Here is a 115343-nt window from a genome sequence, read left to right on the forward strand (position 1 = left end):
CGCGAATTTATTTTGGATACTTTGAGTGTAAAACCAGGACATTTAGGTGCTAGTTTGGGTGTGATTGAATTAACGATTGCTTTACATTATCACTACAATACACCTAAAGATTTGTTGATTTGGGATGTAGGTCATCAATGTTATCCACATAAAATTTTGACTGGTCGTCAACAAATTTTCGATTCTCTTCGTCAAAAAGATGGTATTTCTGGTTTTCCAACGCGTATAGAAAGTGAGTTTGATACATTTGGAACGGGACATTCTTCTACATCTATTTCAGCAATTGTTGGGATGGCAACAGCAGATAAAATCAATCAAATCAATAGAAAACACATTGCAATTATTGGTGATGCATCGATTACTTCTGGAATGAGTTTAGAAGCATTAAATCATCTTGGATCAACAGATTTGGATGTTTTAGTGATTTTGAATGATAATGATATCGGAATTGATCCTTCGGTTGGTGGATTGAAAAAACATTTTAAATCTTTAGAAAATCAATCCGAAAATATCTTTACCAATTTCGGTTTAAATTTTATTGGAACAATTGATGGACACAATTTTGATGAATTATTAAATGCTTTCAATAAAGCTGATTCTATAAAAGGTCCGAAAGTTTTACACATCAAAACAATAAAAGGAAAAGGTTACGAAAAAGCCGAAATCGATCAAGTAAAATGGCATGCTCCAGGTTTGTTTGATAAAGAAACGGGCGAAATAAAATCAAAGAAAAAAGAAAAATCGTATCAAGATGTTTTTGGTGAAACCATGCATCAATTACTTGAAAATAACTCACAAATCGTTGCGATAACGCCTGCAATGTTAACAGGAAGTAATTTGGTGAAATGTCATCAAGATTTTCCTGAACGTGTTTTTGATGTCGGGATTGCAGAACAACATGCGGTGACGTTTGCAGCTGGTCTGGCGACGAAAAATACCATTCCGTATTGTGTGATTTATTCGACATTTTTACAACGTGCATACGATCAAGTCATTCACGATGTAGCGTTACAGAATCTACCTGTTGTATTTTGTATTGATCGTGCAGGATTCGTTGGTACAGATGGCGCGACACATCATGGTTATTTTGATATTGCGTATTTGCGCGAAATTCCGAATATGATTGTGTCTTCGCCTCGAAACGAAAAAGATTTCAAAAATCTATTGTACACAGCGCAGTTTACAACTCAACCATTTGCTATTCGTTATCCAAAAAATAATATCCAAACAAGCAATTCTAAAGTCAAAAAAATAGAAATCGGTCAATCTGAAATTATTTTTGAAGCAAGTCAATTAGCAATTCTTTCAACTGGATTGATTAGTTCTCGAATCGAAGAAATTATCATCCAAAATCATCTTCAAGATAAAGTCGCTTTGATTGATTTTCCATTTATCAAGCCTTTGGATGAATCTCGCTTAAAAGCTATTTCATTAAAATATTCTACCATTCTAACTTTTGAAGATGGAATAAAAAAAGGTGGTTTCGGAAGTGGAATTTTAGAGTTTCTGAATTCAATACATTACAAAGGAAATATTACAATCAACGGTTATCCAGACGAATTTATCGAACACGCTTCGATTACCGAATTAGAACAAATGATTGGTTTAGATGATTCATCGATTTTAGAAATGATTTTTTCCTACCTAAAAATTCAACAATCCTAAAAATTAATAATTTTCGGTACGAGAGTTGTAATAGCTTTTTCTAATTTATAAACACAAGAACAATGAAAAAAATAATCGGTTTATCTTTTATAGCAGTATTGTTAACATTGCAATCTTGCGGTACAACAAGCAACATGCAAGAATTCTACAAAAAATATGATAATCAATCTACTGTAATTCCTTTACCTTCTTTTGCGTTGAAATTAGCTGGAAAAGCTGGTGGAACAGATTTATTTAATTATTTAAAATCGGCTAAAGTTTTTGTTGTTTCAGATGCTGGACAAGGAAAGCAAAAAAGAATCATGAACGATTTACAATCATCTATGCGTGGTGAAAAATATGAGAACTTAGTCAAATTCAAAGCGAAAGATAACCGTTTGAACATTTCATTACAAGAAGATGGCGGACGAGTTAAGAAAATGATTTTTGGAATTAACGGTTTGCGAAATGTATTGGTTATCGATTCTAAATTAGATATTCCTAGAACAGATTTAGATAAAATTTTGGACAAAGTTTCAGCTGAAGATATTGCAGATTTAGCAGATATTTTGAAATAATATAAGAAGCCAGCTAATTAGCTGGTTTTATTTTATACACAACTTTGATCGTTTTTCCTTTAAAATTATATTCTCTAAAGTAAACTATTGCTTGATGATCTATAAATAATTTTGTATTCTTATAAAACTTTTTAATATTTAATTTACTATCATCTAAAATGTATAAATCTTTACAACCTTTATTTGTATAAAGAGAAGTTGTGAAATTCTTTTTTGACTTTCGAGTTTTTTCAGCTAAATAATCTTCATCATCATAATTTAAACAAGATTTCCCAAAGTCTTTTACAACTATTATTTCTGTCTTAGCTTCAGGCAATTTCACCATCAAACAGCTATTTGAGATAAAAAGTAGAATCATAAATCCAAGAAATCGGTAATTTTTCATCATAATGAAATTAGAGTTATACATTAAAGATAGATAAATTTTATCTCAAAACAATTCTTCTTAACTTTGTCGCATGAATGGAAAATTATATTTGGTTCCGACGCCAATCGGAAATTTGGGAGATATGACATTTAGAGCGGTTGATGTGCTAAAAGAATCGGATGTGATTTTGGCAGAAGACACGCGAAATAGTGGTATTTTACTGAAACATTTCGAAATTTCTACTCCAATGCGTAGCTACCATATGCACAATGAGCATCAAGCAACTGAAGATATTATTCGTCAGCTAAAAGATGGTCAAATCATTTCGATTATTACTGATGCCGGAACTCCAGGTATTTCTGATCCAGGTTATTTATTAGCAAAAGAATGTGTGGCAAATAATATCGTAATCGAATGTTTACCAGGTGCAACCGCTTTTGTTCCTGCATTAGTTGTTTCTGGATTACCAAATAATGAATTTACTTTTGTTGGATTTTTACCTGTGAAAAAAGGTCGAAAATCGAAATTAGATTCATTAGTAGAAGAAAAGAAAACGATGATTTTCTACGAATCTCCACATAAAATTGGACGCACATTAAAAGATTTAGCCGAAGCTTTTGGAGCTGAACGCAAAGCAAGTTTATCACGCGAAATCTCGAAAAAATTTGAAGAAACTTTACGCGGAACATTAACTGAATTAGCCGAAATAGCTGAAAAAAGAAATTTAAAAGGTGAAATGGTTTTGGTTATAGAAGGACATCATTAATCGTTGAAGCGAATATCTTTGATATTCAATTGCCAAGTTCCTTTTCCTTGCCAATAATTCATTCCGATTGTGTAAACCATATCAAACGATTGTCCTTTCTCTAATTTTGGTCCAAATTTCCCTAATTTGAAACCAATTGCAGGAAACGTAATACGTGTATCTCGCTGATGTACGTACAAACGGGCGTGTTCTTTACCAACTAATCGGAAATCCGTTGCTAATAAATCCTTCGAAATAAAAACAGGATTCATATTATCTGGTCCAAAAGGCGCCATTCGCATCACCGATTCCAAGAAAGAACGTGTCATATCCTTAAAAGAAATCTCTTTATCGATCAAAATTGATGGCGTAAAATGTTTTCCATTCGACATTTCTTTCACTGTTTGATCAAATCTAATCTTGAATTCTTCAAAGTTTTCTTCTTTCATTGCCAAACCAGCAGCAGCCATATGTCCACCAAACTGTGTTAACAAATCTTTGTTTTTTTCGATTGCCGAATGTATATCAAACTCTTGAATAGAGCGAGCCGAACATACAATTTCGCCTTCATTATTCTTCGTGCAAACAATGGTTGGTTTATAATACAAATCGACCAAACGAGAAGCAACAATTCCGATTACTCCTTTATTCCAAGAAGCATCGTAAACAATGGTCGAATATTTTTCTTTGGTATTGATTTGATCCAATTGAAAAAGTGCATCATGCGTCATATCAAGATCCAAGGTTTTGCGTTCGTTATTTAATGAATTAATATCATTCAAATATTTACGGCAATCCTCTTCATCTGTACTCAACATAAAACGAACCGCTTCCGAACCATGTTTGATACGGCCTGCAGCATTAATTTTTGGTGCAATAGAAAAAACAACATTCGAAATATTGACATTATTTTTAATATTAGTCGGAATTAATTGCTGAAAAGCCAAACGAGGATCTGAATTTAATCGTTTTAAGCCAGCATAGGCCAACACACGATTTTCTCCTGTAATCGGAACTATATCAGCCGCAATACTTACTGCAACTAAATCTAAAAGTGGTAAAAGATTTTCTTTCGGAAGATTGAATTTCTCTGTATAAGCTTGCACCAATTTAAACCCAACGCCACAACCGCTCAAATCTTTGTAAGGATAACGACAACCCTTTTGTTTCGGATCTAAAACCGCGTAGGCTTTTGGCACAGAACGATCTGGTAAATGGTGATCACAAATAATATAATCGATGCCTTTTGATTGAGCATATTTTATTTCTTCGTGTGCTTTTATTCCACAATCTAAAGCAATTACAAGTGAAATATTGTTTTGTACAGCGAATTCTATACTTTGCTGAGAGATTCCATAACCTTCATTATTTCGGTCAGGAATATAAAAAAAGACTTTCGAGTAGATAGAAGTCAGAAATTCGTAAAACAAAGTTACGGCTGTTGTTCCATCTACATCGTAGTCTCCAAATATTAAGATATTTTCTTCGTCATCAATTGCATTTTTGATACGTGAAACCGCATCAGACATTCCTTTCATCAAAAAAGGATCATGCAATTCGTCTAAGGATGGATTAAAATATGATTTGGCTTGCGCAAAATTCGTAATTCCACGTTGGGCTAATAAAATAGCAAGCACCTCAGAAATGTTAAGCGATTCTCTTAAATCCTTAACAACTTCAGTATTGGGCTGTTCTTTTATTTCCCATCTTTTTTCCATCTCTTTAATTTACATATTTTTTAATTAGAGAGAAGGGTAAAGCGAATATTATTTTGATTTATTTGCTTCTTTCACGTATTTATCTAACGCCATTGTCATTGAAGGCGTTTGTGGTGTTGGCACCTCAATGTCTACACGTAATCCCATCTCTTTTGCTTGATCTACTGTCGATTTCCCGAAAACGGCAATTCTTGTATTTTCTTGCACGAAATCTGGGAAATTTTCGAATAATGATTTGATTCCTGAAGGTGTAAAAAATACTAAAATATCGTATTTTACATCAGACAAATCAGATAAATCACTCGAAACAGTTCTAAACAAAGTTGCTTTTTGCCAAGTTAATCCTAAACTATCTAGTAAAGTAGGAACATTTGGTTTTAAAACATCAGATGCTGGTAATAAAAAGTTTTCGTCTTTGTGCTTTTTAAATAAAGGCACCATATCAGCAAAAACTTTTTCTCCAATATAAATTTTACGTTTTCTGTAAACAATGTATTTCTGTAAATAGAATGCAATTGCTTCAGACTCACAGAAATATTTCATAGAATCTGGAACAGTAAAGCGCATTTCTTCTGCTAAACGAAAAAAATGATCAATAGCGTTTCTACTTGTAAAAATTACAGCAGTCACTTTGCTAAAGTCAATTTTTTGTTGTCTTACTTCTTTAGCGTCTATTCCGACAACTTGGATAAATGGTCTAAAATCAATTTTGATTTTATTTCTTTTTTCAATCTCGTAGTATGGCGAGTTTTCTGCCTGAGGCTTAGGTTGAGATACTAATATTGATTTAACTTTCATAGTAATTTTAGATTACTTTACCTACAATTAATAGTTTTGCTAAAACCATTATAGGTAAAATTTCTAGGGTGCAAAGGTACAAAATATTATAATACCAAACTGATTTATTGTCACTTATTTGTTTTGCGTATATATGATAAATTTCGAATATTCTATTCAAAAACAACAAAATAAAGCCAATCACCATCAAGTAATCTTTGTTAATTTGTGTGTAAAAAAACAAAAAACAAATAATAAGTAAGAGTAAAACATTTTTTGCATTAACAAAACTCGAACTTTTCATAAAATATGAAAGAGAACTAGATTCGTAGAAAACACGATAAAAAATTACCTCAATCATCAACCTAAAGAGCATAATCAAACTGATTACACCAAAGGTAATTCCGACACGTGAAAGATAATAAAACTTAAAATTTGGAATATGATTATACGTAATATCAAAATACGAAACCAACAACAAACTTATCAGTAAAACCGTCACACCATTGACAATAAAACTAAATAACGTCGTATTATCATCTGTAAAACTCATGTATTCGGTTTTATTATCTAGCGTTTTGAAATTTTTAGCAAACAAGTATTTTGCTGCACAAACCAATAACAAACACACCGTCAAAGCAATAAGAACAGTATCATTGCCAAGTGTATTTTTTCCTATCGAGATTAAATCGTTTGTTTTCATAATTTTTTCAAAAATACAAAAGACTAACAATCTTATAACTATCTTTATGCCCACAAAATAATATTTATGTCGGACAAATTAGTTATTATCCCGACCTATAACGAAAAAGAAAACATAGAAGCCATTATTCGTGCAGCTTTGGCTGTTGACGGAGCATTTGATGTGCTTATTGTTGACGACAGTTCCCCAGACGGAACGAATGATATTGTAAAACGTTTGATTCCTGAGTTTAATGGACGTTTGCATTTAGAAATTCGTACCACAAAAGATGGTTTAGGACGCGCTTATGTACATGGATTTAAGTGGGCTTTAGCAAATAATTACGAATATATTTTCGAAATGGATGCCGATTTTTCGCATAATCCAAATGATTTACCTCGCTTATACCAAGCTTTAGCAGATGGTGCCGATTTAGCTATTGGCTCACGCTATTCTAATGGTGTAAATGTTGTGAATTGGCCAATGAACAGAGTTTTATTGTCTTATTTTGCGTCGAAATATGTGAGCATCATCACGCGATTACCTGTTCATGATGCTACAGCAGGGTTTGTTGGTTATAGAGCAAACGTGTTGAAGTCTCTGGATTTGGATAAAATACAATTCAAAGGGTATGGATTTCAGATTGAAATGAAGTACAAAACTTGGACTAAAAAATTTACACTAAAAGAAGTTCCAATTATATTTACAGACAGAACTTTAGGCGAATCAAAAATTAGTTCTGATATTATTGGAGAAGCCGTTTTTGGTGTAATTTCGTTACGATTAAGAAAAATATTTGGCAAATTATGAAAAACTTGATCTTTTTATCACTGATTTTTTTGAGTATTTTTAGTTGCGCACCAAAAAATTACGACAAACCAAAAGATCTCATCGGTAAATCTGAAATGATTGATATTCTTACTGATTTATATATTAGTCAACAAGGCTTGCAGATGTTTCCTACTCAACAACAAGATCAAAGTATAGATTTAGCAAAAGATGCCGTAGATATTATGAAAAGTTATGATATCACGTTTCATCAATTTTCTGAGAGCTACAAATATTATATGATGCAGCCTGAAAAATTCAAAGAAATGCTAAATGATGTGAAAAAAAATCTTGAAGATAAATTATCTGACGAAGAAAAAGAGCGTCAAAAAAATCAAAAGAATAGCTTAAATAATACTATAGAAGCAGAAAAATAACAAAAAACCTCAAGTGAATCGCTTGAGGTTTTTTGTTTGTTATAATTTACCTTATAATTACATTGTAATTTTTACAATTATTTAATTATAAACTTCTTAATCAATTAAATTTATAATCTATATTTGTATCAACTAAAAAATCCTTCTGATGCAATCTAAAAAGATAAGTAAATCAAAGAAAGTTGGATTTGGGTCGAAAACAATCAATTATAAAGACGTCGTTATCGTTTCTATTTTAATTATAATAGCTGCTTTAACCATCTTAATATTTTTGAATTCTTAACGAACAAATCCCTGTATTTATCTTAAAGGAAATCATCTTAGTTTCGCAATATTGCATAAGGTAATAACTACTCACAGGTAGTTAATAGTTGATAGATTTAAAAGCCTTTCGATAACTATTGTGAGGCTTTTTTTGTAGAAAAGTAAATGAATAAAAATAAAAAAAACTCTAATCAATTTGATTAGAGCTTATGAGGTTCCTAGCGGATTCGAACCGCTGTGGACGGTTTTGCAGACCGCTACCTAGCCTCTCGGTCAAGGAACCATTCCCGTTCTTTTGGACTGCAAATATAGCAATAATTTCAGAAAAAAAAAGTTTAATACGATTTTTCTAAAATAACACTCACTTTTTCTACATGCCCACCAATAGGAGGATTCAGCTTTGATAATTTTACTTTTGCATACGTGACATTCGTAAGTTCTTGACCTATACGATCTAACACTCTTTTACAAACATGTTCCAAAAGTTTTGAACGAATACCTACTTCTTCCTTCACAATTTTATTTAACGAAACATAATCCAAAGCATCAACCAATTCATCCGATTCTGTTGCTTTCGTAAAGTCTGCATGCGCTTCCAAATCAACCAAATAATCAGAACCAATGCGCGCTTCTTCATCTAAACATCCGTGATTCGAATATATTTTTATATTTTCTAAAATAATTACTCCCATAGTTCAAAGATAAAAAAAGACTTGCGTATTTCTACACAAGTCTTGTATTGTTTAATTTTTTTAAACCTTATTATTTTGCAGATGCAAATCTTTCCGCAACTTTATCCCAGTTAATTACAGAGAAGAAAGCCTCGATATAATCAGGACGACGGTTTTGGTAATTTAAGTAATAAGCATGTTCCCAAACATCTAATCCTAAAACTGGAAATCCTTGTACATCAGCAACTGGCATCAAAGTAGAATCTTGATTTGGAGTTGATGTTACAACTAATTTACCATCTTTTACGATTAACCAAGCCCATCCAGAACCAAAGCGTGTTGCAGCAGCTTTAGAAAACTCATCTTTGAAAGCTTCAAAAGATCCAAAAGCAGCGTTAATTGCATCAGCAACTTCTGCAGTTGGTTGATTAGCACCACCTGGAGTTAAAATTTCCCAGAATAAATTGTGATTGTAAAAACCACCACCATTGTTACGAACAGCTGGTTTGTCAGTTCCTTTTGCTAAAATTTCTTCGATTGTAGCGTTTGCTAAATCAGTTCCTTCAATAGCAGCATTCAAGTTATTTGTATACGCAGCATGGTGTTTGTCATGGTGAATTTCCATTGTTTTTGCGTCAATATGAGGTTCTAATGCATCAAATGCATAAGGTAATTTTGCTAATTCAAAAGCCATAATATTTATTTTTTAGATTTAATTTTCTTGTATAAAGATACACAATAACTCAACAAATATGATTCCGAAATGATAGAATTTTAACATTATTTAATAGTAAAAGCTTATTTTAGTAAAAGATTCTAAATTTTTGAAATGAAAATACTTTGGAAAATAATAAAATGGTTCATCATAATCATTTGTGTATTAATCCTAATTCTTTATACAACAGGGAATGACTACATTTTTCGTGGCGTAAAATTAACCTATATGAAAGGTGAAAGCACTGCCAATATCAACGATTACAAAGATTTTGATAACAATGTAATTTTGGCAGGTGCACCGCGAGTTTGGCATCAACATTTAGATTATAATCAATTTCCGTTGTCAGCTAACTTCGAAAAAGAGATGAACGATTTCGGAACTGCTGGATTGGTTATTATAAAAGATAATCAAATTTTGAGCGAATATTATTTTAATGGATATGCGCAAAATGATATTACCAATTCTTTTTCGATGGCGAAAACATTCACGACAATGATGTTGGGAAAAGCGATTGATCAAGGTTATATCAAAGATTTAGATCAAAAAATAACAGATTTCATTCCCGAATTTAAAGATGATAAATTTGGTGCTGAATGTACTGTTGGCGATTTATCTGCGATGACTTCTGGTTATGATTGGGACGAAGATTATTATTTTCCGCTCAATCCTACTGCAAAAGCGTATTACGGTGATGATATCGTTAAACAAATGTTAGATCGAAAATTTGTTTCTCAACCTGGCGGATATTTCAAATATCAATCGAGTGACACGCAATTATTAGGAATTGTGATTGAACGCGCGCTGAAAAATAAATCGTTATCACAATATTTTCAAGAAGAATTTTGGCAACCAATGGGTATGGAATTAGATGCACAATGGTCGAAAGATAATCCGAAAGGAATGGAGAAAACCTATTGTTGCTTCAATGCAACAGCGCGAGATTTTGCCAAACTTGGACAATTATTATTGAATGATGGAAATTGGTACGGAAAACAAATTTTAGATTCAGTATTTGTTCAGAAAATGGTTTTACCAAACAAAAAAGCATTCGGACCAAATGAGTCACAAATTTATGGTTATTCAGTTTGGATGGATTACAATTACAAAACGCCTTTTTATGCAATGTTAGGACATTTGGGACAACGTATCATTGTAATTCCTTCAGAAAAATTAGTTGTTGTTCGAACTGGAAAAACGCATAATGATCAGCCAAATAATCGTCCCATTGCAGATGGCGATGTTTACCGATTGATAGACGAAGCGATGCGAATTAATCAAAAAATGAAAGAAAATGATCCAACGAATTCCATACAGTAAAATATTATTTTTAGACATCGAAACGGTTCCACAAACCGATGATTGGAATCTTTTGTCTGAAAGAACACAAGCGCTTTGGGAAAAGAAAACGGCTTATCAGCGCAATAATAATGAAGTTTCTCCTGAAGAATTTTATCACGAACGCGCTGGAATTATGGCTGAATTCGGTAAAATAGTTTGTATTTCGGTCGGAATTGTTGTTAAAGATTCTTTTATTCACATCAAAAGTTTTTATGGACATGATGAGAAAAAATTGTTAGAAGATTTTAATTCAATGCTAATTGAAAACTTTTTCAAGCCTGATCATATTTTATGTGCGCACAACGGAAAAGAATTCGATTTTCCGTACATCGCTCGCCGAATGATGATTAATCAAATTGAAATTCCAGCTATTTTGCAATTATTTGGTAAAAAACCATGGGAAGTTCAGCATTTAGACACAATGGAGTTATGGAAATTTGGTGATTATAAGAACTTTACATCATTAGATTTATTGGCAAATGTTTTCGAAATTCCAACACCAAAAGATGATATCGATGGTTCGCAAGTTGCGCGAGTTTATTACGATGAAAACAATGTCGAACGCATCAAAGATTATTGTGAAAAAGATGTTGTAACCTTGATTAATGTTTTCAGGAAAATGCGCTACGATAAACCTTTACAACGAAAAGAAGATTTATAAAAACAAAAAAATCCGCTCAATGAGCGGATTTTTTATTCTATATCTTTAATAATTAATTTTCATCATCTTCTGCTGAATCTGGTTCATCGCGGAAGTTTTCAATCAATTCATCTTTCACTTTCAATTGTACTTGTTCAACAGAATTTCGGTACATTTTGATAATTGTTCCTGTATATTCTTCCAAATCAATCAAATCTCCTTCCGTTAATTCTTTATCAGGATAACATTCAGAAATCAATCCAGCCAACGTATCATAGTGTTCACTTTCTTCAAATCTAAACGGCACTAAACGATTAATATCGCTTATCGCATTGTGTGCATTTATATTATAAACACCTTCAGAAACACGAGAAACAATTGGATCTTCGTTATCATATTCGTCTTGAATTTCTCCAACCAATTCCTCCAAAATATCTTCCATCGAAACAATCCCTGCAACTTCACCAACTTCATTTGTTACAATTGCAATTTGCATATGTTTTTTCTGAAATTGTTTCATTACATTTTTAATCAACGCATTTTCTGAAATAAAAATTGGCTCACGCAATAATCCTTCAATTTCAGTTTGATTTGGATTTTCTAACAATTGCTTGATTAAATCTTTTGCGTAAATGACACCTTTTATATTATCAAATTCTTCTTCGTAAACGGGATAACGTGAATAACCTTCGTTAATCGCATAATCTAACGCATCTTTTACAGAAGTATTAATATTAATCGCAGAAACATTTTTTCGTAAAGTTTGAATATTCATCACACGACGATCATCAAACTCAAACACATTTTGAATTAAATTACGCTCAGACTCCTCAATAGCTCCACCTTCAGAACTCTCTGTAATAATCATTTTCAACTCTTCTTCTGTGTGAATTTCACCTCCATGAATAGGATGAATTCCAATCGCACGAAGAATTACATTTGCCAAACCATTCATTAACACAATAAGCGGTTTGAAAACAAAATAAAATGCACGAAGTGGCCAAGCTACTGTAAATGTAGTTTTTGTTGGATACTGAATCGCAATAGATTTCGGTGCTAATTCGCCAAAAACAATGTGCAAAATTGTAATGATAACGAAAGCTGCTGGAAACGCAACATTATGCGCAATCGCTGTCCATGAAGGAGAAGTTAAACCAACTACTTCAAAAAGTTTTACGATTACAGGCGTTAAAGAGCTTTCTCCAACCCAACCAAGACCAAGCGAAGCTAATGTAATACCTAACTGTGTTGCGGCAAGATAAGAATCTAAATGATTAACAATTCGTTTCGCTGCATTTGAAGTTCTTTCATTAATATCTTGATTAACTTCAATTTGTGACGAACGTACTTTTACAATTGCAAACTCGGCTGCAACGAAAAAACCATTTAATAAAACAAGGAAAATTGTAAGCAAAAGTTTTGCTACAGAAATTTCATCGGCGACATTGTGATTAGCGACTAAAAACAATGTCGAAATCTGGGAGTATGTATCCATTCTTCGAATTTAAAAGACTGACTTGTTATAAGTTTTTATAAGTCAGTAAATCAACACATCTAAATTAATAAAAAAAATTAAAAATCACAACGTTTTGATTCGTAGCAAAATTACAAAATTTATAAATACAAAATCTTAGAAATTATTGATTCGAGAAAATGACTAAAAATCACTAAATTTCCACTTCATTTACCAAGCAACAATTTGCCATGCAAAAGCAAGATTTACATTATATTATCGAGGTCAAAAATTTATCGATTTCTTTTGGAGATAAACAAGTTTTGAATAACATCAATTTCAAAGTGGAACAAGGCGATACATTAGGAATTGTTGGAGAATCTGGCTCTGGAAAGTCGTTAACTTCATTGGCAATTATGGGTTTATTGTCTCCTAATGCAATTATTCATCCCAAAAGTGAAATTCTTTTTCGTCAATATGATAAAATGATAGATTTGCTTAAACTTTCGCCTAAAGAACTGGAAAAAATAAGAGGAAATGAAATCGGAATGATTTTTCAAGAACCAATGACTTCTCTAAATCCAAGTTTACGTTGCGGGGAACAAGTGGAAGAAGCGATTCGTTTGCATCAAAATTTATCGAAAGAAGAAGCTAAAAAGAAAGTTCTTCATCTTTTTGAACAAGTAAAATTACCAAATCCCGAACGTATTTATAAAGCCTATCCGCACGAATTATCTGGCGGACAAAAGCAACGTGTAATGATAGCAATAGCGATTTCTTGCGAGCCGAAATTATTGATTGCGGATGAACCTACAACAGCTTTGGACGTTACGGTGCAAAAAGCGACGTTAGATTTATTGAAAGAATTACAAGAAAAAAATAACATGAGCATGTTGTTTATTTCTCACGATTTGGGTGTAATTGCAAATGTTTGCGAAGAAGTTTTGGTGATGTTTCGTGGTGATGTTGTAGAACAAGGAAATGTTGAAACTATTTTTAATCATCCGAAAGAAAATTATACAAAAGGTTTAATTGCTTGTCGACCTCGATTGGATGAACGCGCAAAACGTTTACCTACGGTGAAAGATTTCTTAGAAAATCCAAATTTCAAAACTGAAATCTATACAGAAGAAGAACGCGAAGCTTTTCACGAAAAAATTTATGCAAATCCTCCAATTTTAGAGGTTAAGAACTTGAAGAAATATTTCTATCCTTCGACTCTATTTGGAAACGCTACAATCCCGAATGTAAAAGCTGTCGATGATATCTCGTTCAAAGTTTATCCAGGTGAAACAATGGGCTTGGTTGGCGAATCGGGTTCTGGAAAAACAACTTTGAGTAGAACGGTTTTGTTATTAGAAAAACCAACTGCCGGCGAAATTTATTATAATGGTATAGATATTACGAAACTAAAAAAAGAGCAAATTCGTAAATTAAGAAGAGAAATTCAGATTATTTTCCAAGATCCATATTCAAGTTTGAACCCTCGCCAAACCATTGCGCAAATTATTACAGAACCAATGCAAGTGCATAAAATTGGTCTGAATAAAGCTGAGCGATTAAAAACGGCTTCATCTCTTTTACAAAAAGTGGGTTTATCAGATCAAGATTTGAACAAATATCCGCACGAATTCTCTGGTGGGCAACGTCAACGTATCGGGATTGCTCGTGCTTTGGCTTTAAATCCTAAATTTATCATTTGTGATGAATCTGTTTCTGCGTTGGATGTTTCTGTTCAGGCGCAAGTCTTGAATTTATTAAATGATTTGAAAACAGAGTTTAGTTTTACCTATATATTTATTTCGCACGATTTGGCGGTTGTAAAATATATGAGTGATCAATTATTGGTCATGCAACACGGAGAAATGAAAGAATTGAACGATGCAGACAAGGTTTATGCGCATCCGACAACAAACTATACCAAAGAATTGATAGAAGCAATTCCAAAGCTATAAAAGGATCTTTTATAAAAGCAAAAAGCGTTTGAAGTTTATTTCCTCAAACGCTTTTTTATTGATCGCAATAAATCAATATAAACTAAACTATTTCAAAATAAAAAAGCATCCAAATCTGAATGCTTTTTAGTAGTCCCTAGGGGAATCGAACCCCTCTTTCTAGAATGAAAATCTAGTGTCCTAACCGATAGACGAAGGGACCTCCTTTCGTATTATTGTGGTGCAAAAATAAACGTTTATTTTTTATTACCAAACAATTTTTGAAAATTTTATACTTTTTTTTTAATTAAATCAAATTGTAGTCCCTAGGGGAATCGAACCCCTCTTTCTAGAATGAAAATCTAGTGTCCTAACCGATAGACGAAGGGACCACTTAATATGAATTAATTAATTCGAATATTCTTTATTTTGAATGAACCTCATTTTGTGTTGGGAGTTGTAGAAAAGTCGATGTATAATTCTAATAATTTGAACCAAGTTGAATTATACAGCGACATTTTCATTCCCGATTAATCATCTAAACATTATGATTAACCTTTACAAACAAAACACAAAAAACAATTTCCTTTACACAGTATTCTACTGGTTGTTTAAAAAATCAACAACTATGAACAAGGAAAAAAAAGATTGCATTAATGCAATCCATCTATTAATTTGTAGTCCCTAGGGGAATCGAACCCCTCTTTCTAGAATGAAAATCTAGTGTCCTAACCGATAGACGAAGGGACCACTTTTATTTTATTAAGCTAATCCCGCAATATGTTTCGCTAACTTTGATTTTAAGTTTGAAGCTTTATTCTTGTGAATAATGTTTCTTTTTGCTAACTTATCAATCATTGAAGAAACTTTTGGAAAAACTGTTTCTGCTTCATTTTTATCAGACTCAGATCTTAAAGCTTTAATAGCTGTACGAGCTGATTTGTGATAATATTTATTACGATCGCGTCTTACCGCTGATTGTCTAATTCTTTTTAATGCTGACTTATGATTTGCCATAACTTAAATCTCTTTCTATTTTAGTTCGGCAAAGATATAAACAAATATTTTATCTCGCCAAATTAATTTAATAATTTTCTAAAACACTTTTATGTAGCCCATAGGAGAATCGAACTCCTGTTTCCAGGATGAAAACCTGATGTCCTAACCACTAGACGAATGGGCCGCATGACGGCTTAACCACTTGTTGTGAAAAGCGAGTGCAAATGTAGAACTATTTTTTGTAGTTCCAAATTTATTTGAAAGTTTTTTTGAATAGATTTATGTTAAAAAATGTTAAGGAAGTTAATATTTTGTCAAAACATGTCTTATATATAATGAGTTATAATTTTAACAATTACTTTAGCGGTGCTATTAAAATTTATACAAACGAATACTCAATATATGAAAGCATCGATATTAGGTGTAGCTGCAGTGGTTTGCACGATGTTTATTACATCATGTTCATCTTTAACCCCAGTTAGTGAAGCTACAGAATATTCTTCGAGAAGTTTCGTACCGAAACCAAGAGCTATTGAAGCTCAAGCTAAAATAATCAATAAACATGCCAATTTAGATGTTACACCAATAGAAATTAACGATGAAGCGAAATCTATGGTTGTGTTAAACAGCGTTTTAGAAGAAACGAATGAATTGTTTGCAGGATTTTTATTAAAAGAGGCAGAAACGTATATTGGTACACCTTACCGATACGGAGGCACAACAAGAAGTGGTATTGATTGTTCTGCCTTTGTTAGAAACGTTTTCGAGACTTTCAATAAAAATTTACCTCGTGTATCTGCAGATCAGGCAAGAGAAGGTTTTACAGTTAGTACAGATGAAGCAAAAGAAGGAGATTTAGTTTTCTTTGCAACAAGAGGTCGCGGTAGAGTTTCGCACGTAGGAATTGTTCATGGAAGAAATAAAGATGGAGTTTTAGAATTTATTCATTCATCTACTTCTCAAGGCGTTATGGTATCTTCTTTAAATGATAGATATTGGGGACCAAAATTCTTATACGTAAAAAGAATATTATAGTAATAGTATAATTTCATTATCATATAAAAAAAGCATCAAGTAATCTTGATGCTTTTTTTGTCTTATTTTTTATTTTCGATGTTCTCTCAAAATCATCACAAACAATACAATTAATGGAACAATCATTCCTAAAATATAATACATATTGATTTGTAAAATTGTTGGGTAAAATAATATTGCAGATAATAATCCCACAATTGCGCCACCTAAATGCGCTGAATGTCCGATGTTCCCTAAATTAGTTTTCATTCCATAAACTGAATATCCTAAATATAAGATTCCGAAAATCCAGGCTGGAATTGGTAAAGCAAAAAATAATCTTAATTCCATTTCAGGAAAAGCTGCAATTGCAGCGAATAAAATCCCTGTGACTCCTCCAGAAGCTCCTACTGCCGAATAAAAAGTTTCTTTCTTGTGAATCAACAAAGACAAAAGATTTCCGCTAATAACCGCTGCAAAAAAAACTAAAAGAAACATTCCGTAACCTACATTTAGTTTAGCATTCGAAAAGTCGCCTAACAAAAATCCTTCTGGACTCGCAAAAAAAGCAATCACAGGATTCGCAAACATATATAATGTAAACATGTTAAAAAACAGATGCATGAAATCAACATGTAAAAATCCTGAACTTAAAATTCTATAGTGTTCCTTATTATATAATATCGACCCAACTTGAAATTTATATTTTTCAAAAAAAGCTAAATCGTTAAAACCTTTCCAACTTACCAAAACATTCAATCCAATAACGACTAATGCCACAATAGAGATATCTCCCATTATTCTTCTATATTTTCTACTTCATTATTATCCTCCTCAATCGCATCAAATAGCGTCGGCTGCAGCTCTTCTTCTGACTCCTCCTCTTCTTCTGGTTCTTCAAACGGAAGCGGTTCCAACACATTAATTTGTTTTAATTTATACGTTGTCAACTGATTTCCTTGCGCTTTAATTCCCTTAATAGTAATAAATTCTTCTAAATTTATCACTTCTGGTTCTTTTTCTAAACCTTTTACTTTCGGGAAAATCAACTCAATAACTGGTAAATAATCTGTCGAAACAACTTTGATTGATGACTTACTATCTTCTAACGTATAAAAAGGTTGCGGAGAAAATGTATCTTCTAAAAGGAAACGTTTCACAAAATAACGATCTTTTTCTGCATCATAATACACGCAAGAAATCGGTTTTGCAGGTTTCCATTTCTCGATAATTTCTAAATCTTCGTCAAAACGATTACTCAAATCAAACGAAACCAATTTTGCTTCACCTTTTTTATTAATCGTTAAAATTTTATCATCACCTTTGAAAGAACCTAATAAAAGTCCCAATCCATCTGCATTAAGACGTTTTGTATCCGTATCAAACCAAATTTGACGAGGTGCTAAAGTCGAAACTCCTTCCTCTTTCAATTCTACTTTTTTGATTGGATATTTCGTCACCAAATTCCCTTTTGATGCACGACCTTTAATCGCTAAATCAGCAAAATTAATATCGAATTTTAATTTTTTGATTCGTTGATGAGTTTTCAAAATAATTGATACAACTTCGGCTTCACCATTTGGATTCGCTGAAAAATACAAAACTTCCGAACCTTTATTACCAGCGGTTAAATCATATTCTTTATCGCGCGTAATTCCCGTTACAGCAAAACGTTTTTGATAAGCCGGACCATTTTTACCATCGCGATAAATCAAGTTATAAATGGTACGTTTATCATTTTTATGCCAAATTCCAACATGAATAATTCCTTTTCCAACAAACGTTTTTGCATCAACTTTTGTCACAATCATCGAACCATCATGTTTGAAAACCACAATATCATCAATATCAGAACACTCGAATAAATACTCGTCTTTTTTCAATGAAGTTCCGATAAAACCTTCGTTTCTATCCACATAAAAACGTGTATTTGCAACGGCAACTTTTGTCGCATCAATCGTATCAAATGTTCTAATTTCTGTTTTACGTTCTTTTCCTTTTCCGTATTTTGTCTTTAGATTTTTGAAATAATCGATCGCATAATCAATCAAATTTGCTAAATGATGTTTTACATTCTCGATTTTATCTTCTAATGATTCAATAAATTGTTGCGTTTTATCTAAATCAAATTTTGAAATACGTTTGATTCGAATTTCTGTTAAACGCGTAATATCTTCTTCCGTAACTGGACGAATTAAATGCGCAATATGTGGTTTCAGCCCTTTATCAATCGCAGAAATTACACCTTCCCATGTTTCTTCTTCTTCGATATCGTGATAAATTCTATTCTCGATAAAAATTCGTTCCAACGAAGAAAAATGCCATTGTTCTTGCAGCTCATCTAACTCAATTTCTAACTCTTTTTTCAACAATTCAACTGTATTGTTTGTATTGTGAATTAAAATTTCAGAAACTGTTAAAAATTCCGGTGTTTGTTCATTAATCACACACGCGTTTGGCGAAATAGAAATCTCGCAATCCGTGAATGCATACAATGCATCAATCGTTTTGTCTGGGCTACTTCCCGGAACAAGATGAATTAAAATCTCAACTTCAGCCGCTGTATTATCTTCAATCTTTTTGATCTTCATTTTACCTTTATCATTGGCTTTCAAAACCGAATCAATCAAAGATCCTGTCGTTGTGCCGTAAGGAATTTCCGTAATTTTTAGCGTTGTTTTATCTTCTTGCAAAATCTTTGCACGAATACGCACTTTACCACCACGCAATCCATCATTATAATCGGAAACATCAACCAATCCAGAAGTTAAAAAATCTGGGAAAATTTGAAATTTCTTTCCTTTCAGATGTAAAATTGACGCATCAATTAACTCATTAAAATTGTGTGGTAAAATCTTTGTTGACAAACCAACTGCAATTCCTTCTACTCCTTGTGCCAAAAGCAAAGGAAATTTAATTGGAAGATCAATTGGTTCTTTATTTCGACCATCATAAGATGGTTGCCATTTTGTAGTTTTTGGATTATAGACAACTTCTAACGCAAATTTAGTCAATCGAGCTTCGATATAACGCGATGCAGCAGCTCGGTCACCAGTGTAGATATTTCCCCAGTTTCCTTGCATATCGATCAACAATTCTTTTTGACCAATTTGAACCATTGCATCAGAAATCGCCATATCACCATGCGGGTGATATTTCATCGTATTTCCTACAATGTTCGCAACTTTGTTATATCGTCCGTCTTCCAACTCGCGCATTGAATGTAAAATTCTACGCTGAACTGGTTTCAAACCATCATAAATAGATGGAATTGCTCGTTCTAAAATTACATAAGAGGCATAGTCAAGAAACCATTCTTGGTACATACCAGAAACCTTCTTGATGCTCTCTTGATTGTCTTGCATCATGTTAAATAGCTACTTCTACATTGTTTTTGACCATACAATTAGACTCCACAATTTTGTCTAATTCAGTCAAAATAATATTAATATTTCGGTTAGAAATGAATGCTAAACGAAATTTGACTTTTGTTAAATTGGTAGGATTCTTTTTACTGTTAATATAAAAGACAACGTTTTTTGAAAGAATTCCTTTCTGAAAATCGTATTTGATCAATTTATACTTCGGTAAATCGATTTTGTTCGTTTTTGAATCTAAGAAGGGTAAAAATCCAACATTCTTCGTTTCAAAAGTTATGGTTTCACCTTTTGTGTCTATCGCAAAAAATTGATTTCCACCTTTATAGCTTACATAAATAAGCAACGCTATAAAAATTGCAACAACATAAGGTGGTATTATGTGATACTTGTAAGGTAAAATACCAGCATACATAATAAGATTTAGAATGATTAAAATAACGATGGTGAAATTTAGCATTTTAAAGAGCTGTATCACATTTTTATTATTTTTTTTCATAATTTAAAATAGGTTTTAGGTTAAGATTGGTTTGGTTTTTATTTAATTTTTAATAGATTCTATGGCTAAATTGTTAATAATAAATTCTTGTCTTGTTGGTGTATTTTTCCCCATATAAAATTCTAAAAGACTTTCGATGGTTTGATCTTTTCCAATCATTACTGGTTCTAAACGAATATCTTTTCCGATAAAATGTTTGAACTCATCTGGCGAAATTTCACCTAATCCTTTGAATCGCGTAATCTCTGGATTTTTAACTTCTTCCAACGCTTTTATACGTTCAGGCTCAGAATAACAATAACGTGTTTCCTTTTTATTTCTAACACGAAAAAGTGGCGTTTGCAAAATATACAAATGTCCCTCTTTGATCAATTCTGGGAAAAATTGTAAGAAAAATGTAATAATCAACAAACGAATGTGCATTCCATCGACGTCAGCATCAGTTGCAATTACAACATTGTTGTAACGTAAATCTTCTAATCCTTCTTCTATGTTTAATGCCGCTTGTAAAAGATTAAATTCTTCGTTTTCATAAACAATTTTCTTTGTCAAACCGTATGAATTCAACGGTTTTCCTCTCAAACTAAAAACCGCTTGCGTTTCTACACTTCTACTTTTGGTAATCGATCCACTTGCCGAATCTCCCTCGGTAATAAAAATAGTTGTATCTAAACGTAATTCAGCTTTCGGATCATTATAATGTTGACGACAATCGCGCAATTTCTTGTTATGTAAACTAACTTTTTTGGCGCGATCACGCGCTAATTTTCGAATTCCAGAAAGCTCTTTTCGTTCCGTTTCTGATTGTTTAATCTTGCGTTCTAATGCTTGCGCAACTTCTGTATTTTTATGTAAAAAGTTGTCAAGATTCGTTTTGATAAAATCATTTACAAACGTGCGAACCGTTGTCATTCCTGGTCCAATTTCATTCGAACCAAGTTTAGTTTTTGTTTGCGATTCAAAAACTGGCTCAATTACTTTGATCGAAATTGCTCCAATAATTGATTTTCTAATATCCGCAGGATCATAATTTTTATTATAAAATTCGCGAACAGTTTTCACAACAGCCTCTTTAAAAGCTGTTAAATGTGTTCCTCCTTGCGTTGTATTTTGACCATTCACAAAAGAATAATACGTTTCCGAATATGATTTCGAGCTGTGCGTCATCGCAATTTCGATATCTTCTCCTTTCAAATGGATGATATCATAAATTGTTTCTTCCTCGATATTATCATTCAATAAATCTTTCAATCCGTCTTTCGAAAAGAATTCTTCTCCATTGAAAATAATTTTCAATCCTGGATTTAAGTAAACATAGTTTTTCAACATTTTGTCTACATATTCTTTTCTGAATTTAAAATTCAAGAAAATCGATTTATCTGGGATAAATGTAATTTTAGTTCCTTTTCGTAAAGATGTTTCTTTTTCATCTTCTTGATTTGCTAAAATCCCTTGCTCAAACTCTGCAATACGTGTTTTTCCATCTCGAATAGATTGCACTCGAAACGATGTTGACAACGCATTTACAGCTTTTGTACCAACACCATTTAAACCAACCGATTTTTTGAAAGCTTGTGAATCATATTTACCACCTGTATTCATCTTAGAAACGGCGTCAACCATTTTTCCAAGCGGAATTCCACGTCCATAATCACGAACCGTTACCTCATCTTCGCGCAGATTAATTTCGATTGTTTTTCCTGCACCCATCACAAATTCATCGATACAGTTATCTACAATCTCCTTCAACAAAATATAAATTCCATCATCTTGAGACGAACCATCTCCCAGCTTCCCAATATACATCCCAGGTCGCATGCGAATATGTTCGCGCCAATCAAGGGTTTTGATATTGTCTTCCGTATAATTTACTTGTTGATCTAATTCTGACATTTGAGTTGTTGAGTGTTAAACGAGTTTTACAAAAATAAGAAAAAATTTCCTAAAAATATTAAGGTTCATTGTTTTGATTTTGAGCAAAAACGACCTAATTTACCAATATGATAAAATCTAAACTACCCAATGTTTCGACAACCATTTTTTCGGTAATGAGTCAATTGGCAAATGAACATCAAGCGATTAATTTAGCGCAAGGTTTTCCTGACTTTAATGCAGATTCTGAATTAATTAGTCGTTTAAATTATTATTCAACACAAAATTACAATCAGTACGCGCCAATGACTGGCGTCGAAAAATTGCGTGTATTACTTTCAGAAAAATATTCTAATCTTTATCAATCTGATTACGATTTTCAGAATGAAATTAACATTACGAGTGGTGCAAGTCAAGCGATTTTTAATGTTGTTTCTACATTAATTCATCCAAATGATGAAGTAATTATTTTTGAACCTGCTTACGATTTATATCAACCAACGGTTGAATTATTTGGAGGAAAAATTGTTCCAATTCAGCTAAAATATCCTGAATATTCTATCGATTTTGAAGAATTGAAGAAAAAAATTAATGATAAAACGAAATTGATTATCGTTAATAATCCGAATAATCCAACTGGAAAAATTTTATCCGAAAATGATTTAAAACAATTTGAACAAATCCTAAAAGATTCAAATTGTTATTTGCTTGCAGATGAAGTTTATGAGCACATTACATTTGATGGAAAATCGCATCAAAGTTTTGCAAAATTAAAATCAGTAAAAGACAAGATTTTCATCGTAGGTTCTTTCGGAAAATTATTTCACATAACTGGTTGGAAAATCGGTTATATTTTAGCCGAAAAAGAATTGATGAAAGAGTTTAGAAAATGTCACCAATTCAATACTTTTTCTACGCATACACCATCACAATATGCAATTGCAGATTATTTAGAAAAACCTGATCATTACTTGCATTTGAATGATTTTTTTCAACAAAAAAGAGATTTATTTGTTAAAGGTTTAGCTTCAACAAATTTTGAAGTTTTGCCTTGCGAAGGAACTTATTTTGTAAGTGCAAATTATGCTAAAATAAGTGATTTATCTGATGATGAGTTTGCAAAACAGTTAACCATCAAAAATAAAGTTGCGACGATACCAATTTCAGCATTTTACCATGATAAAACAGATAACAAAGTAATTCGATTTTGTTTTGCTAAAAAGGATGAAACACTTTTAATGGCTTTAGAAAATTTGAAAAGTTTGTAGAAAAATAAAACGAGCTCTATTTTAAAGCTCGTTTTTATTATTTTATTATTTTACAATTTTTCTTGAAATAACATTATCTCCAGAATAAAAATTAACAATATAAATTCCTTTTGGTAAAGCGGAAATATTTGCCTCTGACTGATCAACCTCTCTAACGAGATTACCTGACATGTCAAATATTTTAATTTTTTTGACATCGTTTATTCCTGAAACTTTAACCAATCCATTATCTTGATAAACAGAAATAGTTGATTTATTAAGATCAGAAGTTGCTAATTTTTCTTGCGTGACTTTTACATCATCTAAACCAATGTATAAAATATCTGTACATTTATAATGTCTGAATACCAATTGAACATCTTGTCCAGCATATTTTGAAATATCTACATTAACTGTCTTAGCAACATTAAAATATCCAGCATCTAATGTTTCTTCAAAAGCTGCTGTTTCTGTACCAGTAAAAGTTGAATTTGCAGGAATTACATAAACCGCGTAATGTTCTTCAAAAAAACCTTCTTCATCATCTGCAGCAGAAACCTTAAAAGTCAATTCTGTTTTGTTTCCTTCAGGAATTTTAAAAACTGGGCTTGTTAATGTATTATCAGGTGTTAAAGCCTCAAAAAACCATGACCAAGACCAAGCAAAAGAACCTCTAAAAGAAGGAGTTTCAGCTTCTGCAGCATCTACAAACTCCCAAGTATCTTCGTCTCCATCTAATTCTCCAATCGTCCACAATGCTTGTCTTTCTGGGGTATCAAAGTTTTCTTCAAAAACGACTGTTTGTGCAAAAAGTTGAGGAGTCAAAAATAGACATCCTATAAAAAATAAATTTTTAATCATATTATTATGTGTTTAACTGTAAACTTAATAATTCAACAACAACAAACATAAAGAATTAAGAAAAAATTAATTATTTTTAAATATTATTCAATTTTAAATAGGAAAAAATATTTTAAATAAAAAAAAACCGATGTATTTCTACATCGGCTTTACTTTTTATGTTGAAATAACTATTACGCTTGTTGCGCTTTAATTAAATTTAATGCTGAACCGGCTTTGAACCATTCAATTTGTTGTGCATTGTATGTATGATTTGCTACAACTAAATCTTTAGATCCATCTGCATGAACAAACTCTATTGTTAAAGGTTTTCTAGGCGCAAATTCTGTTAAATCAATAAAATTGATTGTATCATCTTCTTGTACTTTATCATAATCTGCTTTATCCGCAAATGTCAACGCTAACATTCCTTGTTTTTTAAGATTTGTTTCATGGATACGTGCAAAAGAACGTACCAATACTGCTACAGCACCTAAATGACGTGGTTGCATTGCCGCATGCTCACGAGAAGAACCTTCTCCATAGTTTTCGTCACCAACAATTACAGAAGGCACACCTGCCGCTTTATATGCACGTGCAGTGTCTGGAACTGGTCCGTATTCTCCTGTTAATTGATTTTTAACTGAATTTGTTTCTTGGTTGAATGCATTTACGGCACCAATCAGTGTATTATTCGAAATATTATCTAAGTGTCCACGGAAACGTAACCAAGGTCCAGCCATAGAAATATGGTCAGTTGTACATTTACCAAATGCTTTGATTAATAATTTAGCTCCAGTAATATTTTCACCATTCCAAGGTTTGAAACCTTCTAATAATTGTAAACGCTCAGAATTTGGATTTACGATCACTTCTACATGAGAACCATCTTCTACAGGTGCTTGATATCCATTATCTTCATAAGCATAACCTTTTGTTGGTAATTCCTCTCCTTTTGGAGCATCTAACATTACTTCTTCACCAAATTTATTGATTAATTTATCTGTTAATGGATTAAAATCTAAACGTCCAGAAATTGCAATAGCTGCAACCATTTCAGGCGAAGTTACGAAAGCATATGTATTTGGATTTCCGTCCGCACGTTTTTTGAAATTACGATTGAATGAGTGAACGATTGTATTTTTTTCTTCTTTATCCGCACCTTCACGATCCCATTGACCAATACAAGGCCCACAAGCATTTGTAAAGATAACTGCATCTAAATCCTCAAAAGTTTTTAATAAACCATCACGATCCGCTGTATAACGAACGACCTCAGAACCTGGATTAATTCCGAAAGATGATTTCACTTCTAAACCTTTATCTAAAGCTTGTTGCGCAATCGAAGCTGCACGTGTTAAATCTTCGTAAGAAGAGTTTGTACAAGAACCGATTAATCCCCATTCTACATCTAAAGGCCAACCATTAGCTGCAGCAGTTTCTTTCATTTTAGAAACTGGTGTCATTAAATCTGGCGTAAAAGGACCATTCAAACGAGGCTCTAATTCAGACAAATTGATTTCAATTAATTGATCATAGAAATTTTCTGGATTTGCATAAACTTCATCATCAGAACGTAAATAAGATTTGTGAGCATTTGCAGCATCTGCTACATCATTACGATCAGTCGCTCTTAAATATCTTTCTGAAGCATCATCATAAGCGAAAATTGAAGTTGTTGCTCCAATTTCTGCACCCATGTTACAAATTGTTCCTTTACCTGTTGCAGATAAAGACTCAGCTCCCTCTCCAAAATACTCTACAATTGCTCCTGTTCCACCTTTTACAGTTAAACGTCCAGCAACTTCTAAAATAACGTCTTTTGGAGCAGCCCAACCAGATAATTTACCCGTTAATTTAATTCCGATTAATTTTGGCATTTTTAATTCCCAAGCCATTCCAGACATTACGTCAACAGCATCAGCACCACCAACACCAATTGCTACCATTCCTAATCCACCTGCATTTGGCGTGTGAGAATCGGTACCAATCATCATTCCTCCTGGAAATGCATAGTTTTCTAATACTACTTGATGAATAATTCCTGCTCCTGGTTTCCAGAATCCAATTCCATATTTATTAGAAACTGATTCTAAGAAATTAAATACTTCTGAAGATTTATTGATAGCTTCTTGTAGATCGGTTTTTGCACCAACTTTAGCTTGAATCAAGTGATCACAGTGAACCGTAGAAGGAACAGCAGTTTTTGTTTTTCCAGCTTGCATAAATTGCAACAAAGCCATTTGAGCAGTTGCATCTTGCATTGCTACACGATCTGGTGCAAAATCTACATAAGATTCTCCTCTTGTATACGCTTGCGTTGGTTTTCCGTCAAACAAGTGAGCATATAAAATTTTCTCTGAGTACGTTAAAGGTCGACCAACGATAGTTTTCGCAGCATCTACACGTTCTTGCATTTTGGCATAAACGCCTTTAATCATATTTATATCAAATGCCATAATAATTGATTTATTTAATTGGTTTTAATTTATCAAAAAACATACCCCAATATACTGAATTATTTAATATTTAACATGTATAAATGATTAATAACCTTATTTAAATCAATTCTAACCTATTTATTTGCAATATTATATAATTTATCACAAAAAAAAGGCTAACACCGAAATGTTAGCCTCTTCTATATCATTTTCTACGAACGATTAGTTCATTGAAATTGGTTTAAACTTTGTTAAGTTAATACCCTCTACAGCAGCTTTATATTCTTCAATATTAGGAATACGTCCTAAAATCGCTGATAAAACAACTACTGGAGTTGATGCTAATAAAGATTCACCTTTTTTACCATCGCGGTCTTCAACCACACGCCCTTGGAATAAACGTGTAGATGTCGCCATTACTGTATCTCCTTTTTCTGCTTTTTCTTGGTTACCCATACATAAGTTACAACCAGGACGCTCTAAGTACATAATGTTTTCGTATTCTGTACGAGCAGTAGATTTTGGCAATAAGTCGCTAAACTCAAATCCTGAGTATTTTTGTAACATTTCCCAATCACCTTCTGCTTTTAATTCGTCGATGATGTTGTAAGTAGGTGCCGCAACAACTAAAGGAGCTTTAAACTCAACTTTACCATTTGCTTTTTCTACATTACGTAACATTTGAGAAACGATTTTTAAATCGTCTTTGTGTACCATACAAGACCCTACGAAACCTAAATCTACGTGTTTATCACCACCATAGTAAGTTAAATCGCGGATTGTATCGTGTGTATAACGTTTAGAAACATCAGCATTATTCACGTCTGGATCGGCAATCATTGGCTCTTCGATAATATCTAAGTCAATTACTACTTCAGCGTAATATTTAGCGTTAGCATCTGGTTGTAAAGCTGGTTTTTCACAAGATTTAATTTCCTCGATACGTTTGTTTGCTTTGTTGATTAAACCTTGTAAAACTGCATTTTTGTTATCCATACCTTTATCAATCATGATTTGGATACGAGATTTAGCAATTTCTAAAGATTCAATTAAGGTATCATCTTGAGAAATACAGATAGAAGCTTTAGCTTTCATTTCTGCAGTCCAGTCAGTAAATGTGAAGGCTTGGTCAGCTAATAAAGTTCCGATATGAACCTCGATTACACGTCCTTGGAATACGTTTTCACCGTCAAATTGTTTTAACATTTGAGCTTGAGTAGCGTGAACCACATCACGGAAATCCATAAATGGTTTCATTTCACCTTTGAATGTTACTTTAACAGATTCTGGAATTGGCATAGAAGCTTCACCAGTTGCTAAAGCTAAAGCTACCGTACCTGAATCGGCACCGAAAGCAACACCTTTTGACATACGTGTGTGTGAGTCACCACCAATAATGATAGCCCATTCGTCAATCGTGATATCATTTAAAACTTTGTGAATAACGTCAGTCATTGCATGATATTCACCTTTAGGGTCACGTGCTGTGATTACCCCAAATTCGTTCATGAATTTCATTAATTTAGGGATGTTAGCTTGCGCTTTTTTATCCCATACAGAAGCAGTATGACAACCAGATTGGTAAGCACCATCAAGAATTGGAGAAATAACTGTAGCAGCCATAGACTCTAATTCTTGCACAGTCATTAAACCAGTTGTATCTTGAGAACCAACGATATTAACTTCAACACGAACGTCTGAACCTGCGTGTAATACTTTTCCTTCTGCAACACCAACTGCATTTTTGTTGAAGATTTTTTCAACAGCAGTTAATCCTTGTCCTTCGATAGAAACTTCTTTTGAAGGAGCGAAAACTACAGGAGCTTCAATTCCTAAAGTTTTAGCTGCGAAAGTTTGGATTTTTTTACCAAATACGATAGCGTAAGAACCACCAGCCTTGATAAATTCCATTTTTTGTGGAGTTAAAGCTTTAGAGATATCAATTAATTCTTGATCTCCGTTGTATAACTTTTTCTCTCTTGTATTGATAGTTAATACAGTACCTGTTGCTACTGAATAAACTTCTTCTAAAATTGGGTCACCGTTTTCGTTACGAACAACTTCTCCGTTAGCGTCAACTTTTTTAGTCCAGTTTTTTAAATCGATACCGATACCACCAGTTACATCAACAGTAGTTAAGAAGATAGGAGAAATACCATTTGTACCCGCTACAATTGGAGCAATATTTACGAATGGAATATATGGAGATGCTTGTTTACCTGTCCATAAAGCCACGTTATTTACACCCGACATACGAGAAGACCCAACTCCCATTGTACCTTTTTCAGCGATTAACATTACTGAAGCGTCTGGATGTTTCGCTTGTAAAGCTTTAATTTCAGCTTGAGCTTCAGGAGTAATCATACATTTCCCGTGTAATTCTCTATCAGAACGAGAGTGTGCTTGGTTACCTGGAGATAATAAATCTGTAGAAATATCACCCTCAGCAGCAATGTAAGTCACAACTTTTATTTCTTCAGCAACAGCTGGCAATTCTGTAAAGAACTCTGCTTTTGCATAACTTTCTAAAATATCTTTTGCAATTGCATTTCCTGCTTTGTAAGCATCAGCTAAACGAGCTGTATCTGCATCGTATAAGAAAACTTGTGTTTTTAAAACTTCAGCAGCTTGTTTTGCAATTGCTTCATCATTTCCTAAAGCTAAGTCTAAAAGAACCTCAATAGATGGTCCTCCTTTCATGTGAGATAACAATTCGAATGCAAATGTTGGTGTAATTTCAGCAACTGTTGCTTCTCCTAAAATAATCTCTTTTAAAAATTTTGCTTTTACACCTGCAGCAGAAGTTGTTCCTGGCAACGTGTTATAGATAAAGAATTTAACAGAATCCTCGCGGTATTCGTTGTTAACATCTTTAATTTGATTAATGATTTCACTTAGTAATTCTGCACCATCAATTGGTTTTGGATGTAAACCTTGACCTTTTCTTTCTTCAATCTCGTTAAGATACTCTTGGTAAAGACTCATAATTATCTATCTTTTCTTTTTAATATTAAAGATTGTTTAAAACCAAGCTACTTACACCTGATTTCATCCAATCAAAATGAATTATATAATAACACTTCGCTGTATCGTCACATCTTATGCAAAAATTATTTTCAACAAAAATCATTTTTGGCATAGGCAACCACTGTTATCAGAATACAAACTAAGTATGTAATTTTTTCGAAGGGTAATTTTTAATAATTTAACTCACACAAACTCAACACACATAAGCATTTGAGTCAGAGTTTCATTCTAAAACTTACATTAACAATCATCTAAACAAATATGCGTTTAGCTATAAATTGGTACACAAAATTACGTTTATAGTAAAGATTTTTCATCAAAGAATGATATATTTTAGTTATATTTCAATAATTTAGAATTATTATAAAAAAGGTCTAAATTTCACTTTAACAATGTTTTAAACGTATATAAATAGAAGTTAAAAATTAAAAGGTTCTTAAAATATCAACTCCATAATTTTTGGGTCATTTTTTTACGAAATTGAATTATTTTGAAATATTAATAAACATTCATTAATCAATCTTTCGAAATGCTATCAATCGTCTAAACATTCTCAAAAAACAATCAAAAATATTCAATATGTATAAATATTTATGATTATTAATAATTATACATTTTTAATGAGATATTATGCAACTTTTTACTAACTTTGCGCCCTTAATTCATTATTATAGATATGAAACTTTGGGATAAAGGTTTTACCATTAATGATAAAATCGAAAAATTTACTGTTGGAAAAGACAGAGAATTAGATGCTCATCTTGCGAAATACGATGCATTAGCGTCGAAAGCGCAGGCAAATATGCTGGCAAAAACAGGTTTGATTACCAATGAAGAAAATGATGCGTTGCAAATTGCTTTGGATGAAGTTTTGGTTCTGATTGCGGAAAATAATTTCGAAGTCGACGAAAATTACGAAGATATACATTCAAAAATTGAAGCTTATTTAATTGAAAAAACTGGCGATGCTGGAAAAAAAATTCACGTTGCACGTTCTCGAAATGATCAAGTTTTGGTTGCAATTCAACTTTTTGAGAAAGAGTATTTAAAACATACAACGGAGAAAATTGTCAATTTAATTGAGATTTTCCTACAAAAAGCAGACGAATTCAAGAATCATCAATTACCAGGATATACGCATTTTCAGGCAGCAATGCCAAGTAGTTTTGGAATGTGGTTTTCTGCTTATGCAGAAAGTTTGTTGACAGATTTATACTTTTTTGAGGCTGCATATAAAATTTCTGATCAAAATCCTTTGGGTTCTGGCGCAGGTTTCGGAACAAGTTTCCCAATTGATCGTTTGCAAACAACACAAGAATTAGGTTTTTCTGAAATTTTGGTTTCTTCTGTTGGAGCACAAATGTTACGTGGAAAAACAGAAAAATCTGTCGCAACTGCCTTAGCTATTATTTGTGGAACGTTGTCTAAAATGTCGTACGATTTGGTTTTATACAATTCACAAGATTTAGCTTTTGTGAAGTTGCCAAACGAAATGACAACAGGTTCATCGATTATGCCGCACAAGAAAAACCCAGATGTGTTTGAGTTAACTCGTGCGCATTGCAATAGAATTCAGGCATTACCGAATGATATAATAATGACGATCAATAATCTTCCAAGTGGATATCATCGTGATTATCAAATATTGAAAGAAATATTATTCGAACCAATGATGCAATTTGATAATATTATTGACATCTTAACATTTGCGATTCCTCAACTTCAGATTAAAGATAACTATATGAATCAGGATAAATATGATCCAATTTATACCGTTGAAAATATTAATGAAGCGATTAAAAATGGAACACCTTTCCGTGATGCCTACAGAGAAGTTGGTTTGTCTGTAGAAAATGGAACATATGTACCACACAAAAAATTTCAGACTTCGCACATCGGAAGTATTCATAATTTGAGATTGGATTTAATTTCAAATAAAATCGAAAAATTCAAATTAGAAGTACAAGTTTTAAAATAAATACTTGTAATAAGTCAAAAATCATTCTCTAAATTATAGAATTTGAGGATTTTTTTGTTTTATAAATTTTATAATTTCGGAAAATATCAACGTTTAAACAATTGTAATTCTATGTTTTGTAAAATAAAAAATGTTTTACAAAATAATTACAATTGTTTTTTATTATATCAGGTCAAAATCATTCTAACTTTGACATATCAAATTAATCGATTAAAATTTAAAAAGATGAAAAAATTTTTCGCAGTAGTTGCAGTAGCAGCTTTATCATTAGGAGCAGTATCTTGTGGAGAGAAAACTGAAGAAGCACCAGTAGAAGAAGCACCAGCTACAGATTCAGCTACAGCAGTAGTTGATTCAGCAGTAGTTGACTCTGCAGCAGCTCCAGTAGCTGATTCAGCAGCAGTAGCAGCTCCAGCAGCAGATTCTACAGCAGTTGCTAAATAATTTATAGCGAAGCTAAAATATAAATGCGCTCAACTAGGTTGAGCGCATTTTTTATATTTTAAATTTGATAAAAACTAAATGATTGTTCCGTCAAATTTTCCTGATTGTATTTTTTTATCAAGTTCTGCTTGAATATCCTCTAAAACAGGACGAACAGTAGATTCTGGAATATCCGAAACTCTAATATACATTAAGCCATCAATTGCATCATTAAATTTAGGATCAACATTGAAAGCAATCACTTTTGCATTTTGTTTAATATATTTTTTGATCAAAACTGGCAAACGCAACATATTTGGCTCAAGCTCATCGATTAATTTATCAAACTTATTCAAATCAGCTTCAGATTCATCAAAAATAAATTCTTTATCTTCCTCTTTCAGCTTAACTTTAAACTCATTTTTTGCTCTCACATACTGCGCTACAGTAGAATCATAATAATGAGATTTCATAAATTCAATCATCAACGATTTTGAGAAATCAGAAAACTGATTACTAATACTCACTCCTCCAATAATAAATTTCTGATTTGGATTTCTCAACGTTACATGCACAATTCCTCTCCATAATAAGAACAATGGCATCGGCTTTTGTTGATACTCAGCTGAAACGAATGCACGTCCCATTTCGATACATTTCTTGAAGAAAGGATGAATTTCTGGATCAAAATTGAATAATTCATGAACATAAAATCCATTAATTCCATATTTTTCATACACTTCCGAACCAATCGCCATACGATATGCTCCAACAATTTTATTCGTATCCTTATCCCACAAAAATAAATGGTGATAATGATTATCGAAGCGATCAAGGTCAATTTCATCATTTGTACCTTCACCAATCGCACGGAAAGTTATCTCTCGCAAACGACCAATTTCTCTTAATATATTTGGAATTTGTTGAGCTGTAGAAAAGAAACATTCGTAATTATTATTCGTAAATAATAATGCTTGTTCATCTTTTCGTAAAGTTTCAATATCTTGAATTAATAAGTCTAAAGCAGTTTCCGAAATAATCGGCTTAACCTTTTTGTTAGAAGAAGATAAGCTTGGTAAATTCGGAATTTTCAACTCAATATTCGAAGGGTTTTTCAAGACTTGAGTTAAACTTCTTTTTTGTTTGTAATAAGACGAAAGCATGTATGTTTTCTTTCTCAAAAACTCAGAATAATCTTCTATAGACACATGCTCGTCTTGTTGTTTTTGTAAAATTGGTTTTCCAATACGAATTTGAATTGGTCGTGTTCTTTTCTTCATCATTTCAGCTGGCAACATTGCCGTTTGAAAATCTGGATGAATCTTCGCTACACGGTAAAAAATATTACTATTTCGCGCTCTAAAAAACATTGGAACAACAGGAACTTTTGCTTTTTTGATCAACTTCATCGCTGATTCTTGCCATTCTCTGTCGATAATTTTACTTTCGTCATCACGATAAGAAACTTCGCCCGCAGGAAAAATTCCTAAACAACCTCCAGCTCTCAACAATTTTAATGCATCGCGCATTCCTGAAAGGCTACTGTATGCATCTTTACGTGTTTCGAAAGGATTAACTGGAATAATCATCGGTTCTAATGGTTTAATTTTTTGCAATAAAAAATTACCCATCACCTTGAAATCAGGACGAATTTTTGACATAAAATGCATCAAAATAATTCCGTCCAAAGCTCCAAGCGGATGATTTGAAATAATAACAAAGGGTCCTTCCTTTGGAATACGTTTCAAATCTTCTTCATGGATTTCGTAATCCATTCCCAAATCATCAATCAAATAATCCAAAAAAGGTTCGCATTGCAAATGCTTTCCACGATTGTACAAATCGTTTAACTGATCTATACTGAAAACTTTTTTCAATGCCCAAGCTACAGGCCTTCCTAAAACACCAATTTTAGAAAGACCCGAAGCTGAATAGATATCTTGTGTCGTGATTAAACTCATTTAAGCTTTAACAACTATTTGTAATGTTTCGCGTACTGTTTGTCGCAATAATTCTTTTTCTTTTGAAACAACTTTGTCAGAATCTGCATCAAAATGGCGAATTGTGTACAATAAAACATTGTTTTCTTCTTGCACTTTATACTCTTCGTTCATATCTGCAACAAACTTTTCTAAGTTGTCATATTTATCCTCCAAACATAAAGATAATGAAATTGCTGAATTTTGCATCAAATTTACTTTGATTTGATAATCATATAGTTTATTAAAAATTCCGCTCAATTTATCTTCTGTAATAAAAGAGAAATCTTTACTTGATAAACGAATCAAATGTTGCTCTCTTTTTAGGATAAAACAAGGTACTTTCGGATCTAATGGTTGACCTTTCGCTACCTCTGTTCCTGCTTCTGTAGGATTAATAAATGATTTTACGAAGAAAGGAATTTCTTTTTGTTGAAGCGGCTGTAACGTTTTCGGGTGAATAACAGATGCACCATAATACGCCAACTCTATTGCTTCTTCATATGAAATATGATTTAACAGCTCAGCATTATCAAAATAACGTGGATCAGCATTCAAAACTCCAGGAACATCTTTCCAAATCGTCATGTTATCCGCATTTAAACAATAAGCAAAAATCGCCGCAGAATAATCTGAACCTTCACGCCCTAAAGTTGTTGTGAAAAAGTTAGGATCAGAACCTAAGAAACCTTGGGTAATAAACAAACCTGTGTTTGGTAAACGTTTAATACTTTCTTCTGTTAATACCCAATTTACTTTTCCTTCACGATATGTATTATCTGTTTTGATATAATCGCGAACATCTAACCATTCGTTATTAATTTGTATCGAATTAAGATACATACTGATGATTTTTGTCGAAATTAATTCTCCACAACAAACCACTTGATCATACACATAGCTATAATTTGGTGATTTGTTACGTCTTAAAAACGAAACAATATCATCAAAAAATTGCGAAATTTCGTTCGAAACCTCAGCTGGATTATCAAATAATTCCGTGGCTAAAGCAATGTGTTGTTCTTTTACTTCGTTAATTGTTTTTTCGAAATCTTGTTCTTCAAAATAGCGTTTGACTACCTCTTCCAATGCATTTGTTGTCTTGCCCATAGCAGAAACAACAATACATGTATTTTCGTAACCAACAGATTGCAATAAACTCGCAACATTTCTAACGCCGGCTGCATCTTTCACCGAAGCACCACCGAATTTGAAAACTTTCATTTCTATAAAAACTTTTTTTTGTAAATATTTAACTTGCAAATATAACCAAACTACACTTTATATGTTGACCGAATTTAATTAAAATAAAAAATAAATTTGAATGATGATTTTCACGTATTTAGATTAATTTCAAACGTTTGAAATGGTACAAAATTGAGTTTTTATTCCGATATTTGACCAGCAAAACATAATTATGAATACTAATTCTCATCAAACTCTTGGAGAGTTTATCATAGAAAATCAAGCAGATTTTATTTACTCATCCGGAGAATTATCTAGATTACTGAGTTCTATCAAATTAGCCACAAAAGTTGTTAATTATAAAGTAAACAAAGCAGGACTTGTAAATATCTTAGGCGAATTCGGAAATGAAAATGTCCAAGGAGAAAAACAACAAAAATTAGATGTTTTCGCAAACGATACGTTTATCGAAACGTTGTCGCAACGCGAAGTTGTTTGCGGTATTGCTTCGGAAGAAAACGAAGATTTTATCGCGATTCAACCTTCAAAAAATTCAAAAAACAGTAAATATGTTGTATTGATTGATCCACTTGATGGTTCATCAAACATCGACGTAAATGTTTCTGTTGGAACAATTTTCTCAATCTACCACCGTGTTTCTGAACCTGGAACACCTGTTACAAAAGCAGATTTCTTACAACCAGGTAACAAGCAAGTTGCTGCGGGATATGTTATTTACGGAACATCGACAATGTTGGTTTACACAACAGGAAATGGTGTAAATGGATTTACCTTGAACCCAGGAATTGGAACGTTTTATTTATCTCATCCAAATATGTGTATTCCAGAAGATGGACATATTTATTCAGTTAACGAAGGTAATTATGTAAAATTCCCTCAAGGGGTTAAGAATTACATCAAATACTGTCAGGCAGATGAAGAAGATCGTCCTTACACTTCTCGTTACATCGGTTCTTTATGTTCAGATTTTCACCGTAACATGTTGAAAGGAGGAATTTATATTTATCCTTCTGGAACAAATAATCCGAACGGAAAATTACGTTTATTGTACGAATGTAATCCAATGGCGTTTATTGCTGAACAAGCTGGAGGAAAAGCTTCTGACGGTTTCCAACGCATTATGGATATTGAACCTACAGAATTACACCAGCGCATTCCTTTCTTTTGTGGATCGAAAAATATGGTCGAAAAAGCTGAAGAATTTATGCGAAATGAAGAATTGAAATAATTATTTCTAAAATATAAATAACAAAAAAATCCGCTCATCTAGCGGATTTTTTTTTATCTAAACATTCAATTATGGAATTGCAATACCTGGATAATTTCCTGGGTAAACGTGTCTTAAAGTTGAATGATATTTTTGGTTGATTGCATCAGCAAACATATTTGCGACAATTGCATATCCAGTTCCTGTTAAGTGAACTCCATCTAATGAGAACGCTCCACCAGAAACGAAAGTTGTTGTATATGTTTGTCCGTAATATTTAATCCCTGATTGAGAACTTAATTTTTTCATTTCAGAATACGCATCAACTAAAGCTAAGTTATAAGCTGTTGCTAATTCAGCAATTGCTGCATTGTATTTAACTACAGCAGCTTCTGCTTTCGCAGTTTCTTTTGCTGTTAATACATAATTATCTGTCATTGGATAACTAACACCTACTACTGATAATTTACCAGCTTTCTCTTGAGTTAACCCTAACTTCATTAATTCTGCGACTCTATTTGTATCAACTTTTCCAATTACAGATGAAGAAGTCAAAACCAATAAATCTTTTGCTGTTGCTTGACGAGCTTGTCCATAAGTAATTCCAAACAAAGTTGCAGTACCAGTATCATATCCTGCTTTAATTAATGCAGCAGTAATCGTTGTTGATAAATCCGCTAAATCTTTATCCTTAATTACTACAGCACTTGCAGCAGTCTTAGAAAAAGAAATTTTTCTTTCTGAAGCACCAACTGCATCAAATACTTGATTTAATCCTGCATAAGTAGCATTCAATTCATCAATCATTGGTGCAAAACTTGGATTTGCTGGTGATAAAGGCGCGTATGGAACCGTTGTAAAATATGGAATAGATGTTACAGAAGGAATATTTGCAATAACTCCTTTTGCTCCTACAGCTGTTAATGCCTTTAATCCATCATTAATTGTAGATTTTACCACATTTACATTAGAAATATCATTACTTCCATAAGTTCTTGGATCAACATTATTTGTTTCATTATGATCTACTCCAACTCCTCCAGATGTTGCATAACCTAATACATCATTGTTCCCAATCCAATAAGAGAAAAATGTTGGCTTTTGAGCAACTGCATCTGCAACTACAGAAGTTGTCGCACCACTTGCAAAACGTACAAAATAAGGATTCGCTGTTGCTGGATCAGTTTTTAAGCCTGCTGGATTTCCATAACCTGGCGCAACTAAATGATAAGACTTAGCACCTGGAACTCCCATATTTTGAAACTTTCCTTTATCTGCTAAGATATCTAAAGCTCCACCCGCAGCACTTGGAACTGGTGTTAAAGCTCCATTTACAATTTGTAAATTCAATTTACCTGGAAAACCTGGTAAATCAGTAAATCCACCTGTATCATTTGGCATATATGGAATTTTAAATTCTCCTCCTCCTGCAGCTTTCATCAATCCAGCTAACATATTTGGGTAAGAATTTTCTTGTCCAGATTTGTACAATGCATTATCTCTATAACCAGAAGTTAACGAGTTTCCTAATGCGATATATGTAGAAAAGTTTGCTTCACCAGCAGAAACTTGAATATCTTCAATTGGATGTTCAAAATCTTCGCTACAGTTAAACATCGTAGCAGCTAATGCAACTAATACTATTTTATTTAAGTGTTTCATTTTTGTCTTATTTTAGGTTGTACGATACGCCTAAACCAAAGTTTATAGCACGCATTTTAACATCTCCAGAGAAGTTTTGTTGAATATTATCAATATGTCTTTCGTCTCCTTTTACATATGATCCAAATAAATCAACATTAAATCCTGACTCGAATCTAAATCCTAATCCAGCTGAAACTGAATTTAAGTTAGAACTTGGTGTTTCTGATGACCAATAAGCTGATGGCACTGGTGATTTATCGTGATAATAACCAACACGTCCAACAATCATCTCGCTGAAAGTATACTCAGCTCCAAAACGGAATAATGTATTGTCTTTCCAGTTTTTCGTAGAAGATGATGTGTAGAAAGTATTAGAAGCATCATTATATAAATTGATATCTAAACTTTTGTAACGTGTCCAGTTTTGCCAAACTACATCTCCAAAAAGTTCTAATTGTGGTAAAACTTTGTAAGACATTCCAAATGTAAACTCTGATGGTAATGGTAAAGTTGTATTCCATTTATCTGTATTAAAAGGTACATTAGATGCAATTCCAGAAGGAACATTCGACCATGTAACATCACCTTTGTTTGCAGAAACATCTACATTAGAACGGTACGCAATTCCAACTCCAAATTTATCTGTCGGCTTGAACATTGCTCCAACATTAAATCCTAAACCATGAGCATCTTTATCCTCTAATTTAAGTTTAATATCATTTCCAGCAACTGTTTGTACTTTCTCTAATTTAGCTGTTCCGTGTGTATAAATGAAACCTACACCCAAACTAAACCAGTCAGAAAAACGATATGCAACAGTTGGCTGAATATTGAATGCTTTCAAGTCAATATGTGTAATATTTGCTTTATTTTGCCAATCTTCTGGCCACGTAACCGAACTACCAAAAGGCGTCGTAACACTCAATCCAATTGCTAAATCATCTACAGGCTTGTAACTAACTGCCAAATACATTGGTGTTCCTAATTTACTATCTGTTTCTGCTTTTTGTAACGTCATTGGATCTTGCCATTTTACGTCAGTTTTTACACCAAAACCTCCGACAGCAATACTCAATTTACTATCAACAAAAGCTAAACCTGCAGGATTATAAAACGCAACACTCGCATCGTGAGTTTGTGTTGCAGAAGTTCCCCCCAATGCTGCTTGGCGAACTCCTTGTAAAGCAACTCGGTATCCACCTGCAAATGCAGAAGAAGATAAGCCGATTAATGCTAAGGTTAAGAAAATTTTCTTCATATTTTTTGTTCGTTTTTAATAATTCCTTTAAACAAAAATAACATAATTTTATAATAACGTTATGTTAACATAATAAATTTTGAAAAAATCTTTATTCTTAAGGCTTTCAGCCAGAATAATATTTGTGTAAAATATACACTATTGATAAATTTCTTTGATTTTTTCAGATATAATATAACCTTCAGACCAACACGCCTGAAAATTGAATCCACCTGTTATAGCATCAATATTTAAAACTTCTCCAGCCATAAACAATTGTGGGATTTTTTTTGCTTGCATCGAATGAAAATCAATTTCTTTCAAATCGACACCGCCTGCCGTTACAAACTCATCTTTGAACGTACTTTTTCCATTAATTTGGTATTTTCCTTGCGTCAATTCTATTGCAATTGCTTCGATGTGTTTTTTCGATAAATCTGCATAAACCTTGTTTTCATCTATATTACAATAGCTCAGAATACTAAACCAAAAACGCTTCGGAAAATCGAATGGATTATTTTTATGCACATTTTTCTTAGCATCAACTTGTTTTTTATCATTCAAAAATGAAATGATTTCGTCTTTAGATTGATTTACAAAATTGATTTCAGTTTCGAATTTATAATTGCTTTCATTCAATTTTAAAGCACCCCAAGCCGATAATCTCAAAATCGCTGGTCCACTAAATCCCCAATGCGTAATTAGTAACGGACCTTCTGCCTCTAATTTTTGTTGATTGATTTTGACTTCAGCATTATCGAAAGAAATTCCCATCAATCCTTCAATTCGAGGATCTTTGCAATTAAACGTGAATAAAGAAGGAACTGGCTGAACGATTTTCAAACCTAGATTCTTCAAACTTTTCCAAAATTTAGGCGTACTTCCTGTTGTCACTATCACCGTTTCGAAAAAATGTTTTCCTGATTTTGTTATCAATTCATAACCACCATCAACTTTATTGATTTCTTGCACACCATCCGAGAAATTCAATTGTACTTTATTTTGATCAACAGCTTTTGTCAAAGCCTCTATAATCGAAAGTGAAGAATCGCTAACTGGAAAAATACGGTTATCGTCTTCTATTTTCAATTCTACTCCGCGCTCATCAAACCAAGCCATTGTATCGCCTGGTTGAAACGTGTAAAAAACGCTTAATAACTCCTTTTTTCCCCGCGGATAAAATTCGACCAAATCAAGCGGATCAAAACAAGCATGCGTCACATTACATCTTCCTCCACCCGAAATGCGTACTTTTTGAAGCGGTAGATTTGCTTGTTCAAACAATATAGTTTGTTGTCCTACAGTTTTTCCAAGGTTTGCTGCAACAAAATATCCTGCTGCACCACCTCCTACTATGGCTATTTTTTTCACGGGGCAAAGGTAAAGTTTTATTTTTAACAAAATTTTTGACAAAAAAAGGAAATGTTTTCACATTTCCTTTTAAGACTTTTGTTCATGAAAAACGAACAAAGGTGTAATATTTTTATTTGCAATTTTCTTTGTAAATCCAGGTGAAAAAATCTTATCAAAAAAACCTTTATTGCGACTCACAACCGTCAACAGATCGATTTGTTTTTCCTTGATAAAATCCAACACCGCATTTACAGGATCTGCATCATGATAAACTTCAAATACAATTGGATCTCCAGCAAACTGATCTTGCCAATCTTTCATCGCTTGTTGATTAAATTTTCCGTCTTTCGAAACGTGCATGCAATGAATTTTTGCATGATGACGATTTGCAATTTCGATCAAATACTTCAATGCATCTTTATCTTTTTGATCAAAAACAGTCGTAAAACCAATATTCTTAAATCCTTTGAAAGACATTCCATGCGGAATACTAAGAATAGGAACTTTCATCGATGTAATCGCATTTATCGTATTCGAACCGAAAAGCATTTTCTCAATTCCTGAATTTCCGTCCGTTCCCATCACCACAAAATCAACACTTTCTTCACCAATAATTTCGCGTAGAATGTATAAGAAGTTTCCTTCTTCTAAAATAAACTTGATTGGAATTTCATTAAAACCATTTTCATCAGCAATTTGTCTTAGTTGCGGAATATTATCTTTGAAGTTGTCAAAACTTCCTAATTCTACCGTTTCATATACATTCTGAATCAATCCAGCACTCAAACTTCCAGTAATCATTGGCAATTCGTAAACATGCAACACATACACTTGTGCATCGATACTTTTTGCAAGATTTAGTGCGTATAAGAAGGCGTTATTGGCAGTTTCTGAGAAATCTGTTGGGAACAATATTTTTTTCATCTTTTCGTGTTTTGTACTCAAAAGTTACGAATAATTTCATTTCAACACTAAAAAAGTTCAATCTATTTCTACAGATTGAGCTTTGTATATTCAGTATAAATTATCTTATTCGTGGAAAACAAACAAAGGCACGTTGTGTTGTGACAAAATTTTCTTTGTAAAACTTGGCGAAAATAATTTCTCAAAGAAACCTTTGTTACGGCTAACTACTGTCAACAAATCAATTTTTTCTTCTTTGATAAATTCCAAAACTGCGTCTACAGATTCATTCGCAGTATAAATAGAAAAATCTACAGGCTCATCTTTATAATATTCTTTCCAATGATTTAGCGTCGGAATATCGTAATTTCCATCTTTCGAAACGTGTAAACAATGCACTTTTGCTTTGTAACGATAAGCGATTTCTGTTAAATAATCTAAGGCTTTGCGGTCTTTATCTTGGAAAATTGTCGTAAATCCGATGTTATTTATTCCTTTGTATTCGTAACCATTTGGCACACTCAACACCGGAACTTTAAGATGTTTGATCGCATTCATAGTATTCGAACCAAAAATAACTTTGTCAAATCCTGTATTTCCAGTCGTTCCCATTACCACAAAATCTACTTTTTCATCTTCGATAAATGTTGGCAACACAAACGAAAGCATTCCTTCTTTTACGAAAAATTTCAAATCAACATTTGCAAAACCATTGTCCTCAGCCATTTTTCTCAAGAACGGAATATGATCTTTTAAATTCTCGAAATTATTTAATTCAATTGTATCATAAACATCTTGTAAAATGCCCGCATCGATTCCTCCACTTACCATTGGATACTGAAAAGCGTGTAAAACATACAATTCTGCATTCTGATTTTCGGCTAAATTTAATGCATACAAAAACGCATTATTTGCTGTTTCTGAAAAATCTGTTGGAAATAATATTTTTTTCATAATCTGTCTGTTTAATAGCTTTTTAAAGATACAAATTATTAAATATCTATATTTTAATTTGATGTTAAATCTTATTGTTTTTTATTATTTACGATGATTAAAAATATTATCATTTTCGTGTAAATAGTAATCCGTAACTTTGTGCCTTAAATAATTTTTCAATTCATGAATAATAAAAATTTTCAAAAAACCATTGTTCGATGGTCAGATTTGGATGCTAATCGCCATTTAGCGAACGCTTCGTATATGAATTTTACAAGTTTTGCACGTATTGCTTTTTTGAGAGATTATGGCATTTCGATGAAAAATTTGGCTGAATACGGAATTGGACCAGCTATTTTGCACGAACAATTTTCTTTTTTTAAGGAAGCAATGGAAGGTGAAGAAATTTATATTTCGGTAGAAATTGGTGGAATGTCGGAAGATGGAATGATTTATCAATTTATTCATAATTTATATAATCAAGATGGTGTACATCTTTGCCATTCTGAATTGACAGGTGTTTGGTTTTCGATGTCAAAAAGAAAAATGCAATCTCCACCAACAGAAATGTTAGAAAATATTAAAAAATCATTTGAAGGACAAACCGTGAAAACAATGTCGAAACAAGACATTATCAATTTACCTTTTCGTTCAGAAAATATAGATCCTTCAATCTTTACTCAAAAATAAAATCATGTTAGAAGATAAAAACGTTTCAAAAACAAGTTTAGCCGAAATTGGAGAATTTGGTTTAATTAACCAAATCAAAGAAGGTTTTCCGATCAAATTAGAAAGTTCTATCAAAGGAATTGGTGACGATGCAGCTGTTCTTGATTATAAAAAAGAGAAAATTGTGGTTTCTACTGATATGTTAGTAGAAGGCGTAAATTTTAGCTGGTCGTATATGCCTTTACGTCACTTGGGGTACAAAGCGGTTGTGACGGCAATTAGTGATATTTTGGCGATGAATGCAATTCCAAAACAATTGTTGGTTTCGATGGCAATTTCGAATCGTTTTACGATAGAAGCTGTGGACGAAATTTACAACGGAATGAAATACGCTTGCGATAAATACAATATCGATATTGTGGGAGGTGATACAACTTCTTCTGTTAGCGGACTTGTTCTAAGTATGACGGCGATTGGTTCGACTCCAGAAAAAGATATAGCTTATAGAAATGGTGCGAAGGAAAATGATTTAGTTGTACTTTCTGGAGATTTAGGTGCTTCTTTTCTTGGTTTGCAAGTTTTGGAACGCGAAGCGCAAGTTTCAAAAGTAAATCCTAATAATCAACCAGATTTCGAAAATTATTCATATTTAATTGAACGTCAATTAAAACCTGAAGCGCGTTTGGATATTATCAATCTTTTGAAAGAATTGAAAGTTAAACCAACTTCTATGATTGATATTTCAGACGGATTATCTTCTGAAATTATTCATCTTTCGAAAGAAAGTGGTGTTGGAATTAATATTTATGAAGAAAAAATTCCGTTAGATTCTATTGTAATTCGTACTGCTGAAGAATTCAAAATTAATCCAATTACATGTGCATTAAGCGGTGGAGAAGATTATGAATTGCTGTTTACAATTAATCAAAAAGATTTCGAGAAAATCAAAGGAAATCCACATTTAACGGTAATTGGACATGTAACTGGTAAAAACGAAGAAAATTACTTAATTACCCGAGGAAGCGAGCAAATGGTTCCGTTGACGGCACAAGGTTGGGGAGTTGAGACGGAAGACGAAGATGATCAACATTAATAAGCTTCACATCAAATATAATATCAAAAGCATTCAAGAAATTGGATGCTTTTTTAGTTGAAATAAGTTGTATTTTAGTTTATTTTTTAAATTATGTCTAGAAAATTTTCAATAAAAAATACGTTATTCTTAATAGGAATTGTTTTGATATCATTATCATTCATAATGTTTATTTATGCAATGAGTATGTTTACAGCAAGAGGAAATTTAAGTAAGCTCTCTGTGAAAATTTCTGAAATATGTCTCGTTTTTTGGTTTCCTACTTTAATTATTGGTGTCATTATTTTTATACTTGCTGCTGTATTAAAAAACTATAAAAACAAAAAAAAGCTCGAACCAATAAGTTCGAGCTTTTATATTGTTAGCATTTTCGCTGTCGAATTATCAATTAAGATAATGGTTCAACTGAAACGTAAGATCTATCGTTACGTTTTTTAGTGAAAACTACTTTTCCGTCAATTAAAGCGAATAATGTGTGATCTTTACCGATTCCTACATTATCACCAGGATGATGTTGAGTACCTCTTTGACGAACAATAATGTTACCAGCGATTGCTGCTTGTCCACCAAAAATTTTAACACCTAAACGTTTCGAATGTGATTCACGACCATTTTTCGAACTTCCGACCCCTTTCTTATGTGCCATTTCGTTTTGTTTTTAAGAGTTAATAATTAATCTCTGCTCAATCTTAACCGATTGAAGCAATTTCAATTTTAGTGAATTGTTGACGATGACCGTTAGACTTTTGGTAACCTTTTCTTCTTTTCTTTTTGAAAACGATTACTTTGTCTCCTTTCACGTGTTCAACGATTTTAGCTACTACGGTAACTCCGTCTATAACTGGGGCGCCGACAGTGATTGCTCCGTTATCTGTTAATAAAACACGGTCGAATTTTACTTCGTCACCTGCTTCACCAGCTAAACGGTTTACAAACAATTGTTGGTCTTTTTCAACTTTGTATTGAAGCCCTGCTATCTCTACAATTGCGTACATAAATTAATGTTTATAAATGAAAATTGAGTGCAAAGATAATCAAAATTTTGAATTTAGATACTTGAATTCATTGAAATTTAATTAGAAAGATAAAAAAACTATGACATATCTTCTATTTGGATTAATTAAAAATAAATATCTTTGCATCTAGTAAAATCATAGATAGATTGGTAGAAATGGTTGAAAATTATTCTTTAAAAGATTTAAAAATTGGTGAACAAGCAGTTGTAACTGGATTTAGTACAGAAGACATACCTGCTAAGTTTTACGAAATGGGCTTTATTCCAGGAACAAGTTTATTGGTAAAAAATAAGGCTCCGTTTGGTGGTCCTATTTGCATTAGTATCATCTCTAACAAGTCTGTTTTAGCTTTAAGAAGAAACGAAGCCGATAAAATTTTGATAACAAAAAAATAATGAATCATTATAAAATTGCCTTAATTGGTAACCCAAATGTTGGTAAAACTTCGTTATTTAATAAATTAACAAATCTTCGTCAAAAAGTTGGGAATTACCCAGGTGTGACGGTAGAAAAACGTGAAGGAAATATCGAACGTAACGGAAATAAATTTCTAATTACAGATTTTCCCGGAACGTATACAATTTATCCAAGCTCTTTGGATGAAGAAATTGTTATCAAAACTTTAGGAGACAAAACCAATAACCATTACCCAAATTTGGCGGTTGTTGTTGGTGAACCATCTAATCTAAAACGATCGATTTTGTTGTATCAACAAGTTCGAGATTTAGACGTTCCTGCAATTTTTGTCATCAATATGAAAGATGAAATCAAAAGCAAGGGACTTAATATTGATTTGAAAAAGTTAGAAGATTTTCTTCAAACAAAAATATACTTAACAAACGCGCGTACAAGCGAAGGAATTGATGAATTAGTAGAAGCTTTTACAAAAGACGCAACTCCATATAATCGTCATTACGAAATTCCAAAAGAGTATCTTTCTATTGTAGAAAAAATCAAGAATGAATTTAATCTTAAATCTGATTATTTAGCTTGGCAATATCTTTCACAGAAAGAAGTTCCGTTCGAATCGAAAGAAAATTTAAGTAAATTAGATACAATTAAAAAAGAAAATTCTATTGTTTCGAAACGATTACAAGTCAAAGAAGCCTTAGATCGAAATAAAATTTTAGAGGAAAAATTAAACGATATTATTTCGTATAATTTTGACGGAAATGAAACCTTAACCGATAAAATTGATAAAACATTGATTCATCCAATTTTTGGATACATCATCTTTTTAGGAATTTTATTATTAATCTTTCAAGCCGTTTACACATGGTCTGCACCATTAATGACAATGGTCGAAGATTTATTTGGTTGGATTGACGAAAAAGCAATTAGTTTAATTCCCGAAGGTCCTATCAACGAAATCATTGGAGGTGCAATAATCCCAGGTATAGAAGGGATTGCCGTTTTCGTTCCGCAAATTGCCATTTTGTTTTTATTCATTTCAATAATGGAAGAAACGGGCTACATGAGCCGCGTGGTTTATTTAATGGACAGATGGTTAAAACCATTTGGATTAAGCGGAAAAAGTGTCGTTCCATTAATTTCTGGTGTTGCCTGTGCCGTTCCTGCAATCATGTCTGCGCGTAATATCGAAAATGATAAAGAACGTCTATTAACGATACTTGTAACGCCTTTTATGACGTGTTCGGCTCGTTTACCAATTTACATCGTTTTAATTGCTTTAGTAATTCCCGACGAACATATTTTTGGATTAAGTTACCAAGCTTTGGCGTTATTTGTGATGTACATTTTAGGTGTTTTAGGCGCATTAGGAAGTGCTATTTTATTGAATTTAATCATTAAAGCAAAACATAAAAGTTACCTAATTTTAGAAATGCCAACGTACAAACTTCCTGATTGGAAAAATGTTGGAATTAATGTTTGGGAAAAAACGTTAGGATTTTTAGTTGATGCGGGTAAAATCATATTTGCAATTTCGATTATTCTATGGGTTTTAGGAGCTTTCGGACCTGGAGAACAATTCAAAAATGCAGAAGAAATTGTAACTGCTCATCACCCAAAAATGAATGAAGAAGATTTAGCAAATGAAATTGCTTCTTACAAATTAGAACATTCATATTTAGGCAGATTAGGATCAGTTATAGAGCCAGTTGTAGAGCCTTTAGGATACGATTGGAAGATGGGAATTGGTTTAATTTCATCATTCGCTGCGCGTGAAGTTTTTGTCGGAACGATGTCAACGGTTTATAGTTTAGGAGAAGTTGATGTTGAAGACAATGGTCAAAAAGATCGTTTACTTCATCGTATGAAAAATGAGATTAACCAAAATACAGGAGAACCAGCATATAACCTTGCTACAGGAGTTTCGTTGTTGTTATTTTATGCATTCGCAATGCAATGCATGAGCACAATTGCAATCGTAAAACGCGAAACAAATTCTTGGATATGGACATTGATTCAGACAGGGTTTATGACAGGTTTGGCATATGTAGTTGCATTTATTGCATATCATTTTTTAAAATAATAGTATGGACAATATTTGGATACAATATATTTTTATCGCTTTCCTTTTCGGATTTGCAGTTTGGTATGTTGTAAAATTAATTAGAAGCTCATTTAGTTCAAAAGGAGATGGATGCTCAAAAGGCTGTGGTTGTTCTCCAAGCAAAGATGAATTTCAAAAAAGGGCTAACTCTTAAAAGTTAGCCTTTTTTATTTCAAAATTTCGGAGTATTTTTACAATAGTATAATCAGTAAAAATCAATTATTTCTATGATTTTCAATTGGTTTTATTTTATTAATTCGGAATATAAATTTTACAAAAAATGGAAACTTGGTTAATCATTTTATTATTAATTTCAGCGATAATTATCTTAGGATTAATTATTTACTTTGTTTCCAAAAAAACTAAACAATCAACTGAGATTTCTGTCGAAGAAATAAGTTCTGTAAAAGAGATTAAAGAAATTCCTTCTGAACCAATCAAAGAAGAGGTTACAAATAAAATCATTTCTCCAACTCCACCAACAGAGGTTATGATTGAAGAAAAACCAACGAATAACCTTAGCATTTCATCTAAAACCGAGAATGACTTACTTCGAAAATTAGAGTTATTTGAGAAGAATAAAGGCTTTACTAAGAAAGATATTAACCTTGCTTCATTATCAAAACAATTTGAAACGAATACAAAATACCTTTCCGAAATCATTAAAACTCATCGTCAAAAACAATTTAATTCTTATTTGAATGAGTTGAGAGTAAATTACATTGTGAATCGACTTCAAAATGAGCCGAAATACATTAATACGAAAGTAAGTTATTTAGCAAGCGATTGTGGATTTGCTTCTCACAGTACTTTTACGACAACTTTTACTCAAATCATGAATGAATCTCCTTCTGCTTTTATAAAAAGAATTAAAGAGGAACAAAAAAATTCATAATTACGAATTAATGAAGTTTATATAATTGAATTTAAAATATATAATCAATTATATTTGTTTTATTTTTTATACCAATAAACACAAGAGCTATATAAAATACATTCACAAATTTCGATTGTATTTTTTTATTCTTAATTAAGACTTTATCTTTAATCTAAGATTGTGTCTTATGCGAAAAATTGACCCCGAAATACTTGCTCAAAAAATAAAAGAAGGCGATCGTTTTGCCTTATCGCGAGCTATTACACTAGCCGAAAGCAATCGTTTAGACGATTTGAAATTAGCGCAACATATCATTAGCTTACTACCTGTTTCCAAAACTTCAAAAAGAATTGCCATTACAGGAATTCCCGGTGTTGGTAAAAGTACTTTTATCGAATCATTGGGTAAATATATTCTGAGTAAAGATGAAAAAGTAGCAATTTTAGCAATTGACCCAAGTAGTTCACTTTCCAAAGGAAGTATTTTAGGCGACAAAACACGCATGGAGGACTTATCGCGAGAAGAAAATGCTTATATACGTCCAAGCGCTTCTAACGGTTCTTTAGGTGGTGTTACGTCACGTACATATGAAGCAATTTTATTATGCGAAGCAGCAGGGTTTGAAAATATTTTGATTGAAACTGTCGGTGTTGGACAATCTGAGACCTTAGTAAATGAAATTTCAGATCTTTTCCTATTTCTTCAACTTCCGGGTTCTGGAGATGATTTACAAGGAATAAAACGAGGAATTATGGAAATGGCTGATTTAATTTTTGTCAATAAATCAGATTCGTTTCAAGAAAAATTAGTGAAAGATGCAAAATTGGATATTGTTCGTTCATTACAATTTTTACCAACCAAATCATCTCAATGGAAAAGAAAATCAATTATCGGTTCTGGATTAATCGGAAAAGGAATTCCTGAACTTTGGGAATTGGTCAATGATTATTTCAAATTTATTAATGAAAATAATTATTACGTATCAAACAGAGAAAAACAACAGTTAAAACAAGCAGAACGCTACACAATTGATTTGATTAATCAACAGTTTTTAAAATTACTTAAGAAGCAACCATTAGAATTGAGCAAAAATTTGTCTGCATTCGAAATGGCAAAAGATTGGTTGAATAACCATACTGAAATTGATATAAAATAAAAAAAAGACAATCAAATTGATTGTCTTTTTTGCTCCTCCTCTTGGGCTCGAACCAAGGACCCTCTGATTAACAGTCAGATGCTCTAACCAACTGAGCTAAGGAGGAAAATCCGATATTTTAAAATTTTATTTTTAAGTCTTTGTTTGACATTTCACTAAAAAAGCTCCTCCTCTTGGGCTCGAACCAAGGACCCTCTGATTAACAGTCAGATGCTCTAACCAACTGAGCTAAGGAGGAATGTTGCTTAATTGTGGGTGCAAATATAGAAGTATTTTTTACACCCACAAAAAATATTTTAAAATTTATTTAAAAATCATGTTCACAATATCGTTCCCGAAGATGAATACCATTAATCCTAAGATAATTACAACTCCAACCATTTGTGCTTTTTCTAAAACTTTTTCACTTGGTTTTTTACCTGTTACCATTTCATAAATAGCAAAAACAGCATGTCCACCGTCCAAACCTGGGATTGGTAATAAGTTAATGAATGCTAACCAAGCAGAAATCATTGCTGTGAATGACCAGAAAAATAACCAATTCCATTCTTTTGGCATTTGTTTTACCATTCCAATTGGTCCAGCAACTTGCTTACGACCGTCTTTTACTTGGAATAATGTTCCAATTCCACGAACTTGCGTTGCAATCGCTTCAAATGGCTCTACAATTCCTTTTGAAATTCCTTCACCAATTGTATAATCTTCTTGAGAAATTAAAGACTCTAAATAAGCTCTAGAATTACTAAAACCAATTGTTCCATCTTTTCCAACATTCACCATCAATTCTATAGGCTCGCCTTTTCTTTCAACACTCAAAGAAACAGTTTTTCCTTTGTATTCTTTTAATTTATTTTTTACATCCGAATACAATGGTGTTGTGAAACCATCAACAGCAATTACTTTATCATCTTTTAATAATCCTGCTTTTTGTGCTGCACTATTCTCAACAACAGAATCAACAACAGCTGGCATTTGAGGTACAAAGAAAGCACCTTTAGCGTTTAAAATTTCAGTTCTGAAATCTTCTGTAATTGGTAAAGAAACTTCTTTTCCTTGACGTTTTACATCCAATTTTTCTCCACCTAATAAAGCTTCTTTTCCTATTTCGTTTAACGCTTGATATTTTACACCATTTACACCAATTGGAATATCACCTTTTTGTAAGCCAAATTTAGTTTGAGCTGCATCAACTTCAATTCCGTATTGCATTTTGTTTACATCAACAAAGCTTTTTCCTTGAGAAATGAACAAAATAGTATAAATAATCATCGCTAAAATGATATTCACAATAATACCACCTAACATAATGATTAATCGTTGCCAAGCTGGTTTTACACGGAATTCCCACGGTTTTGGCTCTTGTTTCATTTGTTCCAAATCCATGCTTTCGTCAATCATTCCCGAAAGTTTTACGTATCCTCCAAGAGGCAACCAACCGATACCGTAAACAGTATCACCAATTTTCTTTTTCCAAATGGCAAATTTCACATCGAAAAAACAAAAGAAACGTTCGACACGAACGCCAAACCATCGCGCTGTTACATAATGTCCTAGCTCGTGCAACATTACTAAAAGCATCAAACTAAGCATTAAGGTAGCTATCTGTATTAACATATTGTTTTAAATTTATTTATGTTCGAATTTTATTAAACGATTACAAAATTAATCGAATTTATTTATCAAAGCTGTTTATTTTTTCCATTCTAAGGTTTCTAACAATTTTTTTACATCTTTTTTGATATAATCAACTGCTGGAGCTAAAGAATCGGGTTTTGGTTGAGTTTTGAAATAAACCGAACCTGCTAAAAAATTCTTCACACTATCCGTCGCATGAAACTGAATATTAATTGCTGATTCTCCTCCTAATTCATACATAGTACCAAAAACCTTTTTTTCTGGAAAAGAAAATTCTTGTGGCGAGATAAAACTGGCTTTAACCGTCTGTTCTTGCACAAAACTCTCACTTTCTTTTATTTGAACGATTAAATCTTGTGGAGACTGAACCGGAAAATATGTCAGGTAAATTGTCGCTTTCATTCTTGGATAAACAATATTGAAAGAGTTTGGTTTTTTACCCATAATGACCTTCCCAAAGTTTGAGTATTGAAAAGTATAGGGTACATTTTCTTTGAAAGACAGATAAGTTTGTTGCGGATATTCGAGGCGAACTTGTCCTAAAGGTTTGGCAACTTCCTCGCTTTTATTGCACGACACAAAAAAAATAGCACTACTACATAATGCTATTATAGTTTTAAAATTCATTGTATAACGTAAAACGTTAAGTTTTTTAAAATTCATTTAATTTTTTAATTTCTAAAAAGGCAAATCGTCTTCTCCTTCATCTATAAAAGGTGGCTCGACAACTGTTGTGTTTTGTTGACTTTGCTGAACTTTGTTCTGATCATTTTGCATGGCTTGACGTTGTTCATTGTCAATTTTTGGTGTCAAAAACTCGATTGAATTTGCTACGATCTCTGTTGTATAACGCGTTTGTCCGTTATCGTCCCATTTGCGTGTTTTGATGCGTCCTTCAACAAAAACTTTATCTCCCTTTTTCAGATAACGATCACATAATTCTGCTAATTTATTGCGTGTCACAATATTGTGCCATTCTGTTTCTGTAATTCGTTCTCCTGTTCTCGAAATGTAAGATTCTGTCGTTGCAATAGGAAATCGTCCAATACAATTTTGTTCATCGAAATGATGCAATTTTACATCATCACCCAAATTTCCGATCAAAAGTACTTTATTCGTTGTTCCATTCATAGTTGTAATAGGTTTTTAGTGGCTTGTTACTTACAAAGTTAATCCAAATAATGTTTATTTATAAATTTTTCTATTGGTTTTGGCAGCGGATAATGTTCGAGATCATTTAAAGCAATCATTTCAAAATCATTTTCGGCTTTCAAATTTGTTATATCTATTAAAAATACATTTAATTTCCAATATTTTATAAATAAATTTTGATGCGACAAAATATGTTTCTCCTCTTCGATAAAAGTTAGATTATTTTCAAGATTTTGATCTAAAATCCAACCTTTATCCAACAAGTCAGTTTCGGTTTCTATTTTTGGAAAAGTGAATAAATTTTTCCAAACATCATTTCCAATTCGTTTAGACAAGGCAATTTTATCTTCATTTTCGATGAGAATAAAATGTAAAAAACGATTCGAAACTTTTGTCTTTTTCAATTTTATAGGCAATTCGTTGACTTTATTTAATCGAAGCGCTTCACAAGACTCATTAAGTGGACAAATTTCACACTTTGGCTGTTTTGGTGTACAAATTGTTGCACCCAAATCCATTACCGCCTGATTAAAATCACCTGGACGTTTTTTATCAATGATTTCTAAACCCAAATCCCAGAAAATCTTCTTTGTTTTTGGCGAACTTATATCATCTGTAATATTAAAATATCGCGCAAAAACTCGAAACATATTTCCGTCTACAGCAGGTACATTTTCATTATATACAATAGATGCAATTGCAGCTGCAGTGTAATCTCCTACGCCTTTTAGCTTTTTTAAATCTTTGAAATTATTCGGAAATTGTCCATTTAACTCATCAGCAATCGTCTTTGCCGTGAAGTGTAAATTTCTGGCACGGGAATAATAACCCAGTCCTTGCCAGAGTTTTAGGACTTTTTGTTCGTCGACGTTTGCCAAATCGAAAATAGTCTCAAATTCTTGTATGAAATTATTGTAAAATTTCATACCTTGGTCAACCCTTGTTTGTTGGAGAATAATTTCCGACAACCAAATGTGAAATGGGTCTTTTGTATGACGCCAAGGTAAATCTCGTTTATTTTTGTCAAAATATGACAAAATCAGATAGTTGAAGTTCATAAAAACTGAAAAAATCTTTTTTTGTTAGGATACTATCGTTATATTTGCACCCGCTTTCAAATTTAAGAATAATAAGAGGAATTATGACAAAGGCAGAAATAGTAAATAACATTTCAGGTAAATTAGGACTTGAAAAGAGCGATACTCAAAGAGTGGTAGAATCGTTTATGGAGGAGGTGATTAAATCATTAGTAGAAGGAGAAAATGTATACTTAAGAGGATTTGGTTCTTTTACTATTAAAACTAGAGCTGAAAAAACAGGTAGAAACATTACAAAAGGTACTTCTATCATTATCCCAGCACATAACGTTCCTACATTTAAACCAGCTAAAACTTTCATCGAAGATGTAAAGACTAGCGAAGCAAACGTAATCAAATAACAATAAAATAATTGTATCATGCCAAGCGGAAAAAAACGTAAAAGACATAAGGTAGCGACGCACAAACGCAAAAAACGTCGTCGTCTTAACAGACACAAAAAGAAAAAATAATTAGTAGCTAAGCTATTAATTATTTAGTCTTTTTACTAGATAGCACTTTTCAATGGAAATTTTGGAAAGTGCTTTTATCATTTTTAAAAACATAATTTTTTGATGAGTAAAGAATTAGTGATTTCAGCCTTAGCTGATCAAGTACGCATCGCAGTTTTAGATGAAGGTCGCTTGATGGAATTTCATCAAGATACTGCAAATGATGGCTTTGCAGTTGGCAACATTTACTTGGGTAAAATCAAAAAATTAGCTCCCAGTTTAAATGCAACCTTTGTTGACATAGGTTATTCGAAAGATGCATTTTTACATTATCATGACTTAGGTCCACAAATACGCTCGTCAAATGCATACAACAAAATTGTAGCAAATGGCACGTACAAAACCGAAAAATTGAAGAACTTCCGTATGGAAGAACCTATTGACAAAGATGGACAAATTACAGAAATCTTTGCCCCAGGTGATTCTGTTTTGGTTCAAATTACAAAAGAACCAATCCATACGAAAGGACCAAGAATTACTTCTGAAATTTCAATTGCTGGTCGATATTTAGTTTTAGTTCCATTTTCGGAACGTGTTTCGATTTCGCAAAAAATCAAACAAAAACCAGAACGCGATCGTTTAATTAAAATTTTAGAAGGTTTAACACCAGAAGGCTTCGGAGTTATTATCAGAACAGTTGCCGAAGAGAAGAACGCAGAAGAATTGCAAGCAGATTTAGCTTATTTGTTAAACAAATGGACTCAAATCTTCAAAAATCTTCAGAAAAAGAAAGCCCCAGCTAAGATTCTTAGTGAAATGGATAGAGCTTCTTCTATTTTGAGAGATAATTTTAATGATGATTTTATTAAAATTTCTGTTGATGATGACGAATTAGCTGACGAAATGCGCGAATATTTGGAAGTTATTGCACCAGATAAAATTAATTTGGTAAAAGAATACGACGATCCATTTGTTCCAATTTTTGAGAAGTTTAATGTCGAAAGACAAATTAAACAAGCTTTTGGTAAAACGGTAACTATTCCACAATCTAAAGGTGCATATCTTGTGATTGAACACACAGAAGCGTTACACGTAATTGATGTGAATTCGGGAAATATTTCTCGAAATTCTAAAAATCAAGAAGATTCAGCTTTTGCCGTAAACAAAATTGCTGCTTCGGAAATTGCACGTCAATTGCGATTACGTGATATGGGAGGAATTGTTGTGGTCGATTTTATTGATATGACGGACGTAGAACATAAAAAAGAATTGTTCGAGCATCTGAGAGCTGAAATGGCGAAAGATAAAGCAAAACATAAGATTTTGCCACCAAGTAAATTTGGATTGATTCAGATTACAAGACAACGTGTTCGCCCAGAAGTGAATTTCGTTACAACTGAAGAAAATCCTAACCAAGAATCGAATGAAGTTGAAGCACCTATCGTTACAATTGATAAAATTGAACAAGTGCTCTTGAATATCCTTGATAGAAAAGATAAGGATTTACGAAAAATGTCGTTGCACGTGCATCCTTTCGTAGCTGCTTATTTACAACATGGATTGCCAAGCATTCAGATGAAATGGTTTTTTAAGCATAAAAAGTGGATTAAGATTGTACCAAGAGATGCTTACAAATACTTACAATTTAATTTCTTGGACAAAGATCATAATACACTTTACAACGAATCAAATTAAGAAGAACCTCGCAATTGCGAGGTTTTTTGTTTTATTTATCAATACCTTGTTTTTGTGATTCTTTAAATTTTTCATCAATCTTTCGATAATATTCGGAGATAAAATCATTAAATTCAACATCATTCATTTGTTGCCCTTTATTAGGTTTTTGAATAGATATTTTATTATCAAGCTTAATAGATTCTAATTTCATGGATGTATAAGTTGTTGGTTTTTCAATAACTGTAGATTTTACCTCTAAAATTAATCCTGGTAAATTATTGTACTTATTAGGTCCACATTTACTTTTAATATCTTTTGCAAACCAAGCTTCTATTAAGTGAGTATCATTGTTTAAAGTAGCTTTTCTAACATTATAACCATTTATGGTTTTAGTTTCTTTTGTAAGTTTCCAATCATTACTTTCGATTATATCATTCACCAAATACGCTTTTCCATCAACACTTTTTTCAATGATTTTTTCATTAGAATCAAAATCCAAATATGTTTGTTTGTCTACCACATCGCCTTCTACAACTAATATAGCCATTCTGCTTCCTTGAGAATTATCAATTCGTTGAACTTCTTTGGATAAACATTTATTCTTATCAACAAATAATTCGTAATATTTAGGTTTTGAATATGCTTCTTCTAATTGTTTTGCCTTTTCGGGTGATGTATTAGAAACGGTTACAAAATTTCGAATTTCATATTCGACCTTAAATTTTTCTTGAGCGAAATTGAAAATAGGAAGTACAATTAGCAATAAGTATCTCATTCGTATTTAATTAAAAGTAAATTTTAAAGATAAATAAAACTAGTTTTATTTATCATTTATTTTTCTATAAATTAGCTTTTCAACCTTTTACAATGAAAAAAATCTTCAGAATCCTACTCAAAACGTTAGGCGTTTTAGTTTTATTAATTGTGGTGTATCTACTTGCGGTAGTTTTATTGCCAATGATACCTGTTAACAAAGAAAAACAGAAGCCTAACGACAAAATCACTGCGTATATTTTGACAAATGGTGTACATACAGACATTGTAGTTCCTGTAAAATCTGAAGCGATAGATTGGTCGACTTTTGTCTCTTTTTCGGATACAAAATCAAAAAAAGAATATGAATATATTGCCTTTGGTTGGGGTGATAAAGGTTTCTATTTGGATACGCCAGAATGGAAAGATTTGAAGTTTTCTACTGCTTTCAACGCGGCGTTTTGGTTGGGAGATTCGGCAATGCATACTACTTTTTATGATAAAATGACGTTGGGAGAAGATTGCAAAAAAGTGAATTTGAGCTTGGATGAGTATCAAAAATTAATTGTTTACATTAAGCAATCATTTGATTTGGATAAAGATAACAAAGTCGAATTAATAAAAACGGATGCTGTTTATGGAGATAGTGATTCGTTTTACGAAGCAAAAGGAAGTTATAGTTTGTTTTTTACGTGTAATACGTGGGCAGCAAGCGCGCTAAAAGCGGCAAATAAAGAAGCGCCTTTGTGGACGGCAACACAACAAGGAATTTTTCGTCATTATGAATAATTTTTTTTGAATTATTTCTGATTCATTTTCAAATAGTTGTCTATTAATGCGACTTTTAGAACGAAAAAAAAATACTTTTAAGATTTGGAAGTAATAAAATTTGCTCTATATTTGCAACACAATATCGATAACGATACTCCTCCTTAGCTCAGTTGGTTAGAGCATCTGACTGTTAATCAGAGGGTCCTTGGTTCGAGCCCAAGAGGAGGAGCAAAAAAGACAATCAATTTGATTGTCTTTTTTTATTTCACAAATATTTAACATTTACTCGCACAACCATTCACCCAACTTTTGCATCTTACTAATAGAAAACAAATAAAATCAAATTAGTATGAAACTTAGAAAAGTATTTAGCTTTTTAGCATTACTAATGTTTATGGTAACATTCGCGCAAAAAAATATGAAAATAGATTATTCAATGTATCCAAAAGCAAAAGATGGATATGAACAAAAAATTATCACGTTGAAAACTTTACCTAACGAAGATAATTACAGTGTAGAAATTTTCGCAGGTAAAAAAACTTTGGTAGATTCTTGTAACCATTTTTTCTTAGCAGGATCTTTTGAACAGAAAACTGTTGATGGTTGGGGTTATGATTATTTCAATTTCGAATCAGATGGTAATATAGCAGGCACTTTAATGGGATGTAGCGACAACAAATCAGTCGAAAAAATTGTACACGCAAAATCTATTCAAACGCGTTACAATAGCAAATTACCAATCGTAGTTTACGTACCAAAAAGTTATACATTAGAAAATAGAATTTGGAAAGCAGATGAAAAACTTAATTTAGTTAAGTAATATTTATAGTTGTTAATTGAAAAAGCTCGAGAGATTCTCGAGCTTTTAAATTTTAATGAAATACCAATTGCGTAATCGTGTAAATAACTAAACCAACAAGTCCTCCAACCAACGTTCCGTTAATCCGAATAAATTGCAAGTCTTTCCCAACTTCCAATTCTAGCTTTTCGCTCAACTCTTTTCCTTCCCATTTATCAACGGTATTACTAATCAAACTTTCTACTTCTTTGACATTTCGTAAAATCATACGGTAAATAAAATGACGCACCCAACCATTAATCTTATCAATCATTTCTTGGTTATCGTTCAAATTCTCGGTCAATTTTATTATATTTTTTTTAATGTAAACTTGCATTGCAGAATTATCATCATCAAAACTTTCAGTCAAATTTTGTTTAATCGCCAACCACAAATCCAAAGCATAATCATTCAATCGTTCTTTTGTGATAAAATCATCTCGAAGCGATTCTAACCTAAATTTCCAATCGGGAGATTCTTTTATATTCTGAATATTTTCTCGGATAATTCGTTCGATATTATGACGAATTGGATGCTCTTTGTCCGCTTCAACCTCATCCAAAAAACTAACCACGCCTTCCACTACTCCTTTCGATATTTTTTTACCAGCAAAAAATGAAATGACAGGATGTTTTTCATTTAATTTATCTTTAATAATCAAATCACTTTCTAAAATATACTCTTTCGCTTTTGGAATGATTGCTTCTAAAATTTCGTCGTGTTTTTCCTTTTCTAAAATATACTCTAAACTTGATGATACTAATTCAGGTAAATCAAATTGTTTCAAAATTTCATCACCTTTCAAGGTTATAAAATCAACGACATCTTTATCATTTAAATCTTTGACAATTTTCTTGGAGAAATTAATCAATTCTTCTTGCAACATTTCTTGATTCGTAGCTTTATTCAACCAATCTGCTGCATATTTTACAACTTCTAATTTCTCGATATATGGACGAATTGTAGATGGTGTCAAAAAATTCTCAGTTACAAACTGTCCCAAATTATCTCCAATCGCATTTTTACTATTTTCGATCAAATTTGTATGCGGAATTTTAAGCCCAAGCGGATATTTGAACAAAGCCGTAACCGCAAACCAATCGGCAAGTGCACCAACCATTGCTGCTTCGGCAAATGCTTCCACATATCCAATCCATTTCGCAGGTGAATGTTGACTTAGATAAACCATCAAAAAGTAAATAAAAGCCATCAAAATGAATAATCCTGTTGCAATTGCTTTATGTTTTTTGAGGTTTTGTATTTTCTGAAGTTCCGTCATAAAAGTGTTTTAAGAAATTTGTTGCAAAAATTTAGCCAATCAAAAAAGCGGAGAATTCTCCGCTCTAAGTTTTATGTTTTTAATTTATTTACTTTCCTGAAAAACCAATAATGCTACATTTGCACTCGACAATAATCGTTGGCTATGGTTGATTGTAAATAATCTTTCGAAAGATGATAATTCACGATGAACAACGCCTAAAACATCAATGTTATTTTTTGTACAATAATTGATTAAGCCTCCTTCTACATCTTTGCTCGGTTCAATTGTAATCATCGCTTCAGGATATTCTTCTTCCCATTCTTTTTTCACGCTTAACATTTGTGGAGTAATCGATTTATCATCAACATGTACAATGTTCAACAATTTATCGTAACGTTTTGTCACTTCTTCCATTTGTGCCAAAGCTTTTGCTTCTTTTTGATTAAATAATGTAGCGTAAGCAAAATTTCTTTCTTCTTTAAATTTTACATTATTTGGAACAACCAACACAGGCGCAGGCGAATTGTTAATGACATTTACGGTATTAGAGCCAAAAAACTTTTTACCTAAACTATTTTGTCCATTCGTTCCCATCACCACATATTGTATATCGTCTTTGTTGATAATATCCAAAATCATCAACAACAAATCGCCAACAACCAAAGAACTCTCTATTTTAACGTGTTCAAGATTATTTTCTTTTGCAATATTTTTAAGTTTATTGATATAATTTTCGAAGTTTTCTTCTGTAACTTCAAGATAATTTTTAAGATTTGATTGTACCGAAACTAACTTAATATCTGTTTTAAGAACTTTTGCAAGGTTTAACGCATACAAAAAAGCATTGTTCGCTGTTTCCGAAAAATCGGTAGGAAATAATATTTTAGCCATAATAATTAAATTCTAGAATAGATTTTGTTCTATAAATTTACAACTAAAATTTAGGTAAAGCCACAAAAAAGTCTTGATTTCTCAAGACTTATCTATTTTTTAATCGTTTTTAATAACCAAAACGACGCAAATCATTCTCTTTGCTTCTCCAATCTTTTCGCACTTTCACGAAAAGTTTCAAGAATACTTTTTTATCAAAGAATTTCTCTAATTCTTCTCTTGCTTCTTTTCCTACTTTCGATAAAGACTCTCCTTTATGTCCAATAATAATTCCTTTCTGAGAATCGCGTTCTACAAAAATTTCAGCTTCGATAGAAATTAAATTCAAATCTTCTTTGAAGCGTTCTGTTACTACCTCAACAGAATAAGGAATCTCTTTTTGATAGTTTAATAAAATCTTTTCGCGAATTACTTCGTTTACAATAAAACGCTCCGAACGGTCTGTTAATTGATCTTCTGGATAATATTGTGGCCCTTCTGGAATAATTGCTTTGATCTTATTAATCAACAAATCTACATTAACGTTTTCTTTAGCCGAAATAGGTAAAATCTCTGCTTTTGGTAATAATTCGTGCCAATATTCTACCGCTTCATTCAATCGATCTGGCGTAGCTGTATCAATTTTATTCAACAATAAAATAATTGGTGTAGATGTTTTTTGCAGACGTTCGAAAACTTGTTCATTTTTCAATCGTTTTTCTCCAATTTCTACAACATAAAGAATCACATCGGCATCCACCAACGATTCATTTACTGCATCCATCATTTTTGTTTGCAGTTCATAAGCAGGATCCAAAACACCAGGAGTATCCGAAAATACAATCTGATAATCTTCTCCTGTCAAAATACCTTTGATACGATGACGAGTCGTTTGCGCTTTATGTGTTGCGATAACCAAACGCTCTTTCATCAACATATTCATCAAAGTAGATTTTCCAACATTTGGATTTCCTATGATGTTTACAAAACCGGATTTAAATTTCTTTTCGTCTGACATTCTGCAAATTTAGTGATTTCTATAATATTATTTCAGATTAATATGTTGAAGAAAAGATTAATATTCTAATGAAATTTTAATTTCATAAAATTGATTTTGGTCTGTATTTTGAATAATTCTAATTAAGTTCAAAAAAATATGACGAAAGTTATGGTTTATTGAAAAATATGATTAATTTCATACATGTGTTATGGAAGATTAAATTAACCAAAATTTAAAAAAATGATGAAAGCAGAACTTATCGAAAAAGAAGAAGTAAGAAACTATAAATTTTTAGACGCGCCAAAAGACGAAGTAACGGTAGAGGCAAACAAATTGAATGGTGCAGTAAGATTAGGAAACGAATTCAAATCGAAAGCATATATTACATTTCAAACAGATCAAGGTCCTAAGAAAATTGAGACGACTGTTTGGTCTGTTACGGATAATTTTTTACAAATTAAGAATGGAGTTTTGATTCCGTTAAAATCTTTAATTGATATTCAATACTAAAAATTGTTTATTGCTTAAATTCAAAAAGGGATACGACGATGTCGTATCCCTTTTTGAATTAATTATTTTCGTTAGATTCTTTCAACAATCTAATTAATTCTGCTCTAATAGCTGCTTTATCATTACTTTTTGGGAAATCTCCGATAAAAAATGTTTGTTGCGGAACTTCATAAGATTCTAATTCACTTTTTGGAATATCAACATGTTCTGCAAATCGACTTTCTATTACCAAAGAAATTACATCTTCTGTAGATCCTTTTTTCGGAAAAGCAATCACAATAAAATTATAATTGATATATGGTTTTAATTTCTCTTCGATCAATTCTAAATTCACCACATCTTTCCCATTCAACTTACACTCATTTCCAGAAATCCATCTAAACTTTTTCTGATCATCCGAAACAACAGCCTGTCTATATAAATTTAGTGATTCTTTTTCGTAAGGCGAATTCAAGACTAAATTACCTTTTTCATCTTCCGAAAGTTCTATTTTATCTAAAACTGTATAATCTGTTTCATCTATTTTCTTTACTGCAATCGGAAACCCATTCGCGGTAAAAACTTGATAAAAAGTTGTTTTCGTTTGATCATTCAATTTACTTTTCAAATCATCTGACAAATCATCACTTTCGACAGCAATTTTTTCGATTCTTGCTAAATCTTCAAAAGAGTTTTCAATCTGTTTCTTTGTCAAATAAGCATAATTTAATGCGTATCCTATTTCGTCTTGACTTTCGTCTGTTAATGGAATCTTCACTTTATCCGAATTTTCATGACAATACAAATCAAAACCTCCTTCTATGGCTTGAACCAATGAAATTTCTCCTTCATTTTCTAAAACCGATGAACTTAAAAGTGTAGAATCACCTTTTTTTAATCCTAAAAAATTATTTAACGAATGAAACGTTTCATTCACAAATTGAGGATCAAAATTTGATATATAAACATTATCTTCTCTCGAATAATGGAAATTAACTTTTTCTTCTTTTGAATCGATCTTTTTCATCAAATCAAAAATATCATTTTGCCATTGAAAGGTATTTTTATCCTGAAACTCACTCAGAGTCTCTGGAATCGTTCTCTTGCTAAAATCTAACTTCATAATAATTATTTTTTGTGCGTTTTTAATTTATTGATAATCAAATTCAATCAATAATTTTACCAAAAAACTCGATTAAAATGTTTTTTCAACTTTTGTTGACAAAAAGTTGAAAAAAGCAGTTTCAAAAATTGGTGATTTTATAAAATCTAATGGATAATTATTTATCTTAGCAAGATGAATCACAAAACAGATTTTTCGAATTTAAGATTTAAACGAAATCTAAATTCTAATCCATCACATATAGAGTCATTTGAATTAGATAGTTTACAAGTCAAAAGTGATTACAATTACGATGATGTAAAAGATCTGAAACAGATTAACTTTCTACCTGGAGTTGCCCCATATTTACGTGGTCCTTATACGACAATGTATGTTCGTCAACCTTGGACAGTTCGCCAATATGCAGGTTTTTCTACTGCAGAAGAATCTAATGCTTTTTACAAAAGAAATTTAGCTGCTGGTCAGAAAGGTCTTTCTGTTGCGTTTGATTTGGCTACTCACCGCGGTTACGACTCAGATCATGAACGTGTTGTTGGAGATGTAGGTAAAGCTGGCGTTGCGATAGATTCTGTAGAAGATATGAAAATTTTGTTCAATGAAATTCCATTGGATAAAATTTCGGTTTCGATGACAATGAACGGAGCTGTTCTTCCTATTTTAGCGTTCTACATTGTAGCTGCAGAAGAACAAGGTGTTTCGCAAGAACAACTTTCTGGTACCATTCAGAATGATATTTTGAAAGAGTTTATGGTGCGTAATACATACATTTATCCGCCAACTCCTTCAATGAAAATTATTGCAGATATTTTCGAATATACTTCTCAAAAAATTCCTCGTTTCAATTCTATTTCTATTTCGGGTTATCACATGCAAGAAGCTGGAGCTACGCCTGTTTTGGAAATGGCTTATACACTTGCAGATGGTTACGAATATGTAAAAACTGGTTTGGAAGCGGGATTGAAAGTTGATGACTTCGCTCCTCGTTTATCGTTTTTCTGGGCCATTGGAATGAATTTCCCTCAAGAAATTGCAAAAATGAGAGCTGCTCGTATGTTATGGGCAAAATTGATGCAAGAATTTGAGCCTCAAAATAAAAAATCATTAATGTTGAGAACACACTGTCAGACTTCTGGTTGGAGTTTAACAGAGCAAGAACCTTATAACAATATTGGTCGTACAGCGATCGAAGCCTTAGCTGCTGCTTTAGGTGGAACACAATCTTTGCATACCAATGCATTGGACGAAGCAATTGCTTTACCAACAGATTTCTCGGCGCGTATTGCACGTAATACACAAATCATTTTACAAGAAGAAACTCAAATTTGTAGAACAGCTGATCCTTTTGGAGGAAGTTTTATGATTGAATCTTTGACAAATGAAATGGCAAATCAAGCGTGGGAATATATACAAGAAGTTCGTGAATTAGGTGGAATGACGCAAGCCATAGAAGCTGGAATTCCAAAAATGCGTATTGAAGAAGCTGCTGCAAAAAAACAAGCCAAAATTGATTCTGGTGAAGTTGCGATTGTAGGTGTAAATGCTTACCGCTCGAAATTAGAACAACAAGAGTTCGAAATTTTAGAAGTTGACAACACAGCTGTTCGTCAAAAACAAATTGATCGATTAAATCAAATTAAGGCGAAGCGTAATAGCGAAGCTGTACAAGATATTTTAGCACAATTAACAAAAGCTGCTGAAACAGGTGAAGGAAATTTATTAGAATTATCTATCGAAGCGGCTCGTCGCCGTGTTACTTTAGGTGAAATTTCTGATGCATTAGAAACTGTTTTTGGACGTCATAAAGCGATTACAAGAGGAATTCAAGGAGTTTATGCCATGGAAGCAGGTAAAATGAATAAATTTGAGGAAGCTCGTAATTTAGCTGACAAGTTTGCTGAAGAAGACGGACGCCGTCCTCGTATTATGGTGGCAAAAATGGGACAAGATGGTCACGATCGTGGTGCGAAAGTCGTTGCAACCTCTTTTGCGGATATGGGATTTGATGTGGATATTTCTCCATTGTTCCAGACGCCAGCAGAAGTTGCGAAACAAGCTGTAGAGAATGATGTTCATATTTTAGGAATTTCTTCTTTGGCTGCAGGACACAAAACGTTGGTTCCGGAAGTTGTAAAACAATTGAAAAAATTAGGTAGAGATGATGTTTATATCGTAGTCGGAGGTGTTATTCCGCGTCAAGATTATGATTATCTTTATCAAAATGGTGCAGATGCAATCTTTGGTCCAGGAACAAACTTGGCGGAATGTGCCTGCGAAATTTTAGAGAATTTATTGAAATCTTATAAATAAATCTATTTTAGTATGAGTATTCCTGTCTATTGACAGGAATATTTTTATATTTATACCACACAAACCTTAAAGTGAAATGAATAAAACTCTTCGAAATATTATCTTAATCATCTGTACAATTTTTATTATATGGTTTATTGGATACTTTCTGATTGGAGATTTTATCAGTTTAGAATTCGCGAATCATAACTTTGCAAAACTATTTCCAAAGCTTTTAACATTTGCTGCGGCAGTTAGTATTTATGTGCTTTTTCTACTTTCTATCAAAAAGAAAGACGGATGGAGTTTTATGAATGTGATGAAATTTATGTTTGGAATTATCTTCGGATTTCTTCCACTTTTAACATTCGAATATTATAATATTGGAAGTTGTACAAATTGGAAGATTGATAAAAAAATTCAAAAAACTCTTTATAAATCCAATTCTTCTGATTCAGAAAAAATTGTTTTAATCGAAACATTTTGTCCTAAATCTAACCTAAAAACAACTCAGGTAAAGCGAATTGTAGAAATTACACCTCTTTTTATTACAACTTCTGAAATTGATCTAAATAAAATTTCGGATAAAAGTTGGGAAAAACTTTAATCAAAATTAAACTTTGCCCAAAATTTGATGTCTAACAGATGAAGTAACCAATTCATCTCATGACAAAATATATTCTATCATTTCTTTTTAGTTTGATTACGATTTTTTCTTTTGGACAAGAAAAAGTCACAATTACAGGAAAAGTAACGGATGTACTTAATTTTCCTTTGACTGATTCTGAAGTTATTTTAGGAAACAAAGCCGATTCTACTAAAATTTCTACGACATCTACAGATGATGATGGTAGGTTCAAGATTGAAATTAATCTTCAAGATAAACCAGTTTATTTAATTATTGATGATCCTTTAGAAGGCGTTTTCAAACAAAGTTTCGAATCCATCAAAAACAATATCGATCTTGGTACAATTATCATCAATCCTATGATTTATGATTTGGATGAAGTTGTAGTGACAAATGTGGAACCTATGGTTGTAAAACAAGATACAATCGAATATAATGCTGATTCTTACAAAGTAAAACCGAATGCAAATTTGGAAGCTTTGTTGAGAGAATTACCAGGTTTTGAGATGGATGATAGCGGAAATATCACGGTAAATGGAAGAGATGTTAATGAGATTTTAATTGATGGTGAACCATTTTTTGGAACAGACGGAAAAGTTGCGTTAGAAAATTTACCTGCGGATATTATCAAAAAAATTCAGGTTTCGGATTATAAAACGAAGAACGAAAAATTCTCTGGAGAACGTTCGAAATCGGATAAATCTTCGATAAATATTATCTTGAAAGAAGATAAAAAGAAAGGTTATATGCTCAAAGCTACGGCGGGTTATGGAACGGATAATCATTACGAAGGCAATTTGATGGCAAATTATTTTAAAGGTAAAAAGAAAATTAGTTTGATTGGGTCTTCGACGGATATTGCAGCTTCTGGAATGACAAGCGGTGAAGGTTCGCGTGGTCGTGGTGGAATGGGAAGAAGAGGTTCTGATGGAGTAACGACAAATACTTCGATTGGATTGAATTATAGCGATCAATTAAATGATAATTTGAAAATTGGAGCTGATTACCGTTTAAATCATTCGTTTTCAAAAAATGATCAATACAAACATATCGAAAATTTTGCTCCAAAAAATATTTATACTTCTGATGCCAATTCTAAAACTAAAAGTGAAACGTATGGTCATAATTTTGGAACAAATTTAGAATGGACGAAAAACGACACTAAAATTTATTTTTATCCATCATTTAGTAATTCATCATCTACAAATTCATCTATTTCGGATAGTAAAACATATTCTGATTTAGGTGATTTGAGAAATCAAATGAATCAAAAATCGAATGGAAAATCAAATTCGAATACATTTAATACATTATTATCACTTAATCAGAAATTCAAAAATAAATCTTATTTAGACTTTAATTCAAGTATTTCGATTGGTAAAACAGATCGAAATTCGTTCATCAATTCAACAACTTTATATACAAATGATTCGATAGCGGATATTTATCGAAACATCAATGAAAAAAATATGTCGAAGAATAATCAATACAATTTTGATGTAAAATATACGTATCCAATTACAGATTCTTTGAAAATTGCTGTAGGTTCTGCTTATAATTTAACCGATTCTGAAACCAATAATAGAACGTGGAATTATAATGATATAACGGGAGAATATGACAATTTGAACAATGATTTGACGCGTTTTTATTCAACTCAATTGAATGAATTTAATCCATATGCACAATTATTATTGAACAAAAATAAAATTTCAGCAACTATAAGTTTTGGAGCAAATATCTATAATCAACAAAATTTTGGAACGTTTAAAGCAGATGATTACAGCTCAACTCAAAACAAAACTTTGCCAGATATTTCGGGAAATATTCGTTATCAAAGCGGAAACAACTCGCTTTCTTTAATGTATAATTATCAGACAAGTTTGGCTTCGACATCACAAGTTTTACCGATTTTAGATGAAACTGATCCGTTAGATGTTTTCAAAGGTAACCCAGATCTTGATCCAAATAAAGCTCATCAAATCAATTTGATGTTCAGCAATTTTGATCGTAAAACGCGTCAAGGATTTAACGCTAACTTAGGTTATACATACAACGAATCGAATATTGTGAATTACACAGAAATGGATTATTCGATTTATAAACGAACAACAACATATGAAAATGTAAAAGGAAATTATCGTCTGAATGGTAACTTTTTCTTTAATAAACAATATCAAAAAGGAATCAATAAATTTAGAGTAAATGTAGGAATGTCGGCGAGTTATGCTTTAACACAAGGTTTTAGAGATGCGGTAAAATATGAGCAATACAATACAACTCTTTCACCTACATTGAGATTAAATTGGGATTATGGTGATTATTTAACGATTTCACCTTCTTATCGTTTGAACTTCACAAATTCTAAATATGTCAATTACTCAATTGATAATCAAAATAATATTACGCACAATTTTGGAATTAAAACGATATCTACTTTTCCTAAAAATTTGACTTGGACAAATGATTTCAGTTACAATTATAACTCTCGAATGGCAGCAGGTTTCAAGCGTGATTTCTTTTTGTGGAATACAAGTTTGATGTATCGTTTCTTCGATGATAAGTTGGAAGCTGGTGTGAAAGTGTACGATTTATTGAATCAAAATAACAGTTATACGCGTACAATTACAGCAGAATCAACAATCGATCAACACAATAATATTCTGACTCGTTTTGTAATGTTCTCGTTAACATTCAACTTAAATCAGTTTGGTGGTAAATCGACAAAAGGCGGAAACGGAGACCGACCAAGAGAAGGCGGTGGAATGCGAAGAATGGAAATGCAATAGTAAAATAATAACAAAAAAAGCTTCACCATTTCTGATGAAGCTTTTTGATTAAATATCCCTCTTGTTTTTAGAAAACTCTTACCAACAATTCTTGTTCTATTTTATCGTGACAATTTTCTAATGCATTTCTCTCTTCTTTTCCAGCTTTCCAATGCGATGTACAATAAAATTCGTCTTTTTTCCATTCTAAATCATCTTTAAAAAATGATTTTATTTCCTTTACAGATTTAGATTCTCCCGCAACATAAGCAAAACGTTTTCCATCTTTGCGTTTCGGAAATTGCTGATTTTTCGTCAAACTATATAAAGCTGTTCCACTTCTTACATTTTGATTCACAATCCATTTAAATTCTAAATTTGCTTTCGTTTCAATTTGGTGAATATCATCTTCTGTTGGGACTTCCACACAAACAATTCCGTTTGTTTTAGCAGGAAGCGACTCTATAATTGCTGAAATTACAGGCAAGCCTGTTAAATCTGCAGCCAAGAAAATGAAATCTGTTTTTGGAGTCAAATCTTTCTTTTTTGACTTCATCGAAACTCCAATCATATCTCCAACTTTCGCCTCATTTGCCCAACGCGATCCTGGACCATTCAATCCATGATTTGCAATATCAATCACAATCACATTGTTTTTTGCATCAATATCGCGCAACGTATAGGTACGAGAAACTGGTTTAAATTTTTCTGATGGCGAAATCCATTTTTGATTCTCTTCATCATACTCTGCGTAGTGAATATCACGGATCCCAAGCGGTGGAAAAAGTAATTTACATGTTCCGCCCAACGTTGTATTCTTAAAAAAAGATACATCATCATTTTCCAAATGAACGCGAATAAGATGTGGTGTCACAAATTCTTTCTTTTTTAAGATGAACTTCTCCTTCGCAATTTTCACTTTATCTCCCATCAGATTATTTAGATTTATTCTAATTCTATGCGAATATAAAGTAAATTTAGATTGAATAAGAATAATAAAATGTTAAAGTAAAAAGTTATACTTTTTTTAATACGATTTTAATATGATAACTAAATAATTAACCTTAACTTTTACATATTAAAAAATAACCTAAAAAACGAACAGAAAATGGAAAATACTTTATGCGAAATCTCGCTCGAACAAAGAACTCTTCCACTTGAAGGCGGATTTAATTGCAGAGATTTAGGTGGAATAATTAACACAAAAAATGAAGTCATTAGAAAAGGATTGTTAATTCGATCTGATGATTTAGCAAATTTGACAGATGATGATTTGGAGATTTTAAATGATTTTCCAATTCGAACAATTATTGATTTACGCACGACTTACGAACGTTTAAAAAATCAAGATCACATTCCAAATAGTTGTAATCACGAAGTTCATTTGGATATTTCTTCTGGACATTTCGAAAATTTAGTGAAACAATTCAAAGCTGGAATTTCAAATCCGAAAGAATTTATGTGTAAAATTTACGAGGATTTTGTTTTAGATAAAACATGTCAAACGCAATACAAAAGCTTTTTTGATATTATTCAACACAAAAATAGAACGCCAATTTTATTTCATTGTACAGCTGGAAAAGATCGAACTGGATTTGCAACAGCAATGATTTTATCTGCTTTGAAAGTCGATTTAGATACAATTATGGATGATTACTTGGCTTCTAATATCTTTTTGGAACAAAAATATGCACACATCTTAAAGATCGATCCGAATTATAAATATCTAATTGATGTTTTACCTGAATATTTAGAAAGCTCTTATGAAGCGATTAATAAGAATTTTGGTTCAGTCGAAAATTATTTAACTGATATTTTAAAGGTTGATTTAGATTTGATGAAAGATTTATACATAAAAAAATAAAGCGATCAATTGATCGCTTTATTTTTTATTATCTAAAATTTCATTCGTTGAATTCGAACAGCATTCAAAATTGCTAATAAAGCAACACCTACATCTGCAAAAACAGCTTCCCACATATTGGCAATTCCTTCTGCTCCAAGGAAAAGCACGATAATTTTAACGCCCATTGCTAAAATGATATTCTGAATCACAATCTTTTTTGTTTCACGACCAATTTTTATCGCCGTTGCAATTTTAGAAGGTTGATCGGTTTGGATTACAACATCTGCAGTTTCTATCGCAGCATCGCTTCCAAGTCCACCCATCGCAATTCCGACATCAGAAAGCGCTAGAACAGGCGCATCATTGATTCCATCACCTACAAAAACCACCACTTGATTTTGATCTTTTTTCAATGCTTCAACTTTCTCTACTTTTCCTTCTGGTAACAATCCACCAAAAGCTTCATCAACACCAACTTCTTTTGCAACTTTTTGCGTAATGGTATTTTTATCTCCACTCAACATAATCGTTTTCGAAACACCTAAAGCTTTCATTTTCTGAATTGCTTGTTGCGCATCTTCCTTGATTTTATCAGCAATTGTAATATATCCTGCATATTTTTCATCAACTGCAACCACCACAATACTTTCTACAATATCATGAATTTCTTGTGGATATTGAATCGAGAAATGATCTAATAATTTAGTATTTCCAGCTAAAACTATTTTTCCATCAACTTTTCCTTTCAAACCTTTTCCAGAAATTTCTTCCACTTCTATCGCTTTCAATTCTGATGGATGACTTGCCACAATCGCTTTCGCAATTGGATGCGTAGATTGTTTTTCTAAAGCCGAAACAAGATTTAAAAAATCGTTTTCAGGAAGATTAGTTTCAATTTTTTGAACTTCGAAAACCCCTTCCGTCATTGTTCCTGTTTTATCCATCACAACTGTGTTTACTTTCGCCATTAAATCTAAAAAGTTAGAACCTTTTACTAAAATTCCGTTGCGTGAAGCTGCCCCAATTCCTCCGAAATAACCCAATGGAACCGAAATTACTAATGCACAAGGACAAGAAACAACCAAGAAAACTAAACCTCTGTATAACCAATCATTAAAATCGTAATTATCAACAAAGAAATAAGGAATAATCACCAATGCAGCCGCAAAAAAGAAAACAATTGGCGTATATATTTTTGCAAATTTTCGGATAAATAATTCAGTTGGTGCTTTGCGAGAAGCTGCATCTTGAACCATTTGTAAGATTTTTGCAATCGAACTATCTTCAAATTTTTTAGTCGTTTGAATTTCGATTACATTTTCAAGATTTAACATTCCTGCCAAAGCAGTTTCTCCAGTTTTATACGTTGAAGGTTTACTTTCTCCTGTCAAAGCCGCAGTATTAAAACTTCCTTTATCTGAAATCATAATTCCATCTAACGGAACTTTTTCCCCAACTTTTACCTGAATTGTTTCTCCAATTGCCACATCTTGTGGTTTTATTGTTTCGAAATTACCATTTCGTAAAACATGCGCTGTATCTGGACGAACATCTAATAAGGCTTTAATATTTCCTTTTGCCTTATTAACCGCCGCTTCCTGAAACATTTCGCCAATTGTATAAAACAACATTACCGCTACACCTTCTGGATATTCGCCAATAATGAAAGCACCTAAAGTCGCAATTCCCATCAACGAAAATTCATTGAAGAAATCTATTTTTTTTGCTAATTTAAACGCTTCTCCCCAAACAGGAAATGCTACTAAAATATAAGAAATGCCAAACCATATCAAACGAATAGTTTGATTATCAACAAACCAAGTTGGTTTTAAAACATATTGAACAAAAATTCCGGCAAAGAAAATAGCTAAACTGGCACCTAATAAAATTTTACTATTATTGTGTTCGTGGTCATGACCTTCGTGATTATGATCATGAGTATCTTTATGTTTGTCATTTGACGTACTACAACAAGCTTTAGACATAATTCAAAAATTTATATTTCAAAATTATAAAGTTATTGCTGCAATCTGGTTGCAAAGTTTAGGATTTACATTGATCGCAAATTCCTTTCAGAATAAATGAAGATTGTTCCGCCTTGAAATTTTTGGGTAGATTGATTTCTGGCACATGAATTTTTCGCAAACAAAACGTTTGATTACAATTATTACAATGAAAATGAGCATGTGTAAATTCGGGCGTACATTTGCAACTCGACTCGCAAAGCGCATATTTTATAGAGCCCGTTCCGTCCTCGATTGAATGAATTAATTTATTTTCTTCGAAAGTTTTTAAGGTTCTATAAATTGTTACTCGATCTGCCTGATCCATTTCAATTTCTAAATCAGCCAAGCTCAGCGCAACTTCTGCATTCATCAATTTATCCAAGACCAACAATCTCATCGCAGTCGGATTGATAGAACGATTTTGTAATGTTTTGTTTAAAATTTCTGTTTGCATTTTCTTTAATTTCGAATATAAAGTTACGAAAAAAGAGGCAAATCGTATTGATTTACCTCTTTATATAAGTTTAAAAATTATCTTATTTAATCATAATCTCATCAACAAAAATATAGGATTTTCCTTGAAAAGGTTCTGCTAAATGACCTTTCGGGAAAGCACCATAATTTGTCGCTTTTACTTTGATATAACGTGCTTTTTCTGCTTTGAACTGAACTTTCCATGAATCAGAAAACACATTATTATCAAATGTATCAACTTGTTTTTCTAACATTCCAACCAATTTAAAATTCTGATTATCCTTAGATGTATAAATTTCTAATTTAGTAGGAAGTACAATCCAAGAACGCGAATCTTGCAAGAAATTAATTTAAACAGAAGAAACTGATTTTGCTTTTTTCATGTCAACAATTGCTTCAAAATCTTGGTCATAATATCCTTGCCAATCGCCTTTTTTCAATTACTATCTCCAAGTATTCCTTCCAAAAAGCCTTGTGGACCAACTGCATGATATTGTGTTATTTAATAGGCAGAATTATAAATTTTCAGCAAAAAGTGGACATCTAAGACCTAAAATTAAGCTAGTATTTAAAAAAAATAACTTTACCTGTTGTGCATTTTAAATAATTTGAGTTTTTTAGATTATTAATATTTCGATTAAAGTATGTTTTATTAATGTACTGAATTACTATTAGTGCAGTAATTTCATCTAGAATTCTGGTTTTACCCCCTTCAAAAGTTTTTGCATAATTGCGTCTAATCATAAATTTATCTCATAGTTAAGAAAATTAAGTTTCAATTCTTTTTCGATACTTTTTTAATATATAAAACTGAGGTTAATAGTCTTTTTGATTCGTTCTTTAAAGGGTTTCTAATTTTATATTTACCTGAGTAAATAAATCAATTTGAACAGATTGAGAAAAATAACCTTTATCACCAAGTATCAAAGAATTTGATAGTTGTGTTTATAAATCGTTTAAATAATGGATGTCATGAACATATACAGGAGTTAAATCATAATTTTGAAAAAATGCATTTATAGAACAAACTGTATGCAATTTATAGCCATAAAAAGACATTCGTTGATAAGCACAAAAAACCTATTTGGTGCACTATACTGGTGTTAATTACAAATATTCGAGCGATTAATTCTTACTATTATACTCACCTGCAACGGCATACTATCATCGATAATACAATTTTCAAATTAATTAAATTATTTCGCTTATTTGAGGCGAATACTAATAATTTCGTCTGATAATCTACGTTATCTACGATTGTAAATACTTCGCTCAATTTAACAAATTTGCGCTTTTGGAAGGTTTAGAAATAAATATTTTTCACTATCAATATCCATAAATTCAGCTGTTAAGACAAGACTTACGAGTTCTAAATCAAAAAAATAGGTCTTCTACGTTGATGAATTGAAAGTGTATCAGTTAACGTTTTCGTAAAACTTCCAATATTCTTTAGTAATTTGCAAGGAAGTTGTGCATTGTAAATGTTTTGTTGCTTAACACAATTTAATGATTTTCAATTAAATGAACAACTTTATTATTTATTAATCAAAATGTAAAACGGGTTGATTATATCTGTTTTAACACAATTTAGAAATCGATAAACACTTGGATATCATAAAAAATTTAGGTGCACTAGGCTTGCTTTTAGGTGCAACGAAACTTGATCTTAGTGCGCAAACTAAATATACAAAATCAGATACTTCAATAAAAATCAATAAGCCAATTGTTCTTTCTATATGGCATTTTTGTCTTGAAGCCAACATTGAAGATTGGAAAGTTTTAGGAAAAAATGGAACTGCTTTAAACGCTGTAGAACAAGGTGTAAAATTGGTAGAAGCAGATTCAAATGAACAAAGTATTGGTTATGGTGGATGTCCAAATAGTGACGGAAATTAACCTTGGAATCTTGTATTATGGACGATCAGGCGAATATTGGATCTGTTGCAGGTTTAGAATATATCAAACATCCGATTTCTGTTGCGCGAAAAGTGATAGAAGATACTCCACATGTCATGTTGGTTGGAGATGGAGCGCTACAATTTGCTCAGGAAAAAGGTTTCAAAAAGGAGAATTTATTGACTGATGTTTCCGAACAAGAATGGAAAGAATGGTTGAAAGACACCAACTATCAAATGCCAATCAATATCGAAAATCATGATACAATTGGAATGATTGCATTAGATGCGCACGGAAATCTTTCTGGAGCTTGTACGACAAGTGGAATGGCATACAAAATACATGGTCGTGTTGGAGATTCACCAATTATCGGCGCAGGTTTGTATGTTGATAACGAAATTGGTGCAGCGACAGCAACTGGACACGGTGAAGAAGTAATTCGTATTGCGGGAAGTCATTTGGTTATGGAATTGATGCGTCAAGGTTATTCGCCAGAAAATGCGTGTAAAGAAGCTGTTCATCGAATTATTAAGTTAACAAAATCGCGTAAAAAAGATTTATCGGCGATTCAAGTTGGTTTTATTGCGATTAATATACAAGGTGAATATGGTTCGTATTGTATTCATCCAGGCTTTAACTTTGCGGTTTATGACGAAACTGGAAATCGTTTGATTGACGGAAAATGTATTATAAAATGAAAAAATTAGAAATCGCTTGTTTCAACTTAGAATCAGCTTTAGTTGCAGCAAAATCAAATGCAGATCGAATCGAGTTATGCGCTGATGCTTCTTCAGGTGGAATTACGCCAGATTTTGAAGATATCAAAACATTGCGAAAAGAAACTGACAAAGATATTATGGTGATGATTCGCCCCCGTGGTGGAGATTTTTGTTATTCTAATGAAGAATTTGAACAAATGAAATCTGATATTATTATGATTAAAAATTTTAGAATTGATGGTTTTGTTTTTGGAATTTTGAATGAAGACAACGAAATTGATTTTAAACGAAATCATGAATTAATTGAACTTGCAAAACCTTTTCCTTGTACTTTTCATCGCGCTTTTGACAGAACTTCTGATGCCGAAAATTCACTTCAAATCGTGATTGATTTAGGATTCAAAACTATTTTAACTTCTGGTTTAGATAGTAATGTTGATGATGGAAAACGTGAATTAAAAAACCTTGTTAAAAAAGCAGAAAATCAAATTACAATTATGCCAGGAGGTGGTTTGCGCTCAACAAATATTGAAGAAATTGATTCATATACAAACGCTACTTACTTTCATTCATCAGCGATGATTGATAATTCTGGAATTGCTAATTTAGAAGAAATCAATCATTTAAAAAGTTTGATTAATTCTGAAAAATAAAAATAGTAACTTTGGCTTATGCTTTGGAAAAATATAATTGGACAACAGGAGATTAAAAACAAGCTTCAACAATCTATAAAAGATGGTCGTATAAGTCATGCTCAGCTTTTTTCTGGTCCAGAAGGTTCGGGAACTTTGGCTTTGGCAATTGCTTATGCACGTGAGGTTTTGTGTGGTTTGAATAACGAACAATGCAATCTGAAAGTTGATAAATTACAACATCCCGATTTACATTTTTCTTTTCCTTATTCAGCAACAGAAAGTGTAAAAAAGCCACTTGCTAAGTATTTATTAAACGATTGGCGAACTTTTGTAGACGAAAATGTCTATGGAAATTTAACGGATTGGATGTCTCATCTTGGAATTGAGAAAAAACAAGGCGTTATTCCTGTTGATGAAGCGGATGAAATCGTCAAAACATTAGCGCTAAATAGTTACGAAGGAGGCTATAAAATCATGATTATTTGGCAAGCTGAGGAAATGACAACTGCAGCTGCGAATAAATTGTTGAAAATAATTGAAGAACCGCCTCAAAAAACACTTTTTTTATTGGTAACAGAACGCGAGGATTTAATTTTACAAACCATTATTTCTCGTTGTCAATTAGTAAAAATCCCACGTTTATCACAATCGGATGTAAAGAACTATTTGGTTGAGAAGAAAAATATTAATCCAGAAAAAGCGCAACATATTGCTTTTCTATCGCAAGGAAATGTACGAGCAGCATTGCATCAATTAAATGATGATGAGTATTTATTTGATAAATATTTTGTGACTTGGGTTCGAAAAGCGTTTATGGCAGTCAAAACTCCAACCGTTTTAAAGGATTTGATTGATTGGTCGAATCAAATTGCAAGTTGGTCGAGAAGTGAACAAAAAGATTTTTTAAATTATTGTTCCGAGATTTTTCGTCAAGCTTTATTAAAAACGTATCAATCTGATGATTTAGTTTTCTTGCAAATTAATGCAGAAGGTTTTAAATGGCAAGGTTTTGCACCTTTTATACATGGAGCAAATATCGAAGATATTTTAAATGAAATTAATGAAGCATCGTATCATATTGAGCGAAATGGTAATTCTAAAATTATACTTTTAGATTTATCTATCAAGTTAACTCGCTATTTACATCGCAAAACAGCATAAAAAAAACCACTTATCTAACAAGTGGTTTCTTTATATGATTTGAATGTTATTTCAAATTATTTTGCTGGAGCTACTTCTTTAGCTGCACCTTCAACTTCAGTTGCTGCTGAATCAACTTTAGCTGCTGCTGAGTCAACTACTGCTGCTGCTGAATCAACTACTGCTGCTGCTGAATCAACTGTTACTGCTGCTGAATCAACGTTAGCTGGTGCTTCTTCTGCTTTTTTCTCACCACAAGATACTGCTCCTAAAGATAAAGCTGCTACTGCAACTACTGCGAAAAATTTTTTCATTGTTTTATTGTTTTAATTATTAATAATTTTCGATTAATTTTCTTTGACAAATGTATTTCGAAACGTAAACAACAGCATGTAAAATCAATGTAATATAATTGTATTAATCAATTCTCAATAAATAAAATTTAAAAAATTGATTTTAAATATGTTATAAATTATTTTACAATTTTTGAATATTTTTTGTAAAAAACATTGTGTTAATTATTTATCTAATGAAGACAGTTAAATTTAAAAATTAATTGATTTTGATTAATTTTTGATCCTAAATCATTTAATCTTTATTTAAAAAAATTAATTATTTATACATTTGTATAAATTTAATAAAAGTATGCTAGTAGTTTCTTACATTCAAGAAAACAAAGATCGTGTAATTGAAGGACTTAAAAAACGTAACTTCAAACAATTAGATCTTGTTGATGAAGTTTTAAATGTGGATAAACTTCGTCGTAAAACACAATTTGAATTAGATAATGTATTAGCTGAATCCAACAAATTAGCAAAAGAAATTGGTAATTTGTTTAAAGATGGAAGATCGGAAGAGGCTAATGAATTAAAAATCAAAACGGTTGATTTAAAAACTCAATCAAAAGAGTTACAAGATTTATTATCGTCTTACGAAACCTCCGTTAAAGATATTTTGTATCAAATCCCGAATATTCCGAACGAAATCGTAAAAGCAGGAAAAGATGCTGATGATAATGAAATCGTTTTTGAACACGGAGATGCAACTGCAAAACCAAACAATTTGCCACACTGGGAAGTTGCTAAGAAATTTGACATCATTGATTTTGAATTAGGTGTTAAAATTACTGGTGCTGGTTTCCCTGTTTACAAAGGAAAAGGTGCTCGTTTGCAACGTGCTTTAACACAATTTTTCTTAGATAAAAATTCTGATGCTGGCTATACAGAAATTGTTCCTCCTTTCGTTGTGAATGAGGCTTCTGGTTATGGAACTGGACAGTTACCAGACAAAGAAGGACAAATGTATTATATTGGAGAAGATGATTTGTACTTGATTCCTACTGCGGAAGTTCCTGTGACGAATATTTACCGTGATACAATTGTAAAAGCAGAAGATTTACCAATTACGTTGACTGCATATTCACCATGTTTCCGTCGTGAAGCGGGTTCTTATGGAAAAGATGTTAGAGGATTGAATCGTTTACACCAATTTGAAAAAGTTGAGATTGTACGTATCGAAAAACCAGAAAATTCTTACGCTGCTTTAGAAGGAATGATTGAGCACGTAAAAGGAATTTTAGAAAATTTAGAATTGCCATACCGTATTTTAAGACTTTGTGGTGGTGATACAGGATTTACATCTGCAATTACATACGATTTTGAAGTTTTCTCTGAGGCGCAAGAAAAATGGTTAGAAGTTTCTTCTGTTTCTAATTTTGAGACTTTCCAAGCAAATCGTTTGAAATTACGTTACAAAGATGAAAACGGAACTCAATTAGCACATAGTTTAAATGGTTCTGCTTTGGCTTTACCACGTATTTTAGCCTCAATTTTAGAGAATCACCAACAAGCTGATGGAACAGTAAAAATTCCGAAAGCATTGCAACCTTATACTCGTTTTGAGATTTTAGATTAATTAATAATCTTTCAGATAAATAAAAAGCTCGAGAATTCTCGAGCTTTTTTTATGTTATTAAAACTGAAACTAAATCAAATACTTCAATTCTTCTTTCAAACTATCTTCCCAAGTCGGAATATTAAATTGATACACTTCTTTTATTTTTGATTTATCCAATAAACTATACGCAGGACGCTTCGCTTTTGTTGGATAAGCTGAAGTAGGAACAGGATTAATTTCGATTGTCGAATTAGAAAATTCTTTAATCTTTTGTGCAAATCCAAACCAAGAACATTCTCCTTCATTCGAATAATTAAAAATTCCATACGTTAAATCATCTTTCGAAATAATCGTTAAGATTGCATCAGCCAAATCTATTGCATTTGTTGGCGAACCAATTTGATCTGCCACAACAGATATTGAATCTTTGTCATTAAACAACCTAAGCATCGTTTTAACGAAGTTATTTCCAAATCGAGAATAAACCCAAGCTGTACGTAAAATAATCGTTTTAGGATTGTTTTCTAATGCTAAATTCTCTCCATCTAATTTTGTTTGACCATACACCCCTATAGGATTTGTTTGATCAGTTTCTAAACGAGGTTGAGCTTCAGTCCCATCAAACACATAATCTGTCGAAACGTGAATAAAAGGAATTCCTTTTTGATTCGTTATTTTTGCTAAAAATTCTGTTGCTTTTGCGTTTACTAAATAAGCATTCTCTTGATCATCTTCTGCTTTATCAACTGCTGTATAAGCTGCACAATTGACAACAAAATCGAATGATTTATTTTCGAAATAACGATTAATTAATTCTTCATTCGTAATATCTAATTCATTTCGAGTGACAAAAAAACATTCAATTTCCTTGTAGTTTTTTGATTGCTCTAAGATCGATTGACCTAACTGACCATTCGCTCCGGTAACTAAAATTCTTTTCATATATAAAAAAAGCCACTAAAATAGTGGCTTGAAGATATTAATAATTCTTAAAATTATAATCCTAATTCCTTTTTCACATCGTTTAATAAGTCGTATCCTCCAGCTTTGTAAACTAAAACACCAGCAGGTAAAACATATTTAACTCCTTTTTTTGCAGCAGCAGCATTAATTGCATCCATTACTCTTTTCTCGATTGGATCCATTAAAGCTTTCTCTTTTGCTTGCATTTCATCTTGAGCAGCTTTTGCATAAGTTTCGTATTTCTTTTGCATTTCTTGCTCTTTCTCTTGGTATTTGTTCGCTGCAATTAATTTTTGAGCTTCTTCTTGAGATTTACCAGCTAAATCTTTTTGAGCAGTTTCCATAAAAGTTTTATAGTCTGCTTGTAATTTTGCGATAGCATCTTCGTGTTTTTTACCTAATGCTTGTAAATCAGCCTCTGCTTTTTTGTAAGCTGGCATTGATTCAATTACTGCTTGCGTATCTATATGTGCAATTTCTTGAGCGTAAGATAAAACGCTTCCGAAAACCATCATTGTAAATACTGCTATCAATCTAATTTGTTTCATTTCTAGTCTAATTTGTTTTTTAAAATTTATTTTCTTGTTTTATTGCTACTATTGCTAGTTTTATTATTTCCGGAAGTTGATGTTTTTGAATTATTTGGTTTCAATTCTGGTCTTAAAGTCATTAATACTTCTCTACTTATGTCAAACTTTGGATCTGTGTAAATCATGATTAAATCACTTCCTTTATCAAATACAAAACCAAAACCTCTTTTATCTGCAACTTCTTTTGTCGCATTATAAATTTGATCTTGTAAAGGCTTTACCATTGATCTTCTCAGATTCACTAAATCACCATTTGGTCCATAACGTTTATCTTGCAAAATTCTTACAGCCGCTACTTCATCAGCTAGCTTTTTCTCTTGCTCTTTCACCTGTTCTGCCGTTAATAAAATCTTTTCGGCTTCGAATTCGGCTTGTAATTTAGCTAAATTTTCTTGTTTTTGCTCAATTTCTTTTTGCCAAGACTCTGTTTGAGATTTTAATTTATTTTGAGACGATGTATATTCTGGTAAATTTTCTAAAATATACTGACTGTCTACATAACAAAATCTTTGCGCAAAAGAGAAACTTGCTAATCCAAAGAACAATGCTATAAAGCTAATCCATTTTTTCATATTTGTGATGTGTTAATTCTAAAATTATGCCAAAACGTTCTAAGCAAAATTAATCAATTTATTAGAATTGTTGTCCAATAATAAAGTGAGTTTGCCATCCTGAGCGTTCTGTTTGTCCAAATCCTTTATCGAATCCATATCCGAAATCGAATCCTAATAAACCAAATGCTGGCATGTAAATACGAACACCTGCCCCTGCAGAACGTTTTAATTCAAACGGTTTAAATTCACTTGTATTGTTCCAAACATTACCTCCTTCTGCAAAAGTTAATGCATAAATTTTGGCTGTTTGGCTCATTGTGATTGGATAACGCAATTCTAATGAATATTTATTATAAATTGTTCCACCTCCTTCTGGCGTAATATCTCCTGTTTGTCCACCAGAATTTGTTGCATCTTCGTAACCTCTTAATGAAATAATCTCACGTCCATCGAAACGATTTTGTGTAAGACCTGTTCCTCCTAAGTAAAAACGTTCGAAAGGAATTGTTCCAATTTTACGGTTATATGTTCCTAAAACTCCAAATTCTCCACCCGCTTTTAAAACTAATTTACCCGTTAATTCTTTGTAGAAATATGCTTTAGCTTTGAATTTATAATATTCTAACCATTTGAATTTTTCTACGTCAGACATGTTTGTATAGTCTTTGTTATTAAAAGCTGAATAAGGAAATGTTGTCGTAAACGATAAACTAATTTCTGATCCTGATTGTGGGAAAATAGGGTCTGGTCCAGCAGAATTACGTGTTAAACCTAATGTGTAGTTTAAGTTGTTTGACGAACCATTTTCATATTGCATATTACCAACAGACATCGCATAATTATCGAAGTTATATAACTGATAAGAAATTGAGTTTGATAAACGGAAATAATCATCTGGCCAAGTTAATAACTTAGTTAACCCAACTGAAGCTCCTAAGATGTCCAATTTCGCTTTTTCTCCATAATTATCACGGTAATCATATTGTGAATAATAAAAAGATGTTGATAAAGCTGTAGGGCGTTTTCCTCCAATCCAAGGTTCAACAAATGATAAACTATAATTTTTATATCCGTTACCAGCTTGTGCTCTTAATGATAATTGTTGTCCATCTCCCATTGGAATTGGTTTCCAAGCTTTTTTATTGAAAAAATTCTTCAATGAGAAGTTTCCAAAAGTTAATCCTAATGTACCAATGAAAGTCCCTGCACCATATCCTCCTTGTAATTCTACTTGAGAAGATGATTTTGGCGCAACTTTCCACTCCACATCAACTGTATTATTATCTTGATTTGGTTGAATATCTGGAACTATTTGCGTTGGCTCTAAGTATCCTAAAGAAGCTAACTCCATCATCGTACGCTTAATGTCCGATTTAGAGAATAAATCTCCTGGTTTAGTTCTTAACTCACGGTATAAAATATGATCGTGTGCTTCTGTATTACCGTTAATCGTTACTTTATTAAGTGTAGCTTGTGTACCTTCGAAAACTTTAATTTCAAGATCGATTGTATCATTTTTTACACTTTTTTCTACAGGAATAGCACGAGCAAACAAATACCCTCTATCCATATATAACGTAGAAATATCATCGTCTTTTTCTGATCCAGAAATCTTTTTATTGATACCTACTGCATCGTAACGATCTCCTGTTTTGTAACCAAAAATTCGTTGTAATTGTTCAGAAGTATAAATTGAGTTTCCAGAAAACGTTACATCTCCTAAGAAATATGGTTTCCCTTCGTTAACTTTAATTTTAACTAATAAGTTTTTATCATCAACTTTTTCGATGTTGTATGACTCAACTTTAGCATCTCTAAAACCAACAGATTTGTACTCATCAACCAAAGTTTTTAAATCTTCCTGGAATTTTTCAGGAATCATTTTAGATGACTTGAAAATATTGATAGATTTCTGTTTGGTATTTTTCATCCCTTTTTTACGTAAACGAGCAGCAGTTAAGTTTTCATTTCCTTCGAAAATGATTTTCTTGATCTTTACACGCTCTCCACGATTAACATTCAATGTAATGTTTTCTTCGTCTTCTTTACCAGCAATTGGTTGACGTTCTACATTAATTGTTGTATTAGGATAACCTTTTCCAGTATAATAATCTTTGATTTTATTATTTGTCGTATTGATCAAACTTTGTGTAATCTTAACGCCTGGATTTAATTTATTTTGTTTGATTAAATCTTCGCGTTGCGATTTCTTCACACCGTTAATCTTTATTTCTCCTAAACTAGGAACTGAAACCAAGGCAAGCTCTAATGTTACTTCGTTACCTTCTATTTTATCTACATACAAGTCGATGTCAGAGAAAATATTAGATCTCCATAATTTTTTTACAGCATTATTTACCTTCGTACCTGGTAATTCTATCTCCTCACCGATAGCAAAACCTGCATAACGGATAATTTGATTCTTAGAATATTTAGAGTCACCTGTTACAACGATATCTTTCAATTTGAAAGTTCGTGCATTGGTATAATCTAAGACAAAATTATCTTGTTGTGTTGAATCAATGGTTTTCGTAGAATCTACGACTTGCGCTTGTGCCATGTAAGCTCCAAGCATACACATTGTCCAAAAAATTTTCTTCATAATCCTCTATTTCAGTTCGATTAGTTCGTTAGTTGCTCGCTTATTTTACCAAATCTACGTTCTCGATTCTGGTAATTTAAAATTGCTTTATAAAATTCTTTCTCGTTAAAATCAGGCCACAAAACCTCTGTAAAATATAATTCTGCGTAAGCAATTTGCCACAACAAGAAATTACTAATTCTGGTTTCGCCACTTGTTCTAATCATAAGATCTACCATAGGTAAATCGTGTGTATATAAGTTTTGATGAACTAATTCTTCATTAAAATCATAGTCGGATATTTCACCGTCTTTGTATTGTTGAGCAATAGATTTCATTGCATTTAATAGTTCTTCTTTGGAACCATAACTTAATGCTAATGTTAAAACGCAAGCTGTATTGTCTTTTGTTTTTTCCATTGCTTTAGTCAAATCTTTGAATGCTTTGCTTGGTAATTTTGATAAATCTCCAATCACATTCAATCGAATGCCATTTTTGTGCAATTCATTTATTTCGTCCTTAATTGCAGAACTTAATAAAGTCATCAAAACATTGACTTCTAATTTTGGACGGTTCCAATTTTCAGTAGAAAATGCATAGAGTGTCAGATGTTTTATACCTAATTTTCGACAAGTTTCTATTGAAGATCGTACAGCTCCCAACGCATTTTTGTGTCCGAAAGTTCTTTCCTTTCCGTTCTTCTTCGCCCATCTTCCGTTACCATCCATTATGATTGCAACGTGATGAGGTAGATTGTTTTTATCTATTTGTTCTTCTAAACTGTCTTTCATTTTATTTTTAATCGCAATAACATGCAGGTCGTCCGAAACTATATGTTAAGGAAATTCCTGTTAATACATACCAATCTTTATTCGATGTATTTCCAAATATTCTTTTTTTATACTCTTCAGAAGATAAATCTCCATTATCTATTGCTTCAGTAAAATTTGTTGAAAATTCACCTACATTGTAATCTAAATAATCGACACTTGTATAACGAATACCTGTTTCGAAAGACAAAATCCAACTGTAATTAAACCTTACTTTATATCCTACTCCAAAAGGAAGAGATAAATTGGTTTTGTATTTTGATTTTTTTATAATTTTTCCACTTGGGTATTCTGTTGAAACTGTTGAATCATAATCATATTCTTTGCCTTTTGCTGAAAAAGCCCCTACACCAAAAAATATATAAGGCGATTGTGCTGTTTCTTGATCATCATTGATGTTAAAAAAATTATACTCAAACATCAAAGAACCTTCTACAATATTATTTCGAAAATTTTTATTTCTTTCTAATTTATAATATTCTTTCGAGCGGTGGTCACTTGCACCAACTTTTGAATAAGAGATATTTGCTCTAAAACCCATTTGCGGATTTATATTAAAACGATACAATGCTCCTATTGAAATTGGTAAATAAATTTTCCCACCTGGTTCTGTTTTCGTAGGAAATGGATTGATATAACTGGCTTTACCAACATCTCCAATCACATTTGCTCCACCAGCAAAAATTCCGAGTTCATGTCTTTGCGCAAAAGTTAATTGCGAAAAACATAATATAAAAACAAACAAAAATAATCTCCTCATAAGTTGTGTTATTTTTTCGGCTTTTGCTTTTTATCTTCTTTTAAATTCGAACAAATATAAACAAAAGTCAATTCAACGTAACTGATTTAACAAAAATTAAGAAGTTTTATTGTAAATTTTAATTCCTTTTATCTGAACCCCAAAGCATTTTTTCTCTCAATGTTGTGAAATAAGTCGCGTCAATAGCTTCAACGATTAAGATTTTGAAGTCAGCTTTTTGTATTGTCAATTCCACGTCAGTTGTTAAAGGAAAGTTACGAGAATCTAACGAAAGGAAATATTCATTAGCTCTACTACGTATTTTTAAGTCAATTTTTTCGTTTTCTGACACAACTAATGGACGCACATTTAGATTATGTGGCGCAACAGGGGTGATGACAAAATTTTGATTAGACGGATGAACAATTGGTCCACCACAACTTAACGAATATCCTGTAGAACCTGTTGGCGTAGAAATAATCAAACCATCAGACCAAAAAGAATTTAAAAATTCATTGTTTAAATAAGCATCAACCGTAATCATACTCGTTGTTTCACGGCGAACTACAGTCACTTCGTTAATCGCAAAATTATTTTCAATTTCTACACCATCACTTCTTTTAACGGTTAATAAAGTTCGTGGAATAATGTTATAATCATCATTGAAAAAACTATCCATTTGCTCCAATAACACACTTTTATTAATTGTTGCTAAAAAGCCTAAACGTCCCGTATTTACACCAATAATTGGAATATTAGAATTCCTAACAATTGTAGTTGCTGATAAAATTGTTCCGTCTCCACCAAAACTGAATAAGAATTTAACCGATTTGTCTAAATCATCATGAGAAGTATAGGTTTCTACATTATCAGGTTCAAAATCAGTTGTTTCTTTTAAGATTTGAAGAAAATTTTGCTCAACACAAAAAGCAATTTCGTTCTGAATTAAATAATTAATAAATGGTGGAATAATATCCGTTAAAGACGTACTTGTTTTTTGTCCAAAAAGTGCAACTTTTATCATTAGGTATTCATGTATTTTAACAATTGTGCATAACGACTTTGCAGAAGTTCTTGTTTTTCGTCGTTATAAAATTTTTGAATCACTTGATATCCATATCGCTCAAATGTTTCACCAATTGTTAACAAGTTTGATGAACTAAATTTCAGCAAAACATAAACGCTATCTTCTTTATTTCCAACAATCATCATTCCCAATATTTTTCCGTTATTCACTTCTATAATATTAGAAATCGCCGTCATCGACAAGTCTTTTTCCGCAATCGAAACTAACATCGAAACGCCTTGTGCAGCGACAAAAGGGAAATTTGCAAACGTGTTGATAATATCCGTTTCCGTAATAAAACCAACATAACGCGATTGTTCGTTAATAATCGGTAAGATATTCGCCTGATTCGTGTACATCATCTGAATTGCATCTAAAAGCGTACTCGATTCAGAAAGATAAAAACTCTCCAAATATGAAGTATAATCTACTTTTTCATCATCAATTGATAATTCAATCAAATCTTCTTCCGAGATATTTCCAACAAAATCCAACCCTTTAAACAAAGGTAAATGCGTCAATTTATTCTCTTGCACAACTTCTAAAAGCTGACTTGGAGAAGAATTAACTTTCGCTGGTTTTATCTCATTCGATAGATATTCGGTGATATACATGGCACAAATTTATATATTTTAATACATTAATTCTCTATTTTTAATGCTAATTCGGTTAAAATCATTGATTATTAATTGAAATTTAACCAATTTATTTTAAATTATTTAGTCAAAATATATTCCAAAATCTACTAATAATCAAAAAATAATGTGATTTACAATTTTTTAAAACAAAACTCTTCCTCAAATTCAAAAAAGAATGGCTTAAATTTTGTAGATTTGCAGTACCAATTTTAGCATTGAATGAAGAACCCATTATTTTATGCCAAAATCTTACTTTTTGGCGAATATGGAATTATTGAGAACTCGAAAGGATTAACAATTCCTTATAATTTTTACCAAGGTGCATTAAAATTTGAGCCTTCTGAAATAGCAGAATCATCAAATGCTCACTTGAAAAATTATGCAAAATTTTTGGAAGAAAATTTTGCTGATACTTTTGATACAAAATCTTTTTCGGAAGATGTTGCAAACGGAATGTACTTCGATTCTAACATTCCTCAAGGATATGGTGTAGGTAGTTCTGGCGCTTTGGTTGCCGCTATTTATGACAAATATGCCTTGAATAAAATTGATATAAATCAAAATCTGAACAAAGAAAAAATCAGCGAATTAAAAGCGCTTTTCGGAAATTTAGAATCTCATTTTCATGGAAAAAGTTCTGGAATTGATCCTTTGATTTGTTATATGAATATTCCTTTGTTAATTCAATCAAAAAATGATATCTCGACAATTGGTTTACCTTCTGCAAATGCTGACGGAAAAGGAGCTGTTTTCTTAATCAATTCTGGTACACCAGGAGAAACGGCACCAATGATTCATATTTTCTTTGAAAAAATGAAAAAAGAAGGTTTCCGTAAAACATTGAAAGAAGAGTTTATTAAATACAACAACGCATGTATAGAAAACTTTGTGAAAGGTGAATACAATCCACTTTTTGCAAATCTTCAGAAATTGTCAGCTTGGGGTTATGAACATTTTAGACCTATGATTCCTCAAAAATTAGTGAACGCATGGAAAACTGGAATTGATACAGATACGTATTATCTAAAACTTTGTGGTTCTGGCGGAGGCGGTTATGTTCTTGGTTTTACACAAGATTATGACAAAGCGAAAAGCTACTTAAAAGACTTCCAGACCGAAGTTATTTACAAATTCTAAAAAATAATTTATAAAAATATAATCAATGAACGTTCAGAAAATAATCTTAAAAGTTTTTGCATTATTTTCTGTTGTTCGTGGCTATAATTTAATTGTGTTAATATTGGCACAATACCTTGCTGCACTTTTTATTTTTGCGCCAGAAGTTGGTCATCGTCAATTGTTGACAAATCCAAAGTTGGACGGGCTTATTCTTTGTTCGATACTTTGTGTGGCCGCGGGATATATCATCAATAATTTTTACGATTTAGAAAAAGACGAACTCAAACGTCCTTTACAAGTTTATCTTCAGAAACAAGTTTCGCAAGGTTTCAAACTAACTGTTTACATTGTTCTGAATGCTTTAGCATTGATTATTGCAGCCTTAATTTCGTGGAAGGTTTTCATTTTCTTTTTGATTTATCAATTTCTAGTTTGGTTTTATAGCCACAAAATCAATCGATTTGCATTGATCAAAAACTTTTATTTGGTTATTATTCGTGTCATGCCATTTTTCGCCTTATTGGTTTATTTTGATCATTTCACGTTCAATTTGGCTTTACATGCTACTTTTTTGAGTATTTTATTATTGATTACTGATATTGTAAAAGATTTGAGTTCTCAAAAAGCAGATTTGATTTATAATTATGATTCAATTCCAATCAAATATGGAATAGATTTTACAAAAGTTTTGATTTCATGTTTAATTATTACAGAATTAATCATTGGAATTATTATCATTATGAAAAATGATGTTGGCGCGATGAAGTACTTTTTTATTGCTGCGAATATCGCTTTCACAGTGATTTTATTTATCATTTGGAGAATAAAATCGACACAAGCATATAAGATTTTACATTATTTTTTTAAGGGAATGATTGTTGCGGGTGTATTTAGTATCGTATTAATCGAAATAAATCCCTTAACTTTGCAAACTATTGCGCAAAATTTTAATCAGCGCATAAATTAATCAAATTCAGATGAATAACAGACGAAATCAATCCAACGACAGAAATTCCCAAGGCGGGAACAATCGTGGAAAAGGTGGAGCAAGAGGAAATTCTTCTTCTAAACCATCTTCAGGGAAAGGAAAACCAACTTTTGGTGGAAAACCATCAGAAGAAGGAAAGAAAAGTTTTGGACCAAAGAAACCGTTTAACAAACCAGGTGAAAAACCATTTGTTAAAAGACTGAAAAAAGCACCAGTTGATGACGGGACTATTCGTTTAAATAAATATGTAGCGAATGCAGGGATTGCATCCAGAAGAGAGGCTGACGAGTTGATCAAAACTGGAATCGTTACAGTGAATGGTCAAGTGATTACTGAAATGGGTTATAAAGTACAACCCGATGATGAAGTTCGTTTCGATGGTCGTAAAATCTCTTCAGAGAAAAATGTATATTTTGTGTTGAATAAACCAAAAGGTTTTATTTCAACATCAAATGATGAAAAAGGACGTAAAACTGTGATGGACTTAATGTCTACAGCAACTACAGCGAGAATTTTCCCAGTAGGACGCTTGGATAGACAAACAACAGGAGTTTTATTGTTTACAAATGATGGTTATTTAACTAAGAAATTAACACATCCAAGTCATGATATCAAAAAAATATATCACGTTACATTGGACAAAAAGTTAACAGCAAATGATTTGGCTGACATCAAAAAAGGTGTTCGTTTAATTCCTGAAGGAATTGCAGTTGTTGACGAAATTTCTTTTATCGAAGGTAGACCGAAAAATGAAGTTGGTGTAGAATTACATATTGGTTGGAACCGCGTTGTACGTCGTATTTTCGAAACAAAAGGATACGAAGTAGAAGCGTTAGACCGCGTTTCTTTTGCAGGACTTACAAAGAAAACTTTACAAAGAGGTGATTTTAGAAGATTAACGGAATTAGAAGTTAACTTCTTGAAAATGTTATAATACCTCAGCTATAAAATTTAAAAACCACTTCTTTAGAAGTGGTTTTTTTATGTTTTAATCTTTCGAAACCTTGTTATTATAAGCTTCCATCATCTTTTTATTTGCTTCTTTCACAAAATCATCTTTCTCAATTTGTGTCATTTTCTGACCTTTTGATGGAATTTTAATCACTTCGTTTTTAGATGCTTCTTTTATATTAATTGCTCTGAAAATCGTTTCATAACTTTCGTCTTTCATTGTTGTTACAGCTTTCAATTCTAAAATTAAACCTGGTAACCCATTGAAAAATATTGGTCCTCCTTTTGGTTGTAAAGTTGGCGCAAACCAAACTTCTATCTTAGAATCTTTGTATTCGGTTATTGCTTTTTTTACTTTAATTCCCAAAATTTCTTTTGATTCTCTACTAATTGTCCAAGTGTATTTAGGCAAATTATCTATTATTAAAATATTCTTGTTCACATAATTTCCTTCAATTTTATATTGTGAAGTTTTATAATCGATGTAAATATTATCATCAATTGTACTCATCGACATAGATGATTGATTTTGACTATTATCAATTCTTACAATTTCAGAAAAAAACGACTGATTTTCATTAAAAAGTAATTGATAGTATTTTGGTGTAGAATTGTTTTTATCTAATTCTGCCTTAAAAACAGGATCTTTTTCGTCAAAAAACATTTTATCATAGGTTTCATATTCTACTTTCCACAAATTTTGAGCAAATAGAAATGGAGAAAAAATCATTAGAAAGAAGAGTAAAGCTTTTAATTTCATAGTTGATTAATTATGAACTAAATATAATAATTATTTACAATAAATAAAAGCGATTCAATTTTGAATCGCTTTTGTAATATTTAGAATTATTTCTTTTCAGAATTTTTTCCTTTGTTTTTCACATATTTCTCTAACCATTGATCTTGTTCCCACAACATGTGAAGAATATTTTCTCTAGCTGCATATCCGTGAGATTCTTTTGGTAATAAAACCAAACGAGTTGTAGCTCCCAAGCCTTTCAATGCATTGAAATAGCGCTCAGATTGCATCGGGAAAGTACCTGTATTATTATCTGCTTCACCATGAATTAACAACAATGGTGTTTTCATTTTATCTGCATTTTGGAAAGGCGCCATTGTGTTGTAAACATCTGGAGCTTCCCAATAATTACGTTGTTCTGACTGGAATCCAAACGGAGTCAATGTACGGTTATACGCACCTGAACGCGCAATACCCGCTGCAAATAAATTAGAATGCGTTAACAAATTCGCTGTCATAAATGCACCATAAGAATGTCCACCAACCGCAACTCTTTCACGATCGATATAACCTAATTTATCTACTGCATCAATCGCTGCTTTTGCATTGGCAACTAATTGAGGAACGAACGTATCATTTGGCTCCTCTTTTCCTTCTCCAATAATTGGGAAAGCCGCATCATCTAATACCGCATATCCTCTCAACGCCCAATAAATAGGACCTCCGTAAGAAGGAGAAGTAAATTTATTTTCAGAAGTTGTAACCTGACCTGCCGTAGACGCATCTTTGAATTCACGAGGATAAGCCCACATTAACATTGGTAACTTTTCCTTTTTCGTTTTATCATAATTTGGTGGCAAGTATAAAGTTCCTGATAATTCTACACCATCAGCACGTTTGTACGTAATTAACTCTTTCGAAACTTTGTTCATTGCTTCAAAAGGATTTTTTGTAAACGTCACTTGTTTTGGCTTTCCTCCTTTCTGAAAAATATTACGAACATATAAATTTGGATAATCTGTTTTCGATTGAATTTGCTCTAAAATGATTCCTTTCTTCGGATCGATAACACGAGCAATTGTTTCTAATTTATCTGATTTTTGTGCTCTCCATAAACGAGAAGTTTTTTGCGTTTTGATATCAAAATCATCAACAAAAGGTAAGATTCCATCAGCAGAAACCCCTTCTCCAACTAACATCAATTTTCCTTTGTTAATCGCTAAAACATTGTAACCATAATCATTCATTTCAGTTACAAAACTTCCAGGATTATTGTAAGCATCTTGCGAATTTCTACTAAAAAAACGTGTTGGTTCTTGAGCTGGATTTGACGGATTGAACAAATAACTACTTTCGTTACGTGTATTATACCAAGCATCTCTCACAATCGCAACCTCATCATTCCCCCAAGTCACTCCTCTATAGCGATCTTTTACTTTTACCAACAACTCTTTGTTCGCTGTAAAAGGCGCAGCAACTTGATAAAGCGCATCGCGATATTCCGCAGGCTTGTTTGCATCACCACCATCTAAAGCTTCAACCCAATATAAAGTATTTGGTTTATCTGCTCTCCAATTCAAACCTCTTTTTCCCATAATCGTCGAAGAAAAACCTTTCGGAACAACTTCTTGTAACTCTTTATGATCTACTTCTTTTATTAATTTTCCGTTGATATCATACACAATATCAGTTGAAGGAAAACTATTGTACGTTACTAAATATGAAAAAGGTTTTTTGATTTCGTTTACCAAAACATATTGTCCATCTGGAGAAGTCGAAATATCCGTGTACATCGCAGCATCTTTCCATTTCGATTTTGCACCTGTTTCGATATTAACTTTTACTAATTCAGAAATTGCTAATTGTTCGAAGTTAAACTCATCATTTTTATTTTGCAATAAGTCTTGATAGGTTCTGTTTTGCGCTTCTTTTCCATCAGCAACAGAAACTGTAGGTCCAGTCGCAATTGCGTCTTTCGTATCAATCAAAGCTTTTTTAGAAGCTGGAATTACATTCACAATTAATTCTGTATCTGAAATCCAATTGAAAGGACGACCTAAGTTTGCGTTTAATTTATCATCATAAACTTTTGTGGCAGCTTGCATTTTTACGTCAACAATCCATAGTTCTACACCTTTATTTGTTGTATTTGTAACGGCAAATTTCGATTGAGAAGTATTCCAAGATTGATTAGAAAAACGACCTTTTGCAGGTAAACCAGCAATTGTTTTTTCTTTTGAAGTTTTCAGATCAAAATAAGTAATTTTCTCACTGAATGTTTCACGCGAATTAATATTTGTCACTGGATTAATTCGTAATCCAGCTAAACGTAATTCTTTTTCTGACAATTCATTAATCGTTTTGTAACGACTTCTATAAGACAAAAATGCATTTTCTGCCTTGCGATCTGTACTAATTGAGGGTGGCATATCCGCGTCTGCCAATTGTAAAATTTCTTGCGGAGGCAATTGATAAGTAACATTTTCTTGCGCTTTTACCGACGCACCAAAAGTCATCGCTATAAAAAGCAACGAGTAAACAATTTTCTTCATGTGTTTTTAAGATTTTACTTTATAAAGATATTGAATCTTTGGTAAAATGATATGATAGAAGTTAGTTTTGACCAAAATGTATAAAAAAAGACGAAAAATATTCGTCTTTAGATTTTATCTTCTTTTACCAAATTTACCTCCTTTCGTATTTGTAGGTGGTTTACTTTTTCCTACTCTGGCTTGAGTTGTTGATTTTTTTACTGGCTTTTTAATTGATTTTCCTTTCGAATCTTTAAAATCTAGAGAAATTTCTTTTGTTTTTTTCGTTGATGATTTTTTTGATTTTGAAGCTGGTTTCTTTTCTTCGTGTTTTTCCGAATCTTTCGTCAAGCGATTGATTTCTGCTAATTCTTCTGCTGTTAAATCTCGGTGTTGACCAATTCCTACATTCAACGTTAGATTCATAATTCGAACACGTTCTAATTTTTTTACACCATATCCAAAATATTCGCACATACGACGAATCTGTCTATTCAAACCTTGGATTAATGTAATTTTGAAAACATTTGTACTTATTTTTTCGATCTTACATTTCTTCGTAACTTGGTTAAGAATCGGAACACCTTTCGACATTCTTTCGCAAAATTCATCCGTAATTGGTTTATCAACGGTTACGATATATTCTTTTTCGTGATTATTTCCTGCACGTAAAATCTTATTCACAATATCGCCATCGCTTGTCAATAAAATCAATCCTTGCGAATCTTTATCTAAACGACCAATCGGAAAAATTCTTTCTCCAAACGAAAGAAAATCGATAATATTATCTGGATCTGTAGGATCTGTTGTACACGTAACGCCCACAGGTTTATTCAGCATAATATAAACCGCATGCTCCTTTTCGCGCGGTTCTATTTCGACACCTTTTACAGTCACCACATCATTTGGTCCTACAAATTGCCCAATTTTAGCAACTCGTCCATTAATTTGTACCAAACGATTTTCGATGTATTGATCTGCTTCGCGACGCGAACAAAAACCACTATCGCTAATATATTTGTTTAAACGCAAAAAATTAGTTTCTTCCATACTTGCAAAGATAGTTTTTTATCGATTTGAAATATATTTTGACAAAATTCTTTATCATTCTGCAAAACGATGAAACTTATTTATCTTTACAAAACCAAAGATTTTGAGAAATGAAAAAAATATTTTTTTTGAAAACTTGCGATACGTGCAAACGTATTATGAAAGAGTTTGATTTTACAGGTTTTGATTTGCATGAAATAAAATCGACTGCGATAACAGCAGAAGAATTAGAAGAAATGAAGAATTTAGCTGGCAACTACGAAGCTCTATTTTCACGTCGTGCACAGAATTACAAAAAATTAGGATTGAAAGATCAACAGCTTTCTGAAGATGATATCAAAAATTATATTTTATCAGATTATACTTTCCTAAAACGTCCTGTGGTTGTAGACGGAGACAAAATTTTTATTGGGAACGAAAAGAAAAACTTAGAAGCCCTTGGGCAATATTTGAAATAGAAATCACACATGAAAAAAACAATTTTATTGAGTACACTTTTGATGAGCGCGAGTTTATTAGCTCAGAAAAAGAACGTCACAATGGAAGACGCTGTACTTGGATTATCGACGAATTTACGTATCGAAAATCTAAATCAAGTACAATGGATTCCGAATCAAAATGCGTACACGCAAAATGTAAAAACATCATACGGAGAAGCTTTAATCAAGAAAGAAGTTCCATCTCTTAAAACGGATACAATTTTTAGAAGTTCTCAATTTGAGAATAAAAGAATTCCTTCTTTGAATTGGATCAATGATGAGCAAGCTTATTTTTCTACAAAAACGGGTTACAAAACAATTACAACTGCTGGTCAACAAAATGATTGGTTGAAATTACCTGATAATGCAGAAAATGTAGAATTTGATGCAACAAATAATCAAGTTGGATATGTGGTTGATAACAATTTATTTTTTGTTGATAAAGCTGGAAAAACGCATCAAATTACCAAAGATGGAAAATATGAAATCGTGAATGGAAAATCGGTTCATCAAAATGAATTCGGGATTCACAAAGGAATTTTTATTTCGCCAAAAGGAAATTTAGTGGCGTTTTATAGAATGGATCAAACAGCGGTTACAGATTATCCAATTATCGATTGGTCGGTACAACCTGCAGTGAACAAAAACATCAAATATCCATTTGCTGGAACAAAAAATCATACCGTTACGTTAGGCGTTTATAATCCAACCACTCAAAAAACGACTTTCTTAGAAACTCATCCAGAGGTTGATCATTATTTAACTTCGGTTACGTGGTCACCAGATGAAAAACATATTTATATCGCGTTACTTTCTCGTAATCAAAAACACATGGAATTGAATCAATATGATGCTGTTTCAGGGAAATTGATTAAAACATTATTCAAAGAAGATGATGCAAAATATGTAGAACCTCAAAATGAATTACATTTTATTCCAGGAAAAAATAACGAGTTTGTTTGGTGGTCGCAACGTGATGGTTTTATGCATTTATATCGTTTCAATACAGATGGAAAATTATTAAACCAAATCACAAAAGGAGATTGGATTGTAACAGATCTTGTTGGAGAAAATGCGAAGAAAAAAGAATTTTTAATCATGACAACAAAGGATTCTCCGAAAGATCGTCATTTATATGCTGTGAATTGGGAGAATGGAAAATTGCGTAAAATAACAACAGATGGAGGAACGCACAATGTTTCGGTTTCAACGAACGGAGAATATGCAATTGATAATTGGAGCAATGATAACACGCCGCGTAAGATTGATGTGTTGGATGCGAATGGAAAATTCAAACAAAATATCTTAACTGCTCAAAATCCTTTAGCAAATTACAACACAGCGAAAGTTGAAAATGTAACATTAAAAGCAGATGATGGAACAGATTTGTATGGAAAATTGATTTATCCTACAAACTTTGATTCTTCGAAAAAATATCCAGTTATCGTTTATTTGTACAATGGTCCTCACGCGCAATTAATCACGAATCGTTTTCCTGCAACAGAAAATCTTTGGTACGATCACCTAGCGGAAAAAGGTTATGTTGTATTTACAATGGACGGACGCGGATCGGCCAATAGAGGTCTTAAATTTGAGCAAGCGATTCACGGAAATTTAGCAACAACAGAAATGAATGACCAAATGAAAGGTGTTGATTTCTTGAAAACTTTACCTTTCGTAGATGCGGAACGTATGGGAATCCATGGTTGGTCTTATGGTGGATTTATGACAACATCATTCATGTTGCGTAAACCTGACGTTTTCAAAGTTGGAGTTGCTGGTGGACCAGTTTTAGATTGGACACAGTACGAAATTATGTACACAGAGCGTTACATGGAATCGCCACAAGATAATCCTGAAGGTTTCAAAAACACAAATTTAATTAATCGTGTAAAAGACTTAAAAGGTAAATTATTGATGATTCACGGAGCGCAAGATAATGTGGTTGTTTGGCAACATTCAATTGATTTTATTCGCGAAGCAGTGAAAAATGGTGTTCAAATGGATTACTTTGTTTATCCTGGACATGAGCATAATGTTCGTGGAAAAGACCGCGTTCATTTGATGCAAAAAATTACAGATTACTTCGATTTATATCTTAAACCAGAAGTTCCATCTCAAAAATAATAGTCAACAAAAAACCACTTCTTGCGAAGTGGTTTTTTGTTATTTTTATGTTGAAAAATATCAATTTTTTTATTTAGAAATGTAGTGTTATTACTTCAATAAATATTATACTCAGTTTTTAATAGAAAGATACAAAATATCATAAATTGGCAATAATGATATTAATATAAAAACTAATTTATTTATTCTACTTTCTTTATTAAGGATAATTAATATAACATTCCAAATTGCTAAAAATATATTTATATAAAGAAAAATATAAGTACTAAAAATTCCTAATCTATAAATCCAATTATAATCAGATATTCTATAGATCTCAACAATTTTTGGTAGAAAAAATACCAAAAAGAATAATGCTATAATAAATAAAATATTTGTTTTATAGTTTTTCAAATTGAAAATTTAATAAATTCAAAACCCAAAAAATAATATTATCAACAAGTTTCTGATGCGATGCTGAAACGAGTTCAGCATGACTACTTAGAACTTAGAACAAATTTACTTCTTTGTAAACTCGAATTTTTGTCCAGCTTCTTCTACAGAAAATGTCTTTTTATCTTTTGCAAAAGTCAATTCCAAACCACCTTGTTCATTCACAAATTTACCATCACCTTGATAATCTAACGGAATAGTTTGTCCTCCAAAAACTAAATTCAATTTATCGTTTTCAGCTTTCAACACAAATTCTGCATTGATTTGTTTGTTCGTAAATGTACCTTCATATTCTTTTGGATTAATCTTTTCAACAGGTTTTGCATCACCCATATTATATGTATTATTCTTTAAATCAATATCTGGTAAAGCTCCATTTGGATCCAATTTAATCGTCGAAACTTCTTTTGTTGAAGGCACTTTGAATGTCCATTCTGTATTACGCTTCCAAACTTCAATCGGTAATTTAACTTCTTGCGAAGTCCCATCTTTAAAGTTCACTTGAACAGTAGTTGGCATTGGTAATTGTCCAAAATTTTCCACTTTCAAAATCAAGCCTTTTTTGTAATCTCCATCTACATATTTTGCACTGTTAATTCCTTGATCAATTGTCCATTTATTCAAAAACCAACCTCTCCAAAACCACGATAATTCTTCTCCTGAAACATTTTCCATCGTGCGGAAAAAATCTTCTGGCGTTGGATGTTTATATGCCCAATATTTGATGTATTGGCGCAATGCTTTATCGAATTTTTCTTCACCCAAAATTGTTTCACGCAAAACTTTCATTCCAGCACCTGGCTTATAATACAACAATGCACCGATATTTCTTTCGCGCATATTATCTGGTTGAGTCGTTACAGGCTCAAGATTATCGCTGAATAAATAACCCGCCATTCGTTGTGCAGATTGCTTTTTGTAATATTCGCCATTGTTGAAATTCTTCGTCGAAATATCATTGATAAACGTATTAAAACCTTCGTCCATCCAACCATGAACACGCTCATTAGAACCAACAATCATCGGGAACCAAATATGTCCAAATTCGTGATCTGTAACACCCCAAAGTCCTTCACCTTTCGAAGTCATATGACAAAAAACAATCCCGGGATATTCCATTCCACCCTCATTTCCTGCCACATTTGTCGCCGCTGGATAAGGATACTCTAACCATTGTTTCGAGTAATGCTCAATAGAAGCTTTTATATATTCTGTCGATCTTCCCCAAGCATCATTTCCGTCACTTTCTACTGGATAAGCCGAAATTGCCAACGATTTTTGACCACTTGGAAGATTAATTTTTGCTGCATCTAAGATGAACGAAGATGATGAAGCCCAAGCAAAATCACGTGTATTCTGAATTTTAAATTTCCACGTTTTTGTTCCTTTTGCAACTTTTGTCGCTTTGTTTACCTCATCAGCAGAACGAATAATAACGGTTTTATCACTCGCTTTTGCTTTGTTCCAACGATTCACTTCTTCTTTCGAGTAGACTTCGTTTTCATTCAATAATTCTCCTGAACCAACCACATAATGCGTTGATGGAACTGTAATATTTGCTGTTACATCTCCATATTCTAAATAAAATTCGCCTGGTCCTAAGTATGGTAACGTATTCCATCCCATAATGTCATCATAAACCGCCATGCGAGGAAACCATTGCGCCATCGTAAAAATCTTTCCATTTTTAGTTGGTTCTACACCCATTCTATCGGCTCCATAATCTGGTGAAACAAATGAATATTCGATTTTTATTTTTGTTTTTCCTCCACGAGCTTTCAAATGATTAATCAAATCAATTTGCATGCGTGTATCCGAAACACTGTATTTCGCTTCTTTTCCGTCTATTTGAACAGATTTAATTTTATAACCTCCTTCAAATTCAGAAGTTGAATCGCCATAACGGCTTCCAGAAATCGGTAATAAAGCGCTTCCACGAGACTCTTTTTTGAATAAATTTTGATCCAATTGTAACCACAAAAAGTCTAAATCATCAAAACTATTGTTGGTATATGTAATTTCAGATGTTCCCGAAATTTCATTTTTTTCTTCATTCAAACTAACATTCAGATTATAATCTGCACGATTTTGCCAATAATTATGACCTGGTTTTCCACTCGCCGAACGAGTTTCTGTTGCATTATTCTGATAAAAAAATGGTTTGAAAGCTTCTTGATAATCGTATTTTGGTTTTTCTTGTTGACCAAAAACCGAAATCGAGAATAAACTTATTCCTAAAAGTAAGGGTTTGAAATAATTTTTCTTCATGTGTGAAATTTTACAGTAATTATAAAATTACCTCATATTTTTCAATATGAGGTAATTTCAACTTTATAATTATTTTAAAATTTTTAGTTTGAAGCTTTTTAAATTCTTATGGTGTTAATTTTTAGGTTGATTATAAGGTAAAGCAAGTAATAAATTTCAGTTTTTTCATTCTAATATTTTGATTAGATGAAATTAACATATTTGTACGCAATAAAAAAACTCATCCAAAAAAGATGAGTTTTCTATATTTTATTAATTTTTCTGAAAATTATTTCTTGTTTGCATAAAGAACTGGATTCAAATCCTCGTCATTATACATTTTCATTTGTTTATACACTTTCATGTATTTTTTACCTGCTTCAAAATCAGCCAACAATTCTTCAATCGCTGTTGATAAATCTTGATGTTGTTGATTCAAAACATCTAATTTCACTTGACAAGCTGCTTTATGCTCCGGTGTTGCATCCTCACGTTCTACCTCTTGTTTCATGTGATAAACCTTAAGCGATAAAATAGAAAAACGGTCTACAGCCCACGCAGGAGATTCTGTATTGTAAGTTGCATCTGCTTTTACTTCTACATTCGCATATTGTTGTAAAAACCAGCTATCCACATATTCTACCATATCTGTACGTTCTTGGTTTGATTTATCAATCCAACGTTTTAAGCTTAATGCTTCTACTGGATCAATTTGTGGATCACGAATAATATCTTCTAAATGCCATTGAACTGTATCAATCCAATTTTTTTTGTACAATAAATGAGCGATTAAATCTTCTTCGCTATATGGATTTTCGATTTGACGATTTACATCATCATATTTGTGATAATCATTGATACTTTGATTAAAAATAGACCAAGCTTTATCTGTGAATTTCATGTTTTGTTTTAGTTTATAAAATAAAAGCATTGTAATTGTATACGCAACTACAATGCTCTATTATCTAATTAAAAATATATTTTAATTTTCTTTTTTGTCAGAAGTACTTTCAGTAGCTTCTGATTTGTTATCATCTTTTGTTGCTTTCTTGAATTCGTTTAATCCAGAACCTAATCCTTTCATTAATTCAGGAATTTTCTTTCCTCCGAATAATAATAACACAACAAGTACGATTACGATCCATTCTTTACCTCCTAATCCCATACTGAATTGATTTTAATGCAAATATATAATTAATTTATTACATTCCCGCTACCCAAGAAGCAGGATTTTGTTTTGTTGTTCCGCTCCAAACTTGGAAATTCATGATTGTTTCTCCATCTCCACTTGTATAGATAATTCCTAAAGACTGACCACGTTTTACATCATCACCTTTCGAAACACTTACACTTGACAAGTTTGTATAAACTGAATAATATGAACCATGTCTTACCAATACAGATTTACCATTTCCAGATACACTCATTACAGCTTGAACAGTTCCTTCGTAAACGGCACGTGCATGTGCACCACGATAAGTTGAAATATCAACACCACTATTTTGTGTTGTAATATTAGATAAAACTGGGTGAGAATTAGAACCAAATCTACTTACAACCGTTCCTTTATCAACAGGCCAAGGTAAACGACCTCTGTTTGATGAGAACTCTCCCGAAATACCTTCAGAATCTGGACGTTCTGCAAAAGTTTCAGCTGGTTTTACCGCATCTACTTTTACGACACGTTCTTTTTCTGGTACTTTTACAACAACTTTCTGTTCAGCTTCTATTTTCGCTTTACGCTCAGCTTCTGCTTTTGCCGCAGCAATTTTACGTGCATCTTCCTCTTTTTGAGCTTTAAGACGCGCATCTTCTTCCGCTTTACGTTGGGCAATAATTCGTTGACGTTCAGCTTCAGCTTCACGTTCTAATTGCTCAAATTTAGAAATCTCAGTTTTCGCTGTAGAAACGAAACTTCCAGTTGGATGATGAGTTAAATAAGATTGATACGCTTGTTTTGTATGCGCAGAACGTGCAATATTCCATGCTTTGGCATCATTCTCAATTCTTAAAATAGCTGTACGAGCAGATTTCGCGTAATCACCTTTCGGATTATCTCTTAAATATTCGTTATAAGAGGCAATAGAGTTTCCTCGTTTTGCTTCGTTCCAATCTTTTAAATCTTTTTCTGCACGAATTTTCGCTTGTCGAATCTCTTCTTCAATAATTGCTTTAATCTGTGCATCAATTTGGCGTTGTTGTGCTTCTTTTGCATTAATTTCAGCAGCAATAACACCTTCGTTTTTACGGAATTCTTCGACCGCTTTCTCTTTTGTTAATCGTTCTTTTTCAAGATTTTGACTAAACAAAGTTTGCTGAGAAAGTACTTTTTCTTTTTCGTCTTTCGCTTTTTCTTTTTTTGCTTTTTTCGTCTGAATATCAGTTTGTTTACCGATAATTTCATTTGCTTGTCCTAATTGAAAAGCCGAATATTTTTCTAAATATTTGATACGACGATATGCTTCTCCCAAACTTTTAGAAGAAAGCACAAAAAGTAATTTATTTTCAACAGATTTGTTCTTATATGCTCGAACCAAAACCTGTTTGTAGTCTTTTTTTAGCTCAACCAACTCGCGCGAAAGTTTATTAATCTCTAATTGAGTTAAATAAATTTCGTCCTCGATAAAGCGTTTTTCTTTCGATAAGTTGTTAACTAATTTTGTTTGTACCTGAATTTTTTTCGTCAAATTCTGCACAAAATCAACATTTAACTTCGAATTTTGCTTATTAAACTCGAGTTGTTTGTTTAAGTTTATAATCTCTTTTTTAAGCTGAGCATTCTGTTTTTGTAAGTTCGCTTTATTGTACGGAACCTGCGCAAACACTGATAATGACAACGTTAAAAGTACAGTTGATAAAACAAACTTCATTATTTTATTTCTTTTTTCTTATACCCATCTGGAATTGAGAACGGTGTGTTCGTTTCCTGAAACGTAAAACTATTATATTCCAAGTCTATTTGACGCGTTTTTTTCTCTTTTATAATAATTTTAACATTTTTCGGAAATTCCTCTGCTTCAGCTTTTACCCAATTGTCGTAAGCCAAATCAACTTCCATTTTTCGTTTTGGATCTTTCAGATGTGCTTCTTTCAATCGGAAACCGTTATCAAAAACATATGTTTGTATGTATTCGCCTTCTTTTGCAGAAGTTGCAATCGCTTGATTTTTATTATATGTAATTGTATATTGATTATTCGCAAAAGTCGCTGTATAATCTGTTGGATTTAAATCAACGAAAACTTTTCCTAACATCAAATTTTGTAATTTTTGATAATCGATAAAATCAACTTTCAATAATTTATTTGCAATAGAAAAATCTCCTTCATAATATGTTTTACCTAATTTTTCATAAGCAGCGAAACCTTCAGGTGTAATTAATGCACTGGCACCAACATATCCTAATTTTGACAAATTAACTGATATCTTTTGTCCATTTTTTATTGAAATAGTTGCATTAACATTTCCTAAATCTGTAGAAGCTTTACCTCTAACAATAACATCTTTGAATGATGATTTTTTTAACAAGGTTTGCTGAATAATTTTTGAAGAAGCCGAAACAACTTCTGTATTATCTTTATCTACTTTTGCTGCTTTCTGAGTGTTACAAGCTGTTGCAAGAACCCCTAAACAAAAGATATACGTTAATTTTTTGATCATAATTTTTATGCTTTGTGTGATTTGAAATCCAATTCTGAATAATCTCCTAAACTGATACTTCGCGAAACATCATAATATTTGGCATTATTTCCGATCATAGTATCTGTAAGATTTGCATTACTGATGATTGAATTTTCTTGAATCAAACTGTTATCAATATTCGAGTTTTCAACAACCGTTCCATTTCCTAATGAAACAAAAGGTCCGATTTTCGAATTTTTAATCACGACATTTTCTCCAATAAAACATGGTTCAATAATTAATGAATTGTCAATTTTTGCAGAAGAATGAATCGTTTTGAAATCTTCTTTATCCAGATTCAACACACGTGTATTGGTATCAACTGTAACTGCTTTGTTACCACAATCCATCCATTCGTCCACTTTTCCAAGCGTAAATTTATCACCCGCAGCACGCATATTTTCTAATGCATCTGTCAATTGATATTCTCCACCTTTTTGAATATCATTTTCCAATAAATATTCAATTTCTTTATATAGCTTTTGCCCATCACGGAAAAAGTAAATCCCAATAATTGCCAAATCAGAAACAAATTCTTTTGGTTTTTCAACGAAATCTGTAATAACATTATTATCATCCAATTTCACTACACCAAAAGCCGAAGGATTATCAACTTGTTTTACCCAAACAACGCCATCCGACTCCATATCTAATTTGAAATCTGCACGGAATAATGTGTCTGCATACGCCACAACTGTTGGTCCATCCAAAGCTTCTTTTGCCATCCAAATAGAATGTGCTGTTCCAAGCGGCTCCAATTGATGACAAATTGTTCCTTTTGCTCCTAATTTTTCTGCAATTGCAATTAAATCAGCTTCAACCTCAGCTCCAAAATCACCAATCACAAAAGCAATTTCGTCAATTTTTTCTGAACAAACTTTTGCAATATCTTCTACCAAACGATGGACGATTGGTTTTCCAGCAATTGGAATTAATGGTTTTGGTGTTGTTAATGTATGAGGGCGTAAACGTGAACCACGTCCTGCCATTGGGATAATAATTTTCATTTTATTTCTAAAAATATTTTTTGTTAGATTGATATTTTATTATTGGATTAATTCTTTTTTAGATTCTTCGACAGGCTCAGAATAACAAAAAATATTATTTATTGTTTTCCTGTACTTCCGAAACCTCCAGCTCCGCGTTCAGTTTCATTTAAAGCGTTTGATTCTTCCCACTCAACCGTTTCATGTTTTGCGATTACTAATTGTGCAATTCGCTCACCATCGTTGATTGTAACTGCTTCGTTTGAAACATTCGCTAAAATAACACCAATTTCTCCACGATAATCTGCGTCGATTGTACCAGGAGAATTCAAACAAGTTAAACCATATTTTAATGCCATTCCACTACGAGGACGAACTTGTGCTTCGTAACCTGCTGGTAGTTCAATGCTCAATCCTGTTGGAATTAATCTTCTTTCCAAAGGTTTTAATTCGATTGGTGCATCAATGTTAGCTGTTAAGTCCATTCCAGCAGATAAAGCTGTTTTATATTCTGGTAAAGCGTGTTTCGAGATGTTGATAACTTTTACTTTCATCTTTATTTTCTTAGTTTTTTAAGTGTGTTTTTTTCCGCAAACGCAATAAACGCAATGTACACGATTAGAATCAGATTACCAATAATCAAATTAGAATCGAGCATATAGTAGTTTGTACATGCTAGAGCAATTGCAATTCCCATGTAAAGTAGAATTTTATTCAGCTTATATGGAATTGGATAAACTTTCTGCCCCCAAATGTACGAAATCACCATCATTACACCATACGCTAATAAAGTTGTCCAAGCAGAAACCATAAAACCATATTTTGGCAATAAAAAAACATTCAAAATAATAGTGATTGCACCACCAACCAATGAAATTATAGTTCCGATACTTGTTCTATCTGTAACTTTGTACCAAGTTGAAAGGTTGTAATAAATTCCGAAAAATAAATTCGCAATTAAAATAATTGGTACAATATCTAAAGCATTCCAATACGTTGAATTTGGAACAAATATTTTCTTAATCCAATCTATATTTGCTAAAATTCCAAGAATCACAATATTACAAATGATACTGAAAAAGAACAGAATATTCGCATACGTCTGTTTTGCATCTCCTTTTTTAGCAACTTTAAAGAAAAATGGTTCTATTCCCATTCGATAAGCTGTAACGAAAAGCGTCATCAATGTTGCTAATTTGTAACAAGCACCATAAGAACCCGCTGCTGCTGGATCTATTAATTGTCGTTGAACTAATTTATCGAAATTTTCATTCAAAATATAACCCAAACCAGCAATCATAATCGGATATCCGTACAAAAACATTTGCTTGAAAAGAGGTTGATCAAATTTGAATTGAACATGACGCACAACGCCTATTAATAATACAAAACCTAAAATACTCGCTAATAAATTCGCAATAAATGGATAGGAAATTGCATTATCAAAACCAAGACTTAGCATAAAATCTTTGGAAACATAATACAACAAACCAATTGTCAAAACTGCTTGAAAAACATTCTGAATTACGCGAATTGCTGTATATAATATTGGTCGATTTTTAAAACGAAGAACCGCAAAAGGAATCACACAAATTGCATCAAAAAACGCAATCCACGCAAACCACAACAAGTATTCGGGATGATCGCTATAATTTGCAAAATCAGCCAAAGGCTGTAAAAAAAGAAAAACCAAAACGAGCATCGCAGTAGAACTCATCACCATAAACCAAAAAGCTGTATTCAACACTTTTTGATACATTCCTTCTTCGGTTGCGTAACGAAAAAAGGCTGTTTCGAAACCAAATGTTAAAATGACATTCAGGAAAGAAACCGCAGAATATAATTGAGAAAACATTGCAAAATCTGAATTATCAACTTGCTTGATAATAAAAAAATTCAATGCTAAAATAATTACCCTCGGCAATATAGAGCCAATACCGTAGATAATGGTCTCACTAAAAAGCTTTTTATACAAAGTCGTTAAAATTTTTACAAAATTGAGTTTCTTTTCGTAAAATTCAAAATACCTAAGCTACAAATTAATTAACTTTGTCTGTTCAATACATATATTATGATAGAGTTATCTAATCGTAAAGTTGGATTAATAGGGAACGGAAGCTGGGCAACTGCGATTGCAAAAATGCTGAATAAAAACCTTGAAACTTTCAACTGGTGGGTAAAAGATGAATACGTAAAAGGATATTTGGAGCGAAATAGACACAATCCAAATTATTTAACTGATGTCGAATTTAAGTCAGAAAAGCTTAAAATTTCAACGGATATCAACGAAGTTGTCATGAATTCGGATATAATCTTTTTGGTTGTGCCATCTATTTACGTTGCCGATTGTTTGAGTAAATTAACTGTTCCGTTGACAGATAAATTTGTAGTAACATCAATCAAAGGAATTATTCCAGATCATTATCAATTGGTTGGACAATATTTGTTTGATAAATTCGATGTAAAAGAAGAACAATTAGGAATTGTAAGTGGTCCTTGTCACGCTGAGGAAGTTGCTTTGGAGCGTCTTTCTTATTTAACAATTGCGGCGCAAGACGAAAACAAAGCACAAGTTGTTGCGGATTGTTTAGCATGTGATTTTATCAAAACGAAACTTTCAAACGATATTTACGGAACTGAATTTGGCGCGGTATTGAAAAATATTTACGCGATTGCAGCAGGTATAGCGCATGGTTTGGGTTATGGAGATAATTTCCAAGCAGTTTTGATGAGTAATGCGATTCGAGAAATGAATCATATTTTAAAAACTGCAAGTCCAATGAAGCGTAAAATTAACGATTCGGCTTATTTAGGCGATTTGTTAGTAACAGGATATTCGTTCTTTTCACGAAATCGAATGTTCGGAAATATGATTGGAAAAGGTTACACCGTAAAATCTGCTATTTTGGAGATGAATATGGTTGCCGAAGGTTACTATGCGACAAAAGGTGTGGCAATTATGAATGAGCAATACCAAATAAAAGCGCCAATTATCAACGCTGTTCATAAGATTTTATACGAAGATAAAAACGCAAAAAAAACTTTCGAAAAGTTGTCTAAAAAATTAAATTAAGATGATTAAACAAGATTTTATTTCAAAATATATTCAAGAATTAAACAAAACATTGGCTCGAATCATTTCGTTAGAAGTTGGAAATGCAGATGAAGGTTTTTTGATTATTTTCAATCAAATGTTACAATCGTATTACAAAATTGATGATAATAATTTGTCGACTTTATTGGAAGCAAACGAAGAACGCGATCAATTTTTGTTGGCAGATGAATTGAAAAAGAAAAATATTTTGACGTTTATGAAAGCGATTCGTATTTATCTCAATCGAGAAGATTTTACAAAAGCAAAAGCATCTTACGAAGTCTTGAAACGCATTGAAAGCATCAATTCTGGAATTTTTCAATTTCCGACAGAAGAAGATCATTTGATTGTACAAGAACGAAAAGTTGTAGAAGAAAAAATGAGTAATTTGTAATAAAATCAAACTTTATAAAATTTCAAAAAAGCTGTTAGAAAACTAACAGCTTTTTTTTGTATCTTAACACAACCTAAATCAACCTACTATGGATAACATTCTTTCATTACTATCATCATTATTTTGTTTTTTTCTCCATTTGCACTACTTCTTGGAATAACTTTTTGGGCATGTAAATCACGCGAAAAGAAACAAAATGCTTTGTTAACACAAGTTCCTCCAAATGTAGAATTTAAAGCAGTTTTGCGTTATAACTTTGGAAATCTACAATCAAAATTCTTAAAAATGAAAGCGTTTCAAGGAAGTGGTGTTTTATATGTTTTGGACGACAAAACACATTATATCACCACAAATAATCCGAATGATAATTTTATTTTCGATCTGAAAACTTCACAAATCAATTGGATTGGTGTTAATCTTACAAATGGTTTGTTGGAATGGTTTCAATTGAAAAATGGAGAAAAAGATTATTATTTCAATTTCGAAACTGGCATGTTTATTTTTAATATAAATTCTAAAAAAAATGAACACAACACAAGTTTTTAATTACTTAAAAGAATCGCAGAAAAAATATCAATAATCTAAAACCACTTCACAACGAAGTGGTTTTTCTATTTAATCAGAAAATCATCAACTCAAAACTTAATGATTTATTTTCCAATTTGTCCGTATCTTTGCGCAAACACAACAAAACAATGCAAATTTTAGACGGTATTAAACTGGCAAAAGAGATCAAACAAGAGATCAAGGAGCTGGTGCAGAATTACAAAGACCAAGGAGTTCGTGTACCACATTTGGGTGCAATTTTAGTAGGAAGTAATGGTGCTTCTCAGACCTATGTTGACAATAAAATCAAGGATTGTCATTTTGTAGGTTTCGAGTCATCAGAATTACGTTTGCCTGATACAATTTCTCAAGAAGATTTGATTGCAGAAATTGAAAAATGGAACAATGATGATACATTGGACGGGTTTATCGTGCAATTGCCATTACCAAAACACATCGATCAAGAAGCGGTTATCAATGCAATTGATCCTAAGAAAGATGTAGATGGTTTTCATCCGATGAATTTTGGTAAAATGGCGTTAGAAATGGAAACATTTTTACCTGCTACACCTTACGGAATTATGGAAATGTTAGAGCGTTACAACATTGATACAGCTGGTAAACATACAGTTGTGATTGGTCGTTCTCGCATCGTTGGTCGCCCAATGAGTATTTTGATGAGTAAAAACGGAAATCCCGGAAACAGTACAGTAACATTAACTCATTCGAAAACTCAAAATTTAGAACAATTTACAAAAGAAGCTGATATTGTGATCACTGCATTAGGTGTTCCTGGTTTCTTAAAAGCTGATATGGTAAAAGTTGGAGCGGTTATCGTTGACGTAGGAATTACACGCGTTGATGACGAAACTAATCCACGAGGATTTAGATTAGCTGGTGATGTAGATTTTGATAATGTAAAAGAAAAAGCATCGTGGATAACGCCAGTTCCAGGAGGAGTTGGACCAATGACACGCGCTATGTTATTAAAAAACACATTGTTGGCATACAACAACAAAAAATAAAATTATGATACACATTGCATCAACAACTGCAGAAGAACAACAATTGAAACAAGAAGGGAAATTATTGCCTGTTATGGAGCATTTTTACACAATTCAAGGTGAAGGAATGTACACAGGTGTGGCTTCTTATTTTATTCGATTAGGAGGTTGTGATGTTGGTTGCCATTGGTGCGATGTAAAAGATAGTTGGGATGCTGAAAAGCATCCCTTAACTAATGTTGATGAATTGGTGGATTTGGCAACTTCTCAAGCCAAAACAATCATCATTACAGGAGGAGAACCTTTGATGTGGAATTTGACTTATTTGACAAAAAAACTACACGAAAAAGGTGCAAGAATCCATATTGAAACTTCGGGTGCCTATCCGTTGAGCGGAGAAATTGATTGGGTTTGTCTTTCTCCGAAGAAATTAATGTTGCCGTTAGACGAAGTTTGCGAAGCTGCAAATGAATTGAAATGTATTGTGTTCAATAATCACGATTTTCAATTTGCTGAAGAACAAGCTGCTCGAGTTGGAAAAGATTGTACGCTTTTCTTACAAACAGAGTGGAGCAAACGCGACAAAAACCTTCCATTGATTGTGGAATATGTAAAAGAAAATCCAAAATGGCGTTATTCTTTACAAACACACAAATATTTGGATATTCCTTAGAAATTTATCTGTTTAAAATCAGTTCTATTTAGACTGAGTAAATTTTTTTAAGTTACTGAATTTCATTATTTTTACATCAAACAAAAAATTGAAATAATGAAAAAAATAGCTTTGATGAGTTTCGCGGCAATTTTGATGATGAGCTGCGGAGATTCTAAGAAAGATGAATCAACTCAACCAGAAATAGATTATAGTACAGCTCCATCAGAAGATGCTGAAACTTCTACAGCTACGCCTGCTACAAACAATCATATTGTTTTGAAAGCGAGTGATGATATGCGCTACGATAAAACTGAATTTACAGTAAAAGCTGGTGAAGAAGTAACTTTAATCTTAATGAATGCTGGTGAAATGTCAAAAGAAGCAATGGGACATAATTTTATTTTATTAAAACCAGGTTCTGATGCTTCTGCTTTTGCAAATACAGCGGCTTCTGCTAAGGCGACAGATTATATTCCGACCGAATTACAATCAGAAATTATTGCGCACACAAAATTGTTAGGTGGTAAAGAAAATGATCAAATCAAATTTACTTTAGAAGAAGGTACATACGATTTCTTATGTTCTTTCCCTGGTCATTTTGCCACAATGAATGGAAAAATAAAAGCGGTTAAATAGATTGTGCAATTATTTTTTATGTCGAATATAGTTTTGGCACAAATATTGAAATATTCATGTACGTATAAGATTTAGTAGAGTAAATTTTGTCCTCATGTGTTAATTTTAAGCCTGTTTCTTAACAGGCTTTTTTATTTTACAAAAATTTATTGTTCAAATATTTAACACTTATTCCAAATATTTTCATTCTATAATTTCATAACTTGTTAGTCACAATCAAAAAAATACTTTATTATGGGAAAGAATGTAGCACATCAAATTGTAGAATTACTAGAAAAAGCGAATATAAAACGTGTTTATGCAGTAACTGGTGATAGTCTCAATTTTTTTAATATTGCAGTTAAACAAAGTGACAAAATTGATTGGGTTCATGTAAGACATGAAGAAGCTGGAGCAATAGCTGCTACTGCCGAATCAGAATTGAATGGGATTGGATGTTGCGCTGGAAGTTCTGGTCCTGGTCATGTACATTTGATTAACGGAGTTTATGAAGCGCATAAATCAAGAACTCCTTTAGTTGTAATTGCCTCTACTCTGCCTACAATAGAATTTGGTACAGATTATTTTCAGGAAACGAATACTATTAAACTTTTTGATGATTGTAGTTGTTATAATCAAATTATTACTCGAGCAGAACAAGTTCCTAGAATGGTACAAACAGCAATACAACATGCTATTTCAAAAAAAGATGTTGCAATTATTGGACTTCCAGGAGATATTGCAGAAATGGAAGCCGTTGAAAGTAATTATACCTCGAATTTCTATTTCAATCAACCTATTATTACTCCAAATAAAACTGAATTAAGAGAAGCTGCTTCTATTATAAATGATGCTAATAATATTACCTTATTCTGTGGAATTGGCGCATCTCAAGCAAATGAAGAAGTTATAAAACTTTCTCGTCATTTGCATGCTCCAGTTGGATATTCGTTCAAAGGAAAAATGAGTATTCAACCCAATAATCCAAATGAAATAGGAATGACAGGATTACTTGGTCAACCATCTGCTTATCATGCTATGCACAAAGCTGATTTAATTATTTTGATTGGTACCGATTTTCCTTATAAAGATTTTATTCCAACAGATAAAAAAATCATTCAAATTGATTCAGATGGCTCTAAACTTGGACGAAGAGCTAAAATTGATTTAGGATTAGTCGGAAATGCAAAAGAAACAATTAACGAATTAATTGAGTTATTAGAACCTAAGCAAGACAAAGATTTTTTGGATAGTCAATTAGAAATGTACAAGAAAGTTCTTGAAAGCAAAATGACATTTGTTCATGAAAAAGGAAAAGAAAATGCCATTCAACCCGAATATGCAGCTTATTTATTAGATGAGTTAGCTACAAAAGATGCTATTTTTACAGTTGATACAGGAATGTGTTGTGTTTGGGGAGCACGTTATATAACGGGTACGGGGGAAAGGAAAATGTTAGGATCTTTTAATCATGGTTCTATGGCAAATGCAATGCCTCAAGCGATTGGTGCACAAATGGCATATCCTGATAGACAAATTATTGCGATGTGTGGAGATGGTGGAATCTCAATGTTATTAGGAGATTTAGCAACCATCAAACAATATAATCTACCTGTTAAACTAATTATTTTTAATAATAGAACATTAGGAATGGTCAAATTGGAAATGGAAGTTGCTGGTTTACCTGACAATGAAACAGATATGGAAAATCCTGACTTTACTTTGATTGGAAAAGCAATGGGAATAGAAAGCGAATCGGTTAAAAATCCTGATGATTTACCTGATGCAATCGGAAGAGCTTTTGCGCATAATGGACCGTATTTATTAAATGTATTTACAAATCCAAACGCTTTAGCAATGCCTCCAAAAGTAGATCTTGATCAAATGATTGGAATGACAAAATCTATGGCGAAACTAATGTTAGGTGGAAAAATGAATGAGGTAATGGAAACGATTAAATCCAATTATAAACATTTAAAAGATTTATAATGAATCAACCATCATCTATCACACAATCAAGTAAAAAACTTTTCATCATTGCATGGGTTTTAGGCTTAATCTTTTATTTCATTGATTACGCAACTCGTTCTGCGCCTTCATTAATGATCACAGATTTGGCTCAGAATTACAACATTTCTAAAGAAAATTTAGTTTCTCTCATTGGAACATATTATTACACCTATTCGATATTCGCTTTAATTGCTGGAATATTTTTAGACAAATTTGGTGCAAGATATTCGATGTTTACAGGATGTTTTATACTCGGAATAGGATGTATTTTATTTATCGCTTCCTCCCAATTCGCTGGAACAACAGGCAGATTATTACAAGGAGCAGGTAGCGCATTTGCTTTTCCTGGTTGTGTCTATTTAGCAACCAAAGGATTCTCATCAAAATCTTTAGCAACAGCAATAGGCTTCTCTCAATGTATAGGAATGCTTGGTGGAGCGGCAGGACAATTTGTGGTTGCGCCATTATTAGAAAATGGTTTTGGATATAAAACATTTTGGATAATTGCTGGAGTTTTATGTATAATTCCAGCTGTAGCAATGCTGTTCATAACTCCAAAATCGTCTGAAGAAGAGATCGAAAAAAGTAAACAAACCTCTTTTATTGAACCTTTCAAAATTATTTTCAGCAATCCAAATTCTTGGTTAACTGGTATTATTTCTGGATTATTATTTATACCGACAACAATTTTTGCCATGACTTGGGCTGTTCCTTTTTTCAAATTAGACTTAGGTTTTGATGCTCACAATGCTGCTATGACTGCTGCTATGGCGTCACTAGGCTGGGTAGTTGGATGTCCATTAATGGGTTATATAACGGATAAAATAGGAAAAAGAAAACCTGTTATTCTTTTTGGTTGTATCGGAATGATCCTGATGTTTTTACAACTCATTTATCTTTCAGATTTAATTCCAATAAAAGTTACATTTTTCATTTTTGGGCTTTTCTCTGGAGTCGCAATGATCCCATATTCGGTTATCAAAGAAGCTAATCCAGATTATGTAAAAGGCTCTGCAACTGGAGTTCAAAACTTTTTGACATTTGGTGTAACTTCTCTAGTTAATCCTGTTTTTGCTAAATTATATGGAAACGAAATTGTAAATGTTACAGATAAAACTGTACATTATCATCAAGCAATTTGGTTTTGGATCATTGGAATATTTATTGCCATTATTCTAACCTTATTTTTAAAAGAAACTGGTCACAAAAATTCATAAAAAAATCCGCTCATTGAGCGGATTTTTTAGTAATTATATTGATAAATTATTTTCTCCAATATTTATAAGCATTGATTAATCCATTTGTAGAAGCATCATGAGAAGTAACTTGTTCATCATTTTCTAACTCTGGTAAAATCACATTTGCTAATTGTTTTCCTAACTCTACTCCCCATTGATCAAAAGAGAAAATATTCCAAATAACACCTTGCACAAAAATTTTGTGTTCGTACATCGCAATTAAATTTCCTAAAACTTTTGGAGTCAATACTTGATATAAAATTGAGTTTGTAGGACGATTTCCTTCAAAAATTTTGAAAGCAGTTAAGAAATCAATTTCTTCTTTCGATTTCCCTGCTTTTTCTAATTCAGCAACAACCGTTTCTTCATCTTTTCCAAAAGCTAAAGCTTCTGTTTGAGCAAAAAAGTTTGATAATAATTTTGCATGATGGTCGCCTAAAACATTCAACGAATTAGCTCCTGCAATAAAATCGGCTGGAATTAATTTTGTTCCTTGATGGATTAATTGATAAAAAGCATGTTGTCCATTTGTTCCTGGTTCTCCCCAAATAATTGGTCCCGTTTCATAATCTACTTTTTTTCCATCACGACCAACATATTTACCATTACTTTCCATATCTCCTTGCTGAAAATATGCTGCAAAGCGCGATAAATATTGTTCATAAGGTAACAAAGCAACCGAATCTGCACCAAAGAAGTTGTTGTACCAAATTCCTAAAAGCGCCAAAACTACTGGTATATTTTGATCTAAAGTTTCTGTTTTGAAATGCACATCCATTTCATGCGCTCCCTCTAACAATTCTTCGAAATTATCGAAACCTACTGCCAAAGCAATGCTCAAACCAATCGCACTCCACAATGAATA

Annotated in this window: 102 protein-coding genes, 8 tRNA genes and 2 pseudogenes (2 of these 112 cut by a window edge); 47 read left to right on the top strand and 65 right to left on the bottom strand. The window is 32.3% G+C overall.

Going from position 1 to position 115343, the window contains the following annotated elements; all coding sequences use genetic code 11:
• Positions 1–1665, top strand: partial view of a 1-deoxy-D-xylulose-5-phosphate synthase gene (locus B4E95_RS06105; protein WP_291090705.1) — the 3' portion only. The gene continues 87 nt to the left of window position 1, outside the view; only the last 1665 of its 1752 coding nucleotides appear in the window; its start codon lies beyond the left edge, outside the window; it ends in the stop codon at positions 1663–1665.
• Between the two features lie 62 nt (positions 1666–1727).
• Positions 1728–2222: a DUF4252 domain-containing protein gene (locus B4E95_RS06110; RefSeq protein WP_221854390.1), complete on the top strand. Its 495-nt coding sequence runs from the start codon at positions 1728–1730 to the stop codon at positions 2220–2222.
• A 13-nt stretch (positions 2223–2235) separates the two neighbouring features.
• Here B4E95_RS06110 and B4E95_RS06115 read toward each other — a convergent pair whose 3' ends face one another.
• Positions 2236–2547, bottom strand: a complete 312-nt coding sequence (locus B4E95_RS06115; protein WP_291090707.1) for a hypothetical protein — start codon at positions 2545–2547, stop codon at positions 2236–2238.
• Positions 2548–2680: 133 nt separating this feature from the next.
• Here B4E95_RS06115 and rsmI point away from each other — a divergent pair, with 133 nt between their 5' ends.
• Entirely contained in the window at positions 2681–3355 is a 675-nt protein-coding gene (gene rsmI, locus B4E95_RS06120) for a 16S rRNA (cytidine(1402)-2'-O)-methyltransferase (RefSeq protein WP_291090709.1), read from the top strand.
• Here the strand turns inward: rsmI and recJ are convergent.
• From recJ to B4E95_RS06135, 3 genes are read right to left on the bottom strand one after another with little or no spacing between them, the layout of a single operon-like run.
• Positions 3352–5052, bottom strand: coding sequence for a single-stranded-DNA-specific exonuclease RecJ (gene recJ / locus B4E95_RS06125; protein ID WP_038336744.1), 1701 nt, complete (start codon positions 5050–5052; stop codon positions 3352–3354). The two genes, rsmI and recJ, sit on opposite strands and share 4 nt — an antisense overlap.
• 48 nt (positions 5053–5100) lie before the next feature.
• The gene (locus B4E95_RS06130) at positions 5101–5850 is read right to left on the bottom strand and encodes a uroporphyrinogen-III synthase (RefSeq protein ID WP_019974792.1); all 750 of its coding nucleotides are present in this window, start codon (positions 5848–5850) and stop codon (positions 5101–5103) included.
• Positions 5851–5857: 7 nt separating this feature from the next.
• Positions 5858–6532 carry a DUF4271 domain-containing protein gene (locus B4E95_RS06135; protein WP_219034040.1) on the bottom strand — a complete coding sequence of 225 codons (675 nt, stop codon included), beginning with the start codon at positions 6530–6532 and terminating at the stop codon, positions 5858–5860.
• Positions 6533–6598: 66 nt separating this feature from the next.
• On the opposite strand from B4E95_RS06135, the gene B4E95_RS06140 reads away from it, so the two are divergent.
• Both B4E95_RS06140 and B4E95_RS06145 read left to right on the top strand, forming a co-directional pair.
• Entirely contained in the window at positions 6599–7321 is a 723-nt protein-coding gene (locus B4E95_RS06140; RefSeq protein WP_291090713.1) for a polyprenol monophosphomannose synthase, read from the top strand.
• Positions 7318–7716, top strand: a complete 399-nt coding sequence (locus B4E95_RS06145; RefSeq protein ID WP_219034038.1) for a DUF4296 domain-containing protein — start codon at positions 7318–7320, stop codon at positions 7714–7716. Before B4E95_RS06140 ends, B4E95_RS06145 begins: the two co-directional genes overlap by 4 nt.
• A 476-nt stretch (positions 7717–8192) precedes the next feature.
• Here B4E95_RS06145 and B4E95_RS06150 read toward each other — a convergent pair.
• The 3 genes from B4E95_RS06150 to B4E95_RS06160 all read right to left on the bottom strand — a co-directional run bounded on the left by B4E95_RS06150 (position 8193) and on the right by B4E95_RS06160 (position 9345).
• Positions 8193–8263: transfer RNA gene (locus B4E95_RS06150), tRNA-Cys, on the bottom strand.
• Between the two features lie 52 nt (positions 8264–8315).
• Positions 8316–8672 (bottom strand): dihydroneopterin aldolase, encoded by a 357-nt coding sequence (gene folB, locus B4E95_RS06155; RefSeq protein ID WP_038334989.1) that lies wholly within the window; start codon positions 8670–8672, stop codon positions 8316–8318.
• Between the two features lie 70 nt (positions 8673–8742).
• A complete protein-coding gene (locus B4E95_RS06160; RefSeq protein ID WP_038334988.1) occupies positions 8743–9345 on the bottom strand; it encodes a superoxide dismutase in 603 nt (200 codons plus the stop codon).
• A gap of 135 nt (positions 9346–9480) precedes the next feature.
• Here B4E95_RS06160 and B4E95_RS06165 point away from each other — a divergent pair, with 135 nt between their 5' ends.
• Both B4E95_RS06165 and B4E95_RS06170 read left to right on the top strand, forming a co-directional pair.
• Positions 9481–10686: a serine hydrolase domain-containing protein gene (locus tag B4E95_RS06165; protein WP_291062386.1), complete on the top strand. Its 1206-nt coding sequence runs from the start codon at positions 9481–9483 to the stop codon at positions 10684–10686.
• Positions 10661–11368, top strand: a complete 708-nt coding sequence (locus tag B4E95_RS06170) for a 3'-5' exonuclease (protein WP_291062384.1) — start codon at positions 10661–10663, stop codon at positions 11366–11368. Before B4E95_RS06165 ends, B4E95_RS06170 begins: the two co-directional genes overlap by 26 nt.
• Positions 11369–11420: 52 nt before the next feature.
• Here the strand turns inward: B4E95_RS06170 and B4E95_RS06175 are convergent, their stop codons facing one another.
• Positions 11421–12842 carry a hemolysin family protein gene (locus B4E95_RS06175; RefSeq protein WP_180905690.1) on the bottom strand — a complete coding sequence of 474 codons (1422 nt, stop codon included), beginning with the start codon at positions 12840–12842 and terminating at the stop codon, positions 11421–11423.
• 176 nt (positions 12843–13018) lie between these two features.
• Here B4E95_RS06175 and B4E95_RS06180 point away from each other — a divergent pair, with 176 nt between their 5' ends.
• Positions 13019–14755, top strand: coding sequence for an ABC transporter ATP-binding protein (locus tag B4E95_RS06180; RefSeq protein WP_291090808.1), 1737 nt, complete (start codon positions 13019–13021; stop codon positions 14753–14755).
• A 130-nt stretch (positions 14756–14885) separates the two neighbouring features.
• On the opposite strand, the gene B4E95_RS06185 is transcribed toward B4E95_RS06180, so the two are convergent.
• The 5 genes from B4E95_RS06185 to B4E95_RS06205 all read right to left on the bottom strand — a co-directional run bounded on the left by B4E95_RS06185 (position 14886) and on the right by B4E95_RS06205 (position 15917).
• Positions 14886–14957 (bottom strand) — tRNA-Glu (locus B4E95_RS06185).
• Positions 14958–15054: 97 nt separating this feature from the next.
• Positions 15055–15126 (bottom strand) — tRNA-Glu (locus B4E95_RS06190).
• Positions 15127–15412: 286 nt separating this feature from the next.
• A tRNA-Glu gene (locus tag B4E95_RS06195) sits at positions 15413–15484 on the bottom strand.
• 12 nt (positions 15485–15496) lie between these two features.
• On the bottom strand, positions 15497–15751 hold the full coding sequence (gene rpsT / locus B4E95_RS06200) for a 30S ribosomal protein S20 (RefSeq protein WP_038334974.1): 255 nt from the start codon (positions 15749–15751) through the stop codon (positions 15497–15499).
• A gap of 94 nt (positions 15752–15845) precedes the next feature.
• Positions 15846–15917: transfer RNA gene (locus B4E95_RS06205), tRNA-Glu, on the bottom strand.
• A 218-nt stretch (positions 15918–16135) separates the two neighbouring features.
• Here B4E95_RS06205 and B4E95_RS06210 point away from each other — a divergent pair.
• A complete protein-coding gene (locus tag B4E95_RS06210; protein ID WP_038334971.1) occupies positions 16136–16768 on the top strand; it encodes a C40 family peptidase in 633 nt (210 codons plus the stop codon).
• A 69-nt stretch (positions 16769–16837) separates the two neighbouring features.
• Here the strand turns inward: B4E95_RS06210 and B4E95_RS06215 are convergent, their stop codons facing one another.
• From B4E95_RS06215 to B4E95_RS06230, 4 genes are read right to left on the bottom strand one after another with little or no spacing between them, the layout of a single operon-like run.
• On the bottom strand, positions 16838–17545 hold the full coding sequence (locus tag B4E95_RS06215; protein ID WP_291090715.1) for a rhomboid family intramembrane serine protease: 708 nt from the start codon (positions 17543–17545) through the stop codon (positions 16838–16840).
• Entirely contained in the window at positions 17545–20112 is a 2568-nt protein-coding gene (locus tag B4E95_RS06220; protein ID WP_291090810.1) for a DNA gyrase/topoisomerase IV subunit A, read from the bottom strand. The genes B4E95_RS06215 and B4E95_RS06220 overlap by 1 nt, the downstream gene beginning before the upstream one ends.
• 4 nt (positions 20113–20116) lie before the next feature.
• Positions 20117–20623, bottom strand: coding sequence for a hypothetical protein (locus tag B4E95_RS06225; RefSeq protein WP_291090717.1), 507 nt, complete (start codon positions 20621–20623; stop codon positions 20117–20119).
• A 42-nt stretch (positions 20624–20665) separates the two neighbouring features.
• Positions 20666–22516, bottom strand: coding sequence for a DNA topoisomerase IV subunit B (locus B4E95_RS06230; RefSeq protein ID WP_114998288.1), 1851 nt, complete (start codon positions 22514–22516; stop codon positions 20666–20668).
• Between the two features lie 107 nt (positions 22517–22623).
• Here B4E95_RS06230 and B4E95_RS06235 point away from each other — a divergent pair, with 107 nt between their 5' ends.
• Complete coding sequence (locus tag B4E95_RS06235; RefSeq protein ID WP_114998290.1) at positions 22624–23763, top strand: methionine aminotransferase; 1140 nt, start codon at positions 22624–22626, stop codon at positions 23761–23763.
• 45 nt (positions 23764–23808) lie between these two features.
• Here the strand turns inward: B4E95_RS06235 and B4E95_RS06240 are convergent, their stop codons facing one another.
• The 3 genes from B4E95_RS06240 to B4E95_RS06250 form a co-directional block, all read right to left on the bottom strand.
• A complete protein-coding gene (locus B4E95_RS06240; RefSeq protein ID WP_291062378.1) occupies positions 23809–24603 on the bottom strand; it encodes a T9SS-dependent choice-of-anchor J family protein in 795 nt (264 codons plus the stop codon).
• A 173-nt stretch (positions 24604–24776) separates the two neighbouring features.
• Positions 24777–27041: an aconitate hydratase gene (locus tag B4E95_RS06245; RefSeq protein WP_221854416.1), complete on the bottom strand. Its 2265-nt coding sequence runs from the start codon at positions 27039–27041 to the stop codon at positions 24777–24779.
• A gap of 204 nt (positions 27042–27245) precedes the next feature.
• Entirely contained in the window at positions 27246–30008 is a 2763-nt protein-coding gene (locus tag B4E95_RS06250) for a bifunctional aconitate hydratase 2/2-methylisocitrate dehydratase (RefSeq protein ID WP_291090720.1), read from the bottom strand.
• A 718-nt stretch (positions 30009–30726) separates the two neighbouring features.
• On the opposite strand from B4E95_RS06250, the gene argH reads away from it, so the two are divergent.
• A complete protein-coding gene (argH, locus tag B4E95_RS06255) occupies positions 30727–32028 on the top strand; it encodes an argininosuccinate lyase (protein ID WP_221854418.1) in 1302 nt (433 codons plus the stop codon).
• A 225-nt stretch (positions 32029–32253) separates the two neighbouring features.
• Entirely contained in the window at positions 32254–32472 is a 219-nt protein-coding gene (locus B4E95_RS06260) for a hypothetical protein (protein ID WP_125349919.1), read from the top strand.
• A gap of 74 nt (positions 32473–32546) precedes the next feature.
• Here B4E95_RS06260 and B4E95_RS06265 read toward each other — a convergent pair whose 3' ends face one another.
• Positions 32547–34412, bottom strand: a complete 1866-nt coding sequence (locus tag B4E95_RS06265; protein ID WP_291062375.1) for a lysophospholipid acyltransferase family protein — start codon at positions 34410–34412, stop codon at positions 32547–32549.
• Positions 34413–35654 (bottom strand): aspartate kinase, encoded by a 1242-nt coding sequence (locus B4E95_RS06270; protein WP_291090723.1) that lies wholly within the window; start codon positions 35652–35654, stop codon positions 34413–34415.
• Positions 35655–35847: 193 nt separating this feature from the next.
• On the opposite strand from B4E95_RS06270, the gene fbp reads away from it, so the two are divergent.
• The gene (gene fbp / locus B4E95_RS06275) at positions 35848–36864 is read left to right on the top strand and encodes a class 1 fructose-bisphosphatase (protein ID WP_114998305.1); all 1017 of its coding nucleotides are present in this window, start codon (positions 35848–35850) and stop codon (positions 36862–36864) included.
• A gap of 69 nt (positions 36865–36933) precedes the next feature.
• On the opposite strand, the gene B4E95_RS06280 is transcribed toward fbp, so the two are convergent.
• From B4E95_RS06280 to B4E95_RS06300, 5 genes are all read right to left on the bottom strand, one after another.
• Positions 36934–38505 (bottom strand): G-D-S-L family lipolytic protein, encoded by a 1572-nt coding sequence (locus tag B4E95_RS06280; RefSeq protein WP_291090725.1) that lies wholly within the window; start codon positions 38503–38505, stop codon positions 36934–36936.
• A 7-nt stretch (positions 38506–38512) separates the two neighbouring features.
• The gene (locus B4E95_RS06285; RefSeq protein ID WP_221854422.1) at positions 38513–39745 is read right to left on the bottom strand and encodes an OmpP1/FadL family transporter; all 1233 of its coding nucleotides are present in this window, start codon (positions 39743–39745) and stop codon (positions 38513–38515) included.
• 138 nt (positions 39746–39883) lie between these two features.
• Positions 39884–41095: an NAD(P)/FAD-dependent oxidoreductase gene (locus tag B4E95_RS06290; protein ID WP_291090727.1), complete on the bottom strand. Its 1212-nt coding sequence runs from the start codon at positions 41093–41095 to the stop codon at positions 39884–39886.
• 69 nt (positions 41096–41164) lie between these two features.
• On the bottom strand, positions 41165–42001 hold the full coding sequence (locus B4E95_RS06295) for a universal stress protein (protein WP_219034271.1): 837 nt from the start codon (positions 41999–42001) through the stop codon (positions 41165–41167).
• Between the two features lie 105 nt (positions 42002–42106).
• Positions 42107–42934 carry a universal stress protein gene (locus B4E95_RS06300; RefSeq protein ID WP_291090731.1) on the bottom strand — a complete coding sequence of 276 codons (828 nt, stop codon included), beginning with the start codon at positions 42932–42934 and terminating at the stop codon, positions 42107–42109.
• A 165-nt stretch (positions 42935–43099) separates the two neighbouring features.
• Here B4E95_RS06300 and B4E95_RS06305 point away from each other — a divergent pair, with 165 nt between their 5' ends.
• Together B4E95_RS06305 and thiL are read left to right on the top strand one after the other, a co-directional pair.
• Positions 43100–43606, top strand: a complete 507-nt coding sequence (locus B4E95_RS06305) for an acyl-CoA thioesterase (RefSeq protein WP_291062369.1) — start codon at positions 43100–43102, stop codon at positions 43604–43606.
• Between the two features lie 4 nt (positions 43607–43610).
• Complete coding sequence (gene thiL / locus B4E95_RS06310) at positions 43611–44678, top strand: thiamine-phosphate kinase (RefSeq protein WP_291062368.1); 1068 nt, start codon at positions 43611–43613, stop codon at positions 44676–44678.
• A 388-nt stretch (positions 44679–45066) separates the two neighbouring features.
• Here thiL and rpmA read toward each other — a convergent pair whose 3' ends face one another.
• Both rpmA and rplU read right to left on the bottom strand, forming a co-directional pair.
• Complete coding sequence (gene rpmA, locus B4E95_RS06315) at positions 45067–45324, bottom strand: 50S ribosomal protein L27 (protein ID WP_038334883.1); 258 nt, start codon at positions 45322–45324, stop codon at positions 45067–45069.
• A 43-nt stretch (positions 45325–45367) separates the two neighbouring features.
• A complete protein-coding gene (rplU, locus tag B4E95_RS06320; protein WP_188319372.1) occupies positions 45368–45673 on the bottom strand; it encodes a 50S ribosomal protein L21 in 306 nt (101 codons plus the stop codon).
• Between the two features lie 176 nt (positions 45674–45849).
• On the opposite strand from rplU, the gene B4E95_RS06325 reads away from it, so the two are divergent.
• The 4 genes from B4E95_RS06325 to meaB all read left to right on the top strand — a co-directional run bounded on the left by B4E95_RS06325 (position 45850) and on the right by meaB (position 50242).
• Positions 45850–46089 (top strand): FeoA family protein, encoded by a 240-nt coding sequence (locus B4E95_RS06325; RefSeq protein WP_038334874.1) that lies wholly within the window; start codon positions 45850–45852, stop codon positions 46087–46089.
• Positions 46089–48188, top strand: a complete 2100-nt coding sequence (gene feoB / locus B4E95_RS06330; protein WP_291090732.1) for a ferrous iron transport protein B — start codon at positions 46089–46091, stop codon at positions 48186–48188. Before B4E95_RS06325 ends, feoB begins: the two co-directional genes overlap by 1 nt.
• 301 nt (positions 48189–48489) lie before the next feature.
• Entirely contained in the window at positions 48490–49104 is a 615-nt protein-coding gene (locus B4E95_RS06335; protein WP_114998328.1) for a helix-turn-helix domain-containing protein, read from the top strand.
• 169 nt (positions 49105–49273) lie between these two features.
• Positions 49274–50242 (top strand): methylmalonyl Co-A mutase-associated GTPase MeaB, encoded by a 969-nt coding sequence (gene meaB, locus B4E95_RS06340; RefSeq protein WP_291062365.1) that lies wholly within the window; start codon positions 49274–49276, stop codon positions 50240–50242.
• A 32-nt stretch (positions 50243–50274) separates the two neighbouring features.
• Here the strand turns inward: meaB and B4E95_RS06345 are convergent.
• The 6 genes from B4E95_RS06345 to mutY form a co-directional block, all read right to left on the bottom strand.
• Positions 50275–50348 (bottom strand) — tRNA-Asn (locus B4E95_RS06345).
• A gap of 58 nt (positions 50349–50406) precedes the next feature.
• Positions 50407–50480: transfer RNA gene (locus tag B4E95_RS06350), tRNA-Asn, on the bottom strand.
• Between the two features lie 65 nt (positions 50481–50545).
• Positions 50546–51856 (bottom strand): RIP metalloprotease RseP, encoded by a 1311-nt coding sequence (gene rseP / locus B4E95_RS06355; protein WP_291062364.1) that lies wholly within the window; start codon positions 51854–51856, stop codon positions 50546–50548.
• A gap of 75 nt (positions 51857–51931) precedes the next feature.
• Entirely contained in the window at positions 51932–52540 is a 609-nt protein-coding gene (locus B4E95_RS06360) for a gliding motility lipoprotein GldD (protein ID WP_260392386.1), read from the bottom strand.
• A 15-nt stretch (positions 52541–52555) separates the two neighbouring features.
• The gene (locus B4E95_RS06365) at positions 52556–53008 is read right to left on the bottom strand and encodes a single-stranded DNA-binding protein (protein WP_038334855.1); all 453 of its coding nucleotides are present in this window, start codon (positions 53006–53008) and stop codon (positions 52556–52558) included.
• Between the two features lie 38 nt (positions 53009–53046).
• On the bottom strand, positions 53047–54066 hold the full coding sequence (mutY, locus tag B4E95_RS06370; protein ID WP_291090734.1) for an A/G-specific adenine glycosylase: 1020 nt from the start codon (positions 54064–54066) through the stop codon (positions 53047–53049).
• Positions 54067–54170: 104 nt separating this feature from the next.
• Between mutY and B4E95_RS06375 the strand changes: the two genes are divergently transcribed.
• Positions 54171–54467, top strand: a complete 297-nt coding sequence (locus B4E95_RS06375) for an HU family DNA-binding protein (RefSeq protein WP_019975652.1) — start codon at positions 54171–54173, stop codon at positions 54465–54467.
• Between the two features lie 213 nt (positions 54468–54680).
• The gene (locus B4E95_RS06380) at positions 54681–56252 is read left to right on the top strand and encodes an Rne/Rng family ribonuclease (protein ID WP_291062358.1); all 1572 of its coding nucleotides are present in this window, start codon (positions 54681–54683) and stop codon (positions 56250–56252) included.
• Positions 56253–56283: 31 nt separating this feature from the next.
• Here the strand turns inward: B4E95_RS06380 and B4E95_RS06385 are convergent, their stop codons facing one another.
• Entirely contained in the window at positions 56284–57009 is a 726-nt protein-coding gene (locus B4E95_RS06385) for a GLPGLI family protein (protein WP_291090736.1), read from the bottom strand.
• A 92-nt stretch (positions 57010–57101) separates the two neighbouring features.
• On the opposite strand from B4E95_RS06385, the gene B4E95_RS06390 reads away from it, so the two are divergent.
• The 3 genes from B4E95_RS06390 (at position 57102) to B4E95_RS06400 (ending at position 58578) form a co-directional block, all read left to right on the top strand.
• Positions 57102–57776, top strand: a complete 675-nt coding sequence (locus tag B4E95_RS06390; protein WP_291090738.1) for a TIGR02117 family protein — start codon at positions 57102–57104, stop codon at positions 57774–57776.
• Between the two features lie 137 nt (positions 57777–57913).
• A tRNA-Asn gene (locus B4E95_RS06395) sits at positions 57914–57987 on the top strand.
• Positions 57988–58107: 120 nt separating this feature from the next.
• Positions 58108–58578 (top strand): ecotin family protein, encoded by a 471-nt coding sequence (locus B4E95_RS06400; RefSeq protein ID WP_291090740.1) that lies wholly within the window; start codon positions 58108–58110, stop codon positions 58576–58578.
• A 52-nt stretch (positions 58579–58630) separates the two neighbouring features.
• On the opposite strand, the gene B4E95_RS06405 is transcribed toward B4E95_RS06400, so the two are convergent.
• The 3 genes from B4E95_RS06405 to era all read right to left on the bottom strand — a co-directional run bounded on the left by B4E95_RS06405 (position 58631) and on the right by era (position 61745).
• Entirely contained in the window at positions 58631–59875 is a 1245-nt protein-coding gene (locus tag B4E95_RS06405; RefSeq protein ID WP_291090742.1) for a DUF445 domain-containing protein, read from the bottom strand.
• Between the two features lie 84 nt (positions 59876–59959).
• Positions 59960–60748 (bottom strand): universal stress protein, encoded by a 789-nt coding sequence (locus B4E95_RS06410; RefSeq protein ID WP_291062350.1) that lies wholly within the window; start codon positions 60746–60748, stop codon positions 59960–59962.
• Positions 60749–60857: 109 nt separating this feature from the next.
• On the bottom strand, positions 60858–61745 hold the full coding sequence (gene era, locus B4E95_RS06415) for a GTPase Era (protein WP_038334822.1): 888 nt from the start codon (positions 61743–61745) through the stop codon (positions 60858–60860).
• 222 nt (positions 61746–61967) lie between these two features.
• Between era and B4E95_RS06420 the strand changes: the two genes are divergently transcribed.
• Positions 61968–62237 (top strand): hypothetical protein, encoded by a 270-nt coding sequence (locus B4E95_RS06420; RefSeq protein WP_291062346.1) that lies wholly within the window; start codon positions 61968–61970, stop codon positions 62235–62237.
• Positions 62238–62295: 58 nt separating this feature from the next.
• Here the strand turns inward: B4E95_RS06420 and B4E95_RS06425 are convergent, their stop codons facing one another.
• Complete coding sequence (locus B4E95_RS06425) at positions 62296–63339, bottom strand: hypothetical protein (RefSeq protein ID WP_291090744.1); 1044 nt, start codon at positions 63337–63339, stop codon at positions 62296–62298.
• A 174-nt stretch (positions 63340–63513) separates the two neighbouring features.
• Here B4E95_RS06425 and scpA point away from each other — a divergent pair, with 174 nt between their 5' ends.
• From scpA to B4E95_RS06440, 3 genes are all read left to right on the top strand, one after another.
• Positions 63514–65646 (top strand): methylmalonyl-CoA mutase, encoded by a 2133-nt coding sequence (scpA, locus tag B4E95_RS06430; protein WP_291062342.1) that lies wholly within the window; start codon positions 63514–63516, stop codon positions 65644–65646.
• A gap of 76 nt (positions 65647–65722) precedes the next feature.
• Positions 65723–66232, top strand: coding sequence for a hypothetical protein (locus B4E95_RS06435; protein ID WP_291062340.1), 510 nt, complete (start codon positions 65723–65725; stop codon positions 66230–66232).
• A gap of 59 nt (positions 66233–66291) precedes the next feature.
• Entirely contained in the window at positions 66292–69042 is a 2751-nt protein-coding gene (locus tag B4E95_RS06440; protein WP_291090746.1) for a TonB-dependent receptor, read from the top strand.
• 67 nt (positions 69043–69109) lie between these two features.
• On the opposite strand, the gene B4E95_RS06445 is transcribed toward B4E95_RS06440, so the two are convergent.
• On the bottom strand, positions 69110–69952 hold the full coding sequence (locus tag B4E95_RS06445; RefSeq protein ID WP_291090748.1) for a siderophore-interacting protein: 843 nt from the start codon (positions 69950–69952) through the stop codon (positions 69110–69112).
• Positions 69953–70129: 177 nt separating this feature from the next.
• Between B4E95_RS06445 and B4E95_RS06450 the strand changes: the two genes are divergently transcribed.
• Positions 70130–70885, top strand: coding sequence for a tyrosine-protein phosphatase (locus B4E95_RS06450; RefSeq protein ID WP_221857002.1), 756 nt, complete (start codon positions 70130–70132; stop codon positions 70883–70885).
• A gap of 32 nt (positions 70886–70917) precedes the next feature.
• On the opposite strand, the gene B4E95_RS06455 is transcribed toward B4E95_RS06450, so the two are convergent.
• The 4 genes and pseudogenes from B4E95_RS06455 to B4E95_RS06470 all read right to left on the bottom strand — a co-directional run bounded on the left by B4E95_RS06455 (position 70918) and on the right by B4E95_RS06470 (position 74793).
• Positions 70918–72852, bottom strand: a complete 1935-nt coding sequence (locus tag B4E95_RS06455; protein ID WP_291090750.1) for a heavy metal translocating P-type ATPase — start codon at positions 72850–72852, stop codon at positions 70918–70920.
• A 58-nt stretch (positions 72853–72910) separates the two neighbouring features.
• A complete protein-coding gene (locus tag B4E95_RS06460; protein ID WP_291090752.1) occupies positions 72911–73327 on the bottom strand; it encodes a Fur family transcriptional regulator in 417 nt (138 codons plus the stop codon).
• Positions 73328–73409: 82 nt separating this feature from the next.
• Positions 73410–73688 carry a hypothetical protein gene (locus B4E95_RS06465; RefSeq protein WP_291090754.1) on the bottom strand — a complete coding sequence of 93 codons (279 nt, stop codon included), beginning with the start codon at positions 73686–73688 and terminating at the stop codon, positions 73410–73412.
• A gap of 220 nt (positions 73689–73908) precedes the next feature.
• A pseudogene (locus tag B4E95_RS06470) lies at positions 73909–74793 on the bottom strand (IS982 family transposase).
• Positions 74794–74961: 168 nt separating this feature from the next.
• Here B4E95_RS06470 and B4E95_RS06475 point away from each other — a divergent pair.
• The 5 genes and pseudogenes from B4E95_RS06475 to serS all read left to right on the top strand — a co-directional run bounded on the left by B4E95_RS06475 (position 74962) and on the right by serS (position 79651).
• Positions 74962–75941: pseudogene (locus B4E95_RS06475) on the top strand (isoaspartyl peptidase/L-asparaginase family protein).
• A complete protein-coding gene (locus B4E95_RS06480) occupies positions 75938–76615 on the top strand; it encodes a copper homeostasis protein CutC (protein WP_291051890.1) in 678 nt (225 codons plus the stop codon). Before B4E95_RS06475 ends, B4E95_RS06480 begins: the two are co-directional and overlap by 4 nt.
• 18 nt (positions 76616–76633) lie before the next feature.
• The gene (locus tag B4E95_RS06485) at positions 76634–77758 is read left to right on the top strand and encodes an ATP-binding protein (RefSeq protein WP_291090756.1); all 1125 of its coding nucleotides are present in this window, start codon (positions 76634–76636) and stop codon (positions 77756–77758) included.
• A 21-nt stretch (positions 77759–77779) separates the two neighbouring features.
• Positions 77780–78067 carry a hypothetical protein gene (locus tag B4E95_RS06490; RefSeq protein ID WP_219034968.1) on the top strand — a complete coding sequence of 96 codons (288 nt, stop codon included), beginning with the start codon at positions 77780–77782 and terminating at the stop codon, positions 78065–78067.
• 315 nt (positions 78068–78382) lie between these two features.
• Positions 78383–79651, top strand: a complete 1269-nt coding sequence (gene serS / locus B4E95_RS06495; RefSeq protein WP_291090758.1) for a serine--tRNA ligase — start codon at positions 78383–78385, stop codon at positions 79649–79651.
• Between the two features lie 69 nt (positions 79652–79720).
• On the opposite strand, the gene rfbD is transcribed toward serS, so the two are convergent.
• The 8 genes from rfbD to B4E95_RS06535 form a co-directional block, all read right to left on the bottom strand.
• The gene (rfbD, locus tag B4E95_RS06500) at positions 79721–80575 is read right to left on the bottom strand and encodes a dTDP-4-dehydrorhamnose reductase (RefSeq protein WP_291090760.1); all 855 of its coding nucleotides are present in this window, start codon (positions 80573–80575) and stop codon (positions 79721–79723) included.
• A 53-nt stretch (positions 80576–80628) separates the two neighbouring features.
• Positions 80629–81144 (bottom strand): OmpH family outer membrane protein, encoded by a 516-nt coding sequence (locus tag B4E95_RS06505; protein WP_291051903.1) that lies wholly within the window; start codon positions 81142–81144, stop codon positions 80629–80631.
• A 26-nt stretch (positions 81145–81170) separates the two neighbouring features.
• The gene (locus B4E95_RS06510) at positions 81171–81758 is read right to left on the bottom strand and encodes an OmpH family outer membrane protein (protein WP_291090762.1); all 588 of its coding nucleotides are present in this window, start codon (positions 81756–81758) and stop codon (positions 81171–81173) included.
• Positions 81759–81819: 61 nt separating this feature from the next.
• Positions 81820–84342 carry an outer membrane protein assembly factor BamA gene (gene bamA / locus B4E95_RS06515; RefSeq protein ID WP_291090764.1) on the bottom strand — a complete coding sequence of 841 codons (2523 nt, stop codon included), beginning with the start codon at positions 84340–84342 and terminating at the stop codon, positions 81820–81822.
• A gap of 20 nt (positions 84343–84362) precedes the next feature.
• Entirely contained in the window at positions 84363–85112 is a 750-nt protein-coding gene (locus B4E95_RS06520; protein WP_291090766.1) for an isoprenyl transferase, read from the bottom strand.
• A gap of 7 nt (positions 85113–85119) precedes the next feature.
• Positions 85120–85911: a DUF6089 family protein gene (locus B4E95_RS06525; protein ID WP_291090768.1), complete on the bottom strand. Its 792-nt coding sequence runs from the start codon at positions 85909–85911 to the stop codon at positions 85120–85122.
• Between the two features lie 118 nt (positions 85912–86029).
• On the bottom strand, positions 86030–86914 hold the full coding sequence (locus tag B4E95_RS06530; RefSeq protein ID WP_291090770.1) for an NAD kinase: 885 nt from the start codon (positions 86912–86914) through the stop codon (positions 86030–86032).
• A complete protein-coding gene (locus B4E95_RS06535; protein WP_291090772.1) occupies positions 86914–87570 on the bottom strand; it encodes an HPP family protein in 657 nt (218 codons plus the stop codon). The genes B4E95_RS06530 and B4E95_RS06535 overlap by 1 nt, the downstream gene beginning before the upstream one ends.
• Positions 87571–87813: 243 nt before the next feature.
• Here B4E95_RS06535 and B4E95_RS06540 point away from each other — a divergent pair, with 243 nt between their 5' ends.
• From B4E95_RS06540 to B4E95_RS06550, 3 genes are read left to right on the top strand one after another with little or no spacing between them, the layout of a single operon-like run.
• Positions 87814–88731, top strand: a complete 918-nt coding sequence (locus B4E95_RS06540; RefSeq protein WP_291064333.1) for a mevalonate kinase family protein — start codon at positions 87814–87816, stop codon at positions 88729–88731.
• Positions 88732–88756: 25 nt separating this feature from the next.
• The gene (locus B4E95_RS06545; RefSeq protein ID WP_114998383.1) at positions 88757–89680 is read left to right on the top strand and encodes a UbiA family prenyltransferase; all 924 of its coding nucleotides are present in this window, start codon (positions 88757–88759) and stop codon (positions 89678–89680) included.
• Between the two features lie 10 nt (positions 89681–89690).
• Complete coding sequence (locus tag B4E95_RS06550; RefSeq protein WP_038334708.1) at positions 89691–90635, top strand: pseudouridine synthase; 945 nt, start codon at positions 89691–89693, stop codon at positions 90633–90635.
• A 54-nt stretch (positions 90636–90689) separates the two neighbouring features.
• Here the strand turns inward: B4E95_RS06550 and B4E95_RS06555 are convergent, their stop codons facing one another.
• The 3 genes from B4E95_RS06555 to rluF all read right to left on the bottom strand — a co-directional run bounded on the left by B4E95_RS06555 (position 90690) and on the right by rluF (position 94972).
• Positions 90690–91412 carry a GLPGLI family protein gene (locus tag B4E95_RS06555; protein WP_114998385.1) on the bottom strand — a complete coding sequence of 241 codons (723 nt, stop codon included), beginning with the start codon at positions 91410–91412 and terminating at the stop codon, positions 90690–90692.
• 86 nt (positions 91413–91498) lie between these two features.
• Complete coding sequence (locus B4E95_RS06560) at positions 91499–93943, bottom strand: alpha/beta hydrolase family protein (protein WP_291064336.1); 2445 nt, start codon at positions 93941–93943, stop codon at positions 91499–91501.
• 114 nt (positions 93944–94057) lie between these two features.
• Positions 94058–94972 carry a 23S rRNA pseudouridine(2604) synthase RluF gene (rluF, locus tag B4E95_RS06565; protein WP_291064337.1) on the bottom strand — a complete coding sequence of 305 codons (915 nt, stop codon included), beginning with the start codon at positions 94970–94972 and terminating at the stop codon, positions 94058–94060.
• A 110-nt stretch (positions 94973–95082) separates the two neighbouring features.
• On the opposite strand from rluF, the gene B4E95_RS06570 reads away from it, so the two are divergent.
• Together B4E95_RS06570 and B4E95_RS06575 are read left to right on the top strand one after the other, a co-directional pair.
• Positions 95083–95430: an arsenate reductase family protein gene (locus tag B4E95_RS06570; protein WP_038334703.1), complete on the top strand. Its 348-nt coding sequence runs from the start codon at positions 95083–95085 to the stop codon at positions 95428–95430.
• Positions 95431–95439: 9 nt separating this feature from the next.
• Complete coding sequence (locus B4E95_RS06575; RefSeq protein ID WP_291090774.1) at positions 95440–97578, top strand: S9 family peptidase; 2139 nt, start codon at positions 95440–95442, stop codon at positions 97576–97578.
• Positions 97579–98076: 498 nt separating this feature from the next.
• Here B4E95_RS06575 and B4E95_RS06580 read toward each other — a convergent pair whose 3' ends face one another.
• The 8 genes from B4E95_RS06580 to B4E95_RS06615 all read right to left on the bottom strand — a co-directional run bounded on the left by B4E95_RS06580 (position 98077) and on the right by B4E95_RS06615 (position 106897).
• Entirely contained in the window at positions 98077–100278 is a 2202-nt protein-coding gene (locus B4E95_RS06580; RefSeq protein WP_291064339.1) for a M1 family metallopeptidase, read from the bottom strand.
• 268 nt (positions 100279–100546) lie between these two features.
• On the bottom strand, positions 100547–101158 hold the full coding sequence (locus tag B4E95_RS06585) for a DUF4254 domain-containing protein (RefSeq protein WP_114998393.1): 612 nt from the start codon (positions 101156–101158) through the stop codon (positions 100547–100549).
• Positions 101159–101239: 81 nt separating this feature from the next.
• Positions 101240–101422: a twin-arginine translocase TatA/TatE family subunit gene (gene tatA / locus B4E95_RS06590; protein WP_038336575.1), complete on the bottom strand. Its 183-nt coding sequence runs from the start codon at positions 101420–101422 to the stop codon at positions 101240–101242.
• Positions 101423–101459: 37 nt separating this feature from the next.
• Positions 101460–103127: a murein hydrolase activator EnvC family protein gene (locus B4E95_RS06595; protein WP_291090776.1), complete on the bottom strand. Its 1668-nt coding sequence runs from the start codon at positions 103125–103127 to the stop codon at positions 101460–101462.
• Positions 103127–103915: a DUF4292 domain-containing protein gene (locus tag B4E95_RS06600; RefSeq protein ID WP_291064343.1), complete on the bottom strand. Its 789-nt coding sequence runs from the start codon at positions 103913–103915 to the stop codon at positions 103127–103129. The genes B4E95_RS06595 and B4E95_RS06600 overlap by 1 nt, the downstream gene beginning before the upstream one ends.
• 5 nt (positions 103916–103920) lie before the next feature.
• Positions 103921–104943 carry a sugar nucleotidyltransferase gene (locus B4E95_RS06605; RefSeq protein WP_291064344.1) on the bottom strand — a complete coding sequence of 341 codons (1023 nt, stop codon included), beginning with the start codon at positions 104941–104943 and terminating at the stop codon, positions 103921–103923.
• A 98-nt stretch (positions 104944–105041) separates the two neighbouring features.
• Entirely contained in the window at positions 105042–105476 is a 435-nt protein-coding gene (gene dut, locus B4E95_RS06610) for a dUTP diphosphatase (protein WP_038336568.1), read from the bottom strand.
• A gap of 2 nt (positions 105477–105478) precedes the next feature.
• A complete protein-coding gene (locus tag B4E95_RS06615) occupies positions 105479–106897 on the bottom strand; it encodes a lipopolysaccharide biosynthesis protein (protein ID WP_291090778.1) in 1419 nt (472 codons plus the stop codon).
• Between the two features lie 96 nt (positions 106898–106993).
• On the opposite strand from B4E95_RS06615, the gene B4E95_RS06620 reads away from it, so the two are divergent.
• The 8 genes from B4E95_RS06620 (at position 106994) to B4E95_RS06655 (ending at position 114457) form a co-directional block, all read left to right on the top strand.
• Positions 106994–107995, top strand: coding sequence for an NAD(P)H-dependent glycerol-3-phosphate dehydrogenase (locus B4E95_RS06620; RefSeq protein WP_291064347.1), 1002 nt, complete (start codon positions 106994–106996; stop codon positions 107993–107995).
• A 1-nt stretch (position 107996) separates the two neighbouring features.
• The gene (locus B4E95_RS06625; RefSeq protein WP_038336563.1) at positions 107997–108410 is read left to right on the top strand and encodes a hypothetical protein; all 414 of its coding nucleotides are present in this window, start codon (positions 107997–107999) and stop codon (positions 108408–108410) included.
• 201 nt (positions 108411–108611) lie between these two features.
• Positions 108612–108956, top strand: a complete 345-nt coding sequence (locus B4E95_RS06630; protein WP_291090781.1) for a hypothetical protein — start codon at positions 108612–108614, stop codon at positions 108954–108956.
• Positions 108957–109105: 149 nt separating this feature from the next.
• A complete protein-coding gene (locus tag B4E95_RS06635) occupies positions 109106–109981 on the top strand; it encodes a bifunctional 5,10-methylenetetrahydrofolate dehydrogenase/5,10-methenyltetrahydrofolate cyclohydrolase (RefSeq protein WP_125349219.1) in 876 nt (291 codons plus the stop codon).
• 4 nt (positions 109982–109985) lie between these two features.
• Positions 109986–110633, top strand: coding sequence for a 7-carboxy-7-deazaguanine synthase QueE (locus B4E95_RS06640; RefSeq protein ID WP_291090782.1), 648 nt, complete (start codon positions 109986–109988; stop codon positions 110631–110633).
• A gap of 96 nt (positions 110634–110729) precedes the next feature.
• The gene (locus B4E95_RS06645; RefSeq protein WP_125349193.1) at positions 110730–111251 is read left to right on the top strand and encodes a plastocyanin/azurin family copper-binding protein; all 522 of its coding nucleotides are present in this window, start codon (positions 110730–110732) and stop codon (positions 111249–111251) included.
• A gap of 234 nt (positions 111252–111485) precedes the next feature.
• Positions 111486–113219 (top strand): thiamine pyrophosphate-dependent enzyme, encoded by a 1734-nt coding sequence (locus B4E95_RS06650; protein ID WP_286495849.1) that lies wholly within the window; start codon positions 111486–111488, stop codon positions 113217–113219.
• Complete coding sequence (locus B4E95_RS06655; protein ID WP_291090784.1) at positions 113219–114457, top strand: MFS transporter; 1239 nt, start codon at positions 113219–113221, stop codon at positions 114455–114457. Before B4E95_RS06650 ends, B4E95_RS06655 begins: the two co-directional genes overlap by 1 nt.
• Before the next feature lie 46 nt (positions 114458–114503).
• Here the strand turns inward: B4E95_RS06655 and pgi are convergent, their stop codons facing one another.
• A protein-coding gene (gene pgi / locus B4E95_RS06660; RefSeq protein WP_291090786.1) for a glucose-6-phosphate isomerase crosses the window boundary here: on the bottom strand, positions 114504–115343 show its 3' portion. Its footprint extends 813 nt past the window's final position; only the last 840 of its 1653 coding nucleotides appear in the window; the start codon falls outside the window, past its right edge — the gene reads right to left on this strand; the stop codon is at positions 114504–114506.

The sequence above is a fragment of the Empedobacter sp. UBA7494 genome, assembly GCF_002478465.1.
GTDB lineage: Bacteria > Bacteroidota > Bacteroidia > Flavobacteriales > Weeksellaceae > Empedobacter > Empedobacter falsenii_B.

What these genes read in the sequence shown, in the direction of transcription:
- B4E95_RS06110 (WP_221854390.1), top strand. Translation starts at nt 1,728, where the DNA reads ATGAAAAAAATAATCGGTTTATCTTTTATAGCAGTATTGTTAACATTG.
- B4E95_RS06115 (WP_291090707.1), bottom strand. Translation starts at nt 2,547, where the DNA reads ATGGTGAAATTGCCTGAAGCTAAGACAGAAATAATAGTTGTAAAAGAC.
- rsmI (WP_291090709.1), top strand. Translation starts at nt 2,681, where the DNA reads ATGAATGGAAAATTATATTTGGTTCCGACGCCAATCGGAAATTTGGGA.
- recJ (WP_038336744.1), bottom strand. Translation starts at nt 5,052, where the DNA reads ATGGAAAAAAGATGGGAAATAAAAGAACAGCCCAATACTGAAGTTGTT.
- B4E95_RS06130 (WP_019974792.1), bottom strand. Translation starts at nt 5,850, where the DNA reads ATGAAAGTTAAATCAATATTAGTATCTCAACCTAAGCCTCAGGCAGAA.
- B4E95_RS06135 (WP_219034040.1), bottom strand. Translation starts at nt 6,532, where the DNA reads ATGAAAACAAACGATTTAATCTCGATAGGAAAAAATACACTTGGCAAT.
- B4E95_RS06140 (WP_291090713.1), top strand. Translation starts at nt 6,599, where the DNA reads ATGTCGGACAAATTAGTTATTATCCCGACCTATAACGAAAAAGAAAAC.
- B4E95_RS06145 (WP_219034038.1), top strand. Translation starts at nt 7,318, where the DNA reads ATGAAAAACTTGATCTTTTTATCACTGATTTTTTTGAGTATTTTTAGT.
- folB (WP_038334989.1), bottom strand. Translation starts at nt 8,672, where the DNA reads ATGGGAGTAATTATTTTAGAAAATATAAAAATATATTCGAATCACGGA.
- B4E95_RS06160 (WP_038334988.1), bottom strand. Translation starts at nt 9,345, where the DNA reads ATGGCTTTTGAATTAGCAAAATTACCTTATGCATTTGATGCATTAGAA.
- B4E95_RS06165 (WP_291062386.1), top strand. Translation starts at nt 9,481, where the DNA reads ATGAAAATACTTTGGAAAATAATAAAATGGTTCATCATAATCATTTGT.
- B4E95_RS06170 (WP_291062384.1), top strand. Translation starts at nt 10,661, where the DNA reads ATGATCCAACGAATTCCATACAGTAAAATATTATTTTTAGACATCGAA.
- B4E95_RS06175 (WP_180905690.1), bottom strand. Translation starts at nt 12,842, where the DNA reads ATGGATACATACTCCCAGATTTCGACATTGTTTTTAGTCGCTAATCAC.
- rpsT (WP_038334974.1), bottom strand. Translation starts at nt 15,751, where the DNA reads ATGGCAAATCATAAGTCAGCATTAAAAAGAATTAGACAATCAGCGGTA.
- B4E95_RS06210 (WP_038334971.1), top strand. Translation starts at nt 16,136, where the DNA reads ATGAAAGCATCGATATTAGGTGTAGCTGCAGTGGTTTGCACGATGTTT.
- B4E95_RS06215 (WP_291090715.1), bottom strand. Translation starts at nt 17,545, where the DNA reads ATGGGAGATATCTCTATTGTGGCATTAGTCGTTATTGGATTGAATGTT.
- B4E95_RS06220 (WP_291090810.1), bottom strand. Translation starts at nt 20,112, where the DNA reads ATGCAAGACAATCAAGAGAGCATCAAGAAGGTTTCTGGTATGTACCAA.
- B4E95_RS06225 (WP_291090717.1), bottom strand. Translation starts at nt 20,623, where the DNA reads ATGAAAAAAAATAATAAAAATGTGATACAGCTCTTTAAAATGCTAAAT.
- B4E95_RS06230 (WP_114998288.1), bottom strand. Translation starts at nt 22,516, where the DNA reads ATGTCAGAATTAGATCAACAAGTAAATTATACGGAAGACAATATCAAA.
- B4E95_RS06235 (WP_114998290.1), top strand. Translation starts at nt 22,624, where the DNA reads ATGATAAAATCTAAACTACCCAATGTTTCGACAACCATTTTTTCGGTA.
- B4E95_RS06240 (WP_291062378.1), bottom strand. Translation starts at nt 24,603, where the DNA reads ATGATTAAAAATTTATTTTTTATAGGATGTCTATTTTTGACTCCTCAA.
- B4E95_RS06245 (WP_221854416.1), bottom strand. Translation starts at nt 27,041, where the DNA reads ATGGCATTTGATATAAATATGATTAAAGGCGTTTATGCCAAAATGCAA.
- B4E95_RS06250 (WP_291090720.1), bottom strand. Translation starts at nt 30,008, where the DNA reads ATGAGTCTTTACCAAGAGTATCTTAACGAGATTGAAGAAAGAAAAGGT.
- argH (WP_221854418.1), top strand. Translation starts at nt 30,727, where the DNA reads ATGAAACTTTGGGATAAAGGTTTTACCATTAATGATAAAATCGAAAAA.
- B4E95_RS06260 (WP_125349919.1), top strand. Translation starts at nt 32,254, where the DNA reads ATGAAAAAATTTTTCGCAGTAGTTGCAGTAGCAGCTTTATCATTAGGA.
- B4E95_RS06265 (WP_291062375.1), bottom strand. Translation starts at nt 34,412, where the DNA reads ATGAGTTTAATCACGACACAAGATATCTATTCAGCTTCGGGTCTTTCT.
- B4E95_RS06270 (WP_291090723.1), bottom strand. Translation starts at nt 35,654, where the DNA reads ATGAAAGTTTTCAAATTCGGTGGTGCTTCGGTGAAAGATGCAGCCGGC.
- fbp (WP_114998305.1), top strand. Translation starts at nt 35,848, where the DNA reads ATGAATACTAATTCTCATCAAACTCTTGGAGAGTTTATCATAGAAAAT.
- B4E95_RS06280 (WP_291090725.1), bottom strand. Translation starts at nt 38,505, where the DNA reads ATGAAACACTTAAATAAAATAGTATTAGTTGCATTAGCTGCTACGATG.
- B4E95_RS06285 (WP_221854422.1), bottom strand. Translation starts at nt 39,745, where the DNA reads ATGAAGAAAATTTTCTTAACCTTAGCATTAATCGGCTTATCTTCTTCT.
- B4E95_RS06295 (WP_219034271.1), bottom strand. Translation starts at nt 42,001, where the DNA reads ATGAAAAAAATATTGTTCCCAACAGATTTCTCAGAAACTGCCAATAAC.
- B4E95_RS06300 (WP_291090731.1), bottom strand. Translation starts at nt 42,934, where the DNA reads ATGAAAAAAATATTATTTCCAACAGATTTTTCAGAAACAGCAAATAAT.
- B4E95_RS06305 (WP_291062369.1), top strand. Translation starts at nt 43,100, where the DNA reads ATGAATAATAAAAATTTTCAAAAAACCATTGTTCGATGGTCAGATTTG.
- thiL (WP_291062368.1), top strand. Translation starts at nt 43,611, where the DNA reads ATGTTAGAAGATAAAAACGTTTCAAAAACAAGTTTAGCCGAAATTGGA.
- rpmA (WP_038334883.1), bottom strand. Translation starts at nt 45,324, where the DNA reads ATGGCACATAAGAAAGGGGTCGGAAGTTCGAAAAATGGTCGTGAATCA.
- rplU (WP_188319372.1), bottom strand. Translation starts at nt 45,673, where the DNA reads ATGTACGCAATTGTAGAGATAGCAGGGCTTCAATACAAAGTTGAAAAA.
- B4E95_RS06325 (WP_038334874.1), top strand. Translation starts at nt 45,850, where the DNA reads ATGGTTGAAAATTATTCTTTAAAAGATTTAAAAATTGGTGAACAAGCA.
- feoB (WP_291090732.1), top strand. Translation starts at nt 46,089, where the DNA reads ATGAATCATTATAAAATTGCCTTAATTGGTAACCCAAATGTTGGTAAA.
- B4E95_RS06335 (WP_114998328.1), top strand. Translation starts at nt 48,490, where the DNA reads ATGGAAACTTGGTTAATCATTTTATTATTAATTTCAGCGATAATTATC.
- meaB (WP_291062365.1), top strand. Translation starts at nt 49,274, where the DNA reads ATGCGAAAAATTGACCCCGAAATACTTGCTCAAAAAATAAAAGAAGGC.
- rseP (WP_291062364.1), bottom strand. Translation starts at nt 51,856, where the DNA reads ATGTTAATACAGATAGCTACCTTAATGCTTAGTTTGATGCTTTTAGTA.
- B4E95_RS06360 (WP_260392386.1), bottom strand. Translation starts at nt 52,540, where the DNA reads ATGAATTTTAAAAAACTTAACGTTTTACGTTATACAATGAATTTTAAA.
- B4E95_RS06365 (WP_038334855.1), bottom strand. Translation starts at nt 53,008, where the DNA reads ATGAATGGAACAACGAATAAAGTACTTTTGATCGGAAATTTGGGTGAT.
- B4E95_RS06375 (WP_019975652.1), top strand. Translation starts at nt 54,171, where the DNA reads ATGACAAAGGCAGAAATAGTAAATAACATTTCAGGTAAATTAGGACTT.
- B4E95_RS06380 (WP_291062358.1), top strand. Translation starts at nt 54,681, where the DNA reads ATGAGTAAAGAATTAGTGATTTCAGCCTTAGCTGATCAAGTACGCATC.
- B4E95_RS06385 (WP_291090736.1), bottom strand. Translation starts at nt 57,009, where the DNA reads ATGAGATACTTATTGCTAATTGTACTTCCTATTTTCAATTTCGCTCAA.
- B4E95_RS06390 (WP_291090738.1), top strand. Translation starts at nt 57,102, where the DNA reads ATGAAAAAAATCTTCAGAATCCTACTCAAAACGTTAGGCGTTTTAGTT.
- B4E95_RS06400 (WP_291090740.1), top strand. Translation starts at nt 58,108, where the DNA reads ATGAAACTTAGAAAAGTATTTAGCTTTTTAGCATTACTAATGTTTATG.
- B4E95_RS06405 (WP_291090742.1), bottom strand. Translation starts at nt 59,875, where the DNA reads ATGACGGAACTTCAGAAAATACAAAACCTCAAAAAACATAAAGCAATT.
- B4E95_RS06410 (WP_291062350.1), bottom strand. Translation starts at nt 60,748, where the DNA reads ATGGCTAAAATATTATTTCCTACCGATTTTTCGGAAACAGCGAACAAT.
- era (WP_038334822.1), bottom strand. Translation starts at nt 61,745, where the DNA reads ATGTCAGACGAAAAGAAATTTAAATCCGGTTTTGTAAACATCATAGGA.
- B4E95_RS06420 (WP_291062346.1), top strand. Translation starts at nt 61,968, where the DNA reads ATGATGAAAGCAGAACTTATCGAAAAAGAAGAAGTAAGAAACTATAAA.
- B4E95_RS06425 (WP_291090744.1), bottom strand. Translation starts at nt 63,339, where the DNA reads ATGAAGTTAGATTTTAGCAAGAGAACGATTCCAGAGACTCTGAGTGAG.
- scpA (WP_291062342.1), top strand. Translation starts at nt 63,514, where the DNA reads ATGAATCACAAAACAGATTTTTCGAATTTAAGATTTAAACGAAATCTA.
- B4E95_RS06435 (WP_291062340.1), top strand. Translation starts at nt 65,723, where the DNA reads ATGAATAAAACTCTTCGAAATATTATCTTAATCATCTGTACAATTTTT.
- B4E95_RS06440 (WP_291090746.1), top strand. Translation starts at nt 66,292, where the DNA reads ATGACAAAATATATTCTATCATTTCTTTTTAGTTTGATTACGATTTTT.
- B4E95_RS06445 (WP_291090748.1), bottom strand. Translation starts at nt 69,952, where the DNA reads ATGGGAGATAAAGTGAAAATTGCGAAGGAGAAGTTCATCTTAAAAAAG.
- B4E95_RS06450 (WP_221857002.1), top strand. Translation starts at nt 70,130, where the DNA reads ATGGAAAATACTTTATGCGAAATCTCGCTCGAACAAAGAACTCTTCCA.
- B4E95_RS06455 (WP_291090750.1), bottom strand. Translation starts at nt 72,852, where the DNA reads ATGTCTAAAGCTTGTTGTAGTACGTCAAATGACAAACATAAAGATACT.
- B4E95_RS06460 (WP_291090752.1), bottom strand. Translation starts at nt 73,327, where the DNA reads ATGCAAACAGAAATTTTAAACAAAACATTACAAAATCGTTCTATCAAT.
- B4E95_RS06480 (WP_291051890.1), top strand. Translation starts at nt 75,938, where the DNA reads ATGAAAAAATTAGAAATCGCTTGTTTCAACTTAGAATCAGCTTTAGTT.
- B4E95_RS06485 (WP_291090756.1), top strand. Translation starts at nt 76,634, where the DNA reads ATGCTTTGGAAAAATATAATTGGACAACAGGAGATTAAAAACAAGCTT.
- serS (WP_291090758.1), top strand. Translation starts at nt 78,383, where the DNA reads ATGCTAGTAGTTTCTTACATTCAAGAAAACAAAGATCGTGTAATTGAA.
- rfbD (WP_291090760.1), bottom strand. Translation starts at nt 80,575, where the DNA reads ATGAAAAGAATTTTAGTTACCGGAGCGAATGGTCAGTTAGGTCAATCG.
- B4E95_RS06505 (WP_291051903.1), bottom strand. Translation starts at nt 81,144, where the DNA reads ATGAAACAAATTAGATTGATAGCAGTATTTACAATGATGGTTTTCGGA.
- B4E95_RS06510 (WP_291090762.1), bottom strand. Translation starts at nt 81,758, where the DNA reads ATGAAAAAATGGATTAGCTTTATAGCATTGTTCTTTGGATTAGCAAGT.
- bamA (WP_291090764.1), bottom strand. Translation starts at nt 84,342, where the DNA reads ATGAAGAAAATTTTTTGGACAATGTGTATGCTTGGAGCTTACATGGCA.
- B4E95_RS06520 (WP_291090766.1), bottom strand. Translation starts at nt 85,112, where the DNA reads ATGAAAGACAGTTTAGAAGAACAAATAGATAAAAACAATCTACCTCAT.
- B4E95_RS06525 (WP_291090768.1), bottom strand. Translation starts at nt 85,911, where the DNA reads ATGAGGAGATTATTTTTGTTTGTTTTTATATTATGTTTTTCGCAATTA.
- B4E95_RS06530 (WP_291090770.1), bottom strand. Translation starts at nt 86,914, where the DNA reads ATGATAAAAGTTGCACTTTTTGGACAAAAAACAAGTACGTCTTTAACG.
- B4E95_RS06535 (WP_291090772.1), bottom strand. Translation starts at nt 87,570, where the DNA reads ATGTATATCACCGAATATCTATCGAATGAGATAAAACCAGCGAAAGTT.
- B4E95_RS06540 (WP_291064333.1), top strand. Translation starts at nt 87,814, where the DNA reads ATGAAGAACCCATTATTTTATGCCAAAATCTTACTTTTTGGCGAATAT.
- B4E95_RS06545 (WP_114998383.1), top strand. Translation starts at nt 88,757, where the DNA reads ATGAACGTTCAGAAAATAATCTTAAAAGTTTTTGCATTATTTTCTGTT.
- B4E95_RS06550 (WP_038334708.1), top strand. Translation starts at nt 89,691, where the DNA reads ATGAATAACAGACGAAATCAATCCAACGACAGAAATTCCCAAGGCGGG.
- B4E95_RS06555 (WP_114998385.1), bottom strand. Translation starts at nt 91,412, where the DNA reads ATGAAATTAAAAGCTTTACTCTTCTTTCTAATGATTTTTTCTCCATTT.
- B4E95_RS06560 (WP_291064336.1), bottom strand. Translation starts at nt 93,943, where the DNA reads ATGAAGAAAATTGTTTACTCGTTGCTTTTTATAGCGATGACTTTTGGT.
- rluF (WP_291064337.1), bottom strand. Translation starts at nt 94,972, where the DNA reads ATGGAAGAAACTAATTTTTTGCGTTTAAACAAATATATTAGCGATAGT.
- B4E95_RS06570 (WP_038334703.1), top strand. Translation starts at nt 95,083, where the DNA reads ATGAAAAAAATATTTTTTTTGAAAACTTGCGATACGTGCAAACGTATT.
- B4E95_RS06575 (WP_291090774.1), top strand. Translation starts at nt 95,440, where the DNA reads ATGAAAAAAACAATTTTATTGAGTACACTTTTGATGAGCGCGAGTTTA.
- B4E95_RS06580 (WP_291064339.1), bottom strand. Translation starts at nt 100,278, where the DNA reads ATGAAGAAAAATTATTTCAAACCCTTACTTTTAGGAATAAGTTTATTC.
- B4E95_RS06585 (WP_114998393.1), bottom strand. Translation starts at nt 101,158, where the DNA reads ATGAAATTCACAGATAAAGCTTGGTCTATTTTTAATCAAAGTATCAAT.
- tatA (WP_038336575.1), bottom strand. Translation starts at nt 101,422, where the DNA reads ATGGGATTAGGAGGTAAAGAATGGATCGTAATCGTACTTGTTGTGTTA.
- B4E95_RS06595 (WP_291090776.1), bottom strand. Translation starts at nt 103,127, where the DNA reads ATGAAGTTTGTTTTATCAACTGTACTTTTAACGTTGTCATTATCAGTG.
- B4E95_RS06600 (WP_291064343.1), bottom strand. Translation starts at nt 103,915, where the DNA reads ATGATCAAAAAATTAACGTATATCTTTTGTTTAGGGGTTCTTGCAACA.
- B4E95_RS06605 (WP_291064344.1), bottom strand. Translation starts at nt 104,943, where the DNA reads ATGAAAATTATTATCCCAATGGCAGGACGTGGTTCACGTTTACGCCCT.
- dut (WP_038336568.1), bottom strand. Translation starts at nt 105,476, where the DNA reads ATGAAAGTAAAAGTTATCAACATCTCGAAACACGCTTTACCAGAATAT.
- B4E95_RS06620 (WP_291064347.1), top strand. Translation starts at nt 106,994, where the DNA reads ATGATAGAGTTATCTAATCGTAAAGTTGGATTAATAGGGAACGGAAGC.
- B4E95_RS06625 (WP_038336563.1), top strand. Translation starts at nt 107,997, where the DNA reads ATGATTAAACAAGATTTTATTTCAAAATATATTCAAGAATTAAACAAA.
- B4E95_RS06635 (WP_125349219.1), top strand. Translation starts at nt 109,106, where the DNA reads ATGCAAATTTTAGACGGTATTAAACTGGCAAAAGAGATCAAACAAGAG.
- B4E95_RS06640 (WP_291090782.1), top strand. Translation starts at nt 109,986, where the DNA reads ATGATACACATTGCATCAACAACTGCAGAAGAACAACAATTGAAACAA.
- B4E95_RS06645 (WP_125349193.1), top strand. Translation starts at nt 110,730, where the DNA reads ATGAAAAAAATAGCTTTGATGAGTTTCGCGGCAATTTTGATGATGAGC.
- B4E95_RS06650 (WP_286495849.1), top strand. Translation starts at nt 111,486, where the DNA reads ATGGGAAAGAATGTAGCACATCAAATTGTAGAATTACTAGAAAAAGCG.
- B4E95_RS06655 (WP_291090784.1), top strand. Translation starts at nt 113,219, where the DNA reads ATGAATCAACCATCATCTATCACACAATCAAGTAAAAAACTTTTCATC.